This window comes from Stenotrophomonas sp. RIT309 (assembly GCF_000632045.1).
Lineage (GTDB): Bacteria > Pseudomonadota > Gammaproteobacteria > Xanthomonadales > Xanthomonadaceae > Stenotrophomonas > Stenotrophomonas indicatrix.
Map to the genome: position 1 here is coordinate 1 of NZ_JFYS01000004.1, position 110,893 is coordinate 110,893.

General features: G+C 65.7%; 117 protein-coding genes and 1 tRNA gene (1 of these 118 cut by a window edge). 65 read left to right on the top strand and 53 right to left on the bottom strand.

What is annotated here, in order from left to right; genetic code table 11:
• Positions 1 to 417: 417 nt before the first annotated feature.
• The 5 genes from recQ to BW38_RS17100 all read left to right on the top strand — a co-directional run bounded on the left by recQ (position 418) and on the right by BW38_RS17100 (position 6,281).
• Entirely contained in the window at positions 418 to 2,223 is a 1,806-nt protein-coding gene (recQ, locus tag BW38_RS17120) for a DNA helicase RecQ (protein WP_025874645.1), read from the top strand.
• Between the two features lie 174 nt (positions 2,224 to 2,397).
• Positions 2,398 to 2,784 carry a CopL family metal-binding regulatory protein gene (locus tag BW38_RS17115; protein WP_032975078.1) on the top strand — a complete coding sequence of 129 codons (387 nt, stop codon included), beginning with the start codon at positions 2,398 to 2,400 and terminating at the stop codon, positions 2,782 to 2,784.
• Positions 2,785 to 2,859: 75 nt separating this feature from the next.
• A complete protein-coding gene (locus tag BW38_RS17110; RefSeq protein ID WP_032975079.1) occupies positions 2,860 to 4,704 on the top strand; it encodes a copper resistance system multicopper oxidase in 1,845 nt (614 codons plus the stop codon).
• On the top strand, positions 4,701 to 5,687 hold the full coding sequence (locus tag BW38_RS17105; RefSeq protein WP_032975080.1) for a copper resistance protein B: 987 nt from the start codon (positions 4,701 to 4,703) through the stop codon (positions 5,685 to 5,687). Before BW38_RS17110 ends, BW38_RS17105 begins: the two co-directional genes overlap by 4 nt.
• A gap of 81 nt (positions 5,688 to 5,768) precedes the next feature.
• Positions 5,769 to 6,281 (top strand): GNAT family N-acetyltransferase, encoded by a 513-nt coding sequence (locus BW38_RS17100; RefSeq protein WP_032975081.1) that lies wholly within the window; start codon positions 5,769 to 5,771, stop codon positions 6,279 to 6,281.
• A 108-nt stretch (positions 6,282 to 6,389) separates the two neighbouring features.
• Here BW38_RS17100 and BW38_RS17095 read toward each other — a convergent pair whose 3' ends face one another.
• Positions 6,390 to 6,713: a zf-TFIIB domain-containing protein gene (locus BW38_RS17095; protein WP_025874650.1), complete on the bottom strand. Its 324-nt coding sequence runs from the start codon at positions 6,711 to 6,713 to the stop codon at positions 6,390 to 6,392.
• 150 nt (positions 6,714 to 6,863) lie between these two features.
• Here BW38_RS17095 and BW38_RS17090 point away from each other — a divergent pair, with 150 nt between their 5' ends.
• Together BW38_RS17090 and BW38_RS17085 are read left to right on the top strand one after the other, a co-directional pair.
• A complete protein-coding gene (locus BW38_RS17090; RefSeq protein WP_235189894.1) occupies positions 6,864 to 7,631 on the top strand; it encodes a CPBP family glutamic-type intramembrane protease in 768 nt (255 codons plus the stop codon).
• Positions 7,632 to 7,723: 92 nt separating this feature from the next.
• On the top strand, positions 7,724 to 8,149 hold the full coding sequence (locus tag BW38_RS17085; protein ID WP_025874652.1) for a response regulator: 426 nt from the start codon (positions 7,724 to 7,726) through the stop codon (positions 8,147 to 8,149).
• Between the two features lie 210 nt (positions 8,150 to 8,359).
• On the opposite strand, the gene BW38_RS17080 is transcribed toward BW38_RS17085, so the two are convergent.
• From BW38_RS17080 to BW38_RS17050, 7 genes are all read right to left on the bottom strand, one after another.
• Positions 8,360 to 9,295, bottom strand: a complete 936-nt coding sequence (locus tag BW38_RS17080; protein ID WP_032975083.1) for an alpha/beta hydrolase-fold protein — start codon at positions 9,293 to 9,295, stop codon at positions 8,360 to 8,362.
• Between the two features lie 85 nt (positions 9,296 to 9,380).
• Positions 9,381 to 10,226, bottom strand: coding sequence for an alpha/beta hydrolase-fold protein (locus BW38_RS17075; protein ID WP_032975084.1), 846 nt, complete (start codon positions 10,224 to 10,226; stop codon positions 9,381 to 9,383).
• 145 nt (positions 10,227 to 10,371) lie between these two features.
• Positions 10,372 to 10,824 (bottom strand): lysozyme, encoded by a 453-nt coding sequence (locus tag BW38_RS17070; protein WP_235189895.1) that lies wholly within the window; start codon positions 10,822 to 10,824, stop codon positions 10,372 to 10,374.
• Between the two features lie 15 nt (positions 10,825 to 10,839).
• Positions 10,840 to 11,376 (bottom strand): lysozyme, encoded by a 537-nt coding sequence (locus BW38_RS17065; protein WP_032975087.1) that lies wholly within the window; start codon positions 11,374 to 11,376, stop codon positions 10,840 to 10,842.
• Positions 11,373 to 11,570, bottom strand: coding sequence for a hypothetical protein (locus BW38_RS17060; protein ID WP_025874660.1), 198 nt, complete (start codon positions 11,568 to 11,570; stop codon positions 11,373 to 11,375). The genes BW38_RS17065 and BW38_RS17060 overlap by 4 nt, the downstream gene beginning before the upstream one ends.
• Before the next feature lie 124 nt (positions 11,571 to 11,694).
• Positions 11,695 to 12,123 (bottom strand): hypothetical protein, encoded by a 429-nt coding sequence (locus BW38_RS17055; RefSeq protein ID WP_025874661.1) that lies wholly within the window; start codon positions 12,121 to 12,123, stop codon positions 11,695 to 11,697.
• Positions 12,113 to 12,373 (bottom strand): YdaS family helix-turn-helix protein, encoded by a 261-nt coding sequence (locus tag BW38_RS17050; RefSeq protein WP_025874662.1) that lies wholly within the window; start codon positions 12,371 to 12,373, stop codon positions 12,113 to 12,115. Before BW38_RS17050 ends, BW38_RS17055 begins: the two co-directional genes overlap by 11 nt.
• An 84-nt stretch (positions 12,374 to 12,457) precedes the next feature.
• Here BW38_RS17050 and BW38_RS17045 point away from each other — a divergent pair, with 84 nt between their 5' ends.
• From BW38_RS17045 to BW38_RS17035, 5 genes are all read left to right on the top strand, one after another.
• Complete coding sequence (locus BW38_RS17045) at positions 12,458 to 12,964, top strand: hypothetical protein (RefSeq protein ID WP_032951727.1); 507 nt, start codon at positions 12,458 to 12,460, stop codon at positions 12,962 to 12,964.
• 88 nt (positions 12,965 to 13,052) lie between these two features.
• Positions 13,053 to 13,286, top strand: coding sequence for a hypothetical protein (locus BW38_RS0120445; RefSeq protein WP_025874663.1), 234 nt, complete (start codon positions 13,053 to 13,055; stop codon positions 13,284 to 13,286).
• A complete protein-coding gene (locus BW38_RS21700) occupies positions 13,283 to 13,567 on the top strand; it encodes a hypothetical protein (protein WP_152543270.1) in 285 nt (94 codons plus the stop codon). The genes BW38_RS0120445 and BW38_RS21700 overlap by 4 nt, the downstream gene beginning before the upstream one ends.
• 1,303 nt (positions 13,568 to 14,870) lie before the next feature.
• Positions 14,871 to 15,827 carry a hypothetical protein gene (locus tag BW38_RS17040; RefSeq protein ID WP_032975088.1) on the top strand — a complete coding sequence of 319 codons (957 nt, stop codon included), beginning with the start codon at positions 14,871 to 14,873 and terminating at the stop codon, positions 15,825 to 15,827.
• Positions 15,824 to 16,438 carry a hypothetical protein gene (locus BW38_RS17035; protein WP_032975089.1) on the top strand — a complete coding sequence of 205 codons (615 nt, stop codon included), beginning with the start codon at positions 15,824 to 15,826 and terminating at the stop codon, positions 16,436 to 16,438. The genes BW38_RS17040 and BW38_RS17035 overlap by 4 nt, the downstream gene beginning before the upstream one ends.
• A 45-nt stretch (positions 16,439 to 16,483) precedes the next feature.
• Here the strand turns inward: BW38_RS17035 and BW38_RS17030 are convergent, their stop codons facing one another.
• The 4 genes from BW38_RS17030 to BW38_RS17020 are packed head-to-tail and all read right to left on the bottom strand — an operon-like array spanning position 16,484 to position 20,160.
• The gene (locus tag BW38_RS17030; protein WP_032975090.1) at positions 16,484 to 17,185 is read right to left on the bottom strand and encodes a site-specific DNA-methyltransferase; all 702 of its coding nucleotides are present in this window, start codon (positions 17,183 to 17,185) and stop codon (positions 16,484 to 16,486) included.
• Entirely contained in the window at positions 17,103 to 17,357 is a 255-nt protein-coding gene (locus BW38_RS21360) for a Com family DNA-binding transcriptional regulator (RefSeq protein ID WP_081794528.1), read from the bottom strand. Before BW38_RS21360 ends, BW38_RS17030 begins: the two co-directional genes overlap by 83 nt.
• Positions 17,357 to 18,367: a phage portal protein gene (locus BW38_RS17025; RefSeq protein WP_032975091.1), complete on the bottom strand. Its 1,011-nt coding sequence runs from the start codon at positions 18,365 to 18,367 to the stop codon at positions 17,357 to 17,359. Before BW38_RS17025 ends, BW38_RS21360 begins: the two co-directional genes overlap by 1 nt.
• Positions 18,367 to 20,160 (bottom strand): terminase ATPase subunit family protein, encoded by a 1,794-nt coding sequence (locus BW38_RS17020; RefSeq protein ID WP_152543271.1) that lies wholly within the window; start codon positions 20,158 to 20,160, stop codon positions 18,367 to 18,369. Before BW38_RS17020 ends, BW38_RS17025 begins: the two co-directional genes overlap by 1 nt.
• Positions 20,161 to 20,278: 118 nt before the next feature.
• On the opposite strand from BW38_RS17020, the gene BW38_RS17015 reads away from it, so the two are divergent.
• The 25 genes from BW38_RS17015 (at position 20,279) to BW38_RS16920 (ending at position 38,999) form a co-directional block, all read left to right on the top strand.
• Positions 20,279 to 21,148 (top strand): GPO family capsid scaffolding protein, encoded by an 870-nt coding sequence (locus BW38_RS17015; RefSeq protein WP_032975092.1) that lies wholly within the window; start codon positions 20,279 to 20,281, stop codon positions 21,146 to 21,148.
• 33 nt (positions 21,149 to 21,181) lie between these two features.
• Positions 21,182 to 22,204: a phage major capsid protein, P2 family gene (locus BW38_RS17010; protein ID WP_032975094.1), complete on the top strand. Its 1,023-nt coding sequence runs from the start codon at positions 21,182 to 21,184 to the stop codon at positions 22,202 to 22,204.
• Positions 22,205 to 22,208: 4 nt separating this feature from the next.
• Positions 22,209 to 22,916, top strand: a complete 708-nt coding sequence (gpM, locus tag BW38_RS17005; RefSeq protein WP_032975095.1) for a phage terminase small subunit — start codon at positions 22,209 to 22,211, stop codon at positions 22,914 to 22,916.
• Between the two features lie 103 nt (positions 22,917 to 23,019).
• Positions 23,020 to 23,487, top strand: coding sequence for a head completion/stabilization protein (locus tag BW38_RS17000; protein WP_032975096.1), 468 nt, complete (start codon positions 23,020 to 23,022; stop codon positions 23,485 to 23,487).
• Positions 23,487 to 23,702, top strand: a complete 216-nt coding sequence (locus tag BW38_RS16995; RefSeq protein ID WP_032975097.1) for a tail protein X — start codon at positions 23,487 to 23,489, stop codon at positions 23,700 to 23,702. The genes BW38_RS17000 and BW38_RS16995 overlap by 1 nt, the downstream gene beginning before the upstream one ends.
• A gap of 1 nt (position 23,703) precedes the next feature.
• Positions 23,704 to 24,060, top strand: a complete 357-nt coding sequence (locus BW38_RS16990) for a putative holin (protein ID WP_032975098.1) — start codon at positions 23,704 to 23,706, stop codon at positions 24,058 to 24,060.
• A complete protein-coding gene (locus BW38_RS16985) occupies positions 24,053 to 24,328 on the top strand; it encodes a phage holin family protein (RefSeq protein WP_032975099.1) in 276 nt (91 codons plus the stop codon). The genes BW38_RS16990 and BW38_RS16985 overlap by 8 nt, the downstream gene beginning before the upstream one ends.
• Positions 24,328 to 24,963, top strand: a complete 636-nt coding sequence (locus BW38_RS16980; protein ID WP_032975100.1) for a glycoside hydrolase family 19 protein — start codon at positions 24,328 to 24,330, stop codon at positions 24,961 to 24,963. Before BW38_RS16985 ends, BW38_RS16980 begins: the two co-directional genes overlap by 1 nt.
• 20 nt (positions 24,964 to 24,983) lie before the next feature.
• Positions 24,984 to 25,466, top strand: coding sequence for a hypothetical protein (locus BW38_RS16975; RefSeq protein ID WP_032975206.1), 483 nt, complete (start codon positions 24,984 to 24,986; stop codon positions 25,464 to 25,466).
• Positions 25,459 to 25,950 carry a phage tail protein gene (locus BW38_RS16970; protein ID WP_032975101.1) on the top strand — a complete coding sequence of 164 codons (492 nt, stop codon included), beginning with the start codon at positions 25,459 to 25,461 and terminating at the stop codon, positions 25,948 to 25,950. The genes BW38_RS16975 and BW38_RS16970 overlap by 8 nt, the downstream gene beginning before the upstream one ends.
• The gene (locus tag BW38_RS16965) at positions 25,943 to 26,410 is read left to right on the top strand and encodes a phage virion morphogenesis protein (RefSeq protein ID WP_032975102.1); all 468 of its coding nucleotides are present in this window, start codon (positions 25,943 to 25,945) and stop codon (positions 26,408 to 26,410) included. Before BW38_RS16970 ends, BW38_RS16965 begins: the two co-directional genes overlap by 8 nt.
• Positions 26,411 to 26,491: 81 nt before the next feature.
• On the top strand, positions 26,492 to 27,382 hold the full coding sequence (locus tag BW38_RS16960; RefSeq protein ID WP_032975103.1) for a baseplate J/gp47 family protein: 891 nt from the start codon (positions 26,492 to 26,494) through the stop codon (positions 27,380 to 27,382).
• 853 nt (positions 27,383 to 28,235) lie between these two features.
• Entirely contained in the window at positions 28,236 to 28,790 is a 555-nt protein-coding gene (locus BW38_RS0120455; protein WP_032975207.1) for a phage tail protein I, read from the top strand.
• Positions 28,787 to 30,241 (top strand): phage tail protein, encoded by a 1,455-nt coding sequence (locus tag BW38_RS16955; RefSeq protein WP_032975104.1) that lies wholly within the window; start codon positions 28,787 to 28,789, stop codon positions 30,239 to 30,241. The genes BW38_RS0120455 and BW38_RS16955 overlap by 4 nt, the downstream gene beginning before the upstream one ends.
• Before the next feature lie 9 nt (positions 30,242 to 30,250).
• A complete protein-coding gene (locus tag BW38_RS0120460; RefSeq protein WP_051584884.1) occupies positions 30,251 to 30,865 on the top strand; it encodes a hypothetical protein in 615 nt (204 codons plus the stop codon).
• A 5-nt stretch (positions 30,866 to 30,870) separates the two neighbouring features.
• The gene (locus BW38_RS0120465) at positions 30,871 to 31,440 is read left to right on the top strand and encodes a phage baseplate assembly protein V (protein ID WP_051584887.1); all 570 of its coding nucleotides are present in this window, start codon (positions 30,871 to 30,873) and stop codon (positions 31,438 to 31,440) included.
• Positions 31,441 to 31,447: 7 nt separating this feature from the next.
• The gene (locus BW38_RS16950) at positions 31,448 to 31,912 is read left to right on the top strand and encodes a hypothetical protein (protein WP_032975106.1); all 465 of its coding nucleotides are present in this window, start codon (positions 31,448 to 31,450) and stop codon (positions 31,910 to 31,912) included.
• A 138-nt stretch (positions 31,913 to 32,050) separates the two neighbouring features.
• Positions 32,051 to 32,410: a GPW/gp25 family protein gene (locus BW38_RS16945; RefSeq protein ID WP_032975107.1), complete on the top strand. Its 360-nt coding sequence runs from the start codon at positions 32,051 to 32,053 to the stop codon at positions 32,408 to 32,410.
• Between the two features lie 15 nt (positions 32,411 to 32,425).
• Positions 32,426 to 33,592: a phage tail sheath protein gene (locus BW38_RS16940; RefSeq protein WP_032975108.1), complete on the top strand. Its 1,167-nt coding sequence runs from the start codon at positions 32,426 to 32,428 to the stop codon at positions 33,590 to 33,592.
• Between the two features lie 26 nt (positions 33,593 to 33,618).
• A complete protein-coding gene (locus BW38_RS16935; RefSeq protein WP_032975109.1) occupies positions 33,619 to 34,128 on the top strand; it encodes a phage major tail tube protein in 510 nt (169 codons plus the stop codon).
• Positions 34,129 to 34,180: 52 nt separating this feature from the next.
• Positions 34,181 to 34,528 carry a phage tail assembly protein gene (locus BW38_RS0120470; RefSeq protein WP_051584888.1) on the top strand — a complete coding sequence of 116 codons (348 nt, stop codon included), beginning with the start codon at positions 34,181 to 34,183 and terminating at the stop codon, positions 34,526 to 34,528.
• 8 nt (positions 34,529 to 34,536) lie between these two features.
• Positions 34,537 to 34,653: a GpE family phage tail protein gene (locus BW38_RS21365; protein ID WP_081794530.1), complete on the top strand. Its 117-nt coding sequence runs from the start codon at positions 34,537 to 34,539 to the stop codon at positions 34,651 to 34,653.
• A gap of 70 nt (positions 34,654 to 34,723) precedes the next feature.
• On the top strand, positions 34,724 to 37,594 hold the full coding sequence (locus tag BW38_RS16930) for a phage tail tape measure protein (RefSeq protein WP_032975213.1): 2,871 nt from the start codon (positions 34,724 to 34,726) through the stop codon (positions 37,592 to 37,594).
• 11 nt (positions 37,595 to 37,605) lie between these two features.
• On the top strand, positions 37,606 to 38,004 hold the full coding sequence (locus BW38_RS16925; RefSeq protein ID WP_032975110.1) for a phage tail protein: 399 nt from the start codon (positions 37,606 to 37,608) through the stop codon (positions 38,002 to 38,004).
• Positions 38,001 to 38,999 carry a phage late control D family protein gene (locus tag BW38_RS16920; protein WP_032975111.1) on the top strand — a complete coding sequence of 333 codons (999 nt, stop codon included), beginning with the start codon at positions 38,001 to 38,003 and terminating at the stop codon, positions 38,997 to 38,999. The genes BW38_RS16925 and BW38_RS16920 overlap by 4 nt, the downstream gene beginning before the upstream one ends.
• Positions 39,000 to 39,079: 80 nt before the next feature.
• Here BW38_RS16920 and BW38_RS21165 read toward each other — a convergent pair whose 3' ends face one another.
• Entirely contained in the window at positions 39,080 to 39,547 is a 468-nt protein-coding gene (locus BW38_RS21165; RefSeq protein WP_081794531.1) for a helix-turn-helix domain-containing protein, read from the bottom strand.
• A gap of 84 nt (positions 39,548 to 39,631) precedes the next feature.
• Here BW38_RS21165 and BW38_RS16915 point away from each other — a divergent pair, with 84 nt between their 5' ends.
• From BW38_RS16915 to BW38_RS16895, 5 genes are read left to right on the top strand one after another with little or no spacing between them, the layout of a single operon-like run.
• On the top strand, positions 39,632 to 39,847 hold the full coding sequence (locus BW38_RS16915) for a DNA-binding protein (RefSeq protein ID WP_032975112.1): 216 nt from the start codon (positions 39,632 to 39,634) through the stop codon (positions 39,845 to 39,847).
• Between the two features lie 9 nt (positions 39,848 to 39,856).
• Complete coding sequence (locus BW38_RS16910; protein WP_032975113.1) at positions 39,857 to 40,183, top strand: ogr/Delta-like zinc finger family protein; 327 nt, start codon at positions 39,857 to 39,859, stop codon at positions 40,181 to 40,183.
• 11 nt (positions 40,184 to 40,194) lie between these two features.
• Positions 40,195 to 40,515: a hypothetical protein gene (locus tag BW38_RS16905; protein ID WP_152543274.1), complete on the top strand. Its 321-nt coding sequence runs from the start codon at positions 40,195 to 40,197 to the stop codon at positions 40,513 to 40,515.
• Positions 40,512 to 40,730: a hypothetical protein gene (locus tag BW38_RS16900; RefSeq protein ID WP_032975115.1), complete on the top strand. Its 219-nt coding sequence runs from the start codon at positions 40,512 to 40,514 to the stop codon at positions 40,728 to 40,730. Before BW38_RS16905 ends, BW38_RS16900 begins: the two co-directional genes overlap by 4 nt.
• Positions 40,731 to 40,737: 7 nt before the next feature.
• Positions 40,738 to 43,440 carry a toprim domain-containing protein gene (locus BW38_RS16895; protein WP_032975116.1) on the top strand — a complete coding sequence of 901 codons (2,703 nt, stop codon included), beginning with the start codon at positions 40,738 to 40,740 and terminating at the stop codon, positions 43,438 to 43,440.
• 200 nt (positions 43,441 to 43,640) lie between these two features.
• Here the strand turns inward: BW38_RS16895 and BW38_RS16885 are convergent, their stop codons facing one another.
• Positions 43,641 to 43,940 (bottom strand): addiction module antidote protein, encoded by a 300-nt coding sequence (locus BW38_RS16885; RefSeq protein WP_032975117.1) that lies wholly within the window; start codon positions 43,938 to 43,940, stop codon positions 43,641 to 43,643.
• Between the two features lie 81 nt (positions 43,941 to 44,021).
• Positions 44,022 to 44,309, bottom strand: a complete 288-nt coding sequence (locus BW38_RS16880) for a type II toxin-antitoxin system RelE/ParE family toxin (RefSeq protein WP_032975118.1) — start codon at positions 44,307 to 44,309, stop codon at positions 44,022 to 44,024.
• 382 nt (positions 44,310 to 44,691) lie between these two features.
• Between BW38_RS16880 and BW38_RS16875 the strand changes: the two genes are divergently transcribed.
• From BW38_RS16875 to BW38_RS16840, 8 genes are all read left to right on the top strand, one after another.
• Positions 44,692 to 44,931 (top strand): hypothetical protein, encoded by a 240-nt coding sequence (locus BW38_RS16875; RefSeq protein ID WP_032975119.1) that lies wholly within the window; start codon positions 44,692 to 44,694, stop codon positions 44,929 to 44,931.
• Positions 44,928 to 45,200, top strand: coding sequence for a hypothetical protein (locus tag BW38_RS16870; RefSeq protein WP_032975121.1), 273 nt, complete (start codon positions 44,928 to 44,930; stop codon positions 45,198 to 45,200). Before BW38_RS16875 ends, BW38_RS16870 begins: the two co-directional genes overlap by 4 nt.
• Positions 45,201 to 45,270: 70 nt before the next feature.
• Complete coding sequence (locus BW38_RS16865) at positions 45,271 to 45,678, top strand: hypothetical protein (RefSeq protein WP_032975122.1); 408 nt, start codon at positions 45,271 to 45,273, stop codon at positions 45,676 to 45,678.
• Positions 45,679 to 45,736: 58 nt separating this feature from the next.
• Positions 45,737 to 46,051 carry a hypothetical protein gene (locus BW38_RS16860; protein ID WP_032975123.1) on the top strand — a complete coding sequence of 105 codons (315 nt, stop codon included), beginning with the start codon at positions 45,737 to 45,739 and terminating at the stop codon, positions 46,049 to 46,051.
• Positions 46,048 to 46,326 (top strand): hypothetical protein, encoded by a 279-nt coding sequence (locus BW38_RS16855; RefSeq protein WP_032975124.1) that lies wholly within the window; start codon positions 46,048 to 46,050, stop codon positions 46,324 to 46,326. The genes BW38_RS16860 and BW38_RS16855 overlap by 4 nt, the downstream gene beginning before the upstream one ends.
• A complete protein-coding gene (locus tag BW38_RS16850; protein WP_032975125.1) occupies positions 46,326 to 46,529 on the top strand; it encodes a hypothetical protein in 204 nt (67 codons plus the stop codon). The genes BW38_RS16855 and BW38_RS16850 overlap by 1 nt, the downstream gene beginning before the upstream one ends.
• Positions 46,526 to 46,747, top strand: a complete 222-nt coding sequence (locus BW38_RS16845) for a hypothetical protein (protein ID WP_032975126.1) — start codon at positions 46,526 to 46,528, stop codon at positions 46,745 to 46,747. The genes BW38_RS16850 and BW38_RS16845 overlap by 4 nt, the downstream gene beginning before the upstream one ends.
• Positions 46,747 to 47,943 (top strand): integrase, encoded by a 1,197-nt coding sequence (locus BW38_RS16840; protein ID WP_032975128.1) that lies wholly within the window; start codon positions 46,747 to 46,749, stop codon positions 47,941 to 47,943. Before BW38_RS16845 ends, BW38_RS16840 begins: the two co-directional genes overlap by 1 nt.
• A 229-nt stretch (positions 47,944 to 48,172) precedes the next feature.
• On the opposite strand, the gene BW38_RS16835 is transcribed toward BW38_RS16840, so the two are convergent.
• From BW38_RS16835 to BW38_RS16830, 3 genes are all read right to left on the bottom strand, one after another.
• Entirely contained in the window at positions 48,173 to 48,805 is a 633-nt protein-coding gene (locus BW38_RS16835) for a hypothetical protein (RefSeq protein ID WP_032975129.1), read from the bottom strand.
• A 111-nt stretch (positions 48,806 to 48,916) separates the two neighbouring features.
• A complete protein-coding gene (locus BW38_RS21705; RefSeq protein WP_152543275.1) occupies positions 48,917 to 51,409 on the bottom strand; it encodes an autotransporter outer membrane beta-barrel domain-containing protein in 2,493 nt (830 codons plus the stop codon).
• 310 nt (positions 51,410 to 51,719) lie between these two features.
• Positions 51,720 to 51,795 (bottom strand) — tRNA-Lys (locus BW38_RS16830).
• A 146-nt stretch (positions 51,796 to 51,941) separates the two neighbouring features.
• Between BW38_RS16830 and BW38_RS16825 the strand changes: the two genes are divergently transcribed.
• Positions 51,942 to 52,901 carry a DUF2268 domain-containing putative Zn-dependent protease gene (locus tag BW38_RS16825; protein WP_032975131.1) on the top strand — a complete coding sequence of 320 codons (960 nt, stop codon included), beginning with the start codon at positions 51,942 to 51,944 and terminating at the stop codon, positions 52,899 to 52,901.
• Between the two features lie 211 nt (positions 52,902 to 53,112).
• On the opposite strand, the gene queC is transcribed toward BW38_RS16825, so the two are convergent.
• From queC to aspS, 18 genes are all read right to left on the bottom strand, one after another.
• Positions 53,113 to 53,778: a 7-cyano-7-deazaguanine synthase QueC gene (gene queC, locus BW38_RS16820; RefSeq protein ID WP_032975132.1), complete on the bottom strand. Its 666-nt coding sequence runs from the start codon at positions 53,776 to 53,778 to the stop codon at positions 53,113 to 53,115.
• 77 nt (positions 53,779 to 53,855) lie between these two features.
• A complete protein-coding gene (gene queE / locus BW38_RS16815) occupies positions 53,856 to 54,557 on the bottom strand; it encodes a 7-carboxy-7-deazaguanine synthase QueE (RefSeq protein WP_025874666.1) in 702 nt (233 codons plus the stop codon).
• A gap of 237 nt (positions 54,558 to 54,794) precedes the next feature.
• On the bottom strand, positions 54,795 to 55,613 hold the full coding sequence (gene ybgF, locus BW38_RS16810) for a tol-pal system protein YbgF (protein WP_025874667.1): 819 nt from the start codon (positions 55,611 to 55,613) through the stop codon (positions 54,795 to 54,797).
• A 3-nt stretch (positions 55,614 to 55,616) separates the two neighbouring features.
• On the bottom strand, positions 55,617 to 56,135 hold the full coding sequence (gene pal, locus BW38_RS16805; protein ID WP_025874668.1) for a peptidoglycan-associated lipoprotein Pal: 519 nt from the start codon (positions 56,133 to 56,135) through the stop codon (positions 55,617 to 55,619).
• Between the two features lie 64 nt (positions 56,136 to 56,199).
• Positions 56,200 to 57,519 carry a Tol-Pal system beta propeller repeat protein TolB gene (gene tolB / locus BW38_RS16800; RefSeq protein ID WP_032975134.1) on the bottom strand — a complete coding sequence of 440 codons (1,320 nt, stop codon included), beginning with the start codon at positions 57,517 to 57,519 and terminating at the stop codon, positions 56,200 to 56,202.
• A 249-nt stretch (positions 57,520 to 57,768) separates the two neighbouring features.
• Positions 57,769 to 58,824, bottom strand: coding sequence for a cell envelope integrity protein TolA (gene tolA, locus BW38_RS16795; RefSeq protein WP_025874670.1), 1,056 nt, complete (start codon positions 58,822 to 58,824; stop codon positions 57,769 to 57,771).
• Positions 58,814 to 59,242 (bottom strand): protein TolR, encoded by a 429-nt coding sequence (tolR, locus tag BW38_RS16790; RefSeq protein ID WP_032975135.1) that lies wholly within the window; start codon positions 59,240 to 59,242, stop codon positions 58,814 to 58,816. The genes tolA and tolR overlap by 11 nt, the downstream gene beginning before the upstream one ends.
• Before the next feature lie 24 nt (positions 59,243 to 59,266).
• The gene (gene tolQ, locus BW38_RS16785) at positions 59,267 to 60,046 is read right to left on the bottom strand and encodes a protein TolQ (RefSeq protein ID WP_025874672.1); all 780 of its coding nucleotides are present in this window, start codon (positions 60,044 to 60,046) and stop codon (positions 59,267 to 59,269) included.
• 10 nt (positions 60,047 to 60,056) lie between these two features.
• Entirely contained in the window at positions 60,057 to 60,494 is a 438-nt protein-coding gene (ybgC, locus tag BW38_RS16780; protein ID WP_032975136.1) for a tol-pal system-associated acyl-CoA thioesterase, read from the bottom strand.
• The gene (gene ruvB / locus BW38_RS16775; RefSeq protein ID WP_025874674.1) at positions 60,484 to 61,524 is read right to left on the bottom strand and encodes a Holliday junction branch migration DNA helicase RuvB; all 1,041 of its coding nucleotides are present in this window, start codon (positions 61,522 to 61,524) and stop codon (positions 60,484 to 60,486) included. The genes ybgC and ruvB overlap by 11 nt, the downstream gene beginning before the upstream one ends.
• A gap of 515 nt (positions 61,525 to 62,039) precedes the next feature.
• A complete protein-coding gene (locus BW38_RS16770) occupies positions 62,040 to 63,959 on the bottom strand; it encodes a potassium transporter Kup (RefSeq protein ID WP_032975137.1) in 1,920 nt (639 codons plus the stop codon).
• A 49-nt stretch (positions 63,960 to 64,008) separates the two neighbouring features.
• Positions 64,009 to 64,602, bottom strand: a complete 594-nt coding sequence (gene ruvA, locus BW38_RS16765) for a Holliday junction branch migration protein RuvA (RefSeq protein ID WP_032975138.1) — start codon at positions 64,600 to 64,602, stop codon at positions 64,009 to 64,011.
• Positions 64,603 to 64,615: 13 nt separating this feature from the next.
• Positions 64,616 to 65,137 carry a crossover junction endodeoxyribonuclease RuvC gene (gene ruvC / locus BW38_RS16760; RefSeq protein WP_025874677.1) on the bottom strand — a complete coding sequence of 174 codons (522 nt, stop codon included), beginning with the start codon at positions 65,135 to 65,137 and terminating at the stop codon, positions 64,616 to 64,618.
• A gap of 129 nt (positions 65,138 to 65,266) precedes the next feature.
• A complete protein-coding gene (locus BW38_RS16755) occupies positions 65,267 to 65,998 on the bottom strand; it encodes a YebC/PmpR family DNA-binding transcriptional regulator (RefSeq protein ID WP_032975140.1) in 732 nt (243 codons plus the stop codon).
• Between the two features lie 167 nt (positions 65,999 to 66,165).
• Entirely contained in the window at positions 66,166 to 66,798 is a 633-nt protein-coding gene (locus BW38_RS16750) for an alpha/beta fold hydrolase (RefSeq protein ID WP_025874679.1), read from the bottom strand.
• A 77-nt stretch (positions 66,799 to 66,875) separates the two neighbouring features.
• A complete protein-coding gene (locus BW38_RS16745) occupies positions 66,876 to 67,397 on the bottom strand; it encodes a GNAT family N-acetyltransferase (RefSeq protein WP_032975141.1) in 522 nt (173 codons plus the stop codon).
• A 32-nt stretch (positions 67,398 to 67,429) separates the two neighbouring features.
• Positions 67,430 to 67,765, bottom strand: a complete 336-nt coding sequence (locus tag BW38_RS16740; protein WP_025874681.1) for a hypothetical protein — start codon at positions 67,763 to 67,765, stop codon at positions 67,430 to 67,432.
• 16 nt (positions 67,766 to 67,781) lie between these two features.
• Positions 67,782 to 69,533, bottom strand: coding sequence for an aspartate--tRNA ligase (aspS, locus tag BW38_RS16735; protein ID WP_032975143.1), 1,752 nt, complete (start codon positions 69,531 to 69,533; stop codon positions 67,782 to 67,784).
• A 160-nt stretch (positions 69,534 to 69,693) separates the two neighbouring features.
• Between aspS and BW38_RS16730 the strand changes: the two genes are divergently transcribed.
• Positions 69,694 to 70,452, top strand: a complete 759-nt coding sequence (locus BW38_RS16730) for a DUF3011 domain-containing protein (protein WP_025874683.1) — start codon at positions 69,694 to 69,696, stop codon at positions 70,450 to 70,452.
• 43 nt (positions 70,453 to 70,495) lie between these two features.
• Here the strand turns inward: BW38_RS16730 and BW38_RS16725 are convergent, their stop codons facing one another.
• From BW38_RS16725 to blaL2, 3 genes are all read right to left on the bottom strand, one after another.
• A complete protein-coding gene (locus BW38_RS16725) occupies positions 70,496 to 71,137 on the bottom strand; it encodes a hypothetical protein (protein WP_025874684.1) in 642 nt (213 codons plus the stop codon).
• 56 nt (positions 71,138 to 71,193) lie between these two features.
• A complete protein-coding gene (locus tag BW38_RS16720; RefSeq protein ID WP_032975144.1) occupies positions 71,194 to 72,408 on the bottom strand; it encodes a cation:proton antiporter in 1,215 nt (404 codons plus the stop codon).
• Positions 72,409 to 72,514: 106 nt separating this feature from the next.
• On the bottom strand, positions 72,515 to 73,429 hold the full coding sequence (gene blaL2 / locus BW38_RS16715; protein ID WP_032975145.1) for a L2 family extended-spectrum class A beta-lactamase: 915 nt from the start codon (positions 73,427 to 73,429) through the stop codon (positions 72,515 to 72,517).
• A gap of 174 nt (positions 73,430 to 73,603) precedes the next feature.
• Here blaL2 and ampR point away from each other — a divergent pair, with 174 nt between their 5' ends.
• Positions 73,604 to 74,467: a LysR family transcriptional regulator AmpR gene (gene ampR / locus BW38_RS16710; RefSeq protein WP_032975146.1), complete on the top strand. Its 864-nt coding sequence runs from the start codon at positions 73,604 to 73,606 to the stop codon at positions 74,465 to 74,467.
• Positions 74,468 to 74,558: 91 nt separating this feature from the next.
• On the opposite strand, the gene BW38_RS16705 is transcribed toward ampR, so the two are convergent.
• The gene (locus BW38_RS16705; protein WP_025874689.1) at positions 74,559 to 76,424 is read right to left on the bottom strand and encodes an ABC-F family ATP-binding cassette domain-containing protein; all 1,866 of its coding nucleotides are present in this window, start codon (positions 76,422 to 76,424) and stop codon (positions 74,559 to 74,561) included.
• Between the two features lie 334 nt (positions 76,425 to 76,758).
• Between BW38_RS16705 and BW38_RS16700 the strand changes: the two genes are divergently transcribed.
• Both BW38_RS16700 and ybaL read left to right on the top strand, forming a co-directional pair.
• Positions 76,759 to 79,146 carry a TonB-dependent receptor gene (locus BW38_RS16700; protein ID WP_032975147.1) on the top strand — a complete coding sequence of 796 codons (2,388 nt, stop codon included), beginning with the start codon at positions 76,759 to 76,761 and terminating at the stop codon, positions 79,144 to 79,146.
• Between the two features lie 158 nt (positions 79,147 to 79,304).
• Complete coding sequence (gene ybaL / locus BW38_RS16695; protein WP_025874691.1) at positions 79,305 to 81,005, top strand: YbaL family putative K(+) efflux transporter; 1,701 nt, start codon at positions 79,305 to 79,307, stop codon at positions 81,003 to 81,005.
• Positions 81,006 to 81,516: 511 nt separating this feature from the next.
• Here the strand turns inward: ybaL and BW38_RS16690 are convergent.
• Both BW38_RS16690 and BW38_RS16685 read right to left on the bottom strand, forming a co-directional pair.
• Entirely contained in the window at positions 81,517 to 82,404 is an 888-nt protein-coding gene (locus tag BW38_RS16690; protein WP_032975218.1) for a GyrI-like domain-containing protein, read from the bottom strand.
• Positions 82,405 to 82,487: 83 nt separating this feature from the next.
• Complete coding sequence (locus BW38_RS16685) at positions 82,488 to 83,774, bottom strand: aminotransferase class V-fold PLP-dependent enzyme (protein ID WP_032975148.1); 1,287 nt, start codon at positions 83,772 to 83,774, stop codon at positions 82,488 to 82,490.
• A gap of 180 nt (positions 83,775 to 83,954) precedes the next feature.
• On the opposite strand from BW38_RS16685, the gene BW38_RS16680 reads away from it, so the two are divergent.
• The 3 genes from BW38_RS16680 to BW38_RS16670 all read left to right on the top strand — a co-directional run bounded on the left by BW38_RS16680 (position 83,955) and on the right by BW38_RS16670 (position 86,917).
• Positions 83,955 to 84,689, top strand: coding sequence for a response regulator transcription factor (locus BW38_RS16680; protein ID WP_032975149.1), 735 nt, complete (start codon positions 83,955 to 83,957; stop codon positions 84,687 to 84,689).
• Positions 84,686 to 85,975 carry an ATP-binding protein gene (locus BW38_RS16675; RefSeq protein ID WP_032975151.1) on the top strand — a complete coding sequence of 430 codons (1,290 nt, stop codon included), beginning with the start codon at positions 84,686 to 84,688 and terminating at the stop codon, positions 85,973 to 85,975. The genes BW38_RS16680 and BW38_RS16675 overlap by 4 nt, the downstream gene beginning before the upstream one ends.
• A 141-nt stretch (positions 85,976 to 86,116) precedes the next feature.
• Entirely contained in the window at positions 86,117 to 86,917 is an 801-nt protein-coding gene (locus tag BW38_RS16670; RefSeq protein ID WP_025874695.1) for a MipA/OmpV family protein, read from the top strand.
• Between the two features lie 84 nt (positions 86,918 to 87,001).
• Here the strand turns inward: BW38_RS16670 and clpB are convergent, their stop codons facing one another.
• Entirely contained in the window at positions 87,002 to 89,587 is a 2,586-nt protein-coding gene (gene clpB / locus BW38_RS16665; RefSeq protein WP_032975152.1) for an ATP-dependent chaperone ClpB, read from the bottom strand.
• A 180-nt stretch (positions 89,588 to 89,767) separates the two neighbouring features.
• Positions 89,768 to 90,583, bottom strand: a complete 816-nt coding sequence (locus BW38_RS16660; protein WP_032975153.1) for a DUF3014 domain-containing protein — start codon at positions 90,581 to 90,583, stop codon at positions 89,768 to 89,770.
• Between the two features lie 149 nt (positions 90,584 to 90,732).
• On the opposite strand from BW38_RS16660, the gene BW38_RS16655 reads away from it, so the two are divergent.
• Positions 90,733 to 91,443, top strand: coding sequence for a glutathione S-transferase (locus BW38_RS16655; RefSeq protein WP_032975154.1), 711 nt, complete (start codon positions 90,733 to 90,735; stop codon positions 91,441 to 91,443).
• Positions 91,444 to 91,502: 59 nt separating this feature from the next.
• Here the strand turns inward: BW38_RS16655 and BW38_RS16650 are convergent, their stop codons facing one another.
• The 4 genes from BW38_RS16650 to BW38_RS16635 all read right to left on the bottom strand — a co-directional run bounded on the left by BW38_RS16650 (position 91,503) and on the right by BW38_RS16635 (position 97,032).
• On the bottom strand, positions 91,503 to 93,110 hold the full coding sequence (locus BW38_RS16650) for a membrane protein (RefSeq protein ID WP_032975155.1): 1,608 nt from the start codon (positions 93,108 to 93,110) through the stop codon (positions 91,503 to 91,505).
• A gap of 720 nt (positions 93,111 to 93,830) precedes the next feature.
• Positions 93,831 to 95,549, bottom strand: a complete 1,719-nt coding sequence (locus BW38_RS16645) for a thiamine pyrophosphate-dependent enzyme (RefSeq protein WP_025874311.1) — start codon at positions 95,547 to 95,549, stop codon at positions 93,831 to 93,833.
• A 109-nt stretch (positions 95,550 to 95,658) separates the two neighbouring features.
• Positions 95,659 to 96,519, bottom strand: a complete 861-nt coding sequence (locus BW38_RS16640; protein WP_032975219.1) for an SH3 domain-containing protein — start codon at positions 96,517 to 96,519, stop codon at positions 95,659 to 95,661.
• 36 nt (positions 96,520 to 96,555) lie between these two features.
• Positions 96,556 to 97,032: a DUF3574 domain-containing protein gene (locus tag BW38_RS16635; RefSeq protein ID WP_032975156.1), complete on the bottom strand. Its 477-nt coding sequence runs from the start codon at positions 97,030 to 97,032 to the stop codon at positions 96,556 to 96,558.
• Between the two features lie 240 nt (positions 97,033 to 97,272).
• Here BW38_RS16635 and BW38_RS16630 point away from each other — a divergent pair, with 240 nt between their 5' ends.
• From BW38_RS16630 to otsA, 4 genes are all read left to right on the top strand, one after another.
• Positions 97,273 to 99,705: a TonB-dependent receptor gene (locus BW38_RS16630; RefSeq protein ID WP_032975157.1), complete on the top strand. Its 2,433-nt coding sequence runs from the start codon at positions 97,273 to 97,275 to the stop codon at positions 99,703 to 99,705.
• 166 nt (positions 99,706 to 99,871) lie between these two features.
• Positions 99,872 to 100,630: a trehalose-phosphatase gene (gene otsB / locus BW38_RS16625; RefSeq protein ID WP_032975220.1), complete on the top strand. Its 759-nt coding sequence runs from the start codon at positions 99,872 to 99,874 to the stop codon at positions 100,628 to 100,630.
• A 38-nt stretch (positions 100,631 to 100,668) separates the two neighbouring features.
• On the top strand, positions 100,669 to 102,450 hold the full coding sequence (locus tag BW38_RS16620; protein WP_032975222.1) for a glycoside hydrolase family 15 protein: 1,782 nt from the start codon (positions 100,669 to 100,671) through the stop codon (positions 102,448 to 102,450).
• Positions 102,447 to 103,811 (top strand): alpha,alpha-trehalose-phosphate synthase (UDP-forming), encoded by a 1,365-nt coding sequence (gene otsA / locus BW38_RS16615; RefSeq protein ID WP_032975160.1) that lies wholly within the window; start codon positions 102,447 to 102,449, stop codon positions 103,809 to 103,811. The genes BW38_RS16620 and otsA overlap by 4 nt, the downstream gene beginning before the upstream one ends.
• Before the next feature lie 71 nt (positions 103,812 to 103,882).
• Here otsA and BW38_RS16610 read toward each other — a convergent pair whose 3' ends face one another.
• Genes BW38_RS16610 through rluD form a run of 3 tightly spaced genes read right to left on the bottom strand, consistent with a single transcriptional unit; the run spans position 103,883 to position 106,064 of the window.
• Positions 103,883 to 104,308 carry a thiol-disulfide oxidoreductase DCC family protein gene (locus tag BW38_RS16610; protein WP_032975161.1) on the bottom strand — a complete coding sequence of 142 codons (426 nt, stop codon included), beginning with the start codon at positions 104,306 to 104,308 and terminating at the stop codon, positions 103,883 to 103,885.
• A complete protein-coding gene (pgeF, locus tag BW38_RS16605) occupies positions 104,308 to 105,075 on the bottom strand; it encodes a peptidoglycan editing factor PgeF (RefSeq protein ID WP_032975162.1) in 768 nt (255 codons plus the stop codon). The genes BW38_RS16610 and pgeF overlap by 1 nt, the downstream gene beginning before the upstream one ends.
• A complete protein-coding gene (gene rluD / locus BW38_RS16600) occupies positions 105,075 to 106,064 on the bottom strand; it encodes a 23S rRNA pseudouridine(1911/1915/1917) synthase RluD (RefSeq protein ID WP_049469884.1) in 990 nt (329 codons plus the stop codon). Before rluD ends, pgeF begins: the two co-directional genes overlap by 1 nt.
• Positions 106,065 to 106,177: 113 nt before the next feature.
• On the opposite strand from rluD, the gene BW38_RS16595 reads away from it, so the two are divergent.
• A complete protein-coding gene (locus BW38_RS16595) occupies positions 106,178 to 107,062 on the top strand; it encodes an outer membrane protein assembly factor BamD (protein WP_032975164.1) in 885 nt (294 codons plus the stop codon).
• Positions 107,063 to 107,216: 154 nt separating this feature from the next.
• Positions 107,217 to 108,416, top strand: a complete 1,200-nt coding sequence (locus tag BW38_RS16590) for a lipase family protein (RefSeq protein WP_032975165.1) — start codon at positions 107,217 to 107,219, stop codon at positions 108,414 to 108,416.
• Positions 108,417 to 108,525: 109 nt separating this feature from the next.
• Here the strand turns inward: BW38_RS16590 and BW38_RS16585 are convergent, their stop codons facing one another.
• Together BW38_RS16585 and sucD are read right to left on the bottom strand one after the other, a co-directional pair.
• Positions 108,526 to 110,160 (bottom strand): NAD+ synthase, encoded by a 1,635-nt coding sequence (locus BW38_RS16585; RefSeq protein ID WP_032975223.1) that lies wholly within the window; start codon positions 110,158 to 110,160, stop codon positions 108,526 to 108,528.
• 215 nt (positions 110,161 to 110,375) lie between these two features.
• Positions 110,376 to 110,893: the 3' portion of a succinate--CoA ligase subunit alpha gene (gene sucD / locus BW38_RS16580; RefSeq protein WP_017356169.1), read on the bottom strand. 358 nt of this gene lie beyond the right edge of the window; only the last 518 of its 876 coding nucleotides appear in the window; its start codon lies beyond the right edge, outside the window; it ends in the stop codon at positions 110,376 to 110,378.

Consider the following 110,893-nt stretch of genomic DNA (forward strand, 5'->3'; position numbering starts at 1 on the left):
CCCACCCCGCCTTCGACAGACCTCCGCGATCTGCCGGGCCAGCTCTTGGGGTCGGATCCGTTTTCCGCAGGAAAACGGATCCGACCCCATTTTGTTTATCGATATCTGACAGATTTCATCCACGCATGGCGTGGATGGCCCACCCTGGCCGGGAAACTGTCGAAGGCGGGGCGGTGTGGGCTTGCAGGACCGTTGGCGCCATGGATGGCGCCATCGAGCCCCCATGGACGGGTTTACGGCGTGTCCTGCAAGCCCACACCGCACCGCCAAACCACGGATCCCCCCAGAGTCGGCTGTTGCTGTTGCTGTTGCTGTTGCTGTTGCTGTTGCTGTTGCCAGGGTTGCCCGCCAGCGGCCGGCACTACAGCAGGTGCCGGTTGCAACCCGGCCGAACCCCCGCCGGGGTAAACTAGCTGGATGGCTTCCCGTCCCGCGCACGACCTGCTCCGCCGCGTCTTTGGTTACGACGATTTCCGTGGTCCGCAGCAGGACATCGTGGAGCATGTGGCTGCCGGTCACGATGCCCTGGTGCTGATGCCTACCGGCGGCGGCAAATCACTGTGCTACCAGGTGCCCGCCCTGCTGCGTGACGGCTGTGGCATCGTCATCTCGCCGCTGATCGCACTGATGCAGGACCAGGTCGAAGCCCTGCGCCAGCTCGGCGTGCGCGCCGAATTCCTGAACTCGACCCTGGACGCCGAAACGGCCGGCCGGGTCGAACGCGAACTGCTCGCCGGTGAGCTCGACATGCTCTATGTCGCTCCCGAGCGCCTGCTGACCGGCCGCTTCCTGTCGCTGCTGTCGCGCAGCCGGATCGCCCTGTTCGCCATCGACGAAGCCCATTGCGTGTCGCAATGGGGCCACGACTTCCGCCCCGAATACCGGCAGCTGACCGTCCTGCACGAGCGCTGGCCGGAGATTCCGCGGATCGCCCTGACCGCCACCGCCGACCCGCCAACCCAGCGCGAGATCGCCGAGCGCCTGGACCTGGCCGAAGCACGTCACTTCGTCAGCTCCTTTGATCGCCCCAACATCCGCTACACCGTGGTGCAGAAGGACAACGCCCGCAAGCAGCTGAGCGATTTCCTGCGCAGCCATCGCAGCGAGGCCGGCATCGTCTACTGCATGTCACGGCGCAAGGTGGAGGAAACCGCCGAGTTCCTGTGCACGCAAGGGTTCAACGCCCTGCCCTACCACGCCGGCCTGCCCGCGGAAGTGCGTGCCAACAACCAGCGCCGTTTCCTGCGCGAGGACGGCATCGTCATGTGCGCGACCATCGCCTTCGGCATGGGCATCGACAAGCCGGACGTACGCTTTGTCGCCCATACCGACCTGCCCAAGTCGATGGAAGGCTACTACCAGGAAACCGGCCGCGCCGGGCGCGATGGCGAAGCCGCCGAGGCCTGGCTCTGCTACGGCCTGGGCGATGTGGTGCTGCTCAAGCAGATGATCGAGCAGTCCGAGGCCAGCGAGGAGCGCAAGCAGCTGGAGCGGTCAAAGCTCGACCACCTGCTGGGGTACTGCGAATCGATGCAGTGCCGCCGCCAGGTGCTGCTGGCCGGTTTCGGCGAGACCTATCCCAAGCCCTGCGGCAACTGCGACAACTGCCTGACTCCGCCGGCGGCCTGGGACGCCACCATCCCCGCGCAGAAGGCGTTGAGCTGTGTATACCGCAGTGGCCAGCGCTTCGGCGTCGGCCACCTGATCGACGTCCTGCGCGGCAGCGAGAACGAGAAGGTCAAGCAGCAGGGCCACGACAAGCTGAGCACCTACGCCATCGGCCGCGACCTGGACGCGCGCACCTGGCGCAGCGTGTTCCGCCAGCTGGTGGCCGCCAGCCTGCTGGAAGTGGACAGCGAGGGCCACGGTGGCCTACGCCTGACCGATGCCAGCCGCGATGTGCTGACCGGTCGCCGCCAGATCAGCATGCGCCGCGATGCAGTCAGTGCCAGCGCCGGGCGCGAACGCAGCGCGCAACGCACCGGCCTGTCGGTGCTGCCGCAGGACCTGGCCCTGTTCAATGCGCTGCGCGGCCTGCGCGCCGAGCTGGCGCGCGAGCAGAACGTGCCGGCCTTCGTGATCTTCCACGACAGCACCCTGCGCAACATCGCCGAACAGCGCCCGACCTCGCTGGACGAGCTGGCCCGGGTCGGTGGCATCGGCGGCACCAAGCTCAGCCGCTATGGCCCGAGATTGGTCGAGATCGTGCGCGAAGAGGGATGACCCCGGTAGCGCCGGGCCATGCCCGGCGGCCCGCATATCGACCGGGCCTCACGCTCGCCGGGCATGGCCAGAAGCTACCAGGCTGCGCGATTGCGCACCCTCGCCCGGCTCAAACCTTGAACCACCCGTTCAGCCGGATGTGCATGTCCGCCCACTTGCCGCTAGATTAGCGCCATGTCCCTCGCCTCGACCCTGCTCCGTGTCGTGCTCATGCTCAGCCTGTTTCTCAACGGGCTGAACGCGGCCATGGCCAGCGGGCACGAGGACATGGGCCGCATGGCCCATGCGATGGCCTCGGCAACGACCGATGAAGGCGACGCTGACTGCCACCACCACGCCGGCATGACTGCAGACGAGGCGCCGCAGGCCAAGGCCCCCGCCCACGACGCACACTGCCAGATCAAGGACTGCATGCGCAGCTGTGCCCAGCACCCGCTGCTGGCCGTGCAGGCACTGCCTTTCCTGACCGGTCCCGGTCTTTCCCTGACCCCGCAGCCGATGCCTGCCAATGGCCGCCCGGCACCGCCGCTGCCGCCGATCTCGCGCCCTCCCATCGGCTGATCCAACACACCTCGTGCGCGCTGCGCACTGAAGCCGGCCCTGCGCTGGCGTCTTTCCGTGTTTGGAGTCACCACCATGAGTACCCGTATTCCTCCCGGCCCGGGCGCTGTGCCCATGCCGTCGCGCCGTCTGTTCGTGCAGGGCATCGCTGCTGGCGGCGTGGTCGCCGGCATCGCCGCGGCCGGCATCCCGCAGCGCGCGCTCGCCGCCGCTTCTGCCGCGCCACGCCTGGCCGGCGCACCTTCGGTCATCAGCGATACCCGCGTCGAACTGGCGATCGGCGAGTCGCTGGCCAACTTCACCGGACGCACCCGCCCGGCGATCACCGTCAACGGATCGCTGCCGGCACCGATCCTGCGCTGGCGCGAAGGCCAGACCGTGGACCTGTTCGTGCGCAACACGCTCGGCCAGCACCCTACTTCGATCCACTGGCACGGCATCCTGCTGCCGGCCAACATGGATGGCGTGCCGGGCCTGAGCTTCAACGGCATCGGCCCCGGCGAGACCTACCACTACCACTTCGACCTCAAGCAGTCCGGCACCTACTGGTATCACAGCCATTCGCTGTTCCAGGAACAGGCGGGGCTGTACGGCGCGCTGATCATCGACCCGGCCGAACCGGCGCCGTACCGGCATGACCGCGAGCACGTGATCATGCTGTCCGACTGGACCGACATGGATCCCGGCGCGTTGTTCCGGCGCATGAAGAAGCTCGCCGAGCACGACAACTACTACAAGCGCACCCTGCCCGACTTCCTGCGCGACGCCCGTCGCGATGGCTGGTCGGCCGCGCTGTCCGACCGCGGCATGTGGGGCCGGATGCGGATGACGCCCAGCGACATCTCCGACATCAACGCGCACACTTATACCTACCTGATGAACGGGACCGCGCCGGCCGGCAACTGGACCGGGCTGTTCCGCAGTGGCGAAAAGGTGCTGCTGCGTTTCATCAACGGTGCGTCGATGACCTACTTCGACGTGCGCATTCCCGGCCTGAAGATGACCGTGGTCGCCGCCGACGGCCAGTACATCCATCCGGTCAGCATCGACGAGTTCCGCATCGCCCCGGCCGAAACCTACGACGTACTGGTGGAACCCAGCGGCCAGGATGCCTTCACCATCTTCTGCCAGGACATGGGCCGCACGGGCTATGCCGCCGGCACCCTCGCCGTGCGCCATGGGCTGCAGGCACCGATTCCCGCGCGCGATCCGCGCCCGTTGCTGACGATGGGCGACATGGGCCATGACATGGCCCATGTCACAGGAATGTCGGGTCACGACATGGGCGGCGGTGGCCACGGCGGACACGACATGGCAGCAATGAAGGGCATGGAAGGCGGCTGCGGTGCCAGCATGGGCCACGGCGCACATGGCGGCGGCGATACCGCCAGCAAAGCGCCAAAACATCCGGCCAGCGAGCGCAACAATCCGCTGGTGGACATGCAGAGTTCGGCCACCGAGCCCAAGCTGGACGACCCCGGCATCGGCCTGCGCGACAACGGCCGCCAGGTGCTGACCTATGGTGCGATGCGCAGCCTGTTCGAAGACCCCGATGGCCGCGAGCCCGGCCGCGAGATCGAGCTGCACCTGACCGGCCACATGGAAAAGTTCTCCTGGTCGTTCGACGGCATTCCCTTCGCCGGTGCCGAACCGCTGCGCCTGAACTACGGCGAGCGCATGCGCATCGTGCTGGTCAACGACACCATGATGCAGCACCCGATCCACCTGCATGGCGTGTGGAGCGACCTGGAAAACGCGCAGGGTGAATTCCAGCTGCGCAAGCACACCATCGACATGCCGCCCGGTACACGCCGCACCTATCGCGTACGTGCCGATGCCCTCGGCCGCTGGGCCTACCACTGCCACCTGCTGTACCACATGGAAGCAGGCATGATGCGCGAAGTGAGGATCGAAGAATGAGCCGTTCCCTGCTTGCCCCAAGCCTGTTGACCCTCGGCCTGTTGGCCGCGCTGCCCACGTTTGCGCAGTCCCATGCCGGCCATGACATGACAGCGCACTCGCCTCCTGCCGATGCCACGCCAGCGGCAGCGGCAGCGGCCGACGTGGATCATTCGAAGATGGACCATTCGAAGATGGACCACGGTGCGATGGATCATTCAACGATGGACCATTCAACGATGGACCATGGCGCGATGGATCACGCGACAATGGGCCACGGCGCGCCCGCGCCGACGCAGCCGCGCGAGCCGATACCTGTCCCCACCGACGCCGATCGTGCGGCCGCGTTCCCACCCATCGCGCATGGTGCGATGGAGCACCCACCGGAAATCCACAGCCTGCTGCTGATCGATCGCCTGGAACACTGGGATGGAAAGAACGGCAACGGCCAGGCCTGGGAGGCCAGTGGCTGGATCGGCGGCAACATCAACCGCCTGTGGCTGCGCACCGATGGCGAACGCAGCGAAGGCCGCACGGAATCATCAGGCGTGGAAGCGCTGTACGGGCGTGCAATTTCGCCGTGGTGGGACGTGCTGGTCGGTGTACGCCAGGACTTCCGCCCCGCCGATTCACGCACCTGGGCGGCGATCGGCATCCAGGGCTTGGCGCCGTACAAGTTCGAAAGCTCGGCCACGCTGTATGCCGGTTCCGGTGGCCAGCTGATGGCCAAGGCCGAGATCGAATACGACGTGCTGTTGACCAACCGGTTGATCCTGCAGCCCCTGCTGGAAGCGACCGTGGCCAGCAAGGACGAACCGGAGCACGGCATCGGCCGCGGCCTCAACAAGGTCGAAGCCGGCCTGCGCCTGCGCTACGAGTTCAATCGCCGCTTCGCGCCGTACATCGGCATCAGCCACGAACGCGCCTTCGGCGATACCGCCGACTATGCCGGCGACCATGCACGCGACACACGCTGGGTCGCCGGCATCCGCATGTGGTTCTGAGCAGCGGATCATGAGCAGCAGCCAGCCCCGGCAACCGCCGGGGCCGGCTACACTGCCGCACGTTCCATTGCAGGCTGCACCATGTCGTTGCATATCCGCCGCGCCACCCTGGCCGACGTCGACGCGTTGTCGGCGATCGCCATCGCCACCTATATCGAAACCTGGGGCGATTCCTATCCGCCGCAGGACCTGCACCGCTTCCTGCAGGATCACTACGGCACCGAGCCGCAGCGAGCGGAACTGTCCGACCCGCGCAGCGCGGTGTGGCTGCTGCTGGAGGGTGAGACGGTGGTGGGCTATCTGGCCGCCGGTGCCAACACCCTGCCGCATGCCGAAGCACGCGAAGGCGACATCGAACTGAAACGGCTGTACATCCTGGCCAGCCACCAGAACGGCGGCCACGGCGCGCGCCTGATGGATGCCTTCATGGCCTGGCTGGACCAGCCGCAGCGCCGCACCCTGTGGGTTGGCGTGTGGGAAGAGAACTTCGGCGCGCAGCGCTTCTACGCGCGCTACGGCTGCAGCAAGGCCGGCGAGTATGACTTCATCGTCGGCGACAGCCGCGACCGCGAGTTCATCCTGCGCCGGCCCTGAGCCGCGTCCCTGTAGAGTCGAGCCAGGCTCGACGCCTGTTCTGGTAGATGCCGACCTTGGTCGGCGTGGCCCCAAAGAGCAAAGCCGAGCAAGGCTCGACGCTGCTACCTAGAAGTCGAACAACTCCGAAAGGAAGCTTTCCTTCTTCTTTTTCTTGTAGCCCTGGCTGTACTGGCCACGGTTGTCATCGTGGCGCTGGCCGAGATGACGGGTATCGCGATGCATCACCGGCGGCGGAGCGGCCTGCGGTTGCACCGGCGCGGGCCCTGGCGGCGGCATGGCGGCACCTGCACCGTCAGTGGCGCGCTCGATGATCTTGTCCAGTTCGCCACGATCCAGCCATACGCCACGGCAGCTCGGGCAGTAGTCGATCTCGATGCCATGGCGCTCGGCCATCTGCAGGGTCTGGGTCTTGCACACGGGGCACAGCATTCGCATTGCTCCTGTCGGTCTGGCCTCGACTGTACCTGCGTGCGGATGACTGTGCGGCAACGCATGACCGATGGCACAGGGACTTCCGGCGCGTGCCGCCACGTCCGCCGCCCTGCAGACTGCCTCGCGACCTCGCTGCAGGGAATGCATGTGACTGCCCGTGACTCGATTCCCACAGGCGTCCGCCTGTTGCTGGTGCTGCTTGGCGTTGGCCTCGGCCTGAACGTGCGCGACATCAGTGCCGCGCTGGGCGCGCCGATTCCCGCCCTGCCCATGCCCTACGGTGGCAGCCTGCTGGACAACGCGCTGGCGTTGCTGGTCGCACTGCTGCTGGCCACGCTGCTGCGCCCTCGCGGAGTGGGCCTGCTGGCCAGCCTCGGCCTGCGCGGAAACGGCATGCGTGGCCCGTTGTGGGTGCTGCTGGCCAGCCTGCCGTGTTGGCTGGGGCTGGCCCTGCTGGGGACGCCCAACACGGCGCTGACGACGCTGGACGCCACGACGCTGGCCGTGCTGTTCCCGCTGGCCGAAGAAGTGCTGTTCCGCGGCCTCGGCTTCGTGCTGCTGGCGAAGATCGTGCGCGGCCCCTGGCCGTTGCTCGCACTGCCGCAGGCGCTGCTGTTCGGCATGGTGCACTGGCTGGGCTTCGGCGGGCTCGACGGCGGCGGTGTGGCCCTGTTCGTCGGCGTAGTGATCGCCTTCGGCGGTTTCATCTTCGCCTGGCTCGACCACCTCGACGGCAATACCCTGTGGTGCGGTCTGGCCCTGCACGTGTCGATGAACCTGGCCTGGAATGTGTTCAGCCTCGACGACGCCGTTGCGCTGGGCTGGCAGGCCACCAGCCTGCGCATCGGCACTACGCTGCTGGCAGTGGCAGCGCTGGCCTGGCATGTGCGGACCCAGCGCAACCGCGCGCTGTAACGCTGACTTAGCCGATCCTGCACGCGGGGCTCACTGGGGGCTTGCGCATACTTGCGCGCCTTTCATGCCCTGCCGTCCGGAGTTGTTGCGTCATGCTGCTGTCCAAGCGCCACGTTGAACCACGCGTCCTGCTGATCGAAGACGCCGAGGAAACCCGTGAACTGAGCCGGATGGCGCTGGAGAGCCAGGCCTGCCACGTCGCAGGCGTCAGCAGCGCCGAAGCCGCGCTGGGCCTGCTGGCCGCCGGAGAGCGCTTCGACCTGATGTTCACCGACGTCAATCTCGGCCTGGTCAGTGGCATCGAGGCCGCCAACCGCGTTCGCAGCCTGTATCCGCAGCTGCCGATCCTGGTGACCTCTGGCATGGACCAGCATGCCGTGCTGCCGCAACTGCACGACGGCATCCATTTCCTGCCCAAGCCCTACAACATGAGCGAGCTGCTGGATGCGATCCGGCTGTGCTTCCGCCATGCCGCCGATGCCGCGCTGATGCCGGCGCCGCAGGCAAGCGCGGCCTGAGGCTGCCATCCACGCGTTGCGTGGATCTACTGGTACATCCACGCATGGCGTGGATCTACTGGTACATCCACGCATGGCGTGGAGCTACTGGTACATCCACGCATGGCGTGGAGCTACTGCTCCATCCACGCATGGCGTGGATCTACGGTGCATCCACGCATGGCGTGGATCTACTGCTCCATCCACGCATGGCATGGATGGAGCCGGCCGTCAGCCGCCGGTATACGGTCCTTCGCCCGGAAGTACCTCAAGCAGCGCGCGGGTGATCACGCGCGGATACACCGTGAGATGGTCTTCGCCATCAATCACGATGTTCTCCACCTGCAGCTTGCGACCACTGCGCTGCAGCTGACCGGCGAAGTCGGCGGTCTGCCGCAGCATGTCGTTGCCCGTTGAATAGCGCGGCCCCGGCTTGACCGTCTCGTAGGCGCCCACCGACAGCAGCACGCGGATGGGCTGTGACGGCATTACCGCGGCATCCTGCATGCGCGGCAGCAGGCCCTGGTCGAACCACAGCGACGGACTGGACAGGATGTAGGTGCCGAACATGTCGGGCTGGGTCGTCAGCACGTAAGCACCCAACAGCGCGCCATAGGAATGGCCGGCAAACACACGCCGGGCCGGATCGGTGCGGTAGCGCGCATCGATCAGCGGCAACGCGTGGTCAGCCAGGAAGTCGCGGTAATGGGCCGCGCCGCCATAGGTGACGTCATCGCTGTAGTAGCCGGCAGGGGTGCGCACAGGATCACTGGGGGTGTAGTCGCGCGAGCGGCTCTGTTTGGAGGTCAGGCCTTCCTGCGGCGGCAACCCGACCAGGATGAAATCCTCGATGTTGACGCCCTGCTGCCCCACCAGGTTGCGCACGCTGCGCACCAGCGGAAAGCTGTACAGCGCATCGGTCACGTACACCACCGGATAACGCTTCTGCGGATGCGCCGCGTAGCCGGCAGGCAACGCCACCCACAGGGCATAGTCGCGCCCGATCGGGTCATGCACGCGCAGTGACTCGGTATCGGGCAGCACAACGCCTGGCACGGCCGTCGCACTTTCCCTGGCTTCCTCCTGCGTTGCCGGCGGCGCCACCGACATCGCGCACCCTGCCAAGGCCAGGCAGGCCAGCACACTCCATACACACACACGCTGCATCCGCGCTCTCCTGTTGCGGGCGGCGCACCCAGGTGGCGCCGCTGATGCATCCTCACACACCGCGTTGTTGCGCGCCAAACCCCTCTCAAGGCGACGCAGGCGGCGGTACCGGGAACAACGTACGCAGGCCCTGCAGGGCCGCCGGGTGGTAGATCGTGGCGTGGGTCTCTTCCGGCAGCGTCTGGTACTTCACCAGCGTTGCCGGCGATGCCTGCTGCAGCACCGCCGCCAAGCGTGCGCTTGATGCAGCCAGTTCCGGCTGGCCACTGCTGGCCAGGAACAGCCGCGCACCGCTGCGCGCTACCGACGGCACCTGCTTGCCTGCGCCAGACAGCAAGGCGCCGTGGTTCCACCACAAGCTGGGGTCCAGCGCGATGTAGCTGTTGAACATGGCCGGTTCCTGCAGCAGGGTTTCGATCACGAACAACCCGGCCAGCGATTCACCGATCAGTGCCCGCTCGTCTGTGGTCGCATAACGCTGGCGTATCTGCGGCATCAGTTCATCGCGCAGGAAATCACGGTACGCCGCCGAGCCACCAATGCGCGGCGCGATCTTCTGGTCCTCAGGATCACGGCTCGGGCCGGTCATGTCGCGGCGGCGCTCGGTGTTCTCGATGCCAACCAGCAGGAACGGGCGCATGCTGCCGTTGCCGGTCAGCACCTGCACCAACCCGGCCACGTGCAGGAAGTCCTCGCCGATGCCGCCGTCGGGCATGTACAGCACCGGCAGTGGCGTCTTCGGGTCCAGGCCCCACGGCTGCGGGCGGTAAACGTTGATGCGGCGGGTTTCGCCCAGCGCCTTGGATTGGATGGTAAAGGTCTCACCGATCACCAGCGGCGAAGCGGCCGCCGACTGCGCCGTCGGTTCGGCGGCCATCAGCGGCGCGGCGGAGACAGCGGACAACAACAGCGACAGCACGATCAAACGCATGGGGCGGCCATCCCGGGAAAGATGCTGAGCATAACGCCACACTGATCGCACGGCAGACTTCATCTCGCCCCCTATTGCGAAGATCCGCTGGTGAACGCTCGTCATGGGTTACCGAAGGTCTGACCCCACCGCGACCCACACGCCTTCAACGGCGGTCCAACGCGATCACCGCCTGGCAGCTCCTGAGCTGGTCGTCGGCGTCGCGTCCGATTCGAACAAGCGCTGCCGCAACCTCTGCTCGTAGTTGGGCGCCCGCATCACGTTCGCGGGCGCTGGCGGTGGCGTCGGACAAGCGACCGGTATGACAGGCGGCGAGGTCGTTGCGCAACCGGAGACTGCCAGCACGCAGGCCAGCAACCACCTCTGTTTCCACTTCGGCCGCACGTTCTCGATCTTGTTCATGCTGTTCTCCCAGCGAGGCCATCGCCCCGGTCTGTACCGCCTGCCGTTCACGCGCTGTGCGCTCGGCCTGCATTGCCTCGGCATGCTGCAGCGACGCAACCTCTGCCTTTGCGGCATCGCTGCGATCGCCACGCCAGCCCCAGCCTGCCGCGAACATCACCGACGACCACAGCACCAGCAGCGCAATCGCGATCAATGTGCGTGGCATCCCTCACTGCTCCGCCAGGCAGCGGGCATGACGCTGTTGCTGCCGTTGCCATACGCCCCAACACACCTTGTTGGGCTGTCCGTTGACCCGGGTCGAGCAGTCGTAGCCCCCTGCCCGCTTCCACAGCAGCAGCGCATCGCACGCTTGGCGGTACTCACCTCGCAGGAGATGCCGGCGCGTGGATGATCCATTCCAGTTGCCGATCCCATACTGGTAAAGGAAGTCGACATAGGTGTCGTACTCACCCTGTGTCAGCGCGACGCCCGGCAACGATGCGCGAAACTGCGATTCCTCGCGCGCCAGGTGCGCTTCCACGGTGCGCAGCGCACGGACGGGCGTAGTCCGGTCTCCGAGCCGGACCGGCGTGCCGTCCTCGCGCCGGGTCGAGCCAAAACCATAGGTAGGCCGATCATTGCGGGTCGGCACCACCGCCGCGTCGGTATAGCCCTCATGCTCGACAATGGCGATCAGGCCTGCGGCACTGAGGACCAGCGCGGCAACCAGGCGGCGCACCGGCAACGCTGTGGGCGGCGTACTCATTCGCGTCCCTTCCGCCGCCACTCGCGCAGCCAGCGCCAGCACAGGTAAGCGATCTGCGCGGCGAGATAGATGATGGTCAGGACCACCACCAGGCGGTCCAGGGTGATGCCGGCGGCAAGTGCACCGGCAACGGTTACCGGGGGAGCCGATTTGGCCGCCGCTGCGCCCACTGCGCTGAAGATTTCTTCTTTCATGGAAAGTCCAGGATTTGATGCTGGCCACGACATATCGAGGTGGCCGGGAGAGGTGCCCGCCTCGCTGCCGGCTGGGCGCGAGGGTTCATCCGGTCGGGAGACGGGCGAAAGTTGAGCCCACCGCTCATGCGGCCTGGGCGATGCCTTCCATCCAGCCGCGCACGCGCTGGAAGCCCAGCTCGACCAGGTTCAGGTAATGCCGGTTGGAGACTGGTCGCTGCCCGCAGTTGGCGAGCAGCAGATTGGCGGTCTCGAAGCGCTCGACCTTGCGACGGCCGCGACCGCAGTAGTAGCCACGCAGTGCGCAGGCCATCGCCACGTTGTCACGGGCAACTGCGGTGATGATGTCTTCGATCTGCTGCGCCAGCAGGTCCGTCTCCAGTGGCTTGTACCCCTGCGCACGGCCGGGCATGTCGCCGCCATGCTCGATCAATACGGCCAGCAGGTTGCGTGATTGGAAGCCCAGGTATTCGCAGTCGCGATGCAGGGCGTATTCCCCGCCCCAGTGCTCCAGACGGCTGCGGACGTATTCGCCGAACGTATCAAGCTGCATGGTGGGCTTCTCCCTGGATGGACGACGGACCCGGCGCGAACACATCCGGGCGCAGGAATTCGCGACGGACCGCACCGGCCGTGGCCAGCTCGATGCGTCGGCACAGACGGGCGCCAGGCAACTTGTGGCCGCGGGCGATCATGTAAAGGGTCCGCAGCGCACAGCCGGTCTGGTGGGCCAGACGGCGCATCACGGGGCAACTGGGGGTGCCGTAGCCCCCTTGGGAGATGGCGTAGTCGATGAGGTTCATGGCCACACATTACCGTGGCGGTAATGCCAAGTCAATACCGTTTTGGTCATTTGCTGGATTGGTAATGCAGAGCACCATTTACAGATGGACGCCAGTACCGCCCGCACCCTCAACATGCGCCTCCGCGTTGCCGCTGCCGGCGGCCCGGCCGAATGGGCCCGCCTGTTCGGCGGCACCCGCTGGGCGCAGCCCCAGGTCAGCCAGTGGATTTCGGAGAGCAACCCGAAGAGCATCGGCCATCGTCTGGCACGCGATCTCGAGTCGGCAATGCAACTCCCGCACGGCACGCTTGATCGTGCCGATCAGGACGTTGAGATGTCGCTTCAGTCTCAATCTACGGGACTGGATTTCGAGAAGATGAGCGCTGCGGTCAAGGTGCTTTCGCACTACCTGGAGCTGGTCGGCGATCCACCGGAATGGATCTACGATCCCGTGCTGCTGGAGACCGCATTCATGGTCGTGGACGAGTTCGGTCAGCCTTCGGCCCCGGACAATGTGCTCGACCTGACGAAGCTTCTGGCAAAACGGATCAGGGAGGCGAAGGATGACTCACACGCGACTCGAGGAGCTCGCACAGCGGTTGGCCGCTAGGACCCAGGAACTGCGCGGCGGTCGCAACCCGACACCTGCCTTGCGGGTGGTGGCCGGTGAGGCACATGCAGCCCCGGGAGAACGGCGGATGGACGCCATCATGCGCGAGTGGCATTGCCGCATGATCCGCAACGTACGCCGGCGCTGGGGGGAGCCGATGCAGCATGTGATCGACCAGGCCTGTTGCGGGGTGGTGGACATCGACCAGCTCGCCGACGATGCGCTGATCCAGCTGCACAAGGATATGGAACGCGCCGAGGAGTGCATCCGCGAGGGGATTTCCTTCCACGATGCGGGGCTTCTACGCGCGCACTACGGTTGAAAGAGACCTGGCCGGTCGATTCTGACCGGCCAAAACCGCACGATCCATTACTTTTTATTCCCGAATTAATTACCTTAAGGGTAATTAATTGGTGTTGCTGGAAGATTTCCTGCGCCGGCGTCGCGGCATGCCGACCGTGGCTGCACGCGGGCAACAAAAAAGCGCCTCTCGGCGCTTTCTGGGTTGCCCGGCAGGTGATGCCGGCGCTGTCTGCGATGGTGGGCCGTGATGGATTCGAACCATCGACCAAAAGATTAAAAGGCATCACGTTTACGCTTTGAAATCAGCGACATTGGGCCTCCAATTTTTCCGGCGCCGCGTCGTGAAACGCCTGCCACGCATAGCGAGCGTGAGGCATTTTTCCGGTGATCGAGCGTCGGATCGCGCCTCAATCCTGGTCTACACGCTCGCTAGGGTGCATCAGACCCCGCGCCGTAGATCGCGCAGCGCTGCGCTCACTCGCGCCTTTTGCGGATCTCTCGCCCTGGGCTTCGTCGCCGCCGGCGGACGGATTGGCTCCAGCACTACCTTGACCCGCTCCAGCTCCCTCGTCCCGGCCTCGGCCAAGCGGCGGGCCTGTTGCTGCTGCTCGCGGGTCGGCGGCAGGCCGGGCATCGGCGGCGGCGGCTGGATCGGGGTGCTGTCCGTCAGCAGGGCGACGGCCTCACGCAGAGGCAGGTAGGGATAGAGCCTGGCGGCGCACCAGCGCTCGGCGTCAGCAGGGCAGTGAACACCCCTCGCAACAACGCGCAGCAACTGCTGTTGCAGGTCGCCTGACGCCGGGGCGGCATGAGCCGGGTACAAGCGGCAGCATGGGGGTGTGGGTAGACCCTCCCCCCTCTATAGGGCAATTTTCGATGTGCCCACGGCAACGGGGTAATTCAGGTAACCACCTTCGGAAACTGCCAGCAAATTCCTTATATTTCAGATAGATAGAATACTTTTCATAAGGTAATAATAGGGTAACCTTTGAGTAACCACGTTACCTTTCAAGAGGGTAACCAACGAGCCAAAAATAGTCATTTCAAATCAATCACATAACCTTTCTCGGCTTTAGAAATTACCCAGAATTACCCCCTGAGGTAACCCCGAGAAGCCTTGCGGCAGTAAGACCATCGGCGTTCGCCGCCGCTTGGGTTACCCGATTACCCGGTTCCGATGGGCACATCGAGAAACGGCCAGTCGTTGAACCACGCCGTCAGGCGCCCTGGGAGCACCTACAGAGGGCCGTTCCGCGCAGGGTTCCGCAGGGCCGACCGAAGGCTGTAGACGCCCCGTGCAGCCATAGCGGGCGGGGCTTGGCCGGTTGTGCGGGGCATGCAGAAAAAACACCCCATGAAGTGCGCAGGCGTGGCGGGGAGACGAGTGCGCGCGCGGGGCGCGGGATCGCACAAACCGTACGCATCTCAGTCCAACGGTATGCTCTGCCCCAAGCCATCCTTCACCTTCGGGCCTTTGCGTTGGGGTTGGGGTTGGGCATTGACATCAAGCTCTTTCCCTGAACGGATCGCCAAGCTCCGCTACAATCGGTCCGCCAGCGCGCTAAGGCGTTCCCGGCGCCCCTAAGACATTTCAAGGAAAGGAATGGGCACCATCCTCAGAAGCCTTCAACTCAAGAAGCTTGTCGCCATCGACGGTGACCGTTACCCCGCCATCGCTCCTCTCGAGGTCCACAAACATTTGCGGAAGGCGCTAAATGCCGCAAAAACTGTCGGCGATAGGCACTGTCCAGTGGTTGCCAAGGTGAACCCCGGCAAGACGTGCGTCTTTCTCGAGCCCTCCAAGAAGGCTGGCGACAGCCTTTTGTTCCACGCCTTCATCTATACGGCCGGTAAGACACCGGACCAAGTAGTGCAGGACTTTGGCGCGGCGAGCGCAGATATCACGGCAGAGCAGATCAAGACAGAGGATGGCGATCCCGTCGAGATCGTGGATCGAGTGGCCTGCCTGGTGTATGGCGAAAGCCTGATCATCGAGAACGCCCGTGTTTACGGCTCTCTTCATCTCGTTCTGACGGCCATCCGCGAACTGATCCGCCGGCATGCCGTTGCGAACTATCCGAGACTTGTCGCCGAGGATGTACCCGCCCGTGACTTCAAGACGCTCGCCAAGCTTCATCGAGGGGTGAAGAGTGTGACCGCTCGCGTAAAGGGTGATTTCAACCCCGAACCGGCCTCCTTTGGCGCCACCCTGGAATCGATGTTCACCAACGCTGGGGTGAACAAGTTCAAGCAGATCACTGCAACTGTCGAAGCCGAAAAGAACGGCGAACTTGATGTTGACACCGTTCTGGATTGGGTCGACGAGAGCGAAGGCGGCACGGGACTATCCGGCATCTCTGTCACCTTCAACGATAAGACCGGGCTGGCGGATCTCGACAGCTACCGAGAGAAGGTTCAGGTAGAAATTCAGGAAGTTCGCCCTGGCGTACCCGCAGTCACAGAAATTGAGACGGAGATGGTTAAATATCTCAATGAACTTGCCACCGCCGCTGACGTTAAGGCACGGCTGATAGACTCAAAGGGTGTCTTCCTCCAATGACTATGCAGAACGGGCGTCTCGCTATGCCTCTCTTCGATAAGTTTCTGCCCGATGATCTGCTTGCAGCGGTCAGGACCATCAAGAGTGCTGCGAGTGAGGCAGCGCCGTCCCCAGGTGTCTGGATTCGCTACGCGATTTTCTATGGTGTCGTTTTTGCCCTAGGCGTCCTTGCAGGCCACCTCCTGCAGCACTTTGGAGTCATGAGTAGTGCATCTGCCGATGGTTGGAAAATGGCGACCACCCTCTTAACTATCGTGACCGGCTTTATGATCACCACCATGCTGTTTACCGGAAAAGTGGAAGCAGCCAAGAGCCTAAATTCCATCCAGATCGAACGTTTCACCAATAAGAGTAATCACCTTCTTTTCTCGCAGTGGATTACGTTGATCAATCACATTGCAAGTTTGCTGGGTGTTGCAGCCATACTCGCCCTCGGTGATGCTCAACCAGAGATCTCGTACTGGCTGGTCTGCGGCGTTGTTGGCCTATTCTTTCTATCATTTCTCAGATCGATGCTGATACCCGTTCAGATAATTGAACTGCATCGCTTTGTGCATGCAGCACTAGTACGTGAGAAGCAAGAAGAAGAAGGCAACAAAACGATCACTTGAACAAGTAAGAAAGCCGCCCTAGGGCGGCTTTTTTGTTTGCGCCGATTACTCAGAAGGCAACCTACGCTCAGCTACACCGAAGTAGTGCTCTGTCATTTCAATCCCCGTCCAGCTGTAGCCCTCCTGATCCGCCGCGACCAACGTGGTTCCTGAGCCAGCGAACGGGTCGAGGATTCGGCCGCCCTCCTCGCAGATGCGCACAAGCTGTCGCATCAGGTCCGTGGGCTTGCCAGTCATGTGATGCTTATCGGCCTTGCGCACGCTCTCGCGGATCACACCTGGCAATACCGGGGCGCGCCGGCCCAGCGGCATGTTGCCCTTGCTGCCCCACACCACGTACTCGGCCTGGTTGCGGAAGCGCCCCAGCTGGGGACGAACCCCTTCCGTCTTGTCCCACACCGCCACACCGCGCCAGGTGAAGCCGGCACACTGCAGCGCATCGGTGGTGAGCGGCAACTGGCGCCAGTCCGTGAACAGCAATACCGGTGCACCGTCCTTCAACACGCGGCTGCACTGGGCCAGCCACAGCCGCATCCATGCCAGGTGCGACCGCTGGTCGCGCTCGTCTCCAACAAAGTCGTCATGCAAGCCGCTGCGTACGTACTTGCTCGATGGCGCCTGCTGCCGGGAGGCGGCATGCACACCGCCGCTGGCATAGGGCGGATCAGTGATGAGGGCGTCGAAGCTCGCCGCCGGCAGGGTCGGCAGGACGGTCAGCGCATCGCCGTGGATCAGTTGGTTCTTCATGGGTAGAGCCTTCTTCGTGGTGTCGCTCGCGGCGATCCATGGAGAGGCTCGTGGCCTTCATATGATTCAGGCACCCGCAGCGTGGGCACTTCATTTGTAGGTCATGCGGTCCAGCAGCTTTCGCCAGCAGGCGGGCACAGTCGCCGCACCGCAGATTCACGCGCGCATCCATCAGGCGGCCGCTCCCAGCTCAAATGGATCGAACCGGATCACCTCTTGGCCCAGCCACTCGTTGATGGCCGTCATGCGCGTCTGCAGCGGCGCCAGCTCCATCGCAGCCCACACCATCGCGGCTTCGCGGATCGAGCCGAACCCGCCACTGTTCTGCGGCACGATCCCCAGCAGTTGCGGCGGCGTGCGCAACGACGCGAGCATGTCGTCACGCGTGACGCTCTTAATGCCAGTGAATTCGTCCTTGGCCGCCACTTCGCTGACCGGGATCAGCTTCAACCCATCCTTGCTGCCGCCCGGCGAATGGACGAACAGATTGCGGAAGTTGCCGGGGCCACGGGACTGCCGCAGCGCCTCGCGAAGATTGTCCACGTCACCGCTCTCGGGCTGACTGTCGGTCAGGTACAGGATGAAACCGGCGTGCGAGCCGTTGTTGTAGTACTTGCGGCGGAACAGCGTCGCCGATTCGTTGAGCAGCGCGGACTGAACCGCCGGCATCCATTCCGGCAGGCCGTACACCTCCTGATCCACATCGGCCTCACGCAGCTGGAACACCTCGCCTGCGGCGAATTCATGTTCGATCCTGCCCGCGCGAACCTGAAAGAACTCGCCCTGCTCTACCCCGCGCCGCATGTACTGAGCGAGCGGGACCGCCAGGCTGTACGCCACACCTGACAGGGCACGGCGGCGCTCCACATAGGCCATCCCAAAAGTGGTGTAGTCCAGAGCCAGCTGCGCGAATGCTTCACGACTGAGCAGCCGATGCGGGCGATAGGTGCGCACCAGCATGTTGCGCTTGAAGGTCAATCCGCTATGCAGATACGGATTCGCCCGCGTAGTGCGCGACAGACCATGCAAATCCACCGGGGGCTCGTAGAAGCGGCCATTGCGCCAGCATTCCAGGTAGTCGAGGATTCCGCGCTGGTCGAGGACCGGGGTAGGGTCGCCAAACGTGAATGCCTCGATGTTGGTCAAGGGGGGCGCAACCGCGCCCTGGTCGATGTCTGCCATTAGAAAATCTCCATGGAGCCGCGAGCGACGCTACCGCCTTCCAGCGGCTCGTTCTGCAGCGCGTGCATGAGTGCCCACGCCAAATCGGCGTGGCCTGTGGTGCGCGAACGACCGGCGGTGTAGGTCACCTGCCGCCCGCTGGGGGTAAGCGTCTTCTGAATTGCCAAGAGCGATTGGGTCAGATCGGTCCACCCGGCGTCGTACTGCAGGCGCTCGTTCTTGATGACATCGAACGCCTTCAACACCAGCCGGGTCTTGACCTCGGGGGAGTAGCTGAACGTGGTCACGCCGGGGAAGAATTGGCGTACCAACTGCGCCACGCCGGTGCCCATGCCGGTGGCATCGATGCCGATATAGGTCACCCAATAGCGCTGGGTGATCTGACGGATAAACGCGGCCTGGGCGGCGAAATCCATGCCCTTGAACTGATGGCGCTCCAGAATGCGGAACGTGCCACCGGGAACGAGCGGAGGTGCAACCACCACGATGCCCGCGCTGTCGCCTGTTTCGGCCGGGTCATACCCGATCCACACCGGGCGATCCCCATAGGGCCGAATCGCCAAGGGGCGGAAGTCGTCCGACCATTCCACCCAGCTGTCGACCTGGCACGGCTGCAGCATGGTGAGGGGGAAGATACTGGCGCTATCGTCCACGAACTCGCACATGAGCAGATTGGCGAATTCATCGGCACTGTAGTCGCGGCGTAGCTCTTCGATGTCGAACAAGTCGCAACCGCGGCCGGCAGCATCCAGCACGGTCACGATCTGGCGCCACATGGCGTCCTCGCATCGACGTCCCCCCATCAACCGCGCATGGCTCACGTCCAGCTGGATCTGCTGGGACACCGGGCGGCCCTTGTTGAAGCGCTCACCGGTCCAGAAATCGAACGCTTCGTGGGCCATCGTGGAGGGCGTACTGAAGTAGGTTTTGCGCCACTTCTTGTGCATCGCCATGCCGCTGGCGACCTTGTTCAGCTGGTTGAAGCCATGGGTCCAGAAGAATTCATCGAAGTAGAAATTGCCGTGGTAGCCCTGCGCGGTGCGTGCGTTGGTTCCGAGGAAGAACAGCTCTGCACCATTTGCCAAGGTGATCGGATCGCCGGTCAGGTCGCGGTCCAGCACCTCGCGCACGAAGCCACGCATGTAGCCAAGGAAGATGTGAGCCTGGCTCTTGGAGGCACTGAGAAAAATCTGATTGCGGCCGGTGGTCAGCGCATCTATCAGCGCCTCGCGGGCGAAGTAGTAGGTCGCGCCGATCTGGCGGGACTTGAGGATGATGCGCGTACGTTCGTTGCCGGCGCGGAGCCAATCGCGTTGATAGTCGAAGCACCCATCCACAAACGCCGTCTGCAGACGCTCGACCTCTTCTTCGCTGAACTCGTTCTTGCGGGCCTTCTTCTTTGGCTTGGCATTGCGGTTGGCGACAGCCGGATTCAGGTCGCCCTCGTTGCCGCCGCCTTGGTATCGCTGGATGCGTGCCTGTCGTTCCAGCTGGCGATGCAGAAGATCAATCTCTTTGAAGTCACCGCCCGTCTTCCCTTCCTTGTGGATGAGAATGGCAAGGCGTGCTTCCAGCGCACCACCGATGCGCTCGACCGTGTCGGCGCGATCCCACTCGTCGCGCGTTTTCCAGCTGTGAACGGTCTTCTCTTTCTCGCCGATCAGCGAAGCGATATCGCACACGCGCCAGCCCATCCAGTACAGAAACTTGGCTTGGCGGCGTGGATCTACGTGGAGTTGTTCGGCTACGCTGGTCACCTGAACAGGTTGCCGCGCCACTCGCGCGCGCGACATGGAAAGGCCACGTAGTTCGGCGCGTTACACGCGGACCGCGTTGCTGCGCATTCGCCCTCAATCGACCATGGGTCATCGCATCGAAAACCGATGCGCACCGACACCAGCAGAGGGCGATATGGCCAACAAGACCGACAATAAGAAGCTGCGTTCGAAGTTTTTCCGCGTAGCCGTCGAAGGCGCAACCACCGATGGCCGCGTGATCGAGCGCCAGCACATCGCAGACATGGCCGCTTCCTACGACCCGCAGCTGTATGGCGCCCGCATCTGGGTGGAGCATCTGCGCAGCCTGATGCCCGATGGCCCGTTCAAGGCATACGGTGACGTCCTGGCCGTGAAGGCCGAGGAAGTCGACGTGGGCGGCGTCAAGAAGCTGGCCCTGTTCGCGCAGATCGAACCGACCCCGCCGCTGGTGGCGATGGTCAACAACGACAAGCAGAAGCTCTACACCAGTATCGAGATTGCCCCGAAGTTCGCCGACACCGGCAAGGCATACCTGCAGGGCCTGGCAGTCACCGACACCCCGGCAAGCCTGGGGACCGAAATGCTCGCCTTCGCGGCACAGCATCCGGACGCAAACCCGCTGGCCGGTCGCAAGATCGATGCCGACAACCTGTTCACTGCCGCCGAAGAAGCGCAGATCACCTTCGATGAAATCGAGCAACCGGCACCGCGCAAGAACCGCCTGGCTGTACTGCTCTCGGGCATGGGCCTGATCGCCAAGCCCCCGGCCGCACCCGAGCCGAAGGAGGACGATGCGGATGTCGCCAAATTCGGTCAGCAGCTGCTCGAAACCTTCGCCGAGCAGGATGTCCGCCTCGAAAAGCTTGCGGCCGAGAACCAGAACCTGTCCGCCAAGGTGCAGGCCCTCGCCGGTCAGGTTTCATCCATCCGCGAGACGCTCGACAGCACGCCCCAAACCTTCGCGCAGCGCCCGCCGGTCGCTGGCCCCGGCGGCAGTAAGGCCGGCGACGCCACCGACTGCTGATCCCCAACGGCCCCCTACTCACGGAGCAACGCAATGCGTACCGAAACCCGCACCCATTTCAGCCAGTTCACCCGCCGAGTTGCCGAACTGAACAACGTCGAGACCGCCAGCTTGGCGTTCTCGGTTGAACCGTCCGTGCAGCAGACCATGGAGCAGCGCATCCAGCAGAGCAGCGCGTTCCTGTCGGCGATCAATATGCCCGGCGTCATCGACCTCAAGGGCGAGAAGATCGGCGTAGGCGTCAACGGCACCATCGCCGGCCGCACCGACACCAGCGGCAACGCCGAGCGTACGCCGGCCGATGTGACCGCACTGGACAGCTTCGGCTACGAGTGCGTGCAGACCGACTACGACACGGCGATCCCCTACGCACGCCTTGACGCCTGGGCGCGTCAGCCAAACTTCCAGACCTTCCTGCGCGATTCGATCATCCAGCGCCAGGCGCTGGACCGCATCATGATCGGCTTCAACGGCACCAGCATCGCCAAGACCACCAACCGCGCAACCAATGCGCTGCTGCAGGACGTCAACAAGGGCTGGCTGCAGAAGTACCGCGAGCATGCCGCCAAGCGCGTCATGGCGAAGGGCAAGACCGATGGCGTCTTGCAGATAGGCGGTAGCGACAAGGCGAAGCAGGACTATGCGAACCTCGATTCGCTGGTGATGGACGTGGTGTCCTCGCTGATCGACCCGTGGCACCAGCAGGACCCGGGCCTTGTCGTGGTTCTGGGCCGCGACCTGGTGTTCGACAAGTATTTCCCGATCATCGACAAGGACAACGCGCCCACCGAACAGCTGGCCGCTGACCTGGTGCTGGGCACCAAGCGCATCGGCGGCCTGAAGCCGGTCATCGTGCCTTTCATGCCGTCCAACGCGCTGATGGCCACCTCGCTGGACAACCTGTCGCTGTACTGGCAGATCGGCGGTCGCCGCCGCTACATTCAGGAGCAGCCGCAAAAGAACCGCATCGCGAACTTCGAATCGTCCAACGACGACTACGTGGTCGAGGACTACGGCCGTGGCGCGGTGGTCGAGAACATCAAGGTCGGGGACTAAGCCAATGGCCGATAGCCCCGCCAAGCGCCACCTGCAGCGCGTCGCCGCCGAGGAAGCGGCGGCGCGCTCGGCCGGCAGCGCCCTGATGGAAGGCACCACCGAATACCAGCAGATGCAGCTGCAGCTCGCCCACGACCGTGCCCGCCTGAAACAGATCCAGTCCACGCAGGCCAAGGCGGCGCTCAAGGTCGCGCTGCTGCCGACCTACGGCCCTTACGTTGAAGGCGTGCTTGCCGCCAATCAGGGCGGTGCTGACCTGGTGGTGTCCACCGTCATGCTCTGGAGTCTGGACGCGGGCGAGTATGCCCAAGGGCTGGATCTGGCCGAGTACGTCCTGGCCCATGGCCTGCCGATGCCGGATGAGTTCAGCCGAACGGCTGGGTGCGTGGTTGCCGAAGAAATCGGCGTGGCCGCGCTCAATGCCCAGAAGACCGGCGCTGAGTTCGATCCGGCGGTGCTGACCCGTGCGATGGAACTGACCGAGGGCCAGGATATGCCCGATCAGGTCCGCGCCCGGCTGCTGCTGGCTCGCGCACGCGGCCTGCTTGCAACCGGCACCGAGGCGGCGCCGTTGGATGCTGAGGCTATGTCCACGGCGATTGATGATCTGCGCCGGGCCATCCAGCTGCACGACAGCTGCGGCGGCAAGGAAGACCTCAAGCGCGCCGAGCGCCTGCTGAAGAAGATCGAGGGTAATCAGTCCGACGACTGACCCTCACCCCGAGCGTACCCCGCGACCCCGCCGGCTCGGGGCCGATCACCAGCATCTCTCCCTGGTGTGACGCCCCGACCACCGGCGACCTATCGAGGCAACCATGAGCAGCTTCACCGCCAACACGTCACCTGTCGCCAAACAGCAGCCTGTCACTGCCGGGCCGTTCTGGCCGGAGATCGACGTCGGCGTGCTGCGAGAGTCGGTGCGCGTCGCAGGCGATGTCCCTGCGCCGCGTATGCGGGCCACGGTGGTCATGGCGGTTATGTCCGTCACGCGGGAACTGGAACAGTGGCAGGCGGCCAAGGTGGCCGCCGGTTACGCCACCCTGGGCGATGTGCCGGCACAGGAGGTCGACGGCACATCACGCCTGGTCCAGCTGTATCTGCGCGCCGTGTACTGCGCCACGGCAGTGGAACTGCACGAACGCTACCGCTCCTATGACGCTACGGGCCAGGGCAACCAGCGTGCAGACGATCTGGCGCCCACGATCGATGAGATCCGCCGCGACCTACGCAACGCGATCAGCGACCTGCTGGGCACCCGGCGCGTCACAGTCGAGTTGATCTGATGCGCGTTCATGCCCAGCAAGGCGACACCATCGACCAGCTGTGCTGGCGTCACCTGGGCGCCACGGCGGGCATGACCGAACAGGTGTTCGCGCTGAATCCCGGCCTGTCCTTGCACGGGCCAATCCTTCCGATGGGGACGCCGGTAACGCTGCCGGCCCTCCCCCCATCCCATTTGATCGCCACCGAGCGACCGCTGATCCAGCTCTGGGACTGAAATGACCGAACCAACCTCGCTCACCGGCACCGTAATGGTCGCCACCGGCCTCGGCCTGGCCTCCCTGGTGCCCGGCATCGACGGCGATGCCCTGATTGGCGCCTTTGCCGGGGGCACGTTGTTCGTCGTCTCGGCCAAGGATCTGCCCATCTGGAAGCGCCTTGTCTACCTGATCGTCAGCGTGATCGCCGGATACTACGGCGCCGGCGAGGTGCTGCGCTGGGTGCCGCTGCAGTCCACCGGCATGGCCGCCTTCGCCGCCGCAGCCTGCGGCATCACCGTCACGCTCGGCCTGATTGAGCGCGGCCGAACCTTCGACCTGTCCCGTATCCGTCGCGGAGGGCCACCCAGTGCATAACCTGCTTGTCGTCGCCACCCTGGTCAGCAGTCTCGCCATCTGCGTGCTGCTGATTACCTACCGGCCGGGACCGGATGCCCGGCACCGCATAGGCGTGTCGTGCTGTGCGTGGCTGCTGATCGCCTGTACCGGTGGCCTTGCCATCAACGTCGCATTGTTTGGCGCAGCCGCACACGTCAGCGTGTGGCAGCTGGGCCTGTTGCTTGTCCTACTGTTGGTGACCTACCGCGCCCGAGGCAACGTGGCGCGCATTCTGAGGGTCGAGTAGTGGTCACCGCCGAGCAACTGAGTCAGATCATGCAATGCCCGCTGCCGCGTGCGCAGCGCTGGGCGCCCGCGCTGAACGCGGCCATGGTGCGTTTCAACATCACCACCAAGCGCCGTGCCGCGCACTTCCTCGCGCAGATCGGCCACGAAAGCCTGAGCCTGTCGCGGGTCGAAGAGAACCTCAGCTACAGCCGCAAGCGCCTGCCGGAAGTATTCGGCAAGCGCATCGCCGCCACCGAGCTCGACGCATTCGTCCACCAGCCGGAGAAGCTTGGCAACCGCGTGTATGCCGGCCGCAACGGCAACGGCAACGAGGCCAGCGGCGATGGCTACCTCTATCGTGGCCGCTGCCCCGTGCAGATCACCGGACGCGGCAACTACCGGCACATCGGCCAGCTGATCGGCCAGCCGCTGGAACAGCAGCCGCAGCTGCTGCTGGATGTGGAAGTGGGCGCCGCGGCCGCTGCCGCGTACTGGAAGGACGCCGGCCTGAACACTACCGCCGATGGCGGCGACGTGCTGGCGGTCAGCCGCCGCGTCAACCTCGGCTCGGTCACGTCCAAGGCCACGCCCGAAGGCATGGCCGACCGGATCAGCCGCACCAATCGCGCCTTGCAAGTCCTGGGGGCTGCGTGATCTCCCGACGCCTGGCGGCGATCCTGGCCGCGTTGCTGGTGATCGTGCTGCTGCTGGGCGTTGCGGTCGCGCTGGTGCAGCAGCGACGCATTGATGGCATTGGCCGTCAGCGCGACAACGCCGAGGCCGAGCGTGATGCGGCCAAACAGGAGCGCGATGCGCTCAGCGGCGACGCCAAAGTCGTCACGCGCTACGTCGACCGCGTGCAGTACGTGCGCGAAGCCGGCGCCACCATCGTCAAAGAGGTACCCGTCTATGTCACGCCCGAAGCTGATCGCGCTTGCCTTGTGCCTGCTGGCTTTGTCCGCGTGCACGACGCAGCCGCCGAAAACCGCCCCCTGGCCGGACCTGCCGGAGATCCTGATGCGCCCGCCGCCGGTGTTGCGCTCTCTACCGTCGCCAGCACCGTCACCGACAACTACACCACCTGCCACGCCATCCGCGAGCAATTGATCGGCCTGCAGGACGCGGTGCGCCAGCGGCAGGCGTCCGGCCGTGATTAAGCCCGATTCCCTGCGCACGCACCTGATGGCAGCCGTCCCCGGCCTGCGGGAGAGCGCCGAGCGTCTGCTGGTGTTCGTGGAGGATGGAAAGCTGCAAAGCAGCTACCAGCCCGGCCTGTCGTTTCAGTACCAATACACGCTGGCCCTGATCCTCACCGACTATGCCGGGAGCCCCGATTCGTTGATGCTGCCGGTGCTGCAGTGGCTAACCCGGCACCAGCCGGAGCTGCTCGCCAATCCGGCCCGGCGCGACGATATCGGCTTCGATGTCGACGTGCTCGCCGACAACCTGGTCGACGTCGCGCTCAAGCTGCCGCTGACCGAGCGCGTTGTGGTAACGACGCAGCCCGACGGCTCGTTCCTGCTCACCCACGTGGGCGAGCCTGCCACCGAGGACTATCACGCCGCGTCGCTGGCCGGCGGCCAGGTGGTCGACGCTGAGGGCGCGCTGATCGCCTCCCTGCCTGGCATTCCTCTTGTCTGAGGATCTGCGCGCCTTGGAGCAGTGGGTAGAACCGCTGCTGGCGCGCCTGCAGCCCGCTGACCGCGTCCGCCTTGCCCGCCGCGTAGGTACGCAGCTGCGACGCGCCGAGCAGCGCCGTATCGCTGCACAGCGCAATCCTGACGGCAGCGCCTACGCACCCCGTCGCAAGCCCTCACCGGCCCGGCAGAAGGCGGGCCGAATCAAACGCGCCGCCATGTTCGCCAAGCTGCGCCAGGCCAAGCATCTGCGCGTGCGCGCTGATGCGCAGCAGGTTTCGGTAGGCTTCGTCGGCCGCGTCTCCCGCATCGCAACCGTTCACCAAGAAGGCCGAACCGATAGCGTCATCCGCGGCGGTCCGCGCGTGCGCTACGAGCAGCGCCGCCTGCTGGGCTTCTCCGACAGCAGCCTCGCCCTGGTACGGGACGCGATCATGGACCACCTCACCGCCGGAATGCCGTAGGCGTAGCGGTTACACACACCGGGAATGGCTACGGGCATGGGGCGATGACACCCTTGATACGCCCCTGCGCCTGGTGTCGCCATGTCCACCTTTACCGCCGTCGAACTGTCCAAGCTGCCCGTCCCGGACCTGACCGAACAGGTCAGCTTTGAGCAGTCCTACGCCGATCTGAAAGCCACCCTGTACCTGCTGGCGCCTGAGTACGCCACGCTGCTGGAATCGGACCCGATGAGCGTGCTGCTGCAGGTCTGCGCGTACCGCGAAGTCCACCTGCGTGAATCGTTCAACGTGCGCGGCAAAGGCAACATGTTGGCCTATGCCGGCGGCGGTGATCTGGACAACCTCGGCGCCTTCTTCGGCGTAGTGCGCCAACAGATCACGCCTGCCGATCCCAAGACCAACACCCCGGCTGTGATGGAGAGCGACGTCGAACTGCGGCGCCGCATCCAGCTGGCCCCGGAGGGCTACAGCGTCGCTGGCCCGGAGGGCGCCTACCTCTTCCATGCGTTGTCGGCAGATCCCGACGTGCTTGATGTCAGCGCAATGAGTCCCACCCCCGGCGAGGTGCTGGTGACGCTGCTCTCGCGCAGTGGCGATGGCATTCCCTCGCCCGGCCTGGTCGAGCGCGTAGCCGCTGCTTTGATGGATGGCAACGTGCGCCCGCTGACGGACCTGGTCACTGTCCGGGCCGCCGAGATCATGCGCTACACCGTGAAGGCGGAGATCGTTACCTACGCCGGCCCGGATGCCGCTGTGGTGCTGGAAGAAGCGAACCGCCGCCTGCGCGCCTACGTGGATGAGTCGCACCGGCTGGGCCGTGATGTACCGCGCTCGGGCCTCTATGCCTCGCTGCATGTTGAGGGCGTCCAGCGGGTGAACCTGATCGAACCGGTGGATGACCTGTTCATCGCAAATCATCAGGCCGCGCACTGCACCGCCTTCGACATCGTGCACGTGGGCAACCATGAGTAAGCGCATCACCAAGCGGCTGACCGATGAGCCAGTCGGGATCGGCGATGGCGCGCGCACTGTGTTCGCACCGACGTTCCTGGGCAAACCCACACGCCTTGCCACAGAGGTAACGTCGATCTATCGCCGCGACTGGCGTGGCCGGCAGCGGCTGTCGCGCGAGCCCCGCCACAACCTGCTGGCCGACTCCGACGTTCTGGCGGCCAAGGTCGGCAGAATTGGCACCACCGGCGCCTTCCCACCTGGCTGGTCCTTCCCACCCGGCCCGTTCGGCGGATGGACGCGCGAAATTGTTGCTGTCGGAACGCTGGAGGACGGCACCCCCTACTTCGATCTGCGCCTGGCAGGCAAGAGCGTCGCATCCTACGTTCGATTCTTTGATGTGATCTTCCAGACCACACCAATTCCGGCTGCACGGGGCAGCATCTGGACGGTAAGCGTTGGTCTGCAGATCGTCGCCGGTGACCCGGAGGCAGGCTTCCGTGAGCCGCTGCGCCAACTGGTATTGGCTGAGTGCGATCGGAACGGTCAGTACCTGGTCAGCAGCACCAGCACCAAGCCCAATCCGGCCACGCTGCAGCGCCTTTCCGTCACCCGAAAGCTGACCCACGAGGACGTGGCCGGCATCAAGTGCTACATCGGAATGGCAGTCGACCCGGATAGCAGCGTTGACGTGACGTTGCGCATATCCCAGCCGCAACTGGAACCCACCAGCGGCCCAACGCCGTACATTCCCACGCGCGGCGGCGCGCGTACCGTCACCGACTATGTGCTGGACGAGCGCAAGCAGATCCACCTGGGCGAGGCGCCGCCAATTGGGGCGACACTGGCGTGGGACGGCAGCGTCGGTGTTGACATGGGCACCAGCCTGCTGCCGCCAAACGCCACCGCGTTGGAACGAACCGCCGAGGCGGTCACCGCGCGCAGCTTCGACATCGGCACAGTCGTCGGGCTGCTCTGGAACCCCGCCACCTGCCCCGAGAACCTGCTGCCATGGTTGGCGTGGACGATGTCCGTGGACACATGGCGCAACAGCTGGCCGCTGGCGGTGAAGCGCGCCCGGGTCGCCAACTCGCTGATCGTGCAGCGCCGTAAGGGCACTGCGCGCAGCATCGCGGACGTGGTGGACAGCTTCGGTGGCGTGGTCGACATCACCGAGTGGTGGCAGACGACGCCTCGCGGCACCCCACACACATTTGCGCTGACGCTGACCCTTGGCGGCCAGGACGGCGAAACCACCACCGCGCAGTACGTCGATGACGTCATTGCCGAGGTGAACTTCACCAAGCCGGTACGCAGCCACTTCACCTTCACCCAAGGCATCAACCTGGCCGGTCGCGTGGGCGTCATCGCGGCCACCCGAGCCGCTGTGTTTGTCCGCCTTCAAGCTACGGAAGCTACCACTCCATGACCGGCCTCAGATTCATCGTTACCCGCCGTGGCCGCGAGGCCATCGTCAACGCTCAGCAGAGCGGCACCGCCCCGGTGCTGGCCCACGCCCTGGGCCTCACCGCCGAGGTCATCGAGCCCCACCGCGAAATGCAGTCGCTGCCCGGCGAACACACGCGCCTGCAGTCGATCAGCGGAGGGGCCACAGCGCGGGACACGATCCACGTCACGGCCCGCGACGCCACCGACGCCACGTACTCGGTACGCGGCATCGGCCTGTACCTGGCCGATGGGACGCTGCTGGCGGTCTACGGCCAGCCGGCCGTATTGGCGGAGAAGTCAACGCAGGCTGTGCTACTGCTCGCCGCCGATGTCCAGTTCGCCGACATCGCGGCGACCGACATCACCTTCGGCGACACCAACTTCGACCTCAACGTGGGCACCGAGGAAAAGGCCGGTGTGCTGGAATTGGCCACCCCGACTGAAACAGCTACCGGCACCGACGCGACGCGCGCCGTCCATTCGAAAGGGCTGCGCGAACTGCTCGACGCGCGGTTCGGTCCGGGCGCGCCCACCGCGCTTGCCAAGAAGCTGATCGCTGCCGCAACGGAGAGCGCTGTACGCCAGCTGTTGGGCCTGAAAGGAGCGTCGCTCAAAGACGATGGCGAGGGCAACGGCTTGGATGCTGACCTGCTGGACGGCAAGCACGGTGCACACTACCTCGCTTGGGAGAACCTCACCGGCGTACCTGCCAGCGCCTACATGCCCGGCCAGGTGATTACCTTCGCCGGCAAGACCGCACCCTCGGGCACGCTGGTGTGTGACGGTCGTGAACTGCTACGCACGGACTACCCACGCCTGTTCGCGGCCATCGGCACCACCTACGGCGGCAATGCCGAGGGAACCACGTTCAAGCTGCCCAAGGTCGATGAGGACAGCGGCGTCATCCATACCGGCGATCCTGCCAAGGTCGGCCAGAGCAGCGCCGGCTCAGTGGTTGCGCACACACACAGCGCGAGCGTGAGCGCAGCCGGCGCTCATGCTCACTCTGCCGGTGCCGATGCGGTGGGCGATCACGCTCACGGCGCCTGGACGGATGGTCAGGGCCACCACGGCCATACGGGCGGGACCAACTGGGTCGGTGACCATCAGCATCTGGTGCCGTTCGCAGACGCCGGCATCGCCTATCCGTGGGGCGGCGACTACAACAACCATGCTGGTTCACGCGGCAATGTCGACTACGACAACCCTTGGCCGAACACCAGCCCTGCCGGCGGCCACTCCCATGCCTATACAACCGATGGCAACGGCACGCACGCCCACAACATCGGCATGAATGGCGCCGGCAGCCACAGCCACACCATTAACGTTGCGGGCGTTGGCGACCACTCGCACGGCATCACCGTGGGTAGCACCGGCTCGACCCGCAACCTGCCCGCCGGCATACGGATGCTCTTTTGCATCGCCTTCTGAGAGACAACCATGCAACTGAAAACCGACCACGAAATCTACGGCCATTCTTTCGATGAGCAGACCGGTCTGTATCTGCTCCCAGTGCGGATCTACCCGGAGGCCGATGGCAGCTGCCCGATGCCGATCAACACCGTCGACTTTGCCCCGCGACAACATTGCGGATACTACGAGGCATGGCGGATCAACGCAGAGCGCACCGCTTGGGAGATCGTGCCGGAGTATCGTGGCGTCGCGCTATGGGACAAGGCCACGGGCGTTGCGGTCCACAACCAGCTCGCATTGGGTGATGTGCCGCCGCCAAGTGTCACAGTGAAGCCGCCGCTCGCCGTCGCCCCTGGTGAACCGGCCACGAACCGGTGGAACGAATCGCGCAATGCGTGGGAGCTGGTTCCCGACTACAGCCAAACCGCCATCTGGGAGAAGGCTACTGGCTTCTTTCTGCCGCCGTTGGCCGTGGGCGAGCCGCTGCCGGCCACCGCAACGGCGCTGGCACCACCGCGCGACAACACCGGGCCATGGCGCTACAGCGAGACTCAGGGCGGTTGGGAGAGCGTGCCGGCGCCAGAGCCGACTGAATCCGACCCGGTACCGCCGGAGTCCGCCACCGATCCTGCGGCGGGCTGACCGCCATGGCGCGCGGCGACATTCCAGCCGAGGTCAGCAACATGCTCCGCTGGGGCACGGTGATTGCCGTGCGCACCGCAGCGCCAGCACGCGTCCGCGTCCAGACGGGCGAGATCCAAACCGACTGGATCGCCTGGCTGGAACGCAGGGCCGGGCCGAACGGCCGCACCTGGCACGCGCCAGGCAAAGGCGAGCAGGTGCTGCTGGCTTGCCCCGATGGGGACATCTCACAGGCAGTCATCATCGGCAGCACGTCACAGGACGCGTACCCGCAGCCGGCTAGCAGCGAGGATGTCGACCGCACAACCTATCCCGACGGGAGCGTTGTCGAGTTCAACCACGCAACCTCGACCCTGTCGGTCCATGCCGGCAAGGGCCAGGTCATCGTGAACTGCCAGCAGGCCGAGGTGCATGCGAGCGCGGCGGTGGTGCTGGATTCGCCCACAGTGCACGCCACCGGCAGCGTCATGGCGGATGGCAACGTGTCCGCCGGCACCGGCGCTACGGGCACCTTCACTACCGGCACGGGCCAGGTCGTGAGCGTGGAACGCGGCAGCGTCACCAACATCTACTGAGGCACCCATGAACCCACAAGGCTCCCTCCCCTTCAACGCCGAGACATTCGAGCGCCTGGCGGACCAGATCAACGCGGTGCAGTCCTGCGCCGAACTGCAGGCGCTCACTGACGAAGCCATGCAGTCGGCCAACGCGCTGCTCGCCGGCATCGGCGCGCAGATGGCGGCGTTACAGCCGATGATGGCGCTGCTCAGCCCGCCGGGCATCAATCCCGCTGAGATCGTGACGTGGATCAACGGCTTGATTAGCGCTGTCATTCAGCCCTACGTGAAGCCTATGCTGGTGCTTCCGCTGCAGATCGCCCAGATAACCGCGGCTATCGCCAAACTGCAGGCTGCGATTGATTCGGCCGCTTCGCGCATCGGCTCCTGCAGCATCGAGATGCCGTCCGTCACCGTCCCCGAGCTGCCCAAACTGCCAGAGGTCCCTGAGCTGCCGTCTGTAGAACCGCCGAATCTGTCCGGCTCGTAGCCCGCAGGTGTTTGCGTAGCTGATACACGCCAACGGGAGCGCCTTCGGCGAAGGCCGTCCACAGAATGAGGTCATGGCTTCGACCTCGCCCCATCTGCCCCACCTGCGCCGTCGCGCTCCCTTGTGGAGCGCGGTGCAATGAGGGGCATGGATGCATCCACTGGCCGCTGGCTGGACGATGACGCGCACCTGGTGCAGTCCATCGCTCGCATCCTGACCACGCCCATTGGCACACGGGTGCAGCGCCGCGACTTCGGATCGCTCCTGCCCGAGCTGGTCGACCAGCCATTCAACAGCACCACACAGCTGCGCCTGTACGGCGCCGCTGCCACGGCGCTCATGCGCTGGGAACCTCGCCTGCAGATCAAGCAGCTGTCGCTGTCACGCGGCGAACGGCCGGGCGCGTTCGTGCTCGATGTCACCTGCCGTCGCGTGCGCAGCCAGCAGTCCAACGAGTTCACCCGGCTGACTGTCCCCCTCCGCTACCGCGAAACCTGACCCAAGGAGCCAGCAATGGACCAGTACCACCACGGCGTACGCGTCGTCGAAGTAAACGGCGGCACCCGCCCGATCCGCACGGTGGCCACCGCCATCCTGGGCATCGTCTGCACGGCCGAGGACGCCGACGCATCCGTATTCCCGTTCAACAAGGCCGTGCTGCTGACCGACGTGCGCGGCGCCGTCGCCAAGGCCGGCACCAAGGGCACGCTCGCCGCCAGCCTGCGCGGCATCGCTGACCAATCCAATCCCGTCGCCGTGGTCGTGCGTGTCGCTCAGGGCGCGGCAGATCCGGAGACCACCACCAACGTCATCGGCAGCAAGGACACCGGCACCTACACCGGCCTGCAGGCGCTGCTGGTGGCCGAGGCGCAGCTTGGCGTCAAACCGCGCATCCTGGCCGTGCCGGGACTGGATACGCAGGAAGTAGTCGCTGCGCTGGCCCCCATCGCCAAGACGCTGCGCGCCATGGCTTACGTGAGCGCGTCGGCCGCCGGCAAGGTGTCCGATGTCATCGTCTACCGCGATCAGTTCAGCGAGCGCGAGCTGATGATGATCTGGCCCGACTTCCTCGCCTGGGACACCGCCACCAGCACCCCGGCGATGGCCTACGCGACCGCCCGCGCCGCTGGGCTGCGCGCACGCATCGATCAGGAGCAGGGCTGGCACAAGTCGATCTCCAACGTGCCCGTTTCCGGCGTCACCGGCATCAGCCGGGACGTGCATTGGGATCTGCAGGACCCGAACACCGATGCCGGCCTGCTCAACTCCAAGGACGTGACCACCCTGGTCAACGTCAACGGCTACCGCTTCTGGGGCAACCGCACCCTGAGCAGCGATCCGCTGTTCGCCTTCGAAACGGCCACGCGCACCGCGCACATCCTGGCCGACACCATCGCAGAGGCGATGCTGGTCTACATGGACAAGCCGCTGCACCCCAGCCAGGTCAAGGACATCTTGGAGAGCATCAATGCCAAGTTCCGCGAACTGAAGAACGGCGGCTACATCATCGACGCCAACGCCTGGTACGACGAAGCCGCCAACCTGCCCACGTCCCTGTCGGGCGGAAAGCTGGTCATCGACTACGACTTCACACCGGTGCCCCCGCTGGAGAACCTGCAGCTGAATCAGCGCATCACCGACCGCTACTTCGCCGACTTCCCGAGCCGCATCAACGGCTGATCGGCACGACATAGGAATCCACGAACATGGCAATGCCCAGCAAGCTGAAAAACCTCAACCTGTTCAACGATGGCGAGAGCTACCGGGGGCTGGTGACCGAGTTCAAGCTGCCCACGCTGACCCGCAAGATGGAGGAATACCGTGCCGGTGGCATGGCTGGCCCCATCGATATCGACATGGGCCAGGAGAAGATCGAGGCCGAATGGAAGTGCGGTGGCCTGTCCCGCGAGGTGTTGCGCCAGTACGGCAAGACCACGCACAACGGCGTGCAGCTTCGCTTTGCCGGCGCCTACCAGCGCGACGACACCGGCGAGGTGGATGCGGTGGAGATCGTGCTGCGCGGTCGCCACAGCGAGATCGACGCCGGCACCGGTAAGGCAGGCGACGACACAGAGTTCAGCGTGAAAACCTCGGCCAGCTACTACAAGCTGTCGATCAACGGCCGCACTGAAATCGAGATCGACATGGTCGCGATGATTTTCATCGTGGACGGCAACGATCTGCTGCAGGAACAGCGCCGCGCCATCGGCATCTGATCCGCCCACCACGGCCCGGCACTGCCGGGCCATGCTTCCCACTGGAGAGACTATGAGCCGCAAGACCCACGACAACGCCCTGCTGGACACCACCACCGGCAAGGTCAGCGCCCCCGACTACGTCACGCTCGAACTGGATGCGCCCATCCAGCGCGGCGACCAGATCATCGAGACGCTGCAGCTGCGCAAGCCCGACGCCGGCACCCTGCGTGGCGTGAAGCTGGTCGACCTGTTGCAGCTGGATACCACTGCCATCCGCATGCTGGCGCCGCGCATCACCACTCCGACCCTGACCACCGCAGACATCGACAAGCTGGACCCGGCCGACCTGGTGACGCTGGGCACCGAGATCGCCGGTTTTTTCATGAAGAAGGCGGACCGGGAATCCCTGAACGCGTAGAGGATGCGATGGCCGATGTGGCTGTCATCTTCCACTTCCAGCCCAGCGAGATGGACCGCTGGACCGTGACCGAGTTGATGGAATGGCGGGAGCGAGCCGTCGAACGTAGTGGAAACAACACATGATCCCCACCAGCGCAGCCCTCTCCCCGTCCACCCGCCGTGATTGTTCGGCGGCCCGCACCGAGGGGCTGCGCTGATGGCCGCTGACAACCTGCGCATGCAGGTCATCCTGTCCGCAATGGATAAGGCGACCGCGCCGTTCCGCAAGATCCAGCGCGGCGGCAAGGGGCTTGCCGACCAGCTGCTGCAGTCACGCGATGCGCTGCGCAAACTCAATGCAACCCAACGCGATCTGGGCGCCTTCCGCCAGCAGGTAGCTGCATCGCGTGAATCGGCTACTGCCTACGCCGCACAGCAGGCCAAGGTGCGCGGACTGGCTGCCGCCGTCGCCGCTGCCACGCAGCCCTCCCGCGCACTGACCAAGCAGTTCAAGGACGCCACCCGCGTCGCCGGACTGATGAAGGACAAGCAGCAACAGCAGGCGGCAGAGTTGCAGCGCCTGCGCAGCGGTCTGGACCGCGCCGGTATCAGCACGCGCAACCTTGGCAACGATGAGCGTCGCCTGCGTGCGGACATTGCCCGTACCAACGAGAGCATCAAGCGGCAGGAGACACGCCTCGCCGCCGCCAATCGGCTGAAGGAGCGCGCAGCCCAGCTGCAGAGCGCCGGCATCGGCATGGTCGGCACCGGTGCCGGATTGGCATTCGGCGGCCAACGTGCCCTGATGGCCGGGGCGCTGCCGCTGTCTGAGGCCATGGGCTTTGAATCGGCCATGGCCGATGTCCGCAAGGTGGTGGACTTCGACACGCCCGAGCAGTTCAAGGAAATGGGTCGGGAGGTGCAGAACCTCTCGACCAAGCTGCCGATGGTGTCGACCGACATTGCCAAGATCGTTGCCGCTGCCGGTCAGGCCGGCATCGCCAAGGCCGAGCTGGTCAGGTTCGCCGAGGACGCGGCCAAGATGGGCGTTGCCTTCGACACCACCGCCGAGGACGCCGGCCAAACCATGGCGACCTGGCGCACTGCGTTCCGCATGGGGCAGGACGATGTCGTCGTGCTGGCCGACAAGATCAACTACCTGGGCAACACCGGCCCCGCCAGCGTCCAGAAGATCAGCGAAGTGGTGAACCGAATCGGCGCGCTCGGCGAGGTCGCCGGCCTCGGCAGCGGGCCGCTGGCCGCGCTGGGCGCGACGGTTGCCGGTATGGGCATCGAGTCCGAGGTGTCGGCCACCGGCATCAAGAACATGCTGCTCACGCTGTCGTCGGGCGAGGCCGCCACCTCGCGGCAGGTCGCTGCGTTCAGCAAGTTGGGCATCAAAGCCACCGATATGGCGCAGGCCATGCAGAAGGATGCCGGCGGCGCCATCCTGAGCGTGCTCGACAAGCTGAAACTGCTGCCCAAGCATGAGCAGGCGGCGACGATGACGACGCTGTTCGGGCGCGAATCCATCGGCGCGATCGCTCCGCTGCTGACGAACCTCGACCTGCTGAAGACCAACTTTGACAAGGTCACCGATGCCACCCAATACAGTGGCTCGATGTCGGCCGAATACGCGTCACGCGTGGCGACGTCTGAGAATGCGCTGCAGCTGCTGAAAAACACCGTGAACGTAACCGGCCAGGCCATCGGCGAGACGCTGCTGAGCGACTTCAAGGCGCTGGCCGAACAAACCGCCGAAGTGGTGAAGACCGTGATCGACTGGATTCGGGAGAACCCCGAGCTGGTGAAGATGCTCGCCAAGGCGGCCATCGTCGGCGCCGCCCTGGTCACCGTCTTCGGTGCGTTGATGGTTACCGCTGGCGTGGTGGCGATGTCGTTCTCACAGATCAGTGCTGCCATGGCGCTGCTGTCCTCTGGCGGCGGCATGGGCGGCTTGGTTACGCGCGTAACGTCGCTGGCCGGCCGCGCGTTCCCGTTGCTACTCAACGTGGGACGCATGCTGCTGCCGCTGCTCGGCGGCATCAGCCTGCCGGTGCTGGCCATCGGCGCCGCCGTGGCCGTGGTCGCTGCCCTGGTGTGGAAGTATTGGGAACCGATCAAGGCGTTCATGATCGGCGTATGGGAAGGCATCCTCGACGTGGTCAATCCGATCATGGACGAACTGATGACCGCGCTGGAGCCACTGGGCCCGGTGTGGGACATGATCTCCAATGCCATGAGCCAGGCTTGGGATTGGGTCAAGAAGCTGTTCGAACCCTTTGAGGCCACCAGCGAGCAGCTGCAGGGCGCCACTGACGCCGGCCGAGGGTTCGGCCAGATCCTGGGCAACGTGCTGACTGTGAACCTGCGGCTGGCTGTGAAGGCCATCGGCTGGCTGGTCGACGCGTTCACCACCATCCTGCCCATCATCAAGAACGCCATCGGGGGCGCGTGGAAGTATCTGCAGGGCGCATGGGATCTGATCGTGGGCCTGTTCACCCTTGACGGCGATCTGATCCGCAACGGCTTGTCGTCCATGTGGGACGGCATCAATCAGATCCTGGTGGGCTGGCCCGCCAAGATGCTGCAGTCCGGCAAGGACATGATCTCTGGCCTGATCGACGGCATCCGCTCGATGGCCGGTTCCGTGGGCGATATCGTCAGCAACATCGGCAGCGGCGCCGTCTCCGCGTTCAAGAGCGTGCTGGGCATCCACAGCCCCTCGCGCGTGTTCAAACAGCTGGGCGACTACACCATGCAGGGCTTGGCCGGCGGTCTCGACGGCGGCCAAGATCGCGCTGTGCAGTCCGTGGTGGGGCTCGGCGACCGTATGAAGCGCGCCGGCGCTGGGATGGCGATGGCGGCCGCTGTGACGCCCGTGGTGCCTGTCAGCAGCGCGCCGGTCATGGCGCCGTCTGCCGGCGGCGCGGGCATGACGCAGGCCGGTGGCAACACCTATCACATCACCATCCAAGCCGGTGCCGGCGCCGATGCGCAGGCCATTGCGCAGGCCGTCCGCGCCGAACTGGATCGCCGCGACCGCGAAGCGGGTTCACGGCGCAACGCCCGCCTTACTGACTGAGCACTGCCACCATGATGATGTCCCTGGGCACGTTCGTTTTCTCGCTCTCCACCGCCGCCTACCAGCAGCTGCAACGCCAGATGTCATGGCGCCACCCAACCAGCGAGCGCGTGGGCGCGCGTGCGGCCCGGCAGTACGTTGGCCCCGGCGAAGAGACCATCGACCTGTCCGGTGTGATCCACGCCGAGCTGGCCGACGATCTGCTCACGCTGGATGTGCTGCGGGAGCTGGCCGCCGAGGGCCGCCCGCTGGCGCTGGTGGAGGGCAACGGCACGGTCTATGGCGCCTACGTTATCCTCTCGATCAACGAAGGTCGGACGGAGTTCTTTTCCGATGGCACGCCGCGCCGCATTGATTTCCAGCTGCAGCTGGCGCGTACCGACGATGACACGGAGGAAGCGGCAGCATGAGCGCCTTCTACCCGATTCCGCAGTGGCGCGCGACACTGGACGGTGTAGACATTACCGACCGGCTCGCGCCGCGCCTGCTGGATCTGAGCCTGACCGAAAGCCGGGGCGATGAGGCCGACCAGGTTGACCTGCGCCTGCATGACCATGACGGACGCCTGGCGCTGCCGCGTCGCGGTGTGACATTGGCGCTGGCATTCGGCTGGGCTGACAGCGGCATGGTCAACAAGGGCACGTTCGTGGTCGATGAGGCTGAACACAGCGGCCCGCCCGACATCATCACCATTCGCGCCCGCAGCGCGGATCTGACGCACTCGATCCGCACGCGCCGCGAGCGCAGCTGGCATGACACCACGCTCGGGGCAGTGCTGCGCGCCTTGGCCGGGGAACACTCGCTGAAAGCAGCCATAGCGCCTGCGCTCGATAGCGTGGCGTTACCGCATCTGGATCAGGCAAACGAAAGCGACGTGAACCTGCTCACGCGGCTTGGCAAGCGATTCGATGCCGTGGCGACCATCAAGGCCGGTACTCTGATCTTCAAGCCCATCGATGGCACTACGACCGGTGACGGCATCAGCCTGCCGGTGCAGAAGCTGACACGCGCATCGGGGGATTCGCACCGGTACGCCGTGGTCGACCGCGATGCGGTGACCGGCGTGCGTGCCTACTGGGGTGATCGCGGCGCGGCGCGGCGCAAGGCCGTGCTGGTGGGCACCGACAAGAACGAGAAGAAGCTGCAGGCTACCTACGCCAGCGAGAGCGAGGCGCGGCAACATGCGACGGCGGAGTTGCAGCGGCTGGCACGGGGTACAGCGACACTATCGTTCAAGTTGGCGCTAGGCCGTGCCGATCTTTATCCCGGTCAGACGGTGAATGTCGCGGGCATCAAGCCCGAGATCGACGGCACGGACTGGCTGGTGGTGAAGGCGACGCACACCATTGATGGCGGCGCCGGCTTTACGACGTCCCTTGAACTTGAACGCGGGGCAACGGCGTAGGCGCCTGTCGCGTTTGCCTCTACAGGCGCCCTTGCCCCGGTCGATATTTTGACCAACAGCCAGTATCAGCTGCCCGATATTTAGCTCGAGCGTTTCCGGCCGCCCTTGTTGCGCGAACCGATCTGGAAGCTGACATCGCCCTGGGTCACCGTGCCCGCATTGACCTGGCCGGAATTATTACCACCCACCATCGGCGCCGCACCGGCTTCGGCGTGCTTTGCAGCAGCCTCCTTCGGCGCCGTCAGCATCAGTCGCACCGCAAAGCGCATTTCAGGCGATGCCGACCGGAAGCGCGCAAGCATCTCGCCGTCTTCGTCGTCCAGTTCGGTTGGGAATCCGGTCAGCACATACCCGATATCAACGCCCAGCGCGGCCAGTTCATGCAGGTAAGCGGCGGTCGGTGAGTTGACGCCCGTCTCGTAGCGCATCTGCGTGTTCTTGTTCTTGCCGGCGCGCGAGCCCATTTCCTCTTGGCTCAGGTCCAGGCGCTCACGTTCGGCACGCAGTCGTGCGCCCACGCCGAGCTTAGGATCTTCAGTGAGTGACATTTTTCGAACTCTCCATGTTGACTGGTGCGCTTTTTCGCACTATCGTTGCCCCAAGTACACAATAATCACACTTTGGTGCCCGATATGTCCAAACCTGTCCTAAAAACCGCACCCCAGGTGCGAGAGGAACTCGACCGGCAGGGCATCTCCATCGCCGAGTTCGCCCGCACCCACAATCTCGACAAGCGCGCCACGTGGCTGGTGCTGTCCGGTCGCAACAAGGGTCGCCGTGGCGAAGCGCACAAGGCCGCAGTAGTGCTGGGCATCAAGGCCGGCACCGTCGATCCCGCGTCGAACTGAGGGCCGGTCATGTCTTCGCACAGCGCACGCAGGAAGGTGGTCTTTCGCTGCCCCTTCTGCCATTCCCCTTTGGTGAAGCGCACCAGCCACCTGAGCCATGACCACCTTCGGCACGACTCGTTCAACTGCACCAACCCGGTCTGTTCTGCCGCTTTCACCGGGCACACCGAACTGACCGGCGTTGCCAGTCCCAGCGGCCTGCCTGATGCACGGCCGACTGATCTTCCCCCAAGCCCCGCATATGCCCGCGAGATCGCCCAGCGCGCTCACCGCATGCAGCACAGCGGCAACCAACCCGATCTGCTGGACGCATTGCCGCTCCCCGCCGACCACTGAGGTAATCAACCATGGCTGTTCTTGAACTGGCGATGCTCTCGCCAATGGCGAAGCTTTGCCTGCAATCCACCATCCGTCACGGCGGGTTGGTGGTTGGCGCACGCGGCTACACCGGCCGTCAGGCCGAGGCCGGCGAAGCATTCACCGCTGCGCCCGTGTGGCAGTTGATGGCCTTGGGCCTTGTGCGCTGCGCCCCCGGCAATGACCGCCTGCTGGAAGCGACTGATCGCGGTATCGAGTTGAACGACTGCGGCGTGGTCGAAATCAAGAACCCGCCCGAGGGGCTGGGCCTGACCGACGCCGAGGCCGACCAGGGCGAGGCCACCCCATGAGCCAGCGCGACGCATGGTCGACCGCACAGGTGCCCTTCCTCGTCCCCGGTCCTGCCGGGTACGTGCCTACCGATCCTGCCAAGAAGGCAGAAGACGCCGCCACGTTGGCCGCGCGGGTAGCCGCGTTCCGCAAGGCAGGCGGCAAGGTCGAAGTCATCACCGAACCCACCTACCGCCCGCAGAAAAGCAGCAAGCGCCGCAGCGCGAAGGCCTGAACCGATCATGCAAGAAGACATCCGCCAGCAAGTTCTGCAGCGCATCGAGCGGGACTACGGCCTCAAGCACCGTCCCAGCACGGAATACATGCGCGGCGGCAAGTGCCCCGCCTGTGGTCAGAAGGAGCTTTACACCAGCTTCCAGAATCCGTGGGTGCTGCGCTGTGGCCGCCAGGCCAAATGCGGGCATGAGGTCAGCGTCAAGGATGTCTACGACGATCTGTTCGATGACTGGTCAAAGCGCCACGAACGCACGGAGACGGCGCCGCACGCTGCGGCGGACGCCTACCTGCGGTACTCGCGCGGCTTCGATCTGACCGCGCTCCGTGGCCTCTACACGCAGGAGAGCTACTTCGACCGCAAGTCCAGGGAAGGCACCGCGACGGTACGGTTCCCGCTGACCAAGGGCGGTTATTGGGAGCGCCTGATCGACCGCGCTCACCGCTTCGGCAAGCAGAAAGCGCGCTTCATGCCGGGCCAGAGCTATGCGGGCGCCTGGTGGATCGCCCCCGCTGCGGCCGACATGCTGCCGACCGCGCGTGAGGTCTGGATCACCGAGGGCATCTTCGACGCTATCTCGCTCCTGCAGCATGGCATCGCGGCTGCATCCGGTATGTCCAGCAACGGCTACCCCGAAGAATCGCTGCGCGCCCTGCGCGACCAGCGCGGCGGCAAGCTGCCGGTGCTGGTGTGGGCCTACGACAACGAGCCAACCGCACGTGACTACGTGCGCAAGCATGCCCGCCGGGCCGAGTCGCTGGGCTTCAAGAGCCGTGCAGCACTGATCCCGCAGAAGCCGGGGAAAAAGACCGACTGGAACGACCTGCATCTGCGCGCGTCGACCATCAACGACGCCGACGCACGCCAGGCTCAGTGGGATGCCGACATCGCGGAGGCGCGCTATCACGGCGACGTGCTGCTGGCGAAGTCCGCCATCGAGAAGGGCCTGCTGATGTATGCCCACACGCAGCGCCGCGAGTTCCACCTTGAACACCGCTCGCGCCTGTTCTGGTTCAGCTTCGATAGCGTGAAGTTCGACAAGCTGTGCCAAGAGCGCGCCAAACGCAAGGAAGACCCGGACGAGGAACTGGACGCCGACGAGGCCGAGAAGATCCGCCGCGCCTGCTGCAGCGTGGAAGAAATCGCCAACTGCTATCCCGAGGCGCTCTACTTCCAGAGCCATGAGGTGACCGACGAAAGCTGGTACTTCTTCCGCGTCAGCTTCCCGCACGATGCGCCGCCCGTGAAGGGCACCTTTACCGGTGCGCAGGTCGCCAGCGCCAGCGAGTTCAAGAAGCGCCTCATCAGTATGGCGCAGGGTGCGGTGTTCACCGGCACCGGCCACCAGCTGGATTGCATCATCCGCGACGTGCTGTATGACATCACCAAGGTCCAGACCATCGACTTTGTTGGCTACAGCGAGGATCACAAGTCCTACATCCTCGGCGACGTGGCGGTGCGCGACGGCGAACTGAGCATCGCCAATGCCGAGGACTACTTCGAGTTCAAGAACCTGCGTGTGAAATCCACGCAGAAGTCGATCCGACTGGACATTCAGCGCGACCCCGAAAAGCAGCGCAACGACTGGCTGGCGTGGCTGTGGATGTGCTTCGGCACCCACGGCATGATCGCGCTCACGTTCTGGTTCGGCTCGCTGTACGCCAACCAGATCCGCAGCGCGCACAAGTCGTTCCCCTTCTTGGAAGCGACGGGCGAGGCCGGCGCCGGCAAGACCACGCTGCTGACCTTCCTGTGGAAGCTGCTCGGCCGCAGCGACTACGAAGGCTTTGACCCGGCGAAGTCATCCAAGGCCGGCCGCGCCCGCGCCATGGGCCAGATTTCCGGCATGCCTGTGGTGCTGCTGGAGGCCGACCGCAGCGATGCCGATCGCTCGCACGCCAAGTCGTTTGAATGGGATGAATTGAAGGACTACTACGGCGGCGGCACGCTCGCCACGCGCGGCGTGCGCAATGGCGGCAACGACACGTACGAGCCACCATTCCGGGGCACCATCGTCATCAGCCAGAACGCCGCCGTGGACGCCAGCGAGGCCATCCTGACGCGTATCGTCAAGCTGCACTTCCGCAAGCCGCAGGTCACCACTGAAAGCCGCATCGCGGCCGACAACCTCAACGCCCTGCAGGTGGAGGAACTGAGCCATTTCCTGATCCGCGCCGTCCGCGCCGAAAGCCAGGTCATGGAGAAGTTCGGCGAGCGCGTGCGCTTCTACGAGGGCAAGCTGCGCGAGCGCGGCGAGCTGCGCATGGAGCGCGTCATCAAGAACCATGCGCAGATGCTGGCGCTGTTCGACGCCCTGCGCCTGGTCATGGAGATCCCCGAGGATATGGTGGTCGCCACGCGCGAAGCGCTGGTTGCGGCCGCACTGGAGCGCCAGAGCGCGGTCAGCGCCGATAACGCCCTGGTCACCGAGTTCTGGGAGGTCTACGAGTATCTGGAAACCACCAACGGCGGCATGCCGGTGGTGAACCACTCGCGCGATCCATCGCGGATCGCCATCAACCTCAACGAGTTCGCCGCCAAGGCAGCGCACCATTCGCAGCAGCTGGCAGACCTCAAGGTGCTGCGTACGCTGCTGCGTGACTCGCGCCGGCATAAGTGCCTGGACACGAACGTCGCCGTGAACAGCGCTATCCGTCAGGGCACCATGGGTGCCGCCGCCACGGTCAAATGCTGGGTGTTCAAGGCATGAACACCCTAACCGTTCGCCAATCCCCAACGCGTGCGCGCCAAGTCAACAGTGGCCTGTGCCAGCGCCATGAACTGCGGGTCGTCCCCCGCTTGCTCTTCGCTGGCTTCCAAGAACAACCGAATGTCGTCCTCGGTTCGCAGGTGGTCTGTAGCCTCCCACGCGTGCAAGGCAACCTTGCCCGGTTCCGCCTGGCCCATCGGTCAGGCAGCGCTCGCGTGCAGCTGCACGCCGAGGGCACGCGTCACCTTGAGGATGGTGGCGAAGTCCGGGCTGCGCTCGCCGGACAGGGCTCGGTACAGGCTTTCGCGCGACACACCCGCGTCGCGGGCAACCTTGCTCATGCCCTGGGCGCGGGCAATATCGCCGAGCGCCTTGGCGATGAAAGCAGAGTCGCCATCGCTTTCGGCAATGCACGCATCCAGATACGCGGCCATTTCCTTGGGGGTACGCAGGTGTTCGGCGACGTCAAACGTCTCCAGCTGAATCTTCTTCTTAGCCATGAGTGTGGGACTCTTAAATGGGTGGTAGCAGTACTTCTTAAACTGGGTGTATCGGTGACTCTGTTGTCTGCGATGCGCCTTCTAGAGGTTACGGGCCAGCTCCTTCGCTTTATCGATATCACGCTGCTGCGTGCCCTTATCGCCGCCTACCAGCAAGATCACCAGCTCATTTCCGCGCTGCGTGTAGTACACCCGGTAACCCGGACCTACATCGACGCGCAGTTCCGAAATACCACCGGTAAGGTTCCGATGATCGCCGGGGTTTCCATCGCCCAAGCGGCGGATTCGGGCCAGAATGCGAGCGCGCCCCGCAAAGTCCTTCAGGCCGTCGATCCATGCGGTGAACTGTGGCGTGCGCTTCATTTCCATGGGAACGACTGTAGCCCAACGGCTACACATGGTCAAGAACTTTGTAGCCCTAGGGCTACAGGCCCGTGGGCGCCGAATGCGCGCCTTGAATCGTTCACCCGATGCTTGACACCTGCAAAAAACGAGGGCAAAGTCCGCTGCAAGGAGACTCAAAACTCCGAGATCACAGCGGAAACCGCGCCCGTCAGCATTGCGGTTTTTTTGCGCCTGAAATCCAAGCGCACCGACGTCTTCTGCGTCGGGAGGGCGGCAGCTATACAACACCCGCAAGGGGAAATCTGCCCGCCGGTCTGTGATCCGGTTTTGAGCCTCCCGACACCCTCGGAGCGACGACTCAAAACGTCTCCCCGAGGTTCCAACTCGATCACAGGAGACGTCTCCGATGTCGCACGACACTCAAGTTGCGCCTGCTCATGCTGCGCGCCAGCTCGCACACTTTTTCGGCCAGATCGCCGACACCACCGAATGGAACCACGCCTGCTGGCAGGGTCTCTTTGCGCGCCTCCTCGGCGCGGGGAAGACGCCGGCAGAGTTGACGCTGGGCGAGATCCAGAACGCCGTCGATCAGGTAAAGGCCCGGTGGTCAGATTGCCAGGGCACCGGCCCGAGGGCGCTGTCATGAGCGCGCACACCCGCAACGGCACCCGCACAGCGGCGGATGTGGTCAACAGCATCCACTTCGTGGTGCACGAGAACGACATCGACCGTCTCTGGCAGGCCCAGCAGGCCGTTGACCTGCTCGCGCTGCTCGATACCGATCAGCCCTCCCCCATCACTCTCGACCACATCGCCGCAGTCGCGGCGTACGTGGCGGAGGATCTGCGCCACGTGTTGGGCAATGCCCACCGGGCCGACCAACTGCCAGCCGTAGACCTGGCGGACACCCTGTAAGAACGGGTCCGGCCGGTGGCGCGCCAACGCCACCGCTGGGCCTTCCCACCACGACGCTCGGAGAAGAGCCATGTATCAGCAAACTGAGTCACCCCCAGCCGCCGCATGTTCGCAGGGGGCCGACACCGGACCCGCCGCGCAGGCTACCACGCAGCCGGAATTCACCCCGGTAGCCGACAACAAGGCTGTGCTGCAGTTCACCATCAGCCCCGATGAGATCGTCGTGACCGCGATTCTCGCCATGGGGCCGACGCGCTGCATCGAGCAGCGCTGGACGCGCCGGACCCGCAGCAGCTTTCTGCTGGCTGCAGGGCCAGTACTGTGGGAGATGGAGAAGGACGCCATCGGTCACGACCTGGCCGACTTCCTCGACCGTGCCGGCGTGCCCCCTGCCATCGCCAACATGCTGCCTCGGCCTGCCAGCACCGCCGCATCCGCGGCTATCGCTGCAGCAGCGCTGGAGGTGGCCAATGTCTGAGAGCAAGCCATGCCGATGCGCACGGTGCGAGACGACACCGGCCAACGCCCGCCACTGGGTGAAGCACCTGATCGATCAGGCTGAGTATGCAGCGGAGCTACCACCCTACGAGCGCGTGGTTGGCCTGCATCAAGCCCAGCAGGCACTGGCGGCCGTGCTGACCGCGCGCACCTCGCCTGCACCCCAGCCGCTTTCTGGCCGGGAGGTTCTGACGGCTGCGGTGATCGCTGCGGTGAAGCGTCATCGCTCCCTGGTGCACTCGCCTCACAGTGTCTATGCAGCGGAACTGGCCGCTGCGAGCCAACAGGTCGACGCCGCTTTGGCGGCACTGGCTGCCCACGACTTCGATGCCGGCGAGGTGGTCACCGTATGAAGTACCTCACGACCCAACGGCAGATCGCGGCGCCATGGCCGATGCCCAGCTGCAGGGCTGGGCATACGGCACGACTGATGGAAGACCGGCGCAGGGCCGATGCCGGCGGCGGCCATTTCATCGAATGCCAATGCGGCCGCACCCACAAGCACCCCAGCACACACCTGGCGTTGCAGGAGTGGACCCGCCTGTACGGGCGCGCAACACCGGTAGCGCCCACAGCCAACAACGTGGTCCAGCTGGGGCTGGGCCTGGGTGATAGAAGCACCGGGTAATGGATGACGCCACAGAGCAGCATCGGCGGGCCTGTGAGGCCCGCCACTGGATCAGGCAGGGCTACAACAGCGGCAGATGGGTGGACGAACTGATTGCCCGCATTGCGGGTAAACGTGGCACCGCTGCCGCCGAAGCCTTGCGGGAAGAAATGCGCCGGCAGTGGCTACGTCGGCGCGAGTGGATGGAGGCGTCCGAGCTTTGAGCAGCCGCATTGTGCAATTCAACATCCTGCAGGAGCTGTGCACCCCGCACGGCCCCCCACCCCGTGCGGCGACCGTGCGACGCTGGGCAGAACGGCAGGGTATCCGGTACAAGTACGACCGCCACGGCGGGATCTGGACCACCCTCGACGCGCTGAACGCCGCGCTGGGGCTGGTCGAACCGCTCCAGCACGAAGTACGGGAAGAGGACAACATCTGATGACACGCGGCAGAAAAAGGAAGTTCAATCCAGCCATACCTGGGCACATCGAGCAGGGAGCATTGCCGAAAGGGATCTACTGGCACGACGGCCGCTGGTTCATCTACGAAGACCACGCGGAGGGCGGCCGGCGCGTAAAGCGTACGGTCGCCCACGCCAGCGCCCGCCTGTCGGATCTGCACGCCATCGTGGAAGAGATGCGCACGGGTGCAGAGCGCGGCACGCTACGCTTTCTCTTCGACCGCTACCACGAATCCAGCGATTTCAAACGACTCGCCGCCGGCACCCGCAGGAACTACGAGGGCTACGCGGAGGTGTTGGCCACCTACGTCCGCAAGGATGGAACGTCGCTGGGATCTATCCAGGTCGACCGCATCACAACGCCCGTTGTACAACGGCTGGTGGAGACTTTTGCTGTAGGCCGCCCGGCGAATCGCACCCAGCCCGCCCTCCCTGCGTACCCCAGCAAGGCCAATCATCTGCACCGCTTCCTGCGGCTGACCTTGTCGTGGGGTGTACGCATGGGCTACTGCAAGACCAACCCGGCCAAAGGCGTGCGCCAGGCGAAAGAACGGGGCGACGCGCGCATGCCGTCGCAGGAAGCGTTTCGCGCAGTGCTGGCCTTCGCACGGGAACGCGGCGCGCTCCCTTCCAACGCCAAGGGCAGCTTTCCCGACTACTTGGCCCCGGTGATGATCCTGGCCTACAGCGTCCGCCTGCGCGGCATCGAGGTCTGCACGCTGACCGACGCGCACCGCCAGGCCGAGGGGGTGCATAGCAATCGCCGCAAAGGGTCGCGTGACAACGTGACGGAGTGGGACGCAGCGATGATCGAAGCATGGGAGCAGCTGTTGGCGCGGCGCCACCGCATCTGGAACCGAAAGGGCCGAGTGCGCCCAGTTCCCCTGCGCGCCAACGACAGGTTCTTGCTGGTGGAGCGCAGCGGCGAGCCGATCACCAAGTCTGCGCTCGACAGTGCATGGCAGCGCTTCATCACCGAGGCGGTTCGCGTAGGGGTGATTTCCAAGGCCGAGCGTTTCGCACTGCACGGCTTGAAACACCGGGGCATCACAGATGGTGACAACAAGGCTGCGGGCGGCCACGTTTCGGAACAAATGCGGCAGCGATATGACCATGAACTGCCCGTGGTCCAACCGCCCGGCAGGAGGAACGCGCTTGACCGCGGAACCACCTAATTCTTCCGAAGAACCTCCCTACGAAACGAAGAAGGCGCCGCTAGGGCGCCTTCGTTGTTGATGCAGTTCGTAGGCAGTGGTGAATTTGACCCATACACCGTCGAAACGTGGGGTGCCTGGGCCAATCGCGGGAGCCATGAGCTAGAGGGCCAACCGCCGGTGCGCTGACCTGCCTTTTCTCTGCAGACCAGACTGCGCGGATGCGGGACCAGCCTCGCATGCGAGCAACCTACTTCTGCTCACTATCCAGTTTAGCCTGCTGACCAGCATCATCTTCAAGCCGCCGAATTTCGGCCCCGATGAGGCGCTGGGCATTGGCAAATGAGATGTCGGCTCGCTTCCAATTCTCCTCAGCGACTTCAAGAGATTCGGCCTTCAATGCCGCTGTCACCTCATCGATGAGATCGTCTAGCCGGATGCAAACCTTGGCTGCGTGAATTCGATACTGCAGCACAGTCATTTCAGCCTTGCTCGATTGAATGGCGCCATTCACTGCGTGATCCATACGAACGCGGGCCCAAACTCCATTGAGACCAAGGGCATCCAACATTGCGCCATGCGCTTCGGACGCGCTTAGATAGTACTTTGCTACAGCTTGCTGCAGAGCAAGCAGATTGGCTCTTTCCGCATCACTTCGTTGCATCCTCGCGTGATCTAGCCGCAATTCCTGCCGCAGGAGCCTCTGGGATTGCTGCCTCTTTCCTTCAGAGAGGTTCTCCTGCACCCATCTCAGCGCAAAGCCCAAGATCAAGGCCAACACAGGGATCACCCACTTCCAATCATCCGTGCAGACCACGCTTGCGGGCTGTGCACACAGATTGGGAGCGGCTTCCAACCCAAAACTAACCGGTGCCCATTCCATGAAATCTCCTTGTCCAAGCACGGCTGCATAGTTGCAGCCGTGCTTGCCTATCGACCTACGAAGTAGATCAAGAATCCCCGCGCAAAAGCACTCTGGAGTGCTTGATGCAGGTCACCAACTGTAGCTAATACCAACCTGAGCGCTCGTCTGATGGAATCCGCTTGCCTTCTGCAGCAATAGACCGCCCCACGCGCCCAGTCCGTTGGCGAATTTCAACGAAGCACCCGCGCCGAACTCACCACGGCTACGTGGGATGCGCGCATCCACGGCTTCACCGTCCATACGGATTTGCGATTCGGCGCGGGTGTGCAGCCAGTGGGCCGTGACGTACGGCTGCACCTCGGCGGCGCCGTTGCCCCAGCGCGTCACACTGGATAGACGCACACCGACTCGACCGAAGAGACCGTCAGCATCCTCGGTAGTCACCACTGTACCGTTGGCTTCGGTATGGCTGCCGCTGTCCCAGCGGTTGTAGCCAATCTGCAGCTGCGGCTCCAGATACACCCCACCATTGCTGGGACCGCCGGCGCGGAAGGCATAGCCGGCCTCCACGGCCCCTTGCCAGGCGCGACTGTCGTAGCGCTCCTGAGTCAAGCCGACTCCGTCCACACGATTGCGGAACTGGGCACGCTGCACAGAACCGTCCAAGTAGAACCCCGCGTACGGATCACTCATACCTGCGCGACGCCACGTGCCATACACACCCAGCGCCTCACCTTTCACCTTGCCACGGGCGTAGTAGCCAGTCAGTTCATTGACAGAGGTGCTGGTCGCATTTCCGCTGGACAGCATCAAACCCACGCTGCTACCCGAATCATCACGCCACACATCGGCACCCACACTCAGGCTTTGGCTGTTGCCACGGATGTCGAGCTGACGGCTGATCGCGTCGAAGCCGTTGCGCGAGCCGTCGACACGCGCCCAAGCCCGCCCACCATTCTGGCCTGCATTGCGATCATGGTAGCCCAGGCGGAACATTGTCTGCGCCGCCTGCAGGTTGGCCAAGTACGCGCCCGGTTCGGGACGGAGCAGCGGCTCCAGCTCAGGCTCCGGCTCCAGTTCTGGATTCGGATTCGGGTTGGGATTCGGGTTGGGATTCGGGTTGGGATTCGGGTTGGGATTCGGGTTGGGATTCGGGTTGGGGTTGGGATTCGGATTCGGATTCGGATTCGGATTCGGGTCGGGATTACATTGCGGAAGGCTGGGATCTACCACGCAGGGGTCTGGCGGAGTCGGCACCTGTGATCGGAGATACCAGTTCCCGTTGGAGTCATTTTTAGTGAGGAAATAATCGTACGGGCCACCAACCGCACGCCCGGCCAGCTGAAATACAGCTCCCGATTGCCCCCCAACCTGAATCAGCTCAATTCCGTTGGTCGTCTTGGCTCCTGCTCCCCCTACATTCGCAACCTTTACGTACGCCTGGCCACTGGAGTCTCCCAGCACATGCAGGTGATCCGTGGCCGATGCATCTCCGGCCAGCACAGTGTTGAACGCGAGTGTCCCACCGCTGCCAACGAACGAGCCTGCAGTAAGGCTATTGAACTGCGAACCGTCACCCATGGTTACGGTGCCACCCGCTTGAAGGTTCAGATTGGCAACATCGCTCGCTCCGGTAAGTTGCCAATGCCCTCCGTCCATCACAGTTGCGTTTGCCACGTTGTCGAATGCGCCAGTGATGCTCCCTCCGCCTCCAAGCGTCACATTGCCGAAGCTCAGCCCGTCGCGAGACGCCCGAACATCGCCTTGAAGCGCACTGTTTGTAACGGTGAAGTTTGTCGTAAATGGAGATTTGGCAACGCCGTCTACGATACTGGTCGTTACTTGCAGCAGAACGCCGTTCCCGGCAACCAGTTCCGAGCCGTTCTCAACAAAAATGTTGAATGCCATTACTTGACCCGGCGCCCCTCCCCCGCTGCCCGAGGCAAATATTGCGGCGTCCGCCGTGCCAACCACTTTCGACGCATTGATGATCAGCGCTTCATCACCGCGCAACCCCGCCGAGTTGGCACCGAGGCCCAATGAAATCCCTGTACCGCCTTCAACAACCGAACCATTCGAAACGATGATCCCAGCCGAGTTGCTGGCAAGCAGCCCAGCTGACGCATAGGTGGGCCCAGTAGTGCTGAGCGTTGAGTTAGACAGAAGAATACGCGCGCCGCTATTCGCCAGGATGCCATAGTTTCTCCCAACCACAGAGCTATCAAAGAGCTCTGCATAGCTAGGATCTAGAGTGCCGTTGCGCTGAGAAACAAAAATGCCATTGTACCCGCCATGAACAATGCTGCTCGAAAACAAGCGAAGTCCCGAAGAACCCCTGACCACCACGGCCCCGAGTAAAAAATTTGCGGAAGGACTTGCGTTCACACTTGCGTGGTCGAAGTTGGCGACAGAGTTTGTTTCGACTAGAACCGCGCCCGTTTGCGCGCCAGGAAGTACATTCAGAGTGGAATCGTACGCGACGTACCAGTCCTGTAGCGGCGTTGCTGGGTCTACGTCTACTGTGTCGCCATTGAGCGCATTCCCGGCGAAAGCACCGGGGGCGGCGAGCGCGATTGCAAACGCGAAGAAGAGCGCCGAACGAGAGGTTGGTCGAGATGACATGCGTGCTGCCTCAGTTTGGTGAAGGGCAATCAACGCAGCAGAAGCTAGACCTACATGGAAGATGCCTTCGTGAATTTGATTGCGTGATGTGCATCACACAAATTCCGAGAAGACACAGGCTAACACAACGCAATTTTAACAAGCTGAATCGACAGTCATGTTCGGCATGATTCTTGCAGCGCTCACTACTATCCATCACTGATGCAGCTGTCAGCTGGCGTAGTGGAGCGCGGGACGCCCTATTTTTTCCGCCAATTTTTCCGGACCCACAAAAAAGGCGCCCTGAAGGCGCCTAAGTTGTTGTCACAATTGGTGGGCCGTGATGGATTCGAACCATCGACCAAAAGATTAAAAGTCTTCTGCTCTACCGACTGAGCTAACGGCCCATGCAACATCCCTGCCTGTCGGCGGGGTGGGCATTCTACCCTACTTTGTGCGGTAGAGAGAAATCGTCGCAGTATCGGCCTGCAGTTAAACCGTTCCATGCAGCGGACGCATCTCATGCACACTCCTTCGTCCTTCGGAGCCACGGATGCGCCTGCCCTTCTTTCTGTTCGCCTGCCTGCTGCTGCCCTGCACCGTCACCGCCGCTGCGGCCCCATCGGTACAGATGGATGACATCGCCCGATTCTGGAGTACCTACGATGCCGTGCTTGCCGAGCCCGATGCCGCGCAGAGGGTGGCCCTGGTCCGGCAGCACTACGTCGAGCCGGGCAGTGCCGGTCTGCACGCGCTGATGAAGGTGCGCAACTACACCGCCGCCGAATACGCACAAGCAATGCTCGCCTGGCCGCACTTCTGGGCCTCGGTGCGGCCGCTGACCGCCAACGCCCGACAGGCCAGCGCTACGCTGGAGCGGGATCTGGCTGCGTTCCGCAGGCTTTACCCCGCCCTGCGCCCGGCCAGCATCACCTATGCGGTGGGCGTGCTGCGCACAGGCGGCACCACGCTGGGGGACCAGGTACTGATCGGCGCGGAAATGGCACTCGGCGATGCAAGCGTGGATGTCAGCGAACTGCCGGAGCCGTTGCGCAGTCGCCTGCGGGTCTTCTACGACAGCGCGCCCAGCGCGAACAACGCGCAGAACAACCTGCATGAGTACGTGCACACCCAACAGCGCGAGGCTACGGGATCGCTCGCTCAGTACGCGGCGCGCGAAGGCGTGGCCGAGTACATCGCCGAGCGGATCAGCGGTCGCCGCCCGGCACTGCCGCTGTACACCTATGGCCCGTTGCACGAATCGGAGATCCGCGCTCGCTTCAGCGCGGAGATGGATGGCGATGCGCTGGACAACTGGCTGTACAACAACGCCAGCAGCCCGTTCGGGGTGAGTGATGTGGGGTACTACGCGGGTTACCGCATCGCGCAGGAGTACATGCGGCAGCAGCCGGATGAGCAGGCGGCGATCGCGCGGATGATCGAGCTGGATTACAGCGATCAGCTTGCGGTGCGCGGTTTCATTGAAGCAGCGGGTTGGTTGCAGCAGCGGTAGCGCCGGGCCGCGCCCGGCGGACAGCGCCAACCAAGGTTGGCACCTACCAGAATCAGACCCGCCGGGGCTGCCGGCCAGCGGCCGGCACTACCGGAATCCCAACATTGGTAGCGCCGGGCCGCGCCCGGCGGACAGCGCCAACTAAGGTTGGCACCTACCAGAATCAGACCTGCCGGGGAGGCCGGCCAGCGGCCGGCCCTACCAGAGCCGGTCAGGCGTACAGCGTCGGGTCGGCCACGCCGGCATCGGCGAAGCCCTGCGCGCGCAGGCGGCAGGCATCGCAATGCCCGCAGGCCGCGCCGCTGGCATCGGCGTTGTAGCAGGACACGGTCAGGCCGAAGTCCACGCCCAGTCGCACGCCTTCGCTGACGATCTGGCCCTTGCTGAGGAACTGCAGCGGCGCATGCACGGTGATGCCCGCGCCTTCCACGCCCGACTTGGTCGCCAGGTTGGCCAGCGCCTGGAAGGCGGCGATGAACTCGGGGCGGCAATCCGGGTAGCCGGAGTAGTCCACGGCGTTGACGCCGCAGAAGATGTCGTTGGCACCAAGCACTTCGGCCCAGCCCAGCGCCAGCGACAGCATGATGGTGTTGCGCGCCGGCACGTAGGTGACCGGGATGCCCTCGCCGCCCGCCTCGGGCACGTCGATGTCGTCGGTCAGCGCCGAGCCGCCGATGCTGCGCAGGTCCACGTCCACGGTCTTGTGCACGATCACGCCCTGGGCCTTGGCCACGCGCGCGGCAGCATCCAGCTCGGAAGTGTGGCGCTGGCCGTAACGCACGCTGAGGGCATGCACGGCGAAGCCCTGTTCCTGGGCCATGGCGATGACGGCGGCTGAATCCATGCCGCCGGAGAGAAGCACGACTGCCTTCTTCATGGGTAAATCATCCGGTTGGGGGAGAAAGCCAGCACGCTGTCCCGCGCCGGAGCTACATCAGGAAACGCTGCGCCGGCTCATCGGCCCGGCTCGTCGTTCCACAGGATTTTATGCAACTGCATCTGGAAGCGCACCGGCAGCCGGTCTTCCACGATCCAGTCGGCCAGCTGGCGGGCAGTGATTTCGCCCTTGCTGGGTGAGAAGAACACCATCGTGCGCTGCACCAGCTGGTGTTCGGCGACCATGGCCTTGGCCCAGTCGTAGTCTTCGCGGTTGCAGATCACGAACTTGATCTGGTCACGCGTGGTCAGCAGCGGCAGGTTTTCCCAGCGGTTGCGCGCGACCTCGGCCGAGCCCGGGGTCTTGATGTCGACCACGCGCGACACGCGCGGATCAACGGCGCTGACGTCCAGCGCACCGGAGGTTTCCAGCGACACATCCAGGCCTGCATCGCACAGCTTCTGCAGCAGCACCAGGCAGCGCTTCTGCGCCAGCGGCTCGCCGCCGGTCACGCAGACGTGGCGCACGCCCTGGGCCTGCACGTGGGCCACGATATCGTCGATGTCCCACCATGTGCCGCCGTGGAAGGCGTAGGCGGTGTCACAGTACTGGCAGCGCAGCGGGCAGCCGGTCAGGCGCACGAACACGGTCGGCCAACCGGCGGTATCGGCTTCGCCCTGCAGGGAGGTGAAGATCTCGGTGATCTTCAGGCGCGGCAGGGGCGACTGCACGATCTCGCTGGGCGTGGCAACGGCGGCGGACGGGGGAACGGCGGTCATGGCAGGGACTTCTTGGTGGGACACGTGGCGGGTGAGCTACCGTGGCCGGTAACGAAAGCAGCCGAGCATGGCTCGGCTCTACAACAGCAGCCGGTCGGGTATGGCCCGACGGGTAATGCAACTCGCCGGGCATGGCCCGGCGCTACCGGATCCGGACGGGTTTGCCGACCCGGAAACGAAAGCAGCCGAGCAAAGGCTCGGCGCTACGGGGAACACATTGTACGCCCGGTCAGCGGATCAGCGGATCTGATTGCCGAGGCGGATCGACTGCAGGCGGTCCTGCGCGGTACGCGCGGCGTCCGAGCCCGGGTATTGCGCCACGACGGTCTCCAGCGTCTGCTGGGCCTGGTCGACCTTGCCCTCGCCGTACTGCGAGAGGCCGACCTTGAGCAGGCCGCCAGCGGCCTTGTCGTGGGTGGGATAGCGCGAGAGCAGTTCGCGGAACTGGGACTCGGCCATCGGGAAATTGCGGGTGGCGTAATAGCTTTCGCCCAGCCAGTACAAGGCATTGGGGGCGTAGACGCCGTTCGGGTACAGCTCCAGGAAGCTCAGGAACAGCTGCGCCGAATCATCGTACTTGCCCGCCTTCAATGCGTCGAAGGCCACGTTGTAGGACGTACGCTCGTCACCGGTGACGGCCAGGCTGCCCGGATCACCATGGACGGAAGGCGGCCGCTCGGAAGTGGCCGCCGCTGCGGGTTTTGCCGGGGCTGCAGGAGCCTTCGGTGCGCTCGCCGGAACCGCAGGCAGGGCTGGGGCGGCAGAGCCCCCTTCCAACCGGTTCAGGCGGCTGTCCAGATCCAGGTACTGGTCCTGGGCGGTCTGCTTGAGCTGGGCGTTGTCGTGCTGGAGTTGCTCGATCGAGGCCTGCAGGCTGGTGACCTGCTGCCGCAGCTGGTTGATCTGGTTCAACAGGTCCTGGTTGGCACTGTTGTTGTACATCTGCTGCTCGAGCGAACCGACACGGTCGGCCAGGCTCTGTCGTTGTGCATGCGCCGGTGCGGCAGCCACGAGGGCTGCCGCAACGACCAGCATCAGTTTGATGCCAAGGCGCATGGATTACTGCGCGGTGTAGACGATTTCGACGCGACGGTTCTGCGACCAGCAGGACTCGTTCGACTCGGTGCAGACCGGACGCTCTTCACCGTAGGACACGACGGTCAGCTGCGAAGCCGAGCCACCGTTGGCCTGCAGTGCCGAGTTGACGCCGTTGCCACGACGCTCGCCCAGGGCCTGGTTGTACGCGCGCGAACCGCGCTCGTCGGTGTGGCCCTGCAGGGTGATGCGCGAGGACGGACGGTCACGCAGGTACTTGGCGTGGCAAGCCATGATGGCCTGGAATTCCGGCTTCACGTCTTCCTTGTCCAGGTCGAAGTAGACAACGCGCTGACGCAGGCAGGCGTCGGTGTCCAGATCGCCCGGGCCGTACAGGCCGGAGGTGGACGGACCGGTCGGGGTGGTGGTCGAGGTGCCGGTATCGACCGGAGCCGGGGCTTCTTCCTTGACCTTCTTCGAGCAACCGGCCAGGACGGCCACGGACAGCAGGGAAACAAGCAGAACGCGGGTGGACTTGTTCATGGCGATACCTTTGTGGCTCCTAAGCCGATGAGGGGTTCAATACAGAGAAAATATTAACACTCTTTTAGCGCTGGGTACGGTATGGGGACCATGCCGGCTCGCGCACATCACCGTCTGCCAGGACCAGGCGCTGGCGCACGCGCGCATCGGCCGAGACGGCGTACAGCACACCACGACCACCCTCACGGGCGGCATACAGCACCATGCTCGCGTTGGGCGCGAAGCTCGGCGATTCGTCCAGCGAACCCGGCGACAGCGTGCTCCAGCGGGGCGAACCCAGCGAGCTGTCCATCATCGCGATCTTGTAGCTGTTGCCCGAACCCTGGGCGACGGCGATCTTCTTGCCGTCGTAGGAGACCGAGGGCTTGGCGTTGTAGTTGCCCTGGAAGGTCACGCGCTCGGCGCTGCCACCACCGGCACCGACCTTGTAGACCTGCGGACGGCCGCCGCGGTCGGAGGTGAAGTACACCGCGCTGCCGTCCGGTGCCCAGGTCGGCTCGGTATCGATGGCGAAGTGGTTGGTCAGCTGGGTCAGCTGCTTGCTGCCCAGATCCATCACGTAGATCTCCGGGTTGCCCGAGCGCGACAGGGTCAGGGCCAGCTTGCGGCCGTCCGGCGAGAAGGCCGGGGCGCTGTTGATGCCGCGGAAGCTGGTGACCAGCTCACGGGCGCCGGTGGAGATGTTCTGGATGTAGATGGCCGAGTTGCCACGTTCGAAGCTGACGTAGGCCAGCTTGTTGCCATCCGTGCTCCACGACGGCGACAGCAGCGGCTCGGCCGAACGCACGATGGTCTGCGGGTTGAAGCCGTCCGAATCGGCCACCATCAGCGCGTAGCGCATGGCGTCGCCCTTGCCGCTGGCGGTCACGTAGGCGATGCGGGTCCAGAAGGCACCACGGACACCGGTGATCTTCTCGTAGATGGCGTCGGCCATCTGGTGGGCAACGTCGCGCATGGCATTGCCACGTGCGGTCATCGCCAGGCCCAGCAGTCGCTCGCCCTTGGGCACGTCGAACAGTTCGTACTCGACGCGGTAGGCGCCGGCACCGGCGTCCATGACCCGGCCGACGACGATGTAGTTCTGCTTCAGCGCGCGCCAGGTGGCGAACTGGATGTCACCGCCACGGATCGGCTTTTCGACGATCTGCGCTTCGGGCAGCGTGCGGAACTGGCCCGAACGTTCGAGGTCGGCACGGACCACGCCGGCGACGTCGGTCTGCGGAGCACCGGCTGCACCCTGGTAGGGCATCGGCACGATGGTGATCGGGAGGGCGGAGGCATTGCCGCCGATGATGTCGATATCCAGCCCCTTCTGCTGCGCGACGGCAGCAAAGGGCAGCAACAGGGCCGCAAACACGGCAAGCCAGCGAGGCATCTTCTTCATGGAGCGCTCAAATAGGGGGAACCGGAACGAGGGATAACAAAACGGCAGTGAACCGCTTCGCAATCATGAACCAAGGGTACGTGAATTCCTGGTCAGTGCCAGCCGGGTCTCTCACATGCCGTTAACGTCGCGGCCACCTTTCGTGCGGATGACTCGTCCCAAGCATGGTGTGGACGGGCCCGTACGATCCAGAGCTAAAGGCGTCATTGGATGACGGGACAGCCCCAACGGGCTGCCCTGCCCCGCGCCTCAGCGATCCTGGGCGGTGAACGTGAAGTTGATCGTGCGTGCGAATACCTGCTCGAAACCGCGGTACGGCAGCGGCTGGGCGTTGAGCACGGCGGCCTCGATCGAGCGCTTGCCGGCTTCATCGAACGGGCAGCCGGCGCTGACCGTGGCGCTGCGGACGGTACCGCCCGGCAACTGGTTGATGGTGATCTGGCAGCGTTGGCCCAGCGGCACGCTGTCCGGACGCACCCACTGCGCCAGCACCTTGGCCTGGATGGCCGCCGCGTACTTGGCAGACAGATCATCACTGCTGCCACCACCACCGGCAGCCGGCTGTGCTGCACCACTGGCACCGGCAGCAGCCGTGCCTGCGGCATTGCGCGCGGCAGCGACCTGGCGCAGCTTCTGCTCGGCCAGCTTGGCTTCCTTCTCGGCCTGCTCGCGGCGGGCGCGGATGTCGGCGATCTTCTTCTGCTTCTCGGCTTCCGCCTTGTCAGCGGCCAGGCGCTCCTGCTCGGCCTGCTTCTTCTTGGCATCCGCTTCCTGCTGCTTGGCCAGACGCAGCTTCTGCTCGGCCTCTTCCTGGCGCTTGCGCTCGGTCAGGTCGATCTGCTCCTGGCGGCGCTTGGCTTCCTGCTCCTGCTTGGCCTTTTCCTGCGAGATCGCCAACGCGCTGACCGCGTCCTGGTCCTTGGTGTCGGGCTGCGCCACGCGTTCCTGCGCCTGTTGCTGCTGCGGCGTCGGTGCGTCCTGCGGGCGCGGCTCTTCAATCGGCTGCGGCGGCGGGATGGTGTCTTCCGGCACCGGGATCGGTTCGGCCACCGGCGGCGGCAGGTCTTCCAGCTTTTCCGACTGGCGCAGGGCCTGGCGGGCGGCAGCGGCTTCGGACGCGGACAGTGCCAGGCTGGCCTCGACCGAGGGATCACCTGCGGCGGCATCGGTATTGCGCTGCGGTGACCACAGCCAGGCGCCGATGAAGATCAACGCGACCAGCAGGTGCACCAGCACGGCCAGCACCATCGGCTGGCCCCAGCCGGGTTCCTGCTTGTGCGGTGGCGGCAGGGCGTCAGCGTGCATCGGTGGCCAGGCCTACCTTGTCCACGTTGGCGCGCTTGATCACGTCCATCGCCGCGATGACCTTTTCATAGGCCACGGCACGGTCGGCGGCGACGATCACGCGCACTCCCTTGTCCTGCGCGGCGATGCCGGACAGGTGGCCCTGCAGTTCCTCGGCAGTGACGGCCGTGGGTTCCTTGGCGTCGGGCAGCTTCAGGCTGAGCTGGCCGTCCTGGCGCACCGAGACGATCACCGGTTCCTGCTTGCTTTCCAGCGCCTTGGCGTTGGAATTGGGCAGGTCGACATCGAAGCTCAGGGTGAGCAGTGGCGCGGTGACCATGAAGATGATCAACAGCACCAGCATGACGTCGATATAGGGAACGACGTTGATTTCCGATTTCAGCTTGCGGCGCTTGCGGCGACCGATGGCAGCGGACATGGCTTGGACTCCCGGGTCTGGCGCTTACTCGTCGCCAGCGCTCTGGCGCTGCAGGATCGAGCTGAACTCGTCGGCGAAGGTCTCGAAACGCACCGACATGCGCTCCACGCGGGTGGTGAAGCGGTTGTAGGCCCATACCGCCGGGATCGCCACGAACAGGCCGATGGCAGTGGCGAACAGGGCTTCGGAGATGCCCGGGGCGACGGCGGCAATACCGGCCTGGGCGCCGCTGCTGATCATGTCGTGCATGGTCACCATGATGCCGAACACGGTACCGACCAGGCCTACGTACGGGGCGGTCGAGCCGATGTTGGCCAGCAGCTCCAGGTTGCGCTCGAGCTGGTCGACTTCGCGGGTGTAGGTGGTGCGCATGGCGCGCTGGGCACCTTCCAGCTGGGCACGGCCATCCAGCCGGCGCTTGTCGCGCAGGCGGGTGTACTCGCGGAAACCGGCTTCGAAGATGGCTTCCAGGCCGCCGACATTGCGGCTGCGGTCGGTGGCCGAGCTGTACAGCTTGCCCAGGTCGGCACCGGACCAGAAGCGGTTCTCGAACTCGTCGGCTTCGCGGGTGGCCTGCTTGAAGATGCGGGCCTTGCGGAAAATGATCACCCAGCTGACGAACGAGCCGACCAGCAGCGCCAGCACGATGATCTTCACCGGCAAGCTGGCCTTGGCCATCAGTTCGAGGTAGTTGATGCCGCCGCCGGTGGTGGCCTGGGCAAGGGTCTGGGTCGCGGCATTGCTGACGTCAGCCGGCAAAGCCTCGGTGACCGTGGCCTGCAGGGCCAGGAGCGTTGCGATCATCCGTTGTTCCTCAAGAGTTCTGTTCGGATTCGGGGTGGAGGTGGGGTTGCAGCGCGGCAAGGACGGCATCGTCCATGCCACGCGGGCGGAAACTGGCCGCGTCCAGTGCGGCGATGCGGACCTGTGCGGACAGCAGCAGCTGGCCGTCGCGCAGGACCTGCTGGTCGAAGACCATGCTGGCCTTCTTCAGCTGGACCAGGGTGGCGCTTACCTGCAGCTGGTCATCCAGCCGTGCCGGCTTGATGAAATCCATCTGCATGGAGCGCACCGCGAAGACCATGCCGTGCTCGGACCGCATGCGCTCCTGGCCGTAGCCCAGCGCGCGCATCCATTCGGTCCGGGCCCGTTCCATGAAGGCCACGTAGCGGGCGTGGTAGACCACGCCGCCAGCGTCGGTATCTTCCCAGTAAATGCGTGTCGGCCAACTGAATCGCGGTTCAACCGACATCGGGGACCTCGGCAAACAGGTCCTGCGGCGGGTTCTTCGGCTTCAGGCCCATGTGCCGGTAGGCCTTGTGGGTCGCCATGCGGCCACGCGCGGTGCGCACCAGAAAGCCCTGCTGGATCAGGTACGGCTCGACCACGTCTTCCAGCGTGCCACGCTCTTCGGAAAGCGCTGCGGCGAGCGACTCGATGCCCACCGGGCCACCGTCGAAGTAATCGACCATGGTCTTCAGCAGCCGGCGGTCAAGCTCGTCGAAGCCTTCCGGGTCGACCTTGAGCATCTGCATTGCGGCCTGGGCCACGGTCTGGTCGATGTGGCCACCGGCCTTGACCTGGGCGTAATCGCGCACGCGGCGCAACAGGCGGTTGGCGATACGCGGGGTGCCACGCGCGCGGCGCGCGATCTCCCCTGCCCCGTCGGCGGTGCAGTCGATGGCCAGGATCGCGGCCGAGCGGCGCACGATGCGGGTCAGTTCTTCGACGCTGTAGAACTCCAGGCGCTGGACGATGCCAAAGCGGTCGCGCAGCGGTGCGGTCAGCAGGCCGGCGCGGGTGGTGGCGCCGATCAGGGTGAACGGCGGCAGGTCGATCTTGATCGAGCGCGCCGCAGGGCCCTCGCCGATCATGATGTCGATCTGGAAATCTTCCATCGCCGGGTACAGCACTTCTTCCACCACCGGCGACAGGCGATGGATCTCGTCGATGAACAGCACATCGTGCGGCTGCAGGTTGGTCAGCAGCGCGGCCAGATCGCCGGCCTTCTCGATCACCGGGCCGGAGGTCACGCGCAGGGCCACGCCCAGTTCGTTGGCGATGACGTGGCTGAGGGTGGTCTTGCCCAGGCCGGGGGGGCCGAAGATCAGGACGTGGTCCAGCGCATCGCCACGACCCTTGGCGGCCTGGATGTAGATCTCCATCTGCTCGCGCACCGGCACCTGGCCGAGATAGTCGGCAAGTCGCTTGGGTCGGATGCTGGCGTCGGCGGCGTCATCCTCGCGGGTGGCGCCGGCGGCGATGATGCGGTCGTCGGTCATGTGCTGATTATGCGGTAAAAGCGGGGAGATTCGGCCGGGCTGCGCCCGGCACCCGCAGAAGCAACTGCAACTTCAACTGCCGAAGCGACAGCAGAAGCAGGTTTCCTGATGGATGGCGGGGTGGGTCCGGTTGCGGGGGACGCCGTAAACCCATCCATGGGGGCTTGGCCGCGGCATCCATGCCGCGGACACCCCAGCAACCGGACCCACCCCGCCTTCGACAGATCTCCGCGATCTGCCGGAATGCCATGGCCTGCTCCTGGTAGGTGTCGACCTTGGTCGACACGGCATGGCCTGCTATAGGTGGGTGTCGACCTTGGTCGACACGGTAGATCCACGCCATGCGTGGATGGAACTGAGGAGCAGAGTGGGCTCGGCTTCTGGCGCGCGGCGCCTCCGCAAGTGGAGCCCCCTTGTTGTTCAAGGGGGCGCGCCGGCAGGCGGGGGGATAAGGCGGAATGCGGGCGGGTCCCACGATTTGCGCAGCAAATCGTGGGACGTAGCGCAGGTGGAGATTAGATCTCCACCTGCGCGCCCAGCTCGACCAGGCGGTTGCCCGGAATCCGGAAGAAGCCCGTCGCCGGGGCGGCGTTCCTGTGCATCAGCGCGAACAGCTTGTCGCGCCAGATCGGCATGCCACGGTTGGCGGTGGCGACGATGGTCTCGCGGCTGGCGAAGAAGGTGGTGTCCATCGGGTCGAAGTAGATGCCACCGTGGTCGCACGAGCGCATCAGCGCCAGCGGTACGTCGGGGGTCTCCATGAAGCCGAAACGCACGTAGACCCGATAGAACTCATCGCCCACTGATTCGATCTTCAGGCGCTGCCCTTCCGCCGCGTACGGCACCGGCAGGGTCACCACATGCAGGAACACGTTGCGCTCGTGCAGCACCTTGTTGTGCTTGAGGTTGTGCATCAGCGCATGCGGGGCCACGGCCGGGTCGGCGGTGAGGAACACCGCGGTGCCGGGTACGCGTACCGGCGGCGCCAGCATCAGGCCCGGCAGGAAGGTGTCGATGCGGATGCCGTCCTTGCGGATCTCGTCGCGCAGCAGTTCGCGGCCACGGCGCCAGGTGCGCATCATGGTGAACAGGAAGATGCCCAGCACCACCGGGAACCAGGCGCCCTGCAGCAGCTTGGCGCCGTTGGCGATGACAAAGCCCAGATCGATGATGAAGAACACCACGCACAAGGGCAGGATCCAGTTGCGTGCCTTGGGCCACAGCGAACGTGCAACCAGGGCCAGCAGCAGGGTATCGATCAGCATGGTGGCCGACACCGAGATGCCGTAGGCCACGGCCAGGTTGGACGAGCTGCGGAAGGCCAGCACCAGGCCGATCACCATCACCGCGATGCCCCAATTGATGCCGGGGATGTAGATCTGGCCGATGGTGTCGTGCGAGGTGTGCTTGATGCGCATGCGCGGGATGTAGCCCAGCTGCATGGCCTGGCGCGAGACCGAGAACGCACCGGTGATCACCGACTGCGAGGCGATCACCGCAGCCATCGTGGCCAGGATGATCATCGGGTACAGCGCCCACGACGGCACCGCCTCGAAGAACGGGTTCTTGACCGCCTCGGGATGGTTGAGCACCAGCGCGCCCTGCCCCAGGTAGTTCAGCACCAGGCAGGGCAGCACGAAGAAGTACCAGGCGTGGCGGATCGGCTTGGCACCGAAGTGGCCCATGTCGGCGTACAGCGCCTCGCCACCTGTCACCGCCAGCACCACCGCGCCGAGGATGAAGATGCTGTGCCAGCCGTGCTCCATGAAGAAGCGGATCGCCCACCACGGGTTGAACGCCTTCAGCACTTCCGGCGCGTCGACGATGTTGTAGATGCCGATCGCGGCCAGCGAAATGAACCAGATCGAGGTGATCGGGCCGAACAGCTTGCCGATCTTCGCGGTACCGAAACGCTGCACCGCGAACACGGCCAGCAGCACCACCACGGTGATCGGCACGATGAAGGCATGCAGCCCCGGCGCGGCAACCTCCAGGCCTTCGACCGCACCCAGCACCGATATCGCCGGGGTGATCACGCCATCGCCGAAGAACAGCGAGGCGCCGAAGATGCCGAGGATGCCGACCACGTAGGCCGAGCGCGACCCGTTGCGCAGCGTGCGCTGGGTCAGCGCCATCAGCGCCATGATGCCGCCCTCGCCATCATTGTCGGCGCGCATGATGATGGTCACGTACTTCAGGGTGACCACGATGTTCAGCGCCCAGAACGCCAGCGACAGCACGCCCAGCACGGTGTCGTGGTCGCTGTTGAGCCCGTAGTGCGGCGAGAACGCCTCCTTCAGGGTGTACAGCGGGCTGGTGCCGATATCGCCGAAGACCACGCCGATCGCACCGATGATCAGCGCCAGGCCCCCGGCGGGGGGAGCGTGACCATGGCCACCATGGGCGGCGGTGTGCGGGGTTTGACTGCTGGACATGGGGCTCCTGGCGAAGCTCAGGGTGTAATGGGGAAGGAAACGGAGCGGCTCAGCGCAGCGCCGATTGCAGGGCCTTGCGGATGACCATGGCCACTTCGTCGCCCTCGTTGAAGGCCTCGCGCGCCATCCGCGCCGCCTCGGTGGGCTTGTAGCCCAGCTGCTGCAGCGCCACGGTGGCATCGGACAGCGGATCGGCCGGGGCCGGGCCACTGCCGGTCGGCAGTGCGCCACCGGCACCGAACTGCGCCGCGCGGTCACGCAGTTCCAGCACCATGCGCTCGGCGGTCTTCTTGCCGATGCCGGGGATGCGGGTCAGCGCGGTGATGTCGCCGGCCTGGACCATGCGGGCGAATTCTTCGACGGTGACCCCGGACAGCACGGCCAGCGCGATCTTCGCGCCGATGCCGCTGACCTTCTGCACGTCGCGGAACAGGCGGCGCTCGCCTTCGCGCAGGAAGCCGTACAGCGAGACGCTGTCTTCCTTCTGCGAATAATGAGTGTAGAGCGTGACCTCACGGCCCAGCTCGGGCAGGTCGTAGAAGGTGCTCATCGGCGCCTCCAGCTCGTAGCCCACCCCATTGACGTCCACCACCAGCCACGGCGGCGCCTTGTAGGCGACGATTCCGCGCAGTCGACCGATCATTGCGTGCAGCTCCTCATTTGCGGCCCCACGCCTGGCGGGCAGTCAGCCCCAGGCGGTTGGCCGTTGCCCTTACGTGGGCATGGGTGATGGCCACGGCCAACGCGTCGGCCGCGTCGGCCTGCAGCTTGGTTTTCAGGTTGAGCATGAGCCCGACCATGTGTTGAACCTGTTGCTTTTCGGCGCCGCCACGACCGACCACCGCCAGCTTGATCTCGCTGGCGGCGTACTCGTGCACCGGCAGGTCGCGCAGCACCACCGCCGAAATCGCCGCGCCACGGGCCTGGCCCAGCTTCAGCGCCGAATCGGGGTTGCGCGCCATGAACACCTTTTCGATGGCCACTTCCTGCGGCTGGAACTCCAGGCACAGCTCGGCCAGGCCCAGCACCAGCAGCTTCATGCGCTGCGGGAAGTCATCGGCACCGAGCAGCACCAGCGGCTGGTGATGCACGTGGCTGACCCGGCCGCTGGCATCGACATCGATGATGCCGACCCCGGTCCGTTGTGAACCCGGGTCGATGCCGAGAATGCGGGTCATGCGGCACACGCGCGCAGGCCGCTGATCCGGGAAGGACGCATGCGGCGGTGATGGCTGGAAACGTCTGGGGTCATCATGGTCCGCATTGTCCGCTCACCGGCCGCCAAAGGCGACCGGCGCAGCGTCCGTTCAGGCGTAGGCGTCCGCGCCGAGATCGGCGTTGGAGTACACGTCCTGCACGTCGTCGAGGTCTTCCAGCATGTCCAGCAGCTTCTTGACCTGCAGGACAGTGTCGCCCTCGACCTTGATGTCGTTGTCGGCACGGAAGGTCAGCTCGGCATGATCCGGCGTGCGGCCAGCCGCCTGCATCGCATCCTTGACTGCGTGGAAGCTGTCCGCGGCGGTGAGCACGTCGATCGCGCCATCCTCCGGGTAGACCACGATGTCATCGGCACCGGCCTCGATGGCCGCTTCGGAGATGGCGTCCTCATCGGCGCCGGCGCCGTAGTGCAGCACGCCCACGCGTTTGAACATGAAGCTGACCGAGCCTTCGGTGCCCATGTTGCCGCCGCACTTGCTGAACGCATGGCGGACATCGGCCACGGTGCGCACGCGGTTGTCGGTCAGGCAATCGACGATGACGGCCACGCCACCGGGCGCGTAGCCCTCGTAGCGGATCTCTTCGTACTCGACGCCTTCCAGTTCACCGGTGGCCTTCTTGATGGCGCGCTCGATCACGTCCTTGGACATGTTCGCGGTCAGCGCCTTGTCCACGGCTACACGCAGGCGCGGGTTGTTGTTGGGGTCGCCTCCACCGCCGCGGGCGGCCACGCCGATCTCACGGATGATCTTGGTGAAAATCTTGCCGCGCTTCGCGTCAGACGCGTTCTTGCGGTTCTCGATGGAGGGGCCTCTACCCATGGGTCTTTCCGTACGTGCGTTGATGGATAAGGCCGCGGATTCTACCTGATCGGGCCCGCTGACCGTGTCGAGGGCGGATGGATGCCGCTGCGCTCGCCGGGCATGGCCCGGCGCTACCGGGGGGGGGCACCGCCGTGGTAGCGCCGGGCCATGCCCGGCGAACCGCCTTACGCGGCGGCGGCGTCCCGGCCATGGTCGAACTGGCCATGGCGGAGGAAATGCGCGGTCTGCCGCGCGGCATCGGGCGACACCACCAGGCCGCTGTGGCTGGTGCGCACCACGCAGTGGTCGGCCAGGCCCGGCAGGCGGGTCTCGGCCAGCGCCACGGTACCGTCGGAATCGTCATCCAGCGCCCCGAGCAGGCTGCCCAGCCCATGCGGCACCGAGCCGGCGATGAGGCCGACGGCGGCCTTGCCCTGCCAGTCCGGCAGCCCGTCCAGCAACAGCTCGCTGCTGCGGCCCAGGGCCAGGCCCCAACCATGTTCGGACAACGAGCGCGCAGTACCACTGCCCCGCAGTGGCGAGCCCAGGCAGACCACGCGCTGCACGGGCAACTGCGGCTGCCGGCGCAGGGCTTCCAGCGCCAGCAGGCCACCCAGGCTGTGCCCGACCAGCGACAGCGGGCCTGCATCTGCCAGCCGCTCCAGCAACTGCGGCACGGCCACATCGGGACCGCCAAATACGGACGAGTAGCCAAAGGTATGGACCTGGAAGCCGCGCGCGCGCAGGCGCCAGGCCAGCGGCCCGACCCAGGCACGGGCATTCCAGATGCCATGCAACAACAGAACGGGTGGAGTCATGTGCAACAGCCTGGCGGTCAGCGGGGCGGAACTACAGTGATTGAACAAAAGCCAGGGGCAAGCGGCGGTGAACGGTTTCAGGCCGGATGCGGCAAACGGCGCAGGATGAACTCAAGATCGTTGGTATCGCCCACCGGGAACAGGTACTCGCCGGCCTTTTCAAAACCATACCGGGCGTAGAAGCGCTGCGCGCCGAAGTTTTCCGACCACACGCCCAGCCACAGCGTGCGCGGGCCGTCGTGCTCCAGCCAGGCCAGCGCCGTTTCCAGCAGGCGGCTGCCCCAGCCGCAGCTCTGCTGCGTCTTGATCAGGTACAGGCGCTTGAGCTCACCGTCACCGGGCTTCACGTCCGGGTGCGGCAACCCACAGGGGCCGGCGGCGGCATGGCCGACCGCCTCCCCGTCCAGCTCCAGCAGCCACACCGCGTAATCCGGGTGGGCCAGGATCGTGCGCTGGCGCTCGACCGTGTAGGCCTCGTCGATGAAGTCCTGCAGGTCCTGCGGCGGATACAGATGGCCGAAGGTTTCGGTGAACGTGCGTGCGGCCAGCGCCGACAGGGTCGGCGCGTCGTCCACAGTGGCGCGGCGGATCGAATACATGGGTCGAGTTGACGTCAGGACCACGGTTCGGGTCAAGCCCGCTCCGCCGGTTCCTTGTCGTCTTCTTCCTCTTCCTCTTCTTCGTATTCCTCGTCGTCCTCTTCTTCCTCGCCGTCTTCCTCTTCTTCGCCTTCCTCGTCCTCGTCGTACTCTTCCTCTTCGTCGTCTTCGTAATCCTCGACGCCGAAGTCTTCACCGTCCCAGCGGCCTTCGCCGTCGGCGACGAAGGTCAGGGCCATGGCCGACGGGTTGGTACCGACACGGACCAGCCAACCACCGAAGACACGTGCACGCTCGGTGACCAGGTTGGCCTCGGAGCCTTCATTGCCCAGCTTTTCCCACTCCAGCGAAAACGCAAACTCGGTCATTGCCTGGATCTCCTGATCAGTTTTTCTTGGGGCGAACCTGGATGTGCACTTCGGCCAGCTGCTCGTCGACGATCGGCGACGGCGCGTCGGTCATCAGATCCTGCGCACCGGTGGTCTTCGGGAACGGGATGACGTCGCGGATCGACTCGGTACCGGCCATCAGTGCGGCGATGCGGTCGATGCCGAAGGCGATGCCACCGTGCGGCGGCGCGCCGTAGTTCAGCGCGTCGAGCAGGAAGCCGAACTTGGCACGGGCTTCTTCGGCACCGATGCCGAGCAGTTCGAACACCGCGCTCTGCATGTCGGGGCGGTGGATACGGATCGAACCGCCGCCGATTTCATTGCCGTTGAGCACCATGTCGTAGCCGCGCGAAACGGCGGTCTTGGCGTGCGCGCGCAGGTCGGCGATGTCGTCCACGGCCGGCGCGGTGAAGGGGTGATGCAGGGCGACGTAGCGCTGCGCTTCCTCGTCCCATTCGAACATCGGGAAGTCGGTGACCCACAGCGGCGCCCAGCTGTCGGCGACCAGACCGAAGTCCTTGCCGGCCTTCAGGCGCAGCGCGCCCATGAAGTCGGACACCTTGTTGTAGCCGCCGGCACCGAAGAACACGATGTCGCCGTTGCCGGCGCCGACATGGGCGACCAGGGCGGCGAAGCCCTCTTCACTGAAGAACTTCTGGATCGGCGAGCTGATTTCACCGTTCTCGCCCACCTTGATGTAGGCCAGGCCCTTCGCACCGTACTTGGCGGCGTGCGCGGCGTACTCGTCGATCTGCTTGCGCGACAGGCTGGCACCACCGGGGATGCGCAGGGCGGCGACGCGGCCATCGGCATCATTGGCAGCAGCGGTGAACACCGGGAATTCGCTGGTCTTGACCAGCTCGGCCACGTCCACCAGTTCCAGCTCGATGCGCAGGTCAGGCTTGTCCGAACCATAGCGACGCATCGCCTCGGCCCAGGTCATGCGCGGGAAGCTGGCATCCAGTTCGACGTCGACCACTTCCTTGAAGATGGCGCGGATCATGTCTTCGACGAAGTCCTGCACGTCGCGCTCGCGGACGAAGGCGAACTCCATGTCCAGCTGGGTGAATTCCAGCTGGCGGTCGGCACGCAGGGCCTCATCGCGGAAGCAGCGCGCGATCTGGTAGTAGCGGTCGAAGCCGGCCACCATCAGGATCTGCTTGAACAGCTGCGGGCTCTGCGGCAGGGCATAGAACTCGCCCGGGTGCATGCGCGCCGGCACCAGGAAGTCGCGTGCACCTTCCGGGGTGGCCTTGGTCAGGATCGGCGTTTCGATGTCCTGGAAGCCCTTCTCGTCCAGGTGGCGGCGCAGGGCCTGCACCAGCTTGATGCGGGTGCGCTGCATGCGCTGCATCTCCGGACGGCGCAGGTCCAGGTAGCGGTACTTCAGGCGGGTTTCTTCGCCCGGGTTCTCGTGGGCGTGGAACGGCAGAGGCGCGGCCTTGTTCAGCACGGTGATGGCGGTGGCGATCACTTCCACCTTGCCCGTGCGCAGCTTGTCGTTGACCGCGTGGCGAGCACGTACCACGCCTTCCACCTGCAGCACGTCCTCATAGCCCAGCGAGGCGGCCACGGCGAACACTTCGGCGTTGTCGAGCTCCACCGTCACCTGCACGATGCCTTCATGATCGCGGAGATCGATGAAGCAGACGCCGCCCTGGTTACGGGCCACGTCGGTCCAGCCGGCGAGGGTGACAGTCTGGCCAATCAGGGTCTCATCGACCAGGCCGCAGAAGTGGGTACGCATGGGGGGAAAGCTCCGCTGGAGAACGCCGGCGCCTGATGGGGGCCGGAAAGCCTCTTATTCTGCGGCCGACGCCCCGGCCGGGGCAAATGCGGACGGTCACGCGGGCTTGATCGCCCCCGTCCTTATAGTCGCGCACCTACTCCCGTATGGGGATGTCGCCATGAAACCGCAGTCCCTGGCCAGCCTGGCCGTGATCCTTGGCACCTTTACCGCGCTCGCCCTGCACTCCGCCCCTGCCGCCGCGCAGGACGGGGTGGTCCGCTGCGAGAGCCAGAACAACCGCGAACGCGTCTGCAACACCGGCTGGCGCGATGCCCGGCTGGTCCGCCAGCTGTCCGGCTCGGCCTGTGTGGAAGGCCGAACCTGGGGCACCCGCAATGGCAGCATCTGGGTCAACAACGGCTGCCGCGCCGAATTCACCCAGGGCCGAGGCGGCTGGGGTGGCGGCAACGGCGGCGGTTGGGGTGGTGGCAACGGCAACGGCAACAGCGGCACCGTGCGCTGCGAAAGCCAGGACAACCGCGAACGCAGCTGCCCGGTGGGCTGGCGCAACGCACGCGTGGTCCGGCAGATCTCCGGCACGCAGTGCGTGGAAGGCCAGAACTGGGGCGTGCGCAACGGCGCGATCTGGGTCAACCGCGGCTGCCGCGCCGAGTTCGCCGAGGCCCGCGGTGGCTGGGGCGGCGGCAATGGTGGGGGCAATGGCGGCGGCTGGGGTGGTGGCAACAGCAACTACACCGTGACCTGCAGCAGCAACAACAACCGCCAGCAGAGCTGCAACTGGGATGAACGCCAGGGCCGGCCTGTGCTGCAGCAGCAGCTGTCCGGCAGCGCCTGCCAGGAAGGCCGGACCTGGGGCTACTCGCGCGGCAACGTGTGGGTCAGCAACGGCTGCCGGGCGCGCTTCGGCACGCGTTGAGGGGTAGCGCCGGGCTGTCCGCGGCAGCATGCCAGGGGGCCGATCAGGGTGCCGGCGCCGCTGCATCACCCCAGGGCGCCGGCGGTAGCGCGACCGGCTTGCTGAGATCGAACTCGACCCGGAAACGGCGCCCTTCCGGGCGCGTCAGCTCATAGACAAACCGCTGGTCCGGCTCGATCTCCATCGCCCAGGTGTTGTGGGTTGAAGCCAGCATGTCGGCACGGCGGAACATCGCCACCGATTCGCCATCGGCGGGGAACTGCTGGCGTTCGGCGGTGCCCGGCGGCTTGCTGTCACCGCCGTACAGGGTGATCGCATCGGGGCTGCCATCGGCGTGGCGATGGTCGTGCTTCAGGCGCAGCCCGTGCTCGGTGCGGGTCAACACCCAGGTGCGCGAATGGTCATCGCCGACGTGGAACGGGATGCGCAGCTCATGGCCCGGGTCGGCGCAGCCCCGCACGTGCATCACCAGCTTCTGCCCGGCGAAGGGGTCTTTACCGGTGGGGGCCGGCGTGTCTTCCACCACCTTGCCCTCGTACGCCTGGCCACAATGGGCAGCGACCGCGGCCATGAAGGCGTCGGCCGGCGCGGTCGACAGATCGTGGTTGACCGTATGCGATGGCTGCGAGCAGGCGGCGAGGCCGAGCAGGGCGAAGGCGGAAGCAACAGCGGCGATCGGTTTCATGCCCCAACCCTAACGGCCATGGCCGATGGGCGCAAACCGCACTCCCTGGATCCACCTCAGCGCTCGGCTGCAGGGGCGGCGGCAACCACGTCCGTCGCCGCCACCGGCGCATCTTCGCCCTGCCCTGCCGGCTCCTGCTCGACCGGATCGACATCGAACGGCGTGCGGAACACCAGCGAGGGCAGCAGCGTGGTCAAGGCGGCATACAGCAGCAGCGCGCCGAACAGCACCGCGGGAATCTGGAAGCGATCGCGCATGATCGCGGCCAGCACCAGGGTGAAGATCAGCGTCGGTGCCAGCGCCAGCGACACACGCAGGCTGCTGCGGAAGCTCTCGCCGAACATCACGCGGCGCTGCAGCCAGACCACCGCGATGCGCAGGGGCAGCACCACCAGGGTGATGACGATGCCCAGCCCCAGCGCCTCCCAGCTCAGCGCTTCGCTGGGCACCTTGGTGCCGGCGTTGAAGAAGTAGAACGGCACGAAGAACGAGGCGAACAGACGCAGCGCATGCAGGTTTTCGTGCGAGGCCAGCAGCGGCATTCGCTGGTGCAGCAGGCGCGCGACCAGGCCGGCAATGAAGGCGCCAACCAGGTAGTACACGCCCAGCAGGTAGGTGATGTACGCCGCCACCATGCCCACCATCACCAGCAGTGAGAATTCCGAGCCCGGCGCATGCGGCGCGACCCAGCGACCAAGCGCGATGAACAGCAGCGGCAGGCCGATCATCATCGCCAGCAGGGCCAGGCTGGACAGCGCCATGTGCCCGGGATCGCCAGCCTGCAGCACGATGAACAACGCCGCCAGGGCCAGCAGTTCGCCGGCGATGGCCTTGCTGGTGACCCAGAACCGCTCGTCCTCGCTCAGCCCCAGCCGCGACAGCGAATCCATGATGAAACCGGTGGAGGGGGTCAGCAGCGCAAGTGCCAGCAACCCGGCCGCCTGCCATGGCAGGCCGGCGTAACGCCAGGCCAGCCAGCCGACGCCGAACAGGGTGGCACTGCGGATCAGCAGATGCGCCAGCAGCGGCCACATGCCGCGCCGCAGGGCCTGCAGGTCAACTTCCAGGCCGGCGAACAGGAACAGTGAGGAGATGCCCAGCGTGGCCAGCAGCGCGATGACCGCGTCGTGCGCCTGGTCGCCCAGCCAGAGCATGCCGATGATGCCGAACAGCAGGCAGGTCAGCGGCGCCGGCAGGCTGAACCGCTGCAGCGCGCGCGGGATGACCAGCAGCGCGAAGATCAGCAGCAGGTAGACCAGTTCATGGCTCATCGGGGGGACTTCCGTGTGGATCGAACGCGCGCAGGATGCGGGTTCGATCCGGATCGGGCAAGCCGGACACGGCTGAAAGTGTCCTCTCCTTTCGGCAGAGCGCCCTTCAGCGGATCAGCCCATCTGCAATCCGCCCGACCTGCGCAAGTACCGCCGCGCGCTGTTCGAAGCTGATCGTGCCCGCCTGCAGATAGGCGGTCAGGACCCAGGGCGAACCGCCCTGCACCGGCCACAACACGGCGATGTCGTTGCGGGCGTCTTCGCCATTGCTGCCGGTCTTGTCGCCCACCCGCCAGCGCTTGCCCAGGCCCGCACGAAGGCAGGCATCGCCGGTTTCGTTGTCGATCAGCCAGTCGGCCAACTGCTGGCGTGAGGCAGGCCTGAGTGCATTGCCCAGCACCAGACGCTGCAGCGTCGATGCAATGGCCGCCGGCGTAGTGGTGTCGCGGGGATCATCGATGGCGAAGCTGTTCAGTTCCGGCTCCAGGCGATCGCTGCGGGTGATCGTGTCGCCGGTGGCGCGCAGGAACGCGGTCACCGCCGGCGGCCCGCCGATCGCTGCGAACAACAGGTTGGCGGCGGTGTTGTCGCTGGTGATCAACGTGGCCCGGCACAGGTCACGCACGGTCAGGTCCTTGCCGACGTGGCGGCGGGTGACCGGCGCGTGCTCCAGGAGGTCCTGGGTCCGCACCGGCAGGCGCCGGTCCAGCAGTGCCGCATCGCGCTCGGCCTGCTTGAGCACCGTGGCGGCCAGCACGCTCTTGAAGGTGCTGCACAGCGGGAAGCGTTCGTCCTGGCGATGGCCGAGGCGACGACTACCGGCACTGTCGAGCAGGGTTACGCCGAGTCGACCGCTGCACGCCTTTTCCAGTGCGGCGAAGTCGGCGGCGGCGGCGATGGCGGCATCGACCGGTGTGGCGGGCACGGTGGCGGGTGCGGCAGCCCGGGCCAGCAGCGGCAACGCAAGGGTGGAGGCGACTGCGGCACTACTGAACTGCAGGAATCGACGACGGGCAAGCATGCGGAATCCTCGTGGAAGCTGTCCCGATTATTGAAAGGGTGGGCAAAGGCGACCAGCGCGTTTTTTCAGCGTCAGCCATGAGAATAATTCATGCATGACGCATTAAACCCTTTATTTATCCAACACCCATGGCAAGGCGCTACCATCAGCCATCATCCTGCCTCACACGTCCCCATGCTGCACCCCACCCTTTCGCTGAATGCGTTGCGCGCCTTCGAAGCGGCTGCCCGGCACCAGAATTTCACCCGGGCCGCGCTGGAACTCTGCGTCAGCCAGGCGGCGCTGAGTCACCAGATACGCGGACTGGAGGACCGGCTGGGTATCCGCCTGTTCCACCGCCTGCCCCGCGGCGTGGCGTTGACCGAGGAAGGAGCAGCCCTGTACCCGGTGCTCAATGAATCCTTCGAGCGCATTTCAGCCAGCATCGCCCGCTACACCGGTGGCCCGGCGCGGGAAGTGCTGACGATCGGCGTGGTCGGCACCTTCGCCACCGGCTGGCTGCTGCCGCGGCTGGCCGCGTTCGATGCGGCCCACCCGGATATCGAACTGCGGCTGCAGACCCACAACAACCGCATCGACCTGGCCGGTGAAGGCCTGGACCTGGCGATCCGTTTCGGCGATGGCGACTGGCAGGGACAGGCCTGCACGGCGATCCTGGACGCGCCGTTCGCGCCGTTGTGCGCGCCGGCACTGGCGCGGCGGCTGAAGCATCCGCGCGACCTGGCGGCCTTGCCGCTGCTGCGTTCGTACCGCAGCGACGAATGGCCACGCTGGCTGCAGATGGCCGGGGCCAACGGCGTGGAAGCACGCGGACCGGTGTTCGATTCGTCCTTGACGCTGGCGGTAGCTGCGGCCGGTGGCGCAGGCGTTGCCCTGCTGCCGCTGCGCATGTTCGAAGCGGACCTGGCCGAGGGCCGGCTGCTGCAGCCGTTTGCCACCACGCTGGAGCTGGGTCGCTACTGGCTGACCCGTCTGCGCTCGCGTGCCGAACGGGAACCGGCCAAGCGGTTCCGCGAATGGCTGCAGACTCAGGGATGAAACACGCGCGCCGCGGGTAGCGCCGGGCCATGCCCGGCGCGCGCAGCGGTTGGAAGAAGCCGCCGGGCATGGCCCGGCGCTACCGATGGAATCAGGACTCCAGCAGTTCCATCCAGGCCGCTTCGGCCTTTTCCAGCTGTGCGGCGGCGGCTTCGCGGTCGCGGCCGAGCACGGCCATGCGCGTGGCATCGGCATAGTTGCTCGAGTCGGCAAGCTGCCGGTCCAGTTCGGCCAACACACCTTCCAGCTCGGCGACCTTGGCTTCGGCGCTGGCCAGCTTGTGCGGGTTGACCGGCTTCTTCTGCACCACCTGCGCGACCGGTGCGGTCGTGACCACCACCGGTTCCTCCACCTGCTCCATGCGTGCCTTGGTGCCCTGCGCCTGCGGGCGCGTGCGCAGCCAGGCGGCGTAGGCATCGAGGTCACCATCGAAGGGTTCGACCACGCCGTCGGCCACACGCCAGAAGGTGTCACAGACCAGGCCGATCAGGTGGCGGTCATGCGAAACCATCACGATCGCGCCATCGAAATCGGCCAGTGCTTCGGCCAGTGCTTCGCGCATTTCCAGGTCAAGGTGGTTGGTCGGTTCGTCCAGCAACAGCACGTTCGGCTGCTGCCAGGCGATCAATGCCAGCGCCAGGCGTGCACGCTCGCCACCGGAGAAACCATCCACCGGTTCAAAGGCACGGTCGCCCGGGAAATTCCACTTGCCGAGGAAATCGCGGAACGACTGGTTCGGTGCATCCGGGGCCAGGTCGCGGAAGTGCTCCATCGGCGACTGGCCTTCATGCAGCGACTCGACCGTGTGCTGGGCGAAGTAGCCGATGCGCAGGTCCGGGTGCGCGGCGCGCTCGCCGGCAATCGGTGCCAGTTCGCCCACCAGGGTCTTCACCAGGGTGGTCTTGCCGGCGCCGTTGGGGCCCAGCAGGCCGATGCGCTGGCCCGCTTCCAGGCCGAAGCCGACGTTGTGCAGGATCACCGAATCGCTGCCGTAGCCGGCCTCGACGTGGTTCAGGCGGATCAGCGAGAACGGCAGCTTGGCCGGCGGTGCGAACTCGATGCGGAATTCGCGCTCGGCGCGCACCGCCTCGGTGCCGGCCAGCTTGGCCAGGCGCTTCATCCGGCTCTGTGCCTGTGCGGCCTTGCTGGCCTGGGCCTTGAAGCGGTCGATGAAGCTCTGCAGGTGGGCGCGCTCGGCCTGTTCCTTCTCATGCGCGATCTGCTGCTGGCGCAGCTGTTCGGCACGCTGGCGCTCGAAGTCGGTGTAACCGCCCGGGTAAAGCTTGGCGCCACCACCGTGCAGGTGCAGGGTGTGGGTGGCCACGTTGTCGAGGAACTCGCGGTCATGCGAGATCAGCAGCAGGGTGCCGGGGTACTTCAGCAGCCACTGTTCCAGCCAGTACACCGCGTCCAGATCCAGGTGGTTGGTCGGTTCGTCGAGCAGCAGCAGGTCGCTGGGCATCATCAGCGCGCGGGCCAGGTTCAGGCGCACGCGCCAGCCGCCGGAGAACGAGGACACCGCGCGGTGGTGCGTTTCGGCCGGGAAGCCCAGGCCATGCAGCAGCTTGCCGGCACGCGCTTCGGCGTCGTAGGCGTTCAGCTCAGCCATGCGCGTATGCGCCTCGGCCACCGCTTCCCAGTCTTCGCGGGCGGTGGCGTCGGCTTCGGCAGCCAGCACCGCAGCCACTTCGATGTCACCGCCCAGCACGAAGCTCAGCGCCGGGTCCGGCAGGGACGGGGTTTCCTGGGCAACGCTGGCGATGCGGATCTTGCCCGGCAGGTCGACGTCACCCTTGTCGGCCTCCAGTTCGCCCTTCACCGCCGCGAACAGGCTGGACTTGCCAGCACCGTTGCGGCCGACCACGCCTACCCGGTAACCGGCATGCAGGGTCAGGTCGACATTGGACAACAGCAGCCGCTCGCCGCGGCGCAAGGCGAAATTGCGAAGCGAAATCATGGGGGGAGGCGTCCATATAACCGAATGGAATGTGCTGGTAAGCACTGTTCCTGCGACGCAATTCTAACGTTAACGAATACTTGACGCGCCCCGGGATGCGCGACGGCCGACGTTCCTCTCTCCCACGTCCTGTCCGCGCGCCTCCCGGGCCCCTCCCCCGTCACTGCCTGTCGCAGCTAAATGGTTGCTGCTGCAACGTTTTTTCTGATGACCGGCATTTGACAGGCACTGAATATCCCGTTAATTCCTGTATTGCGCACCGCAACAACCGTCGTCCGCCTCACCCCCGTGATGTCGATTCCGGTGCCATCCCGCCAACCGGAGCCCCCTCCCGATGACCCGCAAGACCAGCCTGATCGCCGCCGCCGTCGCTGTCGCACTCGGTGGTTCTCCGTTCGTTGCCGCCGCCCAGCAGGCCGGCACCGCCGCCAACACCCTGGATACGGTGATCGTCACCGGCACCCGCGTGGCCGACCGCACGGTCGCCGAATCGCAGTCGCCTATCGACATCATCACCCCCGAGATCCTGCAGTCCACCGGTACCGGTGAGCTGGCCACCGCGCTGTCGCGCGCGCTGCCGTCGCTGAATTTCCCGCGCCCCGCGCTGACCGACGGCACCAGCGGTGTGCGCCCGGCACAGCTGCGCGGCCTGTCGCCGGACCAGGTGCTGGTGCTGGTCAATGGCAAGCGCCGCCACACCTCGGCGATGATCAACGTCAACGGCAGCATCGGCCGCGGTTCGTCGGCGGTGGACATCAACGCGATTCCGATCGCCGCCATCGAGCGCGTCGAGGTGCTGCGTGACGGCGCCTCGGCACAGTACGGTTCGGATGCCATCGCCGGCGTCATCAACATCGTGCTGAAGGGCAGCGGCAGCGGTGGCAGCCTGGCCGTCGATTACGGCCAGTACTCGGCCGGCGACGGCAACAAGTACCAGCTGTCCGGCGATACCGGCGTGGAATTCGGCAACGGCCGTGGCCGCGTGCACGTGGCCGGCCAGATCAGCCAGCAGGACGAGAGCGACCGCGCCGGCCCCTATCGCGGCACCACGCCGAACACCGTCAACTACCCGTCCGTGGGCCAGACCACCTTCATCGTCGGCGACCCGCGCGTGGACGCCACTGCGGCGTCGGCCAATGCCAGCTTTGATTTCAGCGACCACGTGACCGGCTATGCGAGCGCGCTGCTCAGCAACCGCGACATCACCTCGTTCGCGTTCTACCGTTCGCGCAACCACAACGGACAGACCGCGCTGCTGGCGCAGACCTACCCCGACGGCTTCGTGCCGGAGATCAACCAGTACTCCAAGGACCGCTCGCTGGTGGCCGGGGTCAAAGGCAACACCGACAACGGCTGGACCTGGGACCTGAGCCTGAACCACGGCGAGAACACCCTGGATTTCCACACCCGCAACAGCATCAACTACAGCTTGGGCGCGACCAGCCCGCGTTCGTTCTACGACGGCACGCTGAAGTACCAGCAGGACATCTTCAACGCCGACCTGACCAAGTCGCTGGACTGGGGCCTGGCCTATCCGGTCACGCTGTCCTTCGGCGGTGAGTACCGTCGCGAGAAGTGGGACCAGAGCCCGGGCGAGCTGAATTCCTACACCGGCACCGGTGCGCAGGGCTTCGGCGGCTTCACCCCGACCAACGAAGTGCACACCGACCGCCACAACTACGCGGTCTATGCGGGCCTGGAAGCGGACCTGAGCGAGAAGTTCTCCGCCGGTGTCACTGGTCGTTACGAGGATTACTCGGACTTCGGCGACCGCTTCTCCGGCAAGCTGTCGGCGCGCTATGCCTTCACCGACAAGGTGGCGCTGCGTGCCACCGCCTCCAGCGGTTTCCGCGCACCGTCGCTGGCCCAGCAGGGCTACCAGGCGGTGACCAGCCAGTTCCTCAACGGCGTGTTCGTTGAACGCGGCACCTTCCCGACCACCAGCCCGGCCGCACAGGCACTGGGCGCGTCGCCGCTGAAGGCCGAGACCTCCACCTCCTACAGCCTGGGCCTGGTGCTGCAGCCGGTGGATCGCCTGTACATCACCGTCGACGCGTACCAGATCGACATCGACGACCGCATCGCGCTGTCGTCCAGCATCAGCACCAATGCCGCCAGCAGCGCGCTGCTGACCACGCTCGGCCTGCCGCAGGTGACTGCGTTCTCGTACTTCACCAACGGCCTGGACACCCGCACCCGCGGCGTCGACTTCGTGTCCAGCTACACCGTGCCGTTCAGCGCCAGCAGCCTGGAACTGACCGCGGCCTACAGCTACAACGACACCGAAGTGCAGCGCGTGGGTGGCACGCCGGCGGTGTTCGGCACGCTGGGCCTGACCCAGTCGCTGATCGGCCGCGATGAAATCGGCCGCATCGAGGACAGTTATCCGCGTGACAAGACGATCCTGAGTGGCACCTGGCGTTCGGATCACTGGGAACTGGGCCTGGCGGCGACCCGCTACGGCGAGTTCACGGTGCGCAACTCAGCCACCGCCGCGCGCGACCAGACCTACGGCGACAAGTGGGTGCTGGATGCCTCGGCCAGCTACAAGCCGAGTGCGAACTGGACGCTGACGGTGGGCGCCGACAACCTGCTGGACGAGTACCCGGACCGCACCGAGGACCTGCAGAACTCGACCTTCGGCATGCTGCCGTACAGCAACTACTCGCCGTTCGGCTTCAATGGCGCGTATGTGTACGGGCGGATCAAGTACAACTGGTAAGCGGTAACGGGCGCGCCGGGCCCTGCCCGGCGGGTTCATCCGGGGTCAGATCCCTTTTCCTGCAGGAAAAGGGATCTGACCCTATTTGCTCCAAAGGTTTGCCGCATTTGGCTCATTAGGTGAAAATCGGGGCATCCCCCTGATTTCTGCGAGAGCCGATGCACCATGACACCGACCTGATCAACATCGTTGCCGTTGGTCTCGGGCTCGCCTTCATCTTCGGCGCGCTGGCCAACAAGCTCCGCTTGTCTCCTCTGGTCGGTTACCTGGTTGCTGGCATCTGCGTCGGGCCGTTCACGCCGGGCTTCGTCGCCGACCAGGCACTGGCCAACCAGCTGGCCGAGCTGGGCGTGATGCTGCTGATGTTCGGCGTCGGTCTGCACTTCTCGCTGAAGGACCTGATGGCGGTCAAGGCCATCGCCATTCCCGGTGCCATCGGCCAGATCCTGGTCGCTACCCTGCTCGGCTGGGGCCTGGCGGCATTGATGGGCTGGCCAGTCATCCACGGCGTGGTGTTCGGTTTCGCGCTGGCCACGGCCAGTACCGTAGTGCTGCTGCGCGCGATGGAAGAGCGCCGCCTGCTGGAAACCCAGCGCGGCAAGATCGCGGTCGGTTGGCTGATCGTCGAGGACCTGGCCTGCGTGCTGGCACTGGTGATGATGCCGGTGATGGCCGGCGTGTTCGGGCCCGACGCGGCCAATGAACACCACACCCTCGGCAGCGTGCTGGCCAGCATCGGCTGGACGTTCGTGCAGCTGGGCCTGTTCGTGGCGGTGATGCTGGTGGTCGGCCGCCGGGTCATTCCGTGGATCCTGGAGCGCATTGCCGGTACCGGCTCGCGCGAACTGTTCACCCTGTCGGTGCTGGCGATCGCGCTGGGCGTGGCGTTCGGCTCGGCGATGCTGTTCGGTGTGTCCTTCGCGCTGGGCGCGTTCTTCGCCGGCATGCTGCTCAATGAATCGGAACTCAGCCACAAGGCGGCCAGCGATTCCCTGCCGCTGCGCGACGCGTTCGCGGTGCTGTTCTTCGTCTCGGTGGGCATGCTGTTCAATCCCGGCATCCTGATCGAGCACCCGTGGCAGGTGCTGGCCACCGCCGGCATCATCATGTTCGGCAAATCGGCGGCGGCGTTCTTCATCGTGCGCGCGTTCGGCCACCCCACCGGCACCGCGTTGACGATCTCGGCCAGCCTGGCGCAGATCGGCGAGTTCGCCTTCATCATTGCCGGCCTCGGCGTGACCCTGAAGATCCTGCCTCCGACCGGCCAGGCGCTGGTGCTGGCCGGCGCGCTGATCTCGATCATGCTCAACCCGCTGGTGTTCGGCCTGCTCGACCGCTGGCTGCTGAAGCACCAGGAAACCACGCCCACCGCGGTGGAGACCGAGCTGCCACCGGGGCCGTCGCTGGACCTGCACGACCATGCCATCGTCATCGGCTATGGCCGCGTCGGCAGCGCGCTGGCGCAGGTGCTGCGCGACCGTGGCGTGCCGGTGATGATCATCGACGACAACAAGGAACACGTGGCCGAGGCGCATGCCGCCGGCCTGCCCGGCATCCGCGGCAGCGCCGCCTCGGACAAGGTGCTGGCCGAAGCCCATCCCGAGCGCGCGAAGATCGCGGTGCTGGCGATCCCGCAGCCGCTGGAAGCCGGTGAGACCTTGGCCAAGCTGCGTGCGATCAACCCCAACCTGACCCTGCTGGCGCGCGCGCACAGCGATGCCGAAGTGAAGCATCTGCTTGAACACGGTGCCGACGGCACGGTAATGGCCGAGCGCGAGCTGGCCTACTCGCTGGCGGAGATGGTGATGGCCACCCCGCCGTACCGCAGTCTTGGGCAGCACAGCATCCCGGTGGTGTGAGGGTGCGGCCGGGCTGCGCCCGGCACCCGCTGTGGTGCCGGCCGCTGGCCGGCAACCTCAACAGCCACAGCCGAAGCAGAAGCGGGGTTCCTGTGGGAAGGCGGGGTGGGTCCGGTTGCGGGGGACGCCGTGAATCCATCCCTGGAGGCTTGGCCGCGGCATCCATGCCGCGGACACCCCCGCAACCAGACCCACCCCGCCTTCCACAGATTTCAGCGAGCTGCGGGTACGGCGTTCGGTGCCGCTGTTGGTAGGTGTCGACCTTGGTCGACACAGTAGATCCACGCCATGCGTGGATGGGTCTCCATCGGAATCGAGTATTTCGACAGTGCATCAAAATGCGTCCACGCACGGCGTGGATCTACCTGGGTTGGCTGCGCCCAAAAAAATCCCCGGCCGACCCGCATCGGCCGGGGATGATATCGCCACGCCCTTGGAGAGCGTCTCTACCGTAACGCTTTCCTGCAGTGGTGGTGATCGCCTCTGGCGATGACGACCAAGCCAGCAGGTATCAGCCTGCCAGCGGCAGGCAGACGTCGGCACGCAACTGGTGGGCAGGCACCTGTTCGGGATCATCCAGGAAGTGGAAGTACAGTGGCGCTTCGGCAAGCGCGTGCCCACTGTCCGGCCACCAGTCGCGCAGCAGTGCATCCCCCACGGCCTGCAGCTGCTCATAGGGGCCGACATGGTGGACGACCGCATGCGGACCGACGCCGAGGGCCTGCCGCCGCAGCGGCGACGAAAGTTGTGGCAGCGCGGTGGCAAATCCCATCCCGCAGTCGAAGCGGTGCGCCTGCGCGGGTACGTCCCGGTGGTCATCGATGGCGATGCCCACCAGGTGTAGCAGATCGTCGGCCAGCCCTTGCGCCTGCGCCCATTGGTACAGGCGGCCGAAGCTGGCATCGAGATCACCGAAGGCCCCCTTCGCGCGTAGCAGCACGACCTCGAACGGCTGCAGCGCGCACACTTCCACCTTCAGCGGGGCGGCGGTCACTGCGTCCACGTCGGCCGGTGGATGCGCCAAGAGCTGCTGCCACTGCTGCCGCAGCGCTGCATCGGCGCGCAGCGCGCGCGGGGTGGTATCCAGGCGCTGCCTGCAGCGCCGCGCAAGGGCCTGCGCACTCTCATATCCAGCGGCCAGCGCAGCGTCGGTGACGCTTGCATCGGGCTGCTGCAGCGCCTGCAGGGCGTTGAGCAGGCGCAGCCGGTCCAGCGTCTGTCCGGGGCTTTCCCCGGTCAGTGCCCGGTACAGGCGCTGGAAGTGATAGGGCGACTGATGGGCGACAGTCGCCAGTGACGCTACATCCGGCAGTGCCTGCTGCTCACGCAGGCAGCCCTGCAGATGGTCGATGACCCGTTCGATTCCCTGCGCCTGGCGCAGGCCTGCAAGCCGCTTCATGACCATCTCCGCTGAGGACCTGGCTGCGATCGTGCCTGATCCTTTAGCGGGGTGCGTGACCGATCCTGCGCGATTGCCCGCCCTCAGGCCTGGGCGAGAGCCTGTTCCAGGTCCGCGCGCAGATCACCGATGTGCTCGATGCCGATCGACAGGCGCACGGTGTCCTCGCTGACCCCGGCCCTGGCCAGTTCGGCCGCATCCAGTTGGCGATGGGTGGTCGACGCAGGATGGGTGGCCAGTGACTTGGCATCGCCCAGGTTCACCAGCCGGGTGAACAGTTTCAGGGCATCGAGGAAGCGGGCGCCGGCAACGCGCCCGCCCGGCAGTCCGAAGGTCAGCACACCGGAGCCATGGCCGCCCAGATAACGCTGCGCCGCCGCATGTTCGGGGTCGTCGGCCAGCCCGGCATAACGCACCCACGCCACCTTCGGATGCGCGCGCAGGTACTGCGCCACAGCCAGCGCATTGGTGTTGATCCGCTCCATGCGCAGCGCCAGGGTCTCGATGCCCTGCAGGATCAGGAAGGCGTTGAACGGTGACAACGCTGCGCCGGTATTGCGCAACGGCACTACCCGGGCACGGCCGATGTAGGCCGCCGCGCCGAGCGCTTCGGTATAGACCACGCCGTGATAGCTCGGATCGGGCTGGTTCAAGCGGGCGAAGCGTTGCGGCTGTGCCGTCCAGTCGAAGCGGCCGGAATCGACGATCGCCCCACCCAGGCTGGTGCCGTGGCCACCGAGGTACTTGGTGAGCGAGTGCACCACGATGTCGGCGCCATGTTCGAACGGGCGCAGCAGGAATGGCGTGGCCACCGTGTTGTCAACGATCAACGGCACGCCGGCCGCATGCGCGACCTCGGCGATGGCGGCGATGTCGGTGACGTTGCCGCGCGGGTTGCCGATCGATTCGACGAACACCGCCTTGGTGCGTTCATCGATCAGCGCGGCGAACGCGGACGGATCTGCCGGATCTGCGAAACGCGCCTGGATGCCGTACTGCGGCAGCGTGTGCGCCAGCAGGTTGAGGCTGCCGCCATACAGCGCACTGGCAGCGACGATGTTGTCGCCGGCCTCGGCAATGGTCTGGATCGCATAGGTGATCGCGGCCTGCCCGGAAGCCAGTGCCAACGCGCCGATGCCCCCTTCCAGCGCCGCAACGCGCTGCTCCAGCACGTCGGTGGTGGGGTTCATGATGCGCGTATAGATGTTGCCCGGCACCTTCAGGTCGAACAAGTCCGCCCCATGCTGGGTGTCATCGAATGCGTAGGCCACGGTCTGGTAGATCGGCACCGCCACCGCGCGGGTGGTCGGGTCGGGGCGGTAGCCGCCGTGCACGGCCAGGGTTTCCAGTTGCCACTGCGGATCGCTCATTGCGCCAGGCTCCATCCGGGGAAACGCCCACCATAGGCCAGCCATCGACCGCCATTGAGAGCCCCTGGCGATGACGCCAGTACCGGCGGTTATCAGGTTGCCCGGGATTCAGGCAGTCGTCATGGGCCATTGCTAGGCTTCGCCGCCGGGCCCTTCGCCCCGGACAAGGACGCCCTACCCATGCAGCCCTCCCTGTGGACTCCCGCCGCCGGCAACCCGACCCAGGTGCTGCTGGTCGAGGACGACCGCCGCCTGGCCGAGCTGGTCAGCGACTACCTGAGCGAACATGGATTTGCCGTGCAGCACGTGCCGCGTGGCGACCTGGCCAGCGCGGCCTGCCGCCAGCACGCGCCGGAACTGGTGGTGCTGGACCTGATGCTGCCTGGCCTCGGTGGCATCGACGTGTGCCGGCAGATCCGCAGTTTTTCCGACGTGCCGATCCTGATGCTGACGGCGTGCGAGGACGATATCGAACAGGTGCTGGGCCTGGAGTCCGGCGCCGATGACTATGTGCACAAGCCGATCGAGCCGCGCCTGCTGCTGGCGCGCCTGCGCGCGCTGCTGCGCCGTCGCCATGGCAGCGGTCCTGCCGGGATGCCGTGCAGGCTGATGCATGGCGAGTTGCTGATCGATCGCGTGCAGCGCGAGGTCCACCTGCATGGGCAGCCCGTAGAGCTGGGCACCACCGAATTCGAGATCCTCTGGCTGCTGGCCAGCCAGCCCGGGCAGATCCTCTCGCGCGACCAGATCCTGCAGGCGGCGCGCGGCATCGGTTTCGATGGCCTGGACCGCAGCGTGGATGTCTGCATCGGCAAGCTGCGCCGCAAGCTGGGCGATGACGCGCGCGAACCGCGCCGGATCAAGACCGTGTGGGGCCGCGGTTACCAGTTCAACCCCTCGGCCTGGTCGGCGTGAAGCGCCTGTTCCTGTGGTTGTGGTTCGTCACCGGCGGCTGCCTGCTGGTGTCGGTGTTCAGCCTCAACCACCTGTTGGACCGCATCTACACGCCCCTGCAGGAACGAGTCTTCGTCGAACAGGTGCGCGGACAGGTGTATGCGCTGCGTAGCGGACTGGCCGGCCTGGACCGCCAGCAGCAACAGCAGCGCCTGCTGCAGTGGCAGCCGCATTACGGCATTGCGCTGTCACTGCTGGATGCACCGCCCGTGCTCGATGACGACGAGCGCAGTGCCCTGCGCGGGGACGGCTTCATCGTCCGTGAGCGCTACCAGCAGGTGCTGCTGCCCATCGAGGGGACTGACGGACGCTGGCTGCAGCTGCGCCTTCCCGGCGAGGTGCAGATGACCCTGTACATGACCGCCGCCGCCTACCTGTGCATCCTGCTGCTGGTCGGCGCCTGCCTGTATGCCTGGGTACGCCTGCTGTGGCGCGACCTGGAAGCGCTGCGCGGTCATGCCGATCGCATCGGTGCCGGCGACCTGCAGGCACGTGCGCAGGTATCACCACGCTCGCAGATCCGGGTCATCGTCGAGCATTCCAACCGCATGGCCGCGCGCGTGGCCGAACTGGTGCAACGGCAGCGCGATCTTACCCATGCCATTTCCCACGAGCTGCGCACGCCGATCGCACGCCTGGCCTTCGGCCTGGATCTGATGCAGGACAGCAACGACCCGGCGCGGCGGGCACACCTTGCTGCCGGCCTGCATGGTGATCTGGCCGAGCTCAACCGGTTGGTCAGCGAACTGCTGGCCTATGAGCGTCTGGAGCATCCCAACGACGCCGAGCCCATGCAGCGGATCGAGGCGAACGACTGGCTGCAGGCCTGCATGGAAGACGCACGGCGCGATGCCGAGCGCGCGGGCCTGGTGCTGCAGGTCTGGCCCAGCGCGCTGCCACGCGTGGATGCCGAGCCACGCCTGCTGCAGCTGGCCCTGAGCAACCTGGTCGGCAACGCGATGCGCTATGCACGCACCCGTGTGGAGGTGTCACTGGTCAGCGTGGCCGGCAAGGCCTGCCTGCGCGTGGATGACGATGGCCCCGGCATTGCCGAAGGCGATCGCGAGAAGGTTTTGCGCCCGTTCACCCGTCTGGATGACAGCCGCAGCCGCGACACCGGCGGCTTTGGTCTTGGCCTGGCCATCGCCGGGCGCATCGCGGTTCGTCACCACGGCGAGCTGCGCGTGGGACGCGCGACCCTGGGCGGTGCACGCCTGGAAATGCACTGGCCACTGGCTGCCAGCTGAACGCCACGGGCCGCGCTTACAGTTGCTTACAACTCCCGCACAACTGCGGACGGATTGGTCGGTGGCATCCCGCCACGCTGTCGACCCAGCAGCACGCGCCGGATGCGCGCACTGCATTTCCTCCCACTGTAGAGAGTTGCCATGTCCCACCGTCGCCGTTTCCCCACCCTGCTCGGCCTGGCCCTGCTGCCCTTGTTCGCAACGTCCACAGCGCATGCCAAGGAGGATCAATGGACCTTCGAGCTTGCCGCCGGTGGCGGCGTTGCCCCGCGCTACAGCGGCAGCGAGGAATTCCAGGCCGCACCGACGCTGTCGTTCGACGTGACTTCGCCGGGAGGCTGGTTTCTGGGTACCAGCGGTGCGGGTTGGGGCACGGCGATCGGCGAACACACCCGCGTGCGTGCCTACGTCGGCGGCAGCGGCAGCCGACGCGAGAAGAACTCGATCCTCGGCGGCTCGGACTTCCTGCGTGGCATGGGCGATATCGATACCCGGCCCCTGGTCGGCCTGGCGGCTGGCTATACGCTGGGTGAGGCGGTGTTGAGTGGTTCCTGGCAGTACACGCTGAAAGACGACGACAAGGGCGACAACGGCCTTGCCACCCAGCAGATCCACCTGAACCTGGAGATGCCGCTGTTCGATCTGGCCGGTGGCGTGGTCAGCGGCAGCGTCTCCACCGACTACGGCAACCGCGGCTATATGCAGACCTGGTACGGCGTCAGCCCCGACCAGGCCGCTCGCACCGGGTTCGCCCAGCACAAGCCCAAGGCCGGCCTGGTCAGCGCCGGGCTGGGCATGAAATGGAGCCATCGCGCTGGTCGCAACGGCAACTGGTACATCGCCGTGGAAGGCACCCGCCTGCTCGGCGACGCCGCCGACAGCCCGATCGTGCAGAAGGCCAACCAGTTCGGGTTGATGACCGGGTATACGCACCGGTTCTGAGCATGGCCGGCGAGCGCCGGACACCGACGTTCGCGCTGGCAAAGAGACGGGGCGCTGCGATCATGCAGCGCCCCGTTGCACGCATCAGGCCTTGGCGAACACCAGATGGCCGCCGTCGTTGCCCACTTCGATGGTATCGCCGTTGACGAACGCACCGGACAGGATCTTCTGCGCCAGCGGGTTTTCCAGCTGTGCCTGGATCGCACGCTTCAGCGGACGCGCGCCGTAGACCGGATCGAAGCCGACGTTGCCGAGCAGATCGAACGCTGCATCGGACACCACCAGCTTCAGGCCACGCTCGGCCAGGCGCTTTTCCAGGCCTCGCATCTGGATGCGCGCGATCTGCTTGATCTGCTGCTTGTCCAGCGGATGGAACACCACGATGTCATCCAACCGGTTGATGAACTCCGGACGGAAGTGCGCCTGCACCACGCCCATCACCGCCGCCTTCATCTGCGTGTAGGCCTCCGGCGTGTCATCGCCGCTCATGTCCTGGATCTGGTGCGAACCCAGGTTGGAGGTCATCACGATGACGGTATTGCGGAAGTCCACCGTGCGGCCCTGGCCATCGGTCAGGCGACCGTCGTCCAGTACCTGCAGCAGGATGTTGAACACATCCGGATGCGCCTTTTCCACCTCGTCCAGCAGGATCAGCGAATACGGGCGACGGCGCACGGCCTCGGTGAGGTAACCGCCTTCCTCATAGCCCACGTAGCCGGGGGGCGCACCGATCAGGCGTGCGACGCTGTGCTTCTCCATGAACTCGCTCATGTCGATGCGGATCATCGCGTCGGCGCTGTCGAACAGGAACTCGGCCAGCGACTTGCACAGTTCGGTCTTGCCCACGCCGGTCGGGCCCAGGAACAGGAACGATCCACCCGGTCGATTCGGATCGGACAAGCCAGCGCGCGAACGACGCACCGCGTCGGACACCACCTTGATCGCCTCTTCCTGGCCGACCACGCGGTTGTGCAGCACCTCTTCCATGCGCAGCAGCTTGTCACGCTCGCCTTCGAGCATCTTGTTGACCGGGATGCCGGTCCAGCGCGAGACGACCTCGGCGATCTCCTCGTCGGTGACACGGTCCTGCACCAGCTTGAAGTCGTGGTTCTCCACTTCCTGGGCCGCAGCCAGCTGCTTTTCCAGCTGCGGCAGCACGCCATACTGGATCTCGCTCATGCGCGCGAAATCCTGCCGGCGCTGGGCCGACTCCAGTTCAACCTTGGCCTGCTCGACCTGTTCCTTGATCTTGGTCGTGCCCTGCAGCGCGGCCTTCTCCGATTTCCAGACTTCGTTGAGATCGGAGAACTCGCGCTCCAGCGCATCGATATCGTTTTCCAGATCGGCCAGGCGCTGCCGCGAAGCGTCGTCCTTTTCCTTCTTCAGCATCTCGCGCTGGATCTTGAGCTGGATCAGGCGACGTTCCAGCCGGTCCAGTTCCTCCGGCTTGGAATCGATCTCCATGCGCAGCCGTGAAGCGGCCTCGTCCATCAGGTCGATGGCCTTGTCCGGCAGTTGGCGGTCGGTGATGTAGCGGTTGGACAGGGTGGCCGCAGCGACGATGGCCGGGTCGGTGATCTCCACCCCGTGGTGCACCGCGTACTTTTCCTTCAGGCCGCGCAGGATCGCGATGGTGTCCTCCACCGTCGGCTCGCCCACGAAGACTTTCTGGAAGCGGCGCTCCAGCGCGGCATCCTTCTCGATGTACTTGCGGTACTCGTCCAGTGTGGTCGCACCGACGCAGTGCAGTTCACCGCGCGCGAGTGCCGGCTTGAGCATGTTGCCGGCATCCATCGCACCGTCGGCCTTGCCCGCGCCAACCATGGTGTGCAGCTCGTCGATGAACAGGATGATCTGCCCTTCACTCTTGGCCAGGTCGTTGAGCACGCCCTTCAGGCGTTCTTCGAATTCACCGCGGAACTTCGCGCCGGCGATCAGCGCGCCCATGTCCAGCGACAGCACGCGCTTGCCGCGCAGGCCTTCAGGCACTTCGTCATTGATGATGCGCTGGGCCAGGCCTTCGACGATCGCGGTCTTGCCCACACCGGGTTCGCCGATCAGCACCGGGTTGTTCTTGGTACGACGCTGCAGCACCTGGATGGTGCGGCGGATTTCTTCATCGCGACCGATCACCGGGTCAAGCTTGCCGCTCTCGGCGCGTGCGGTCAGGTCGATGGTGTACTTCTCCAGCGCCTGCCGCTGCTCTTCGGCGTTCTCCGACTGCACGTTCTCGCCACCACGCAGCTTGTCGATGGCGGTCTGCAGGCGCGCCTTGTCGGCACCGGCAGCGCGCATCGCCATGCCCAGCGTGCCGCCGTCTTCCAGCGCGGCCAGCACGAACCACTCGCTGGCGATGAAGGCATCACCGTTCTGCTGGGCCAGCTTGTCGGTGTGGTTGAGCAGGCGGTTGAGGTCATTGCCGATCGACAGGTTGCCGGCCTGGCCGGACACCTTCGGCAGCGCTTCAAGCGCCTCGTCCAGGCGTTCGCGCAGCACCGGCACGTTGACGCCGGCCTGGGCCAGCAACGGCCGGGTGCTGCCCCCTTGCTGGTCCAGCAGGGCACTGAACACGTGCACCGGTTCGATGATGCTGTTGTCGCGGCCTACCGCCAGCGACTGCGCGTCTGCCAGCGCCTGCTGGAAACGCGAGGTGAGCTTGTCCATCCGCATTGCGAAACCTCATCGGTCATCTTGGCCGGCCCGCGCCGGCGATGCTGGAAAGATGCGGTTGCCCCACCCCGTTTCAAGGGTGGCTGCGACTGCATTCGAAGGCCAGTCAGCCTATGGCCAGCATGCCGGAAGCGGTGTTGTCGGCGCGTTGATCCGGATCAGATATGCACGCTGGAGGCCTCAATGGGTGATCGCGGCCCGGATCGCCCGCAGCTGCTGCTTGACCGCCCGTGCCTGCGCCACGTCCATGCGCAGCAAGGCCTTCTGCCCGATCGAGCGCGACTGCAGGGTGGAATCGGCAAAGCGGTAGCGGCCCCGCTCATCGCGCTGCAGCAGTGGCGCCTGGGCCAGCTCCGGGGTGTCCAGCAGGTGGTCGATCACCGTTACCAGGCGATCATTGAAATACCCGTCAGGACGGCCCAGATCGACATACGCCTGCTGGATCAACGGATAGAAGCGCTTGTACGCGTGGGCCGCCGCCGCCGGGTCGAGCGCAGTGAAGGCCTGCACATAGGGCGCATAGCGCGCTGCATTGGCCGCGGCGATGCGTTCGCCGCCCTCGCCCGGCTCCACCTGCAGGCTGCCCGGTAGCGGCCGGAAGGCCAGCGCGGTAGGCGGCACACTGGCCTTGTCCAGGTTGTCGACCTGGGTGACCAGGCGCTGGATCAGGTGATCGCGCAGCAGCGCAGCCAACGCGCGCTCGCCCTTGAACAGTCCGCTCAATGTGCTCCAGGCGGCGGCATCGCTGTCGGCCAGTGATGGCAGTGCCGGGTCGGCGGCGGCGTCCGAATCCAGCGGATGCTTGATCGGAGAGGGCGCGGGTTCCTGGGGAGCAGCGGGCTTCGGTGCGGCGCCTGCCGAGGTCGGAGTGGATTGCACCGGCACCGCTACGCCATCTGCCAGATGCTGCAACTGGTCGCGGAACAACCACGTGCCCGCGCCGCCCACCACCACCACGCCCAGAACCCAGGGCCAGACCACTTTTCCACTCTGCATGATGCAGAACCTCGCCTTTCAGCTGCATGGACAAGGTGTGACTGCCCTGGTTCGGCGGGGTTCCCCAGCCATTCCGCTGCCGTTGTGGTTCACGCCTGCTTTGCGCGGTACGCGCGACCCTGCTGTTCTTGTTGGGTGGAGAAGCCTTCATGCAGTACGCGTTGTACTACTGGACCGGCATCCAGGGCCGTGGCGAGTTCGTGCGGCTGGCGCTGGAAGATGCCGGCGCCGATTACGTGGACATGGCGCGTGTGCACGGCGACGCCGTGATGCAGCCGTTCCTCGATGGCCACAGCGAAGGTGCGCAACCTTTCGCGCCACCGTTCCTGAAGGCGGGGCGACAGGTCATCGCGCAGGTCGCGGCCATTCTCGATTTCCTCGGCCCGACGCTGGATCTGGTTCCGCAGGCCGCCTCGCGGCGCATGCAGGCGCTGCAGTTGCAGCTGACCATCGCCGATCTGGTGGCCGAAGTGCACGACACCCACCATCCGATCGCCGCGTCGAAGTACTACGAAGACCAGAAGACCGAGGCCAGGGCGCGCGCGGCAGCGATGCGCGATGAGCGCCTGCCGAAATTCCTTGGCTACTTCGAGCAGGTGCTGAAGGCCAATGGCGGTCGCCACCCGCTGCGCGAACACTCCTACGTGGACCTGTCGCTGTTCCAGTTGCTGAGCGGGCTGGACTACATGTTCCCACGCCGCATGCAGGCGCTGTGGCCGACGTTGCCACTGCTGCGCGCGCTGAAGGACCGGGTGGAACAACGGCCCGGCATCGCCGCCTATCTCGCTTCGGAGCGGCGGCTTGCCTTCAACACCAACGGCATCTTCCGGCATTACCCGGAACTTGATGGCGAGAAGTAGCGCCGGGCCATGCCCGGCGGCAGCGCAACCCAACGCCGGGCATGGCCCGGCGCTACCGGTCAATGGGCGTTTTCAGCCAGCGGCTTCACCGCCTGCTTCTGCAGCGACAGCAGCCCCAGCAGGATGGCCAGCGCCACATAGGCGCCGGCGAACTGCCAGCTGATGACGCGGGCCAGGCCCTGCAGATCCCACGGCAGGTAGATGCCGCCGCGCGGATCCACCGAATGGATCAGGCCGAACAGGGTGAGCACCGCCGCCACCAGCAGGAAGCCGCAGGCGCGGCGCAGGCGTCCATCGACCATCGCCGCGACGGTGGCGATCCACAGCATCGAGGTGATGATGAAGCCGTTGCCCAGCGCGAAGATCACCGCCAGCTCCGGCAGGCCGTGGCCATCGACGTGGGTCAGCAGCGCGCCCATCTGCTCGGCCGGAATCCAGCCCGGCGCCTTGATCGCCAGCAGGTAGGCCGCCGACGGCAGGAAGCCCAGCACCATCGCCCCGGCATGCTGGCGCGGCGTCGCCTGGAACGCCTGGGTGGTGATGTCGATCGACACGTACACGATGATCGGCGCCAATACCGCCAGCGGCAGCCACTGCACCAGCCCGGAAATGATGCCGAGCATGCCGCCGATGCCGACGAACAGGCCGGTCAGCAGCGTGTAGCCGCTGCGCGCGCCCATGTGCTTGTAGGCCGGCTGGCCGATGTACGGGGTGGTCTGCGCAACGCCACCGCAGACGCCGGCGACGAGCGTGGCCACCGCCTCCACCAGCAGGATGTCGCGGGTGCGGTAGTCATCGCCGGCCGCGCGCGCGCTCTCGGATACGTTGATGCCACCGACCACCATCAGCAAGCCGAACGGCAACAGCAGCGGCAGGTAGGTCATCGCGGTCGGCAGGCCCTCGATGAAGCCCAGCGTCGGCAGCGGCAGCACCACCTGCGGCGGCACCCAGGCCGGAATCTGGAAGCCGGGCACACCCAGGCCGGCCAGGCCGAGCCCGTAATACAGCACGGTGCCGAACACGAAGGCCAGCAGCACACCGGGGCCGCGCAGCGGCAGCTTGCCCTTGGCGATCAGTACGTACAGCAGCAGGCCCAGCGTGGTGAAGCCCACCAGCGGCGAGCGCAGGGTCTCCAGCAACGGCAGCAGGCCCATCAGCACCAGTGCGATGCCCGCGATGGAACCCAGCAGCGCAGCGCGCGGCAGCGCGCGGGTCACCGCTTCACCGAAGAAGGACAGGATCAGCTTGAGCACGCCCATGATGACCAGCGAGGCCATGCCCAGCTGCCAGGTGGCGATGGCGGCGGCATGCGGGTCCAGGCCCTGCTGCTTGAAGGCCAGGAAGGCCGGGCCCAGCACCAGCAGCGCCATGCCGATGCTGGTCGGTGCATCCAGGCCCAGCGGCATGGCGGTGACGTCGTCGCGCCCGGTACGCGCGGCCAGGCGCCGTGCCATCAGGGTGTACAGCAGGTTGCCGACCAGCACGCCCAGGGCGGTGCCGGGGAACATGCGGCCGAAGACCACGTCGGCGGGGAACTGGAACATCCCGACCAGGGCCATGGCGATGAAACCGAGGATGGAGAGGTTGTCGACGACCAGGCCGAAGAAGCCATTGAAGTCGCCAGCGACGAACCAGCGGCGAGGCGCGGTGGAAGCGGGAGCGGACATGGAAGGGGCGGTGGGGGTGGGGACCGCCGATGGTAGGCCCAGCGGGGCCGGCGCGCCAATTCCCGAGTGGAATGATGGGTTCCAGCCAACGGCGGAGCCCCTCGTGGTTGGTCGCTGAAAGCAGCCTATCGGAGGGGGTCGTGCGGGGTGGGCTGCGCAGGACACGCCGTAAACCCGTCCATGGGGGCTCGATGGCGCCATCCATGGCGCCAACGGTCCTGCGCAGCCCACCCCGGCCGGCCACGGACAGTTTCCTGCGGGCGCCAGCCACGGAAGAGAATCAAAAGATCAAAAGCAGAAGCCGGTCGCTGCGCTCTCAAGCGCCGGATCTCAGGCATCTGCGTGGTTGCCGGCCAGCGGCCGGCACTACCGGGAAGCATCCACGCATGGCGTGGATCTACTGTGCTGACCAAGGTCCCACTAGCAACAGGCCATGCCATTCCAACAGATCGCGGAAATCTGTCGAAGGCGGGGTGGGTCCGGTTGCGGGGGCGTCCGCGGCATGGATGCCGCGGCCAAGCCCCCAAGGGTGAGGGCGCTTTGCTTGCGAAGCACTGCTTCGCAAGCGCCCGAACGCACAGCCGCCAGCGGCTGGGCCGGTCTGGGGGTTTACGGCGTCCCCCGCAGCCGGACCCACCCCGCCATCCCACCGATACCCGCTTTTGACGTTGACGTTGATTCGGCGGGTGCAGGGCGCAGCCCTGCATCAGACCCCAACCCTCACTTTTTCAGGAAGTTGTCCACCAGCAGATGCTTCACGTCGTCGATGCGACCACTCAGCACTGCCTTGGCCGCATACAACGCCGTGCCCGCCACCTGCTTGGCCTCGATCTGCGGCGGCATCACCAGCTCCGCGCGACTGGTGTGTACATCCAGCAGCGCCGGCCCACGCTGGGCCAGGAAATCCTGCACCGCTTCTTCCAGGTCCTCGCTGCGGGTCACCGTGCGGCCATGGAAGCCGATCACCTCGGCCAACCGCCCGAAATCCGGATTCTTCAGGTCGGTGTAGTTGTCCAGCAGCCCTTCCACCTTCTGCTCCAGCTCGACGAAATTCAGCGAGCCGTTGTTGAACACCACCACCTTGATCGGAAGGTTCTCCTGCACCGCGGTCAGCAGGTCGCCCAGCAACATCGCCAACCCACCATCGCCGGACAACGAAATCACCTGCCGCCCCGGGAAGGCCTTCTGCAGACCCAGCGCCTGCGGCATCGCGTTGGCCATCGTGCCGTGCAGCAGGCTGGTCAGCGTGCGGCGCCGGCCATTCACCCGGATGTGCCGCAGCACCCACACCATCGGCGAGCCACCATCTGCGGTGAACAGCGCATCGTCGGTAGCGTACTTCGACAGCAGCGCGGTCAGGTGCTGCGGATGGATCAGTTCGCCTTCGCCGGGTTGTTCCTCCTGCTCGCGCTTCTTCAGCGCCTTGTCGCGGTGCTCGATGCATTCGTCCAGGAAACTGCTGTCTTCGCGCGGGGGCAGCATCGGCAGCAGCGCGTCCAGCGTCGGTGCGATATCACCGACCACGCCCAGGTTCACCGGATGGCGGCGACCGAGGTGGCTGCCGTCGCGGTCGACCTGGATGATCGTGGCCTTGTCCGGATAGAACTGGCCCCAGGCGAAATCCGCGCCGAGCAGCAGCAGCGTGTCGCACTCCATCAACGTGTGGAACCCGGATTCGATGCCGAAGACTCCGGTCATGCCCATGTTGTACGGGTTGTCCGGTTCGACGAAGTCCTTCGCACGCGATGTGTGCGCCACCGGTGCCTGCAGGCGCCGCGCCAGTTCCAGCAGCTGCGCATGTGCCCCCTGGCAACCGGCGCCGGCATAGATGCCGATACGCTTGCCCTGCCCCAGCAGTTCGGCGATGTGCTGCAGCTCGGCCTCGGAGGGGCGCAGCACCGGCTGGGTGTAATGCACCGAGAACGGCACATCGTGCTTCACTTCCGCTTCGCTGATGTCGGCCGGCAGGATCACCACCGCCACACCGCGGCGGCTGATCGCCGCCTGGCAGGCCAGCGCCACCACGCGCCGTGCCTGGGCCGGGCTGTGCACCTGCTCGCAGAACACGGTGCAGCTGCCGTACACCGCCTTGAAATCCACTTCCTGCGGGAACTCCATGCCCAGTTCGCTGGTGACCACCTGGCTGGCGATCAGCACCATCGGCGCGCGGTTGCGGTTGCTCTCGAAGATGCCGTTGATGAAGTGCAGACCGCCAGGACCGCACGAACCCGCGCAGGCGGTCAGCTGGCCACTGATCAATGAATCGGCACCGGCCGCGAACGCCGCGACCTCTTCATGGCGGACATGCACCCACTCGATCTCACTGCGATGCAGTGCGTCGGTGACATGGTTCAGGGTGTCGCCGACGATGCCATAACAACGGCGGACGCCCGCCTGCTGCAGGGTATCGACGACGATCTCGGCAACGCGCTTGCTCATGGGACTACAGCCTTGCAAGGGGGAACCCCGAGGCTAGTCCCGATGAAGTGATGCTCCCGTGGGCAAGAGGCCGATCGCCTTGTCGTGCAAACTCCGGGCAGGGCTGCCGTCAATCGTTGACGTTGATCCACCCCGTCACCGCGCCGCGCTTCGGGTTGCGATAACGCAGCTTCACCCAACCATCCTGCTCATCCAGCATCTCCACGCGATCACCCTGCACCAGGTAGCGCTGCGTGCTAGACGCACCGGGATGATCGAACAGGAACAGGCGCGCAGGCAGCACGCTCGCCATCAGCCCCACCAGCGGCGCACCGCTTGCTGGTGCGCCGAGCCCCTCGCCGATGGCGCTTTCCAGCACCTTGCCGGAGGGATCGTAGGTACGCCACACCGCCAGTGGCCCTTGGTTCTCGGTCTCTTCCCAGTGCAGCGCCCGGTTCAGCGTATCGCCCAGCATCAACACGCTCTCACCGCGGTACAGATAGAGCTGCGGTCCGTTGAAGCGATACACGTCGGTGTACCACATCGGCCCGCTGCGGCAGCTGGCGGTCAGCGTGCGCGTGGCGGCGTCGGCGGTAAGGCCCATCAGGTCACCGCACTGGTCGTGTCCATGGGTCACCGCCTTCAGTGCGCGGAACTCACCGCCGCCCACGTCGAAGCGATAGACCGCAACGGCCTCATTGACCATGCCCACCGCCGCGCGCGCAACCAGCTCGGGACGCCCGTCGAAATCGAGATCCTCTGCGCCCAGGCGCGAATGTCCCTCGGCGTCCGGCGCGCCAAGCAGGCGCTGCCGCTTCCCTGCCGGCTGCAGGAGTACGGCTAGCATGCCGTCCTCCTGTACCTCTACCGCCGCCTGCACGCCCGCTGCCGGCGAAAACCGCAGCGGGCCCCGGTCCTCGTCCTGCGCCTGTGCCGCCGGCGCCAACAGACCGGCCAGCATCACCGCCATCAGCACATCCCTGGGTGTCATCGTCATTCCCTGCAGCGCCACGGTGGCGCGTCCAGGTCAGAACGATACGTCAACTGCCTGCCGCGACCACAGTACCGACTGGTGCCTGGTCTGCTGCTTCCACGCCAGACGGATCGCTTCGATGTCGGCGCGGCGCTGCGGGCTGTCCTCGTGCAGCACCACCAGCACCTTGGTGCGCAGGCGGTTCGGGGAGGCATCGCCACGGAACAGCCACTGGCCGTAGGCATCGAACACGGTCAGGCCGTCCGGGAAGCGCGGCGTCACTTCCTTGTCCAGGAACGCGCGCCACTGCGCATCGCTGATGGTGTCGGCCTGCGGGCGGTCACCGGCGCCCTGCTCTTCGCCCACGCCGAAATAAAGCTCGCTGCGCACCCAGCCGTGGCCGCTGGACGGACGCGCGGCGTCGCCCTGCAGGTCGGCGGTGGTGGCATAGGCGCTGGGCGCCTTGGAGGACAGGCTGGCGCAGCCACTGGTGGCCAGCAGCACGGCGAAGACAAGGCCAAGGTGTTTCATCGGGAACAGCACTCCGGGAAGGGGAAAAAGCACGACGAAGGGGCACGGAGGGTACACCTGCGCCTCGGTTGCGGCTGCAACCAATGCCCTCATGCCGGCAGGGCATGAAGAGATGCAATGGGAGCCGGGACTTGCATCGCACCGCCTCCTCACGCCAAGATAATATATCGCTTCATCCGGATGGATGTAAGTGAAACTATCTCCCCCCCCCTTCCCCACGTCGTTGCTGCTGGAGTCCGCATGTTCCCCCGCCTGTCCGCGTCGCCGCTCGGCCTCGCCATCGCGCTCGCCCTGTCCCCCGCCCTGGCTTCGGCCCAGGACGCCGCCACCAACCTGGACACGGTGATCGTCACCGGCACCCGCGCCGCCGACCGCACCGTGCTTGAATCCACCTCGCCGGTGGACGTGCTGACCGCCGAGGACATCCGCAAGGCCGGCGTGGTCAACGGCGAGCTGGGCAGCGCCCTGCAGGCCCTGCTGCCCTCGTTCAACTTCCCCCGCCAGTCCAACTCCGGCGGCGCCGACCACGTGCGCGCCGCGCAGTTGCGCGGGCTGTCGCCGGACCAGGTGCTGGTGCTGGTCAACGGCAAGCGCCGCCACCACACCGCGCTGGTCAACACCGACAGCAAGATCGGCAAGGGCACCACCCCGGTCGACTTCAACGCAATCCCGGTCAGCGCCATCAAGCGCATCGAAGTACTGCGCGATGGCGCCGGTGCGCTGTACGGCTCTGACGCCGTGGCCGGCGTGATCAACGTGATCCTCGACAACGGCGGCGACGGCGGCGAGATCGAAGCCAGCTACGGCGCCAACCACACCGACCTCAAGCCGATCGGCCGCACCCTCACCGACGGCCAGACGGGCAACCTCAGTGCCAAGGTCGGCACCTCGCTGGGCGAAGACGGCGGCTTCCTGCGCGTCGGCCTGGAATACAAGAAGCGCAACGGCACCAACCGCGCCGGCTTCGACCAGATTCCGCCGTGGGACCAGACCGAGGCCAATCTTGCACTGCAGGGCAAGCGCAACTACGTGCTCGGCGATGGCGCCAGCAAGGACATCAATCTGTGGCTGAACACTGAGATTCCGGTGGGCAAGACCGCGACGTTCTATGCGTTCGGTACCTTCAACCAGCGTGATACCGAAGGCGCGAACTACTTCCGCTATCCCGATGGCGATGCCAACTGGAAGGAGGTCTACCCCAATGGCTACCGGCCGATCTCCGAAGGCGAGAACCGCGATGTGCAGGCGGTGGCCGGTATCCGTGGGCAGTGGGGTGAATGGAGTTATGACGGCAGCCTGGATTACGGCCAGAACGACTTCACCTATCGTCTGCGCGATTCGCTGAATGCCTCGCTGGGCCCGACCAGCCCGACCCGCTTCAAGACCGCGGACTACGAGTACGCGCAGACCGTGGGCAACTTCGACCTGAGCCGCGTGTTCTCGCAGAGCGACAGCATCAGCCACACCCTGGGCCTGGGCGCCGAAGCCCGCCACGAGCGCTACCAGACCCGTCCAGGCGACCCGGCCAGCTACGCCGCCGGCCCGTACACCGATCGTCCGACCGGCTCGCAGGCAGGCGGTGGCCTGACTCCGCAGGACGCGGCGACCTTGTCGCGCGATGTGGCCAGCGTCTACGCCAGCCTGTCCAGCCAGTTCGGCGAAAAATTCTCCACCGACCTGGCCGCGCGCTACGAGCACAGCGATGACTTCGGCGGCGAACTGACCGGCAAGCTCGGACTGCGCTACGAGTTCACCCCGGCATTCGCCCTGCGCGGCGCGATCTCCAACAATTTCCGCGCACCGTCGCTGGCGCAGATCGGCTACGAATCCACCTCCACCGGTTACAACGCCGGCGGCCAGCTGGTGCAGGGCCGCCTGCTCTCGGTCAACAACCCCATCGCCCGTGGCCTGGGTGCGCAGGACCTGAAGCCGGAGAAGTCGCTGAACACCTCGCTCGGCTTCACCAGCCGCATCGGCGAGCACTTCGACCTGTCGCTGGACTTCTTCCAGATCGACATCGACGACCGCATCGCACTGTCCGAGAGCATCACCGGCGATGCGCTGACCGATTACGTGGCCACCAACTACGGCGTCGGCGGCCTGCAGAGCGCCAGCTTCTTCGTCAACGCCGCCGACACGCGCACCCGCGGCGCCGAGCTGGTGAGCAACTGGCGGCAGTCGCTGGGCGATGGCCAGCTGCTGTTGACCGGCACCTACGCCTACACCAAGACCACGCTGAAGAACGTGCTGGCCACACCGGCGCAGCTGCAGGCGCTGGACCCGGACTACGTGCTGTTCGGCATCGAAGAGACCAATACGCTGACCGACGCCACCCCGCGCACCCGTGGCAGTTTCTCAGCCGCTTGGAGCAACGACCACTGGTCGCTGAGCAGCCGGGTGAACCGCTACGGCAGCGCGACCCGCGTATTCAACTTCGGTGATGGCTACATTCCCCGCCAGACCTACCAGGCCGAGTGGCAGCTGGATGCGGAAGTGGAATACCGCATCACCCCGCAGTGGAGCGTGGCCATCGGTGGGCAGAACCTGACCGACAACTACCCGGATCGCTCCAACGAGGACATCCACTACTTCGGCAACCTGCCCTACGACGTGCTGTCGCCGATCGGCAGCAACGGTGCGTACTACTACGGTCGCGTGCGCTACACGTTCTGATTGCTGCGAACAACGTGCCGACCAACGGTCGGCACCCACCGGGACGCGATGGCTCGCTGCGGGTGGGTGCGCCGGCACCCATCGGGTGGGTGCGGACCGTTGGTCCGCACCAGCCGTAGCCTGACCTCGACCCCGCGTACACGCCGCCGCTGGCATGGTGGTCGCCATGGCTGAACCGCTCCCCCTGCGTCCGCCACCTCCATTGCTGGACGACGCCTGCGCGTTGTTCCTCGATGTGGATGGCACCTTGATCGAATTCGCTGCACGCCCCGACGCCGTGCAGCTTCTCCCCGATGTGCGTGAAGCCATCGGCCGCATCAGCGATCGCCTGGAAGGTGCGGTGGCACTGGTCAGTGGTCGCCCGCTTGAACAGCTGGACCAGTTGTTCGCGCCGCTCAAGCTTCCCGCTGCGGGCCTGCATGGCCACGAACTGCGTGCGCAGGACGGGCACGTGATACGCGATGAGCATGGTGACGACACCGCCGACTGGCTGCATGCGCTTCATCAACAAGCCATGCGTTTCGCCCATGGCCACCCCGGCGTGCTGGTCGAGAACAAGGGCGTAGGCCTGGCCCTGCACTGGCGTGGCGCGCCGCATGCAGCCAACGATGTGCGCGCCTTCGCCGAGCGCCATGTTCGCGGCCGTGCCAGCTATCGCCTGCAGCCGGGCGACCATGTCGTCGAATTCGTCCCGGTGGCTACCAACAAAGGCCGAGCCGTACGTCGGCTGATGCAGTACCTGCCGTTCCGTGGTCGTCTGCCGGTGTTCCTCGGCGATGACCTGACCGATGAATTCGGCTTCGATGCGGCCAATGGCCTGCATGGCTGGAGCGTGCTGATCGGCGAACGTGAACCCAGCGCGGCGGTGTTCGCGCTGCCCGACATACGCAGCGTGCACGCCTGGCTGCGTGAGAATGCGTATTGACCCCGGCCCCCACGGCCGCAACCGAGATGTACCGCGTGATGACCCAACCCGATCTTGATCTGGGCGTGGTCGGCAACGGCAGCTTCGGCGCCCTGGTCGACAAACACGCCCGTGTTGTATGGAGTTGCCTGCCGACCTTCGACGGCGACCCGACCTTCTGTGCCCTGCTCAGCCCCAACCAGCAGACCGGCGGCGACTTCGCCATCGAGCTGGAGGACTTCGCCGGCAGCGAACAGGAATACCTCACCAATACCGCGATCCTGCGCACCGTGCTGCGCGATGCGCATGGCGGCGCGCTGGAAATCCTCGATTTCGCCCCGCGCTGGCGCCAGAACGACCGTTTCTACCGGCCGGTCAGCCTCATTCGCCAGGTGCGACCGTTGTCCGGCAGCCCGCGCATCGTGATCCGCGCACGACCTCTGGCCGACTGGGGCGCGCGCGTGCCCGAGTCCACCTGGGGCAGCAACCACGTGCGCTGGATCCTGCCCGAGCATGTGCTGCGCCTGACCACCGACGTTCCTGTGCGCTTCGTGCGTGATGGCCTGCCGTTCGTGCTCAACCATCCCATCCACCTGATTCTGGGCGTGGATGAATCGCTCAACCGCTCCATCAGCGGCTACGTGCAGGAAGCCTTCCAGCGCACCCGCGACTACTGGCGCGAATGGGTGCGGTACCTGTCCATCCCGCTGGAATGGCAGGACGCGGTGATCCGCAGTGCGATCACCCTCAAACTCTGCCAGTACGAGGACAGCGGCGCGATCATCGCGGCGATGACCACCTCGATTCCGGAAGCGCCCGGCAGCGTGCGCAACTGGGACTACCGCTACTGCTGGCTGCGCGATGCCGCCTTCGTGGTGCGCGCGTTGAACCGTCTGGGCGCCACCCGCACGATGGAGCAGTTCCTCGGCTACATCTTCAACCTGGCCACCACCGACGGCACCCTGCAGCCGCTGTACGGCATCGGCTTCGAAGCCAAGCTGGACGAGGACGAAGTGCCCAGCCTGTCCGGCTACCGCGGCATGGGCCCGGTGCGGCGCGGCAACCTGGCCTGGGTGCAGCGCCAGCACGATGTATACGGCAGCGTGGTGCTGGCCTCCACCCAGCTGTTCTTCGACCGTCGCCTGCAGGATCCGGGTGACAGCCACACCTTTGCCCGGCTCGAACCGCTGGGTGAACAGGCGTTCGCACTGCACGACGTGCCCGATGCCGGCCTGTGGGAATTCCGCGGCCGCACCGAAGTGCATACCTACACCAGCGCGATGTGCTGGGCGGCGTGTGATCGCCTGTGCAAGATCGCCGTGCGCCTGAAGCGTGATGACCGTGCACAGTACTGGCGCGAGCGTGCCGATACCATCCACGCACGCATCATGGAAAAAGCCTGGAGCGAGGAGCTCGGCCACTTCACCGATACCTTCGATGGCCATCGCCTTGATGCCTCGTTGCTGCTGCTGGCCGACATCGGCTTCATCGACGCCAACGACGCACGCTTCGTCGCCACCGTCGAGGCCATCGGCCGCGACCTCAAGCACGGCAACGCGCTGTACCGTTACATCGCGCCGGATGATTTCGGCGAACCGGAAACCAGCTTTACCATCTGCACGTTCTGGTACATCGATGCGCTCGCTGCAATCGGCCGCATGGATGAGGCGCGCGACATGTTCGAATCACTGTTGCAGCAACGCAACCATCTGGGCCTGTTGTCGGAGGACCTTGCCTTCGACGGTGGTGAAGCCTGGGGCAACTTCCCGCAGACCTACTCGCATGTCGGCCTGATCACTGCGGCGATGCGCCTGTCGCGGTCCTGGCAGGAGGCTTCATGAGCCGTCTTGTCATCGTATCCAACCGCGTGGCTGTGCCCGGCGAGAACCGTGCCGGTGGCCTCGCCGTGGGCCTGCTGGCGGCGCTGAAGGAACGCGGCGGATTGTGGTTCGGCTGGAGTGGCAAGAGCGTGCGCGAGGCCAGTGGCGCGCTGCACGAGCAGCGCGATGGTGACATCCAGTACGTCACCATGGACCTGGCCAAGCGCGATGTGGACGGTTACTACAACGGCTTCGCCAATCGCACGCTGTGGCCACTGCTGCACTTCCGCCTGGACCTGGTCGACTACGACCGCGGCACCCGCGAGACCTACCACAGGGTCAATGCACTGTTCGCCGACAAGCTGGCGCCGCTGCTGCGCGAAGACGACATCGTCTGGATCCACGACTATCACCTGATTCCGCTCGGCGCGATGCTGCGCGAGCGCGGCATCGGCTGCCGCATCGGCTTCTTCCTGCACATCCCGATGCCCTCGGCCGACCTGCTGCAGGCCATGCCCGACCATCTGCGGCTGTTCTCGGCGCTGTATGCCTATGACCTGGTCGGCTTCCAGACCCAGCGCGATGCCGATCGCTTCCAGACCTACCTGCGTCTGTTCGGCGGTGGCCGGGTACTGGAAAACGGCAAGCTCGAAGCGCCCGGTGGACGTCACTTCCGAGCCGCAGCGTTCCCCATCGGCATCGACACCGAGCTGATCGCCCGCCAGGCCAGCACCGCAGCCAGCAAGGCGGCCGTGAAGAACCTGCGCAGCAGCCTGCGCGACCGCCAGCTCGCCATCGGCGTGGATCGCCTGGACTATTCCAAAGGCCTGCCCGAACGGTTCCTCGGCTTCGAACGCTACCTGCAGCGCCATCCCGACCAGCGCGGCTCGCTCACCTACCTGCAGATCGCACCGGTCTCGCGCGGCGATGTCACCGAATACCGGCAACTGCGCAGCCAGCTGGAGCAGATCGCCGGCCACATCAATGGTGGCCATGCCGAGCCGGATTGGACACCGCTGCGCTACGTCAACCAGAACTTCACCCACGCCACGCTGACCGGCTTCTATCGTGCCGCCGCTGTCGGCCTGGTGACCCCGCTGCGCGATGGCATGAACCTGGTCGCCAAGGAATACGTTGCCTCGCAGGACCCGGAAGATCCCGGCGTGCTGGTGCTGTCCCTGCTGGCCGGCGCCGCCGATGAAATGAAGCAGGCGCTGCTGGTCAACCCGCACGATCTGGACGGCGTGGCCGATGCCATCGCCACTGCGGCGACGATGTCGCTGCACCGGCGCAAGGAACGTTGGCACGCGATGATGGAACACCTGCGCACCTACGACATCAACCACTGGCGCCGCAGCTACCTCGAAGCCTTGGAAGGTTGACCGCCCACGGGCATGGCCCGGCGCTACATTGATCCGGGCACGGGGTAGCGCCGGGCCACGCCCGGCGGCGCTTAATCGAGGAACCGCGCGGCTTGTTCCGGGGTGGGCAGGTAGCAAGTGTCATGGCGCCCGAACCAGCGATAGCGGTTGCGTGCCAATACGCGGTAGGCCCCGTCGCGCCAGCGGCGTGGCAGCACGCGCAGTACGGCCGCCAGGCGCCAGCCACCACCCAGTGCCGCCAGCACGCGCAGGATCGCATCGGTATCGGTCCACGCGCCCTGCCCGTCCAACAGCAGGAACGAGGTCGGGTCGTGCGCGTCCAGGCCATGCGCGCGCAACATCGCGCTGCCCTGCGCGCCCTGCATCGCCGCGAAGCGAAAGCGTTCCTGCCGGTCGAACCGCAGCAGGAAACGCACCCAGCGGCTGCACAACGCGCAGACGCCATCGAAGACGATCACGCCGCCAGGTTCTGCCCCCGCAGCGCGATCCCCGCGCATCAGTCCATCCACACCAGCGTCGCCATCCGGCCAGTGCGGCGGTCGCGACGGTGCGAGTACAGATCCGCATCGGCCATGGTCGAGACCGTGCCGCCGTGGATGTTGCCCAGCTCCATGCCCGCGGCCTGCAGGCGCTGTCGCGCCAGCGCGAACAGATCCACTTTCCAGTGACCGGGGCGGGTCGCCACGAAGGCCGCCGCAGCGGCCGCGTCGTGGCCGACGAAGGCGTGGTACACCTCTTCGCCGATCTCGTAGTCGGCCGGTCCCGCTGCCGGGCCCAGCCACGCGCGCAGCTGCGCCGGTGGCGTCTGCATGGCGGCCACGGTGGCCTCCAGCATGCCGTCGGCCAGGCCACGCCAACCGGCATGGGCGGCGCCCACCTCGCTGCCATCGACAGCGGCGAACACCACCGGCAGGCAGTCCGCGGTGAGGATCGCCAGCACAACGCCGGGCACCGAGGTCACCGCGGCATCGGCCACCGGTTCGCTGGCGCCCTCCACCGGCGGCGCGCCGAAACGCAGCACGGTGCTGCTGTGCACTTGGCGCAGCCAATGCGGCGCCGATGGCAGTGCCAAGCCCTGCTGCAGCAGCTGCCGGTTGTGCTCGACGTTGGCCGGGGTGTCACCGTCGGCCGCATGCCGGTTGCCCAGGTTGAACTGGGCGAACGGCGCTGGCGAGATACCCGCGCCATGCCGGCGCGTGGTCAGTGCATGCACGCCCGGGGGCGCCGGCCAATCAGCCTGCAGCAGCGGCAGCGCGGTAGTCATTACCAGCGGTCCCGCTCACGCTCGGCGAAGGCCGCGCTGTCTTCGCGCAGCACCTTCATCAGGTGCAGCATGTCGGCCGGCGCCGGCGCCGTGTTGCGCACCGGCTCACCACTGATCGGATGCACGAACTCCAGGGTCTCTGCATGCAGGGCCTGGCGCTTGAAGCCGCGCAGCGCGGCCACCAGCTCGTCGCTGGCCCCCTTGGGCAGCTTCAGCGCACCGCCGTACAGCTGATCGCCCACGATCGGATGACGCAGGTGCGCCATGTGCACGCGGATCTGGTGGGTACGCCCGGTTTCCAGGCGGCATTCCAGCGCGGTATGCGCACGGAAGCGCTCGCGCAGGCGGTAATGGGTCACCGCTTCCTTGCCATCCTCGCGCACGCCCATCTTCAGGCGGTCGCGCGGGTGGCGATCGATTGGCGCATCTGCGGTACCACCGGCCACCAGCGCGCCCATCACCACGGCCAGGTACTGGCGGTGCACGTCACGGGCGGCCAGCTGCTCGACCAGTGCGGTCTGCGCTTCCAGCGTGCGGGCCACGACCATCACGCCGCTGGTGTCCTTGTCCAGGCGATGCACGATGCCCGCGCGCGGCAGCACCGCCACCGACGGGTCGCGGTACAGCAGCGCATTGACCAGAGTACCGCTGTGGTTGCCGGCACCGGGGTGCACGACCAGGCCGACCGGCTTGTTGATCACCAGCAGGTGCTCGTCCTCGAACAGCACGTCCAGCGGGATGTCTTCCGGCTCGGCGCTGGTCTGGGTTTCCAGCACCACCTGCAGGGTGACCACCTCGCCGCCGCGCAGCGCGTCGCGCGGGCGTGCCTGCGCGCCGTCCAGCAGGACGTCGCCGGCCTTGATCCACTCGGTCAGGCGGGAGCGGGAGTATTCGGGGAACAGCTCGGCCACGACCGCGTCGAAACGGCGGCCGGCGGAGGTGTCGGGGACAATGGCCTGGCGGGCCGATTCGGAGGGTTGTTCAGACATGGCAGGGGGCATCTTCGAAATTTTGGGGTCCCGGCGAGCCGGTTTCAGTCGCTGGACAGGACACTAGGCTATCATCGACCCTTCGTATTCCAGCCGCGTCCCGCATTGACCCCATGATCCGACGCTCCGTCCTGCTCTCCGCGCCCGTCCGCCTGACCGCCCTCCTGCTGGTGCTGGTCATCGTCGCCACTGGCTGCAACCGCGGCACCAAGGGCGATCGCCCTGATGAAGGCACCCCGGTCGAACAGCTCTACGAAAAGAGCCACAAGCTGATGCAAGGCGGCAACTGGAGCGGCGCTGAAGCCAGCTTCCGTCGCCTGGTGGCACAGTATCCCTACGGCCCGTACACCGAGCAGGCGATGATCGAATCGGCCTATGCCCAGTACAAGGCCGGCAAGCACGATGACGCGGTGTCCAGCATCGACCGCTTCATCCGTACCTACCCGACGCACCGGAACATCGCGTACCTGTACTACCTGCGCGGCCTGGCCAACTCCAACCGCAATACGGTTTTCCTGCGTCGCGTATGGTCGCTGGACGCAAGCCGCCGCGATCTGTCCACGCCGCATCAGGCGTATTCAGACTTCAACATCGTGGTCGACCGCTACCCCAACAGCCGCTACGCCGCCGATGCGCGCCAGCGGATGCTGGTGCTGCGTGACGTATTCGCCCAGCATGAGCTCGACAATGCCCTGTACTACGTGCGTCGCGGCGCTTGGGTCTCGGCTGCCGGTCGCGCCAACTACCTGCTGGAAAACTACCCGCAGAGCGCATTCCAGAACGATGCCGTGGCGGTGCTGGCCGAGTCCTACACCCACCTGGGCAACAAGACCCTGGCCGACGACGCCCGCCGCGTCCTGCAGTTGAACCAGCCGGATCACCCGTGGCTGGAAGGCAAGTGGCCGAAGTACCCGTGGATGATCCGCAAGCTGAACCCGTTTGCCGGCGAGAAGTCCGCCGCCACCGGCCAGCGCAACGCGCGACTGGAAAAGAAGTAAGAAGAAGGCCCCGCACGGGGCCTTTTTTTTTTGCCTGGCGTCACCGCTAGGAATGCTACGAACCGGCGATCATTGCGACTTCCATCGCAGTCGGCGCGCAGGACAGCTCCCAGAATGCGGCGCAAAGGCCATCCCGGCCTGCATGGAGCGCCACATGTCCTCATCGTCCCTGCGGTTCCGACCCCGCCCGACCCTGCTGGTCACTGCCCTGCTCGCGCTGGCCGCCAGTCCCCTTGTCGCGCTGGCGGCGGAGCCGGGTGACCTGCTCTCGGCCGCGCCCTACCGCGCCAGCTGGGTGCCCTCCAAGGCCGCGCAGGCCTACAAGCTGGCCTACCGCACCCCCGATCATCACGGACGCCTGGCCGAGGCGACCGGGCTGGTCTACCTGCCCGCCGGGCCTGCGCCGGCAGGTGGCTGGCCGGTCGTATCCTGGGCCCACGGCACCCAGGGCATCGCCGACCACTGCGCGCCTTCGGTATCCGGCCCCTATCAGCCCGAGCGCGATGGCCGCTTCCTCGACCAGTTCCTGGCACAGGGCTATGCCGTTCTCGCCGCCGATTACCAAGGCCTGGGCGGCCCGGGTGACCACGCCTACCTGCACGTGCGCACCTCCGCGCGCAACGCCATCGATCTCATCAAGGCCAGCCGCCATTTCCTCGGCAATGCCACGCTGTCACCGCGTTGGGTATCGGTGGGCCATTCGCAGGGCGGCGCTGCCGCGCTCACTGCCGGCCATCTGGCACCGTCCTATGGACCCTCGCTGCAGTACCGCGGCAGCTTCACCACCGGCACACCCACGGCCGTCGAACTGACCGCGCTGGTGATGAAGCCGGACAGCCGCACGCCGAATCCGGGCGCGCTCAATGCCTATCACGCCTACCTGCTCGATGGCCTGCTGCAGGTGGAGCCGCGTATCGCACGCGTACTCAGCGATGAAGGCCATGCACGGGTCGCGCTGGCGCGCCAGCAGTGCCTGGGCCAGCTGGCGGCCACCCTGGAAGGTGCGAACACGGGAGAAATGTTCCGCGCACCGTTGACCTCGGTGCCGGGCATCTGGGCGCTGCTGCATGACTATCTGGGCGTGCCACGGCGGGGCTTCAGCCAGCCGTTGATGCTGGGCCACGGCAGCGAGGATCGCGACGTGCCCTATCTCACCACCCTGCTGTATGCCGTCGGCCTGGCCCTGCGCGGCGAACCGGTGGCATTCCGCCGATACCCGGTCGACCATCGCGGCACGCTGGACGCAGCGGCGGCCGATGGCCTGGCATTCGTGCGTGCGCGGCTGGGGCACAGCCAATTTGACGAGGCCGCCGAAACCGCCGGCCTGGAGCAGCTGCTCAACGAGGCCCGGTAGATCCACGCCGTGCATCGATGGGCGGTACACCGGTTGCCGGCCAGCGGCCGGCACTACCGCTGGATCCATCGAACATCGGTAGCGCCGGGCCATGCCCGGCGACTGGTCCTCAGCTCTTGTAGCCGTTGCTGATCGGGTAGCGGCGCTCACGCCCGAACGCGCGGCGCGAGACCTTCGGGCCCGGCGCGGCCTGGTGGCGCTTCCACTCGCTGATCCGCACCAGCCGCAGCACACGATCCACCACCGCCGCGTCATAGCCTGCAGCGACGATCTCCGTGCGCGACTGCTCCTGGTCGATGTAGCGGTACAGGATGCCGTCCAGCACGTCGTAGGCCGGCAGCGAATCCTGGTCGGTCTGGTTTTCACGCAGTTCGGCCGAGGGCGGGCGGCTGATCACCGCCGGCGGGATCACCGGCGCACCGCCAACGGTGTTGCGCCACTTGGACAGGCCGAACACCTCGGTCTTGTACAGGTCCTTCAGCGGCGCGTACCCCCCGCACATGTCGCCATAGATGGTGGCGTAGCCGACCGCGTACTCGCTCTTGTTGCCGGTGGTCAGCAGCAGGCCGCCGAACTTGTTGGCCAGTGCCATCAGGATCACGCCACGGCTGCGCGACTGCAGATTCTCCTCGGTCACATCCGCCGTGGTGCCCTCGAACATCGGCGCCAGCGCCTGCATCAGGCCCTGGAACGCCGGCTCGATGGAAACGGCTTCCAGCTTCACGCCCAGCGCCTGGCACTGCTCAGCGGCCAGGTCGTTGGACATGCCGGCGGTATAGCGCGACGGCAGGCGCACCGCCGTCACGTTCTCCGCGCCCAGTGCATCGACCGCCATGGCCAGCACGATCGCCGAGTCGATGCCACCGGACAGACCCAGCCACACCTTCTTGAAACCGTTCTTTCTGCAGTAGTCCTGGATGCCGCGGGTAACCGCGCGCCAAGCCAGCGCATCCATGCTCTCGTCGCCGTCGTCCATCCATACCTGCGGCAGGAAGCGGCGGGTAGCACCGTCGTAGTCCACCACCAGCCACTGGTCGACGAAGGCCGCTGCGGCCGGGTGCACTGTGCCATCGCCATCGGCCACCACCGATGCACCATCGAACACCAGCGCGTCCTGGCCGCCCACCACGTTGAGGTAGGCGATCGCCGCGCCGCTTTCGCGGGTACGTGCAGCCAGCACGGCGTCACGCTGGGCATGCTTGCCACGCTCGTACGGCGAGGCATTGGGCACCACCACCAGCTGCGCGCCGGCACGCACCGTATCAGCCAGCGGCTCGGCGAACCACAGGTCCTCGCAGATCAGCAGGCCGACCGGGATGCCGTCGACCTCGAACACGCAGCTGCCACCGTCCGGGTCGACATCGAAGTAGCGGCGCTCGTCGAACACCGCGTAATTGGGCAGTTCGCGCTTGCGGTACGTCTGCTCCACCAGGCCATCGCGCAGCACGCTGGCCGCGTTGTAGACCACCGCACCGGCGGCCTGTGGCCAGCCCACTACAGCGGTGATGCCACGGCACGCAGCAGCAATGCGGGTCATCGCCTGCTCGCACTCGTACAGGAAGCCCGGGCGCAGCAGCAGGTCCTCCGGCGGATAGCCGCTGACTGCCAGCTCGGGGAACATCACCAGCCCGGCGCCGTACTCATCGCGCGCCTGGCCGATCATCTCGATGATGCGCTCGGTGTTGCCGGCGACATCGCCAACCGGGAAGTCGAACTGCGCCATCGCGATGCGGATCGAAGCCATGAGGGTCCAGCCTGTGGTTGCAATGCGCACATTGTAGCGCCGCGACATGCGCTCGCCGGGCATGGCCCGGCGCTACCGCGTGGACCATTCTGGTAGCGCCGGGCCATGCCCAGCGGATGCCCAGACGCAGAAAGGCCGCCCTGAGGCGGCCTTTCTGTTTCAAGCAGCCGACCAACGGCCGGCTCTACAGAATCGTCTGCCGAAGGCAGTCGATCTTATTTCACCAGCTTGGCGATGGCAGCGCCCAGGTCGCCCGGCGAACGCACGGTGACGACGCCAGCAGCTTCCATGGCAGCAAACTTGCCTTCGGCAGTGCCCTTGCCGCCCGATGCGATCGCACCGGCGTGGCCCATGCGCTTGCCGGCCGGAGCCGAAGCACCCGCGATGAAACCGACGACCGGCTTCTTCACGTGGTTCTTGATGTACTCGGCACCGGCTTCTTCAGCGTCGCCGCCGATTTCGCCGACCATGATGATGCCTTCGGTCTGCGGGTCTTCGTTGAACAGCTTCAGGCAGTCGACGAAGTTCAGGCCGTTGATCGGGTCACCACCGATGCCGATGCAGGTGGACTGGCCCAGGCCGACTTCGGTGGTCTGCTTGACCGCTTCATAGGTCAGGGTGCCCGAACGCGACACGATGCCGATCTTGCCCGGCTTGTGGATGTGGCCCGGCATGATGCCGATCTTGCACTCGCCCGGGGTGATGACGCCCGGGCAGTTCGGCCCGATCAGCA

Bases quoted from the DNA above. Each gene is read 5' to 3' on its own strand.
- recQ (WP_025874645.1), top strand. From the start codon at position 418: ATGGCTTCCCGTCCCGCGCACGACCTGCTCCGCCGCGTCTTTGGTTAC.
- BW38_RS17115 (WP_032975078.1), top strand. From the start codon at position 2,398: ATGTCCCTCGCCTCGACCCTGCTCCGTGTCGTGCTCATGCTCAGCCTG.
- BW38_RS17110 (WP_032975079.1), top strand. From the start codon at position 2,860: ATGAGTACCCGTATTCCTCCCGGCCCGGGCGCTGTGCCCATGCCGTCG.
- BW38_RS17105 (WP_032975080.1), top strand. From the start codon at position 4,701: ATGAGCCGTTCCCTGCTTGCCCCAAGCCTGTTGACCCTCGGCCTGTTG.
- BW38_RS17100 (WP_032975081.1), top strand. From the start codon at position 5,769: ATGTCGTTGCATATCCGCCGCGCCACCCTGGCCGACGTCGACGCGTTG.
- BW38_RS17095 (WP_025874650.1), bottom strand. From the start codon at position 6,713: ATGCTGTGCCCCGTGTGCAAGACCCAGACCCTGCAGATGGCCGAGCGC.
- BW38_RS17085 (WP_025874652.1), top strand. From the start codon at position 7,724: ATGCTGCTGTCCAAGCGCCACGTTGAACCACGCGTCCTGCTGATCGAA.
- BW38_RS17080 (WP_032975083.1), bottom strand. From the start codon at position 9,295: ATGCAGCGTGTGTGTGTATGGAGTGTGCTGGCCTGCCTGGCCTTGGCA.
- BW38_RS17075 (WP_032975084.1), bottom strand. From the start codon at position 10,226: ATGCGTTTGATCGTGCTGTCGCTGTTGTTGTCCGCTGTCTCCGCCGCG.
- BW38_RS17065 (WP_032975087.1), bottom strand. From the start codon at position 11,376: ATGAGTACGCCGCCCACAGCGTTGCCGGTGCGCCGCCTGGTTGCCGCG.
- BW38_RS17060 (WP_025874660.1), bottom strand. From the start codon at position 11,570: ATGAAAGAAGAAATCTTCAGCGCAGTGGGCGCAGCGGCGGCCAAATCG.
- BW38_RS17055 (WP_025874661.1), bottom strand. From the start codon at position 12,123: ATGCAGCTTGATACGTTCGGCGAATACGTCCGCAGCCGTCTGGAGCAC.
- BW38_RS17050 (WP_025874662.1), bottom strand. From the start codon at position 12,373: ATGAACCTCATCGACTACGCCATCTCCCAAGGGGGCTACGGCACCCCC.
- BW38_RS17045 (WP_032951727.1), top strand. From the start codon at position 12,458: ATGGACGCCAGTACCGCCCGCACCCTCAACATGCGCCTCCGCGTTGCC.
- BW38_RS0120445 (WP_025874663.1), top strand. From the start codon at position 13,053: ATGGACGCCATCATGCGCGAGTGGCATTGCCGCATGATCCGCAACGTA.
- BW38_RS17040 (WP_032975088.1), top strand. From the start codon at position 14,871: ATGGGCACCATCCTCAGAAGCCTTCAACTCAAGAAGCTTGTCGCCATC.
- BW38_RS17035 (WP_032975089.1), top strand. From the start codon at position 15,824: ATGACTATGCAGAACGGGCGTCTCGCTATGCCTCTCTTCGATAAGTTT.
- BW38_RS17030 (WP_032975090.1), bottom strand. From the start codon at position 17,185: ATGAAGAACCAACTGATCCACGGCGATGCGCTGACCGTCCTGCCGACC.
- BW38_RS21360 (WP_081794528.1), bottom strand. From the start codon at position 17,357: ATGGATGCGCGCGTGAATCTGCGGTGCGGCGACTGTGCCCGCCTGCTG.
- BW38_RS17025 (WP_032975091.1), bottom strand. From the start codon at position 18,367: ATGGCAGACATCGACCAGGGCGCGGTTGCGCCCCCCTTGACCAACATC.
- BW38_RS17020 (WP_152543271.1), bottom strand. From the start codon at position 20,160: ATGTCGCGCGCGCGAGTGGCGCGGCAACCTGTTCAGGTGACCAGCGTA.
- BW38_RS17015 (WP_032975092.1), top strand. From the start codon at position 20,279: ATGGCCAACAAGACCGACAATAAGAAGCTGCGTTCGAAGTTTTTCCGC.
- BW38_RS17010 (WP_032975094.1), top strand. From the start codon at position 21,182: ATGCGTACCGAAACCCGCACCCATTTCAGCCAGTTCACCCGCCGAGTT.
- gpM (WP_032975095.1), top strand. From the start codon at position 22,209: ATGGCCGATAGCCCCGCCAAGCGCCACCTGCAGCGCGTCGCCGCCGAG.
- BW38_RS17000 (WP_032975096.1), top strand. From the start codon at position 23,020: ATGAGCAGCTTCACCGCCAACACGTCACCTGTCGCCAAACAGCAGCCT.
- BW38_RS16995 (WP_032975097.1), top strand. From the start codon at position 23,487: ATGCGCGTTCATGCCCAGCAAGGCGACACCATCGACCAGCTGTGCTGG.
- BW38_RS16990 (WP_032975098.1), top strand. From the start codon at position 23,704: ATGACCGAACCAACCTCGCTCACCGGCACCGTAATGGTCGCCACCGGC.
- BW38_RS16960 (WP_032975103.1), top strand. From the start codon at position 26,492: ATGTCCACCTTTACCGCCGTCGAACTGTCCAAGCTGCCCGTCCCGGAC.
- BW38_RS0120455 (WP_032975207.1), top strand. From the start codon at position 28,236: ATGGGCACCAGCCTGCTGCCGCCAAACGCCACCGCGTTGGAACGAACC.
- BW38_RS16955 (WP_032975104.1), top strand. From the start codon at position 28,787: ATGACCGGCCTCAGATTCATCGTTACCCGCCGTGGCCGCGAGGCCATC.
- BW38_RS0120460 (WP_051584884.1), top strand. From the start codon at position 30,251: ATGCAACTGAAAACCGACCACGAAATCTACGGCCATTCTTTCGATGAG.
- BW38_RS0120465 (WP_051584887.1), top strand. From the start codon at position 30,871: ATGGCGCGCGGCGACATTCCAGCCGAGGTCAGCAACATGCTCCGCTGG.
- BW38_RS16950 (WP_032975106.1), top strand. From the start codon at position 31,448: ATGAACCCACAAGGCTCCCTCCCCTTCAACGCCGAGACATTCGAGCGC.
- BW38_RS16945 (WP_032975107.1), top strand. From the start codon at position 32,051: ATGAGGGGCATGGATGCATCCACTGGCCGCTGGCTGGACGATGACGCG.
- BW38_RS16940 (WP_032975108.1), top strand. From the start codon at position 32,426: ATGGACCAGTACCACCACGGCGTACGCGTCGTCGAAGTAAACGGCGGC.
- BW38_RS16935 (WP_032975109.1), top strand. From the start codon at position 33,619: ATGGCAATGCCCAGCAAGCTGAAAAACCTCAACCTGTTCAACGATGGC.
- BW38_RS0120470 (WP_051584888.1), top strand. From the start codon at position 34,181: ATGAGCCGCAAGACCCACGACAACGCCCTGCTGGACACCACCACCGGC.
- BW38_RS21365 (WP_081794530.1), top strand. From the start codon at position 34,537: ATGGCCGATGTGGCTGTCATCTTCCACTTCCAGCCCAGCGAGATGGAC.
- BW38_RS16925 (WP_032975110.1), top strand. From the start codon at position 37,606: ATGATGATGTCCCTGGGCACGTTCGTTTTCTCGCTCTCCACCGCCGCC.
- BW38_RS16920 (WP_032975111.1), top strand. From the start codon at position 38,001: ATGAGCGCCTTCTACCCGATTCCGCAGTGGCGCGCGACACTGGACGGT.
- BW38_RS21165 (WP_081794531.1), bottom strand. From the start codon at position 39,547: ATGTCACTCACTGAAGATCCTAAGCTCGGCGTGGGCGCACGACTGCGT.
- BW38_RS16915 (WP_032975112.1), top strand. From the start codon at position 39,632: ATGTCCAAACCTGTCCTAAAAACCGCACCCCAGGTGCGAGAGGAACTC.
- BW38_RS16910 (WP_032975113.1), top strand. From the start codon at position 39,857: ATGTCTTCGCACAGCGCACGCAGGAAGGTGGTCTTTCGCTGCCCCTTC.
- BW38_RS16905 (WP_152543274.1), top strand. From the start codon at position 40,195: ATGGCTGTTCTTGAACTGGCGATGCTCTCGCCAATGGCGAAGCTTTGC.
- BW38_RS16900 (WP_032975115.1), top strand. From the start codon at position 40,512: ATGAGCCAGCGCGACGCATGGTCGACCGCACAGGTGCCCTTCCTCGTC.
- BW38_RS16895 (WP_032975116.1), top strand. From the start codon at position 40,738: ATGCAAGAAGACATCCGCCAGCAAGTTCTGCAGCGCATCGAGCGGGAC.
- BW38_RS16885 (WP_032975117.1), bottom strand. From the start codon at position 43,940: ATGGCTAAGAAGAAGATTCAGCTGGAGACGTTTGACGTCGCCGAACAC.
- BW38_RS16880 (WP_032975118.1), bottom strand. From the start codon at position 44,309: ATGGAAATGAAGCGCACGCCACAGTTCACCGCATGGATCGACGGCCTG.
- BW38_RS16875 (WP_032975119.1), top strand. From the start codon at position 44,692: ATGTCGCACGACACTCAAGTTGCGCCTGCTCATGCTGCGCGCCAGCTC.
- BW38_RS16870 (WP_032975121.1), top strand. From the start codon at position 44,928: ATGAGCGCGCACACCCGCAACGGCACCCGCACAGCGGCGGATGTGGTC.
- BW38_RS16865 (WP_032975122.1), top strand. From the start codon at position 45,271: ATGTATCAGCAAACTGAGTCACCCCCAGCCGCCGCATGTTCGCAGGGG.
- BW38_RS16855 (WP_032975124.1), top strand. From the start codon at position 46,048: ATGAAGTACCTCACGACCCAACGGCAGATCGCGGCGCCATGGCCGATG.
- BW38_RS16850 (WP_032975125.1), top strand. From the start codon at position 46,326: ATGGATGACGCCACAGAGCAGCATCGGCGGGCCTGTGAGGCCCGCCAC.
- BW38_RS16840 (WP_032975128.1), top strand. From the start codon at position 46,747: ATGACACGCGGCAGAAAAAGGAAGTTCAATCCAGCCATACCTGGGCAC.
- BW38_RS16835 (WP_032975129.1), bottom strand. From the start codon at position 48,805: ATGGAATGGGCACCGGTTAGTTTTGGGTTGGAAGCCGCTCCCAATCTG.
- BW38_RS21705 (WP_152543275.1), bottom strand. From the start codon at position 51,409: ATGTCATCTCGACCAACCTCTCGTTCGGCGCTCTTCTTCGCGTTTGCA.
- BW38_RS16825 (WP_032975131.1), top strand. From the start codon at position 51,942: ATGCGCCTGCCCTTCTTTCTGTTCGCCTGCCTGCTGCTGCCCTGCACC.
- queC (WP_032975132.1), bottom strand. From the start codon at position 53,778: ATGAAGAAGGCAGTCGTGCTTCTCTCCGGCGGCATGGATTCAGCCGCC.
- queE (WP_025874666.1), bottom strand. From the start codon at position 54,557: ATGACCGCCGTTCCCCCGTCCGCCGCCGTTGCCACGCCCAGCGAGATC.
- ybgF (WP_025874667.1), bottom strand. From the start codon at position 55,613: ATGCGCCTTGGCATCAAACTGATGCTGGTCGTTGCGGCAGCCCTCGTG.
- pal (WP_025874668.1), bottom strand. From the start codon at position 56,135: ATGAACAAGTCCACCCGCGTTCTGCTTGTTTCCCTGCTGTCCGTGGCC.
- tolB (WP_032975134.1), bottom strand. From the start codon at position 57,519: ATGAAGAAGATGCCTCGCTGGCTTGCCGTGTTTGCGGCCCTGTTGCTG.
- tolA (WP_025874670.1), bottom strand. From the start codon at position 58,824: ATGCACGCTGACGCCCTGCCGCCACCGCACAAGCAGGAACCCGGCTGG.
- tolR (WP_032975135.1), bottom strand. From the start codon at position 59,242: ATGTCCGCTGCCATCGGTCGCCGCAAGCGCCGCAAGCTGAAATCGGAA.
- tolQ (WP_025874672.1), bottom strand. From the start codon at position 60,046: ATGATCGCAACGCTCCTGGCCCTGCAGGCCACGGTCACCGAGGCTTTG.
- ybgC (WP_032975136.1), bottom strand. From the start codon at position 60,494: ATGTCGGTTGAACCGCGATTCAGTTGGCCGACACGCATTTACTGGGAA.
- ruvB (WP_025874674.1), bottom strand. From the start codon at position 61,524: ATGACCGACGACCGCATCATCGCCGCCGGCGCCACCCGCGAGGATGAC.
- BW38_RS16770 (WP_032975137.1), bottom strand. From the start codon at position 63,959: ATGTCCAGCAGTCAAACCCCGCACACCGCCGCCCATGGTGGCCATGGT.
- ruvA (WP_032975138.1), bottom strand. From the start codon at position 64,602: ATGATCGGTCGACTGCGCGGAATCGTCGCCTACAAGGCGCCGCCGTGG.
- ruvC (WP_025874677.1), bottom strand. From the start codon at position 65,137: ATGACCCGCATTCTCGGCATCGACCCGGGTTCACAACGGACCGGGGTC.
- BW38_RS16755 (WP_032975140.1), bottom strand. From the start codon at position 65,998: ATGGGTAGAGGCCCCTCCATCGAGAACCGCAAGAACGCGTCTGACGCG.
- BW38_RS16750 (WP_025874679.1), bottom strand. From the start codon at position 66,798: ATGACTCCACCCGTTCTGTTGTTGCATGGCATCTGGAATGCCCGTGCC.
- BW38_RS16745 (WP_032975141.1), bottom strand. From the start codon at position 67,397: ATGTATTCGATCCGCCGCGCCACTGTGGACGACGCGCCGACCCTGTCG.
- BW38_RS16740 (WP_025874681.1), bottom strand. From the start codon at position 67,765: ATGACCGAGTTTGCGTTTTCGCTGGAGTGGGAAAAGCTGGGCAATGAA.
- aspS (WP_032975143.1), bottom strand. From the start codon at position 69,533: ATGCGTACCCACTTCTGCGGCCTGGTCGATGAGACCCTGATTGGCCAG.
- BW38_RS16730 (WP_025874683.1), top strand. From the start codon at position 69,694: ATGAAACCGCAGTCCCTGGCCAGCCTGGCCGTGATCCTTGGCACCTTT.
- BW38_RS16725 (WP_025874684.1), bottom strand. From the start codon at position 71,137: ATGAAACCGATCGCCGCTGTTGCTTCCGCCTTCGCCCTGCTCGGCCTC.
- BW38_RS16720 (WP_032975144.1), bottom strand. From the start codon at position 72,408: ATGAGCCATGAACTGGTCTACCTGCTGCTGATCTTCGCGCTGCTGGTC.
- blaL2 (WP_032975145.1), bottom strand. From the start codon at position 73,429: ATGCTTGCCCGTCGTCGATTCCTGCAGTTCAGTAGTGCCGCAGTCGCC.
- ampR (WP_032975146.1), top strand. From the start codon at position 73,604: ATGCTGCACCCCACCCTTTCGCTGAATGCGTTGCGCGCCTTCGAAGCG.
- BW38_RS16705 (WP_025874689.1), bottom strand. From the start codon at position 76,424: ATGATTTCGCTTCGCAATTTCGCCTTGCGCCGCGGCGAGCGGCTGCTG.
- BW38_RS16700 (WP_032975147.1), top strand. From the start codon at position 76,759: ATGACCCGCAAGACCAGCCTGATCGCCGCCGCCGTCGCTGTCGCACTC.
- ybaL (WP_025874691.1), top strand. From the start codon at position 79,305: ATGCACCATGACACCGACCTGATCAACATCGTTGCCGTTGGTCTCGGG.
- BW38_RS16690 (WP_032975218.1), bottom strand. From the start codon at position 82,404: ATGAAGCGGCTTGCAGGCCTGCGCCAGGCGCAGGGAATCGAACGGGTC.
- BW38_RS16685 (WP_032975148.1), bottom strand. From the start codon at position 83,774: ATGAGCGATCCGCAGTGGCAACTGGAAACCCTGGCCGTGCACGGCGGC.
- BW38_RS16680 (WP_032975149.1), top strand. From the start codon at position 83,955: ATGCAGCCCTCCCTGTGGACTCCCGCCGCCGGCAACCCGACCCAGGTG.
- BW38_RS16670 (WP_025874695.1), top strand. From the start codon at position 86,117: ATGTCCCACCGTCGCCGTTTCCCCACCCTGCTCGGCCTGGCCCTGCTG.
- clpB (WP_032975152.1), bottom strand. From the start codon at position 89,587: ATGCGGATGGACAAGCTCACCTCGCGTTTCCAGCAGGCGCTGGCAGAC.
- BW38_RS16660 (WP_032975153.1), bottom strand. From the start codon at position 90,583: ATGCAGAGTGGAAAAGTGGTCTGGCCCTGGGTTCTGGGCGTGGTGGTG.
- BW38_RS16655 (WP_032975154.1), top strand. From the start codon at position 90,733: ATGCAGTACGCGTTGTACTACTGGACCGGCATCCAGGGCCGTGGCGAG.
- BW38_RS16650 (WP_032975155.1), bottom strand. From the start codon at position 93,110: ATGTCCGCTCCCGCTTCCACCGCGCCTCGCCGCTGGTTCGTCGCTGGC.
- BW38_RS16645 (WP_025874311.1), bottom strand. From the start codon at position 95,549: ATGAGCAAGCGCGTTGCCGAGATCGTCGTCGATACCCTGCAGCAGGCG.
- BW38_RS16640 (WP_032975219.1), bottom strand. From the start codon at position 96,519: ATGACACCCAGGGATGTGCTGATGGCGGTGATGCTGGCCGGTCTGTTG.
- BW38_RS16635 (WP_032975156.1), bottom strand. From the start codon at position 97,032: ATGAAACACCTTGGCCTTGTCTTCGCCGTGCTGCTGGCCACCAGTGGC.
- BW38_RS16630 (WP_032975157.1), top strand. From the start codon at position 97,273: ATGTTCCCCCGCCTGTCCGCGTCGCCGCTCGGCCTCGCCATCGCGCTC.
- otsB (WP_032975220.1), top strand. From the start codon at position 99,872: ATGGCTGAACCGCTCCCCCTGCGTCCGCCACCTCCATTGCTGGACGAC.
- BW38_RS16620 (WP_032975222.1), top strand. From the start codon at position 100,669: ATGACCCAACCCGATCTTGATCTGGGCGTGGTCGGCAACGGCAGCTTC.
- otsA (WP_032975160.1), top strand. From the start codon at position 102,447: ATGAGCCGTCTTGTCATCGTATCCAACCGCGTGGCTGTGCCCGGCGAG.
- BW38_RS16610 (WP_032975161.1), bottom strand. From the start codon at position 104,308: ATGCGCGGGGATCGCGCTGCGGGGGCAGAACCTGGCGGCGTGATCGTC.
- pgeF (WP_032975162.1), bottom strand. From the start codon at position 105,075: ATGACTACCGCGCTGCCGCTGCTGCAGGCTGATTGGCCGGCGCCCCCG.
- rluD (WP_049469884.1), bottom strand. From the start codon at position 106,064: ATGTCTGAACAACCCTCCGAATCGGCCCGCCAGGCCATTGTCCCCGAC.
- BW38_RS16595 (WP_032975164.1), top strand. From the start codon at position 106,178: ATGATCCGACGCTCCGTCCTGCTCTCCGCGCCCGTCCGCCTGACCGCC.
- BW38_RS16590 (WP_032975165.1), top strand. From the start codon at position 107,217: ATGTCCTCATCGTCCCTGCGGTTCCGACCCCGCCCGACCCTGCTGGTC.
- BW38_RS16585 (WP_032975223.1), bottom strand. From the start codon at position 110,160: ATGGCTTCGATCCGCATCGCGATGGCGCAGTTCGACTTCCCGGTTGGC.